This is a genomic window from Streptomyces sp. HUAS MS02, assembly GCF_055702265.1.
Map to the genome: position 1 here is coordinate 3,643,758 of NZ_CM146747.1, position 113,161 is coordinate 3,756,918.

The window sequence follows — 113,161 nt, forward strand, 5'->3', positions numbered from 1 at the left end:
CGCGTCGGGGGTGAGGGTGACGCTGTCGGAGTCGACGGCCACCGCCACGTCCTCGACGGTGGCGCCGTCGGGCGGTGTGATGTCCCCGCCGGGGGCCGCGGGGGCCTCGGCCTGCTCGCCGCTGCCCTCGCTGGAGTCCCACATCAACGGCTTCGGCGCCTCGAAGACCGCGCCGCCGGAACCGCTGTCGGTGGCGGTCAGACCGCCGCCGGCGCTCTCCGCCAGCTCCACCGAGGTGGTGTCGACGGGGAGTTCGAGGGTGGCGAGGTCGGGGTGGGCGGCGGCCTCGGCGCTCTTGACCACGAGGACGTGGGAGAAGCCCTCGGCGTTCGCGGTGACCTTGAGGTCGACGCCGGGCAGGACGTCGCGGTAGGTCGCGGTGGAACCGTCGATCCTGGGCTCGGGCAGTGTGCCGGGCCAGTCGAGGGACAGGGCACGGCCGTCCTTCTCGATCTCGGCGAAGGTGCGGTCGCCGCCGCCGGAGAAGGCCATCGCGGTGACGGCGGCCCTGGGCGCGTACGTCCCGTTGTCCCGCTTGACCAGCGTAGTGTCGATCTCGGTCCAGACGCCGTTCTTGCGGGTGCGGACCGGCTGCACGTACTCGGTGACGGTGAAGGTGCCGTCCGGGTTGGCGACCGTCGTGCTGCGCTCGTCGCGCAGGCTGGTGATCTCGACCTTCTTCCCGGTCTTCGCGGCCCGGTCCTGGGCGGCGTCTTCGGTGAGGGCCGGGCCGGAACCCCTGCCCGCCTTCTCGGCGGCCTTGCCCGCAGCGGCGGTCGCGGCCGTGGGCTCGGGGGCGGGGGCGCCCCCGAGTGCCGTCACCAGCAGGGCCGTCAGCGCGGTGGCGACGGTGAGCGACCGGACCGGACGTCTGCCCGCACGGGAGGCACCCACCCCCTCTCCCGCACTTCTGTTCGAACGGAACGTCATCGCGGTGAACTTCCTGTTCTCCATGCCGTCCGTCACCCGACCACGCCGAACGAGACGCCGCTGTCGGGCAGTCCGCCCGATCCCGGCTGGTACGTGGTGGCACCCGTGCTGGTGGTGCCGTCGAGGTCGGCCCACGTCAGGACGTGGAGGACCCCCTTGGTGGTGCCGGACGCCTTGCTGAAGGGCACCCCGACATAGAGGTTGTTCGCGCCGCCAGTCAGCGACATGCCCAGGTGGTCCCGCCGGGTGGCGGTACCCGGCAGGCCCGAGCCGCGGGTGACCAGCCGGTCGCCCGCGCCGATCGCCCCCAGTGGCCGGAAGACCTGGACGGCGCCCGCGTCGGTGGCGGCGCCGACGTCCTTGCCGGGGATGCCGACGGCCAGCCGCACGGTGGCGGCGGTGGTGACGACGCTCGTGTCGGTGTTGGAGATGGCCACGCGCTGGCCCAGGAAGTCGCCCGCCGCGGGGTCGCCCTCGACGTCCGCCACCGCGGCGTCGATGGCCGCCGTCTCGGTGTACGTGCCGGAGGGCTGGATCCGGAAGACCGCCGCACCGCCCGCCTCGGCGACCGTGCCGATGTCCTCGCCCGGCGTGCCGACGGCGAGCAGGACGTCGGAGTTGTACGTCTGGTCGCTCGGCCGGTAGCCGGTCATGGCGATCGAGGTGCCGAAGCCGTCGTCGGTCTCGGCCGTGCCGGTCACCCCGGCGGCGTCCTGGTCGAATCCGGCCAGGGCGGTGGGAACGCCGTTCGCGAGGGTGTGGTTGAAGACCGCGACACCTCCGGCGAAGGTCTTGTCCTCGATGGCCTCCCCCGGGATGCCGACGCCGAAGTAGCGGTTGGTGCCGGCCACGGAGTAGCCGAAGCGGTCGTGGGCCTCGACGGTCCCGGGTACCCCCGGGTCGTTCTGGTTGACGGTCGTCCTGGTGCTGCCCTGGACGTAGTGGATGCAGCCGGCGTCCGCGTGGTCGGTGCCGCCGGTGACGACGTTCTCGCCGGGCACACCGACGACCAGGTAGGGCGCACCGCTCGCGGTCTCGCCGCCCTTGACGGACTGTCCGAACCAGTCGTACGCCTCGGTGGTGGTGTCGGCGTCCAGCCCCGACTGGCTGTAGCCCTCGATCACGGAGCCTTCGCCGATACCGGTGGGCCTGCCGTGGACGATGTAGATCGCCCCGGCGTCGACGAGCTTCACCCCGTCCTTGGTGATGTCCTCGTAGGGCACCCCGACGACGAGGTCGGTGCAGCCGTCGCCGTCGGCGTCGTAGGTGGTGCGGGAGGTGCCGAAGCCGTCTCCGGGCTCGGGCGCGGCGTTCATGCCGGGAGTGGCCTGCGAGATCTCGAAGACCCCCTTGCCGCCGCCCAGGATCACCCGTACCAGGCCGGCGCCCTTGACACCGCTCACCGTGGCGTTCGGGTCCGCGACGACCGTGTCGACGACGCTGTCGCCGTTGAAGTCGGTAGATGTGCCGGCCGTGCAGGTGGCCGCCGCGGCCACCCCGGCGTCGCTGGAGGGCAAGAGCCCCGATGACATGACGACGGAAGCCAGCAGGGCCAACCCCGCTGTGCGTGTGCGTATTCGCACAACTCACCCCTATATCCCCGTTGAGTGACCACAGCAACACCCCTGGCCACGTAAGGGGAAGCTAAAGGTGCACGTCATCTACATGTCAACCCCCCTTCCTCCATGGGCCATCCACAGTGATGGAGATGTTTGCATATGTCATCCTCGACCCCCGTCAAGCCGTTCAGGCCGGAAATTTCCGGCCAACTCGCTTACCCCGATTGACGGTTGTTCGCACGGGCCGCCTATAGTCCGGTTGCTCACGCAAGCAGGCCGTGTGGGCGCCCCCATGCCGTGGACGTTTCGGTCGGATCCCGTGCCCAGGGGACGACGTCGCCTGCCGTCAGGTCACTCGAAGGGCAGGTAGCCGTGCGTCGGCTCTGGGGTTGTCTCATTCTTTGCGTTGCCATCGTTGCCGCCTTGCTCGTCCACGACACCCGCGCCAGCGAGGCGGCCGACCGCAACGAAAGCTCCCACGCCTACGGTTCGCACCCCCGGCAGACCCTCGACGCCTACTGGAACACCGCCGGTGAGGACCGGGGCGGGGAGCAGCCGGGCATCGTCATCCTGCACGGCGGCCACTGGTACGAGGACACCGGCTGGGCCGGCTGGTCGCGCAGGTTCGCGGACGCCGGGTACGCCGTCTTCGCCGTCGACCACAGGCTGAATTTCGACGCCCCCTGGCCGGCCCAGCGGACCGACGCGCTGTCCGCACTGGAGTGGATCCGCGACCACGCCGCCGACTTCGACCTCGCCCCCGACCGACTGGTCCTGCTGGGCTCCTCCTCGGGCGGCCAGATCGCCACGGCCGTCGCCACCTACCGCTCTGGCGCCTTCCGCGTCGACGGCGTGGTGGCGCTGTCCCCCGTGAACGACCCGTACCGCGCCTGGCGCGACGGCAACGCCGGTGACGCGACCGCCAGGCAGCGCAAACTGCGCGACAACGCCACGCTGCTGGCCCGCTGCCACCCCGACCCGTCGGACAACTCCGCCTCCGCGCACCCCGGTTGCCGGGACACCTGGGCGGACATGGTCGTCAGGAACCGCGCCTCCGGCGGCGACGACGCCCCCATGCTCCTGCTCCACTCCGAGGACGACTTCGTGCCCGTCCGGCACTCGCTCGAACTCCAGACCGCCGAGGAGAAGGAGCACAACATGCCCGCCAACGGGGTCACAGTGGAGACGGTGGCCGGTTCCTCGCACGGCGGAGCACTGTTGAAGGAGCGGGGGGTCGCCGACCGGGTCCTGGGTTGGATCGCTGAGAGGACGCACTGAGCACCATGAAGATCACCTTTCTGCTCCACAACGCCTACGCCATCGGCGGCACCGTCCGCTCGACGCTGAACCTCGCCGGAGCCCTGGCGGTCCGTCACGAGGTGGAGGTCGTCTCGGTCTTACGCACCGAGGACCGCCCGCTGCTCGGGGTGAGCGGCAAGGTCCGCCTGTTACCGCTCGTCGACGAGCGGCCCGACGCCGAGTCCTACGACGGCGGCCACGAGCTGATGTCCCGGCCCTCCGCCGTGGTCCCGCCCACCGAGGTGCTCGCCCACCGCTACACCGCGCTCACCGACGAACGTCTGCGCGCCTTCCTCGACACCACCGACGCCGATGTCGTCGTCGCGACCCGCCCGGCGCTCGTGGTGGCCCTGGCCGGGCACGGCGCCGTCGGCTCGCGCCGCCCGCCCGGCCCACCTGGCGCGTCCGGCGCTTCCGGTACGACCGGCGCGTCCCGCCGGGGCCCGCTGCTCATCGGGCAGGAGCACCTGTCGTACGACAACCACGTGCCCGGCGTACGCGAGGCGCAGAACGCGGCGATCAAGCGTCTGCACGCTTTCGTCACCGTCTCCGCGCGGGACGCCGCCGACCACCGTCGGCACCTGCCCGGCCTGCGCACCCGGATCACGAACATCGCCAACGCCGCGCCCCGGCCCAAGGCCGAACCCTCCGACCTGCGCGCGCCGTTGGTGGTCGCCGCCGGGCGCCTGTTCCCGGTCAAGCGGTACGACCTGCTCGTCGAGGCGTTCGCCAAGGTCGTCGCCGAACGCCCCGAGTGGCGGCTGCGGATCTACGGCAAGGGCCCGGAGCGCGCGAACCTGCGCGCCGTGATCGACAGACTCGGGCTGGGCGACCACGTCTTCCTCATGGGCGCCCAGGCCACGCTGGAGACCGAGTGGGCGAAGGCCTCCGTCGCCGCGGTCAGCTCCGAGTGGGAGTCCTTCGGCATGACCATCCTGGAGGCCATGCACGCCGGTGTCCCCGTGGTGGCCACCGACTGTCCGCACGGCCCCGGTGAGATCGTCACCGACGGCACCGACGGCCTCCTCGTCACCCCGGGCGACCCGAACGCCCTGGCCACGGGCCTGCTCCGGCTCATCGACGACCCGGACCTACGGCAGCGCGTCGGCACCGCCGGCCGCACCACCGTCCAGCGGTACGCGCCCCGCACGATCGCCGCGGAGTACGAACAGCTGATCGCCGACCTCCAGGAGGCCCGCACCCCGGCCCCGGTGAAACTGGGCCGCCGCTTACGCCGGGCACTGGGGTGGCCCGCTTCGACGCCGGCCGAGAAGCCCGGGGCGTCCGAGCCGACGACCGGGAAGGCGAAGGTCGGGGCGGCGACGAAACCCGGGGCGCCTAAACCCTTACGTCCGAAGGCCGGCTGCCGTGTCGACCGGCGCGGCGGTGTACGGATCGCCGTCGCCGCGTCCGGCGTGTCGGGGGCGGACCTGACGCTCGTACTGCGCCGACGCCACGCCGGCGACGAGGTGCGCGTCCCCCTGCGGCAGGACACGCCGGACGACCCCAGGAGCCCGTGGACCGCCACGCTGAGCCGCGACGAGCCGGCCCTCGCGGAGGGCCGCTGGGACCTGCACGTAGAGCGGGGTGGGGACGGGGCCCGCCGCCGGCTGCGGGCGGGACTGGTCGAGCAGCGGGGCCTGTTGACCGCCGAGCTCCCGGACCGGTCGCCGGTCGCCTGGTGGATCCCGTACGCCACGAAGGACGGCTACCTGGCGCTGCGTACCTTCCACCGCACCGCGCACGCCGAGGTCACCGCACTGCCCGTCGACGACGGGTCGCTCGCCGTGGAGGGCGTCCTGCACGGGGCCGTGCTCGGCGAGGGCGCGACGCTGGTGGGCGTCGCCCGGGGCGAGGACGTGGCGGACTTCGAGGCACCGGCGACACGCACGGAAGGGACACGCACGGAAGGGACACGCGCGACCGGACGCCCCGGGTTCCGCGCGCGGCTGACGTCCCTCCCGGACCCCGTCGGCCCGGACAAGGTGATCTGGGACCTGTTCCTGCGGCCCTCCCCCGACGCCGAACTCATCCGGCTCGGCCGGTTGTTCGACGACATCGTGGACCGCAAGGACACCGACAAGTACCCGGCGGTCACCATGACCACACCGAACGGATCCGTGCCACAGGCCCGCTTCTTCTTCACCGTCACCAACGACCTGGCCCTCGCGCTGTCATGAGGCCTACGGACGGGGGCGAAGCCGGGGCCGGGGCAGCCAGGCGACGTCTACATCTTGTCGATCTTCAGGTTCTCGATGACCGTACGGGCGATCTCGCGGCCCTGCTCGGTGAAGTGCCCCTTGCCCGGATAGTCGATCCACAGCCGGTACATGTCACCGTTGTCGGCCCGGTAGTACAGGACCCGCGCCTCCCGCAGGCGCGGGTTCTGGCTGTCGGTGGTCGTGTACCTGATGGTGTTCTCGGCGGCCTCATGGTCCTTGAACCGGGCCTCCTGCGGCCGCCCCTTGGGCGCGGGGTCGTCGGCGACGTCCAGCGAGTACTCGCCGTCCTTTACCAGCTCCCAGTCGGCATACGCCCTGTCCAGCGCGACGCCCGGGATCTCGTTCTCCTTGTCGTCCCGCTCGATGTCCCGGTCGACGTTGATCCGGATCAGCCCGCTCGGGTCGCTGTACTGCGCGAACGTTCCGTCGGTCTCGTCCGGCTCGAACCGGTCCTTCACGAAGTCGCCGGGCACGCCCACGCTCGCGGCGACCTTCGTACCGAGGTCGCGCTGCTTCCAGCCGTCCGGCAGCGGTCCCGCGAAGGGGTCGGCGATCACCACGTAGGCGGTCACCGCCGCCGCCACGCCCAGCACGCCGAGCCCGGCGACCGCCACCGCGACGACCGCCGCGCCGACCCCGGCGAGGGTCTTGGCGCCGATCCTGATGCCCTTGGTTTCCCCTGCCCGGGGCCCGGCGATCGTCTGGGCCACCGGGGTGTGCGCGGGCGCCGGCGGGTTCGCGGCCGTCTCCAGCAGCTCGCGGACCCGGGCGGCGCTCGGACGGCGCGCCGGGTCCTTCTGCAGCAGGCCGTTGATGGCCTCGGCGAGCGGACCGGTGGCCGAGGCGGGCGCCGCGGGCGTGGCGTTGAGCACGGACTGCAGGGTCGCGGGCGTGTTGCTGCGCCGGAAGGGCGACACGCCCTCCGTGGCGGCGTAGAGGACGACGCCGAGCGACCAGAGGTCCGACGCGGGCCCGGGGCGCTGGCCGAGCACGCGCTCGGGGGCGATGTACTCGGGCGAGCCGACGAAGCCGCCGGTGTCCGTCAGGTTGGTCTCGCCCTCGATCTGGGCGATACCGAAGTCGGTGAGGACGACCCGGTCGTGCCGGCCGAGGAGGACGTTGTCGGGCTTGACGTCCCGGTGCAGGATGCCCGCCGCGTGCGCGGCCTCCAGCGCGCCGAGCACGTCGAGGCCGATTCTCGCCGCGTCACGGGTACCGAGGGTGCCCTCCTGCAACGCGTCGCCCAGCGAGCGGCCCCGTACCAGCTCCATGACGATCCACGGCCGGTCGTCGACGACCGCCACGTCGTGCACGTTCACGACCGACGGATGATCGAGCCGGGCCGCCGCGCGGGCCTCGCGGCGCATCCGCTCGTAGGCGTTGGCCCGCTCACGCTCGGGAAGGTGGTCCGGTACGCGGGGCTCCTTGACGGCGACCTCCCGGTCCACCGTCTCGTCCTGCGCCCGCCACACCGTGCCCATACCGCCGTGCCCGAGCTTGGCGAGGAGCCGGTAGCGACCGGCGATCAGCCGCCCGGTGCCGGGATCCTGCGCGGCGGGCGCGGGTTGCGCCGCCTGCGAGGGCGGTACGGGCATAGCCGCCTGCACGTGCTGCGGCTGCGCCTGGGCCTGAGGCTCCTGATGTGACTGCGGTTGTGCCTGGGCCTGCGGTTGTGCCTGGGCCTGCGGCGCCGAGGGCGGCGCGGGCTGGTCCGTGGCCCGGGGCGGCTGCGCATAAGGGTTCCCGGGGTACGGCGCGCTCGGCTGCGGCGGTTGCAGTCCGAAACTCGTCGGCTCGTCGGCTCCGTAGCCGGGCCCAGGCCCTGTTCCGTAAGGGGCGCCCCCGTTGCTGCTCATACGTTCATCTGTATCGCGGCAAGCGCTTCGGCAGCCACCCCGGGCGCTTTCCGGTCACAGACCCGTGACGCGGAACACCACTTATCTCCGCTTTAGTTACGTACGAACGTGTCCACCGCCACGTCGAAGTACTCCTTCGCCTCGCTCACCCTCCCGACCGGCGCCGACACCCACACGTCGTACAGCCGCCCGTCCCGCTCCCAGCACAGGTCGTACGTGTGCCGGGGTCCCTCCGCCGAGCTGAAGCCGTCCCAGGTGAACTCCCAGAGCGCGGCCGGCCGTCCGTCGTGCGTGGTCTCGGTGACCCGGCCGTCGCGGTAACCGGGGTTCGTTGAGGGCCCCTTCGCGTGCGCGCGCCGCATCACCCCGGCGGGCCCGCCCTCCTCCGGGTCGTCGACCTTGACGCCGATCCGGACCACCCACCCCGGCGACATGTAGAAGACCCGCTCCCCCTGCGGTTCCCGGGTGAAGTCGTCCGGCACCGCGAGGCTGAAGCCCCGTTCGTCCCGGGCGAGCCGGTACCCCGAGGGCACGGTCGGCGCGGTGGCCGCCCGGGAGCCTGTCACGGTGGGCGTGGCGTCGCCCGACGTACCGGCTGTGCCGCCGGGCCCCCCGGACCCGCCCGAGGAGCTCGACGCGCCCGACGTGTGCGGAGTGCTCGGCGAGCCGGACTGACCCGACTCGCCCGCCGACCCCGGCTCCCCCTCGCCTCCCGACTCTCCCGACTCTCCCGAATCCCCGGCCGTGCTCGACACGCCCGGGGTCCGCGGCGCCGAACTGCCGGGCGTGCCGCCCCCACCGCCCCCCTCGCGCATCAGCAGTGCCGCCGCCGAGACACCGGCCCCGGCCATCGCCGCCACCAGCGCGGCCGCGACCAGCACGCTCCGCGTGGAGTGTGTCGGGCGCTCGTCCCCGGGCCGCTCTCCCGGCGCCGGCGCGCCGAGTCCGCCCGGGTCCGACGGCGGCTGTCCGCCACCGGCCGCCGTCGCATCCTGGGCGGCGGCCCCGGCGTGCCCCTCGCCTCCGGCGGCGGCCGTACGCCGCGCGTCGCGGCCCGGACGAGGCACGTCGCGCCGCGTCGGGGTGTAACCGTGCGACGTCCTCGGGTTCTTGGTCGTCCGCGGAGTCCGGCCCGTCTCCCGGAACGCCCGCAGCAGCCGCTCGGCCTCAGCCGCGTCGAGCCGCAGGTCCGGATCACGCTCCAGCAGCCCCCGTACGACGGGAAGCAGCGGCGCGGCCTGCACGGGCGGCCGGATCTCGTCGACGACGACCGCGTGCAGGATCCCGCCCAACGAGTCGCGCCGGAACGGCGATTCCCCGCTGAGCACGGCGCACAGCAGCGCGCCCAGCGACCACAGATCGGACTCCGGGCCGGTGCGGACCCCGGACATCCGCTCCGGGGCGGTGTACTCGGGCGAGCCGACGAAGGACCCGTTCTCGGTGAGCGTGGTCGCGCCTGCCACCTGGGCGATACCGAAGTCGGTGAGGACGACCCGGTCGGTGCCGGTCTCCATCAGGACGTTCGCGGGCTTGAGGTCGCGGTGCAGAACTCCGGCGTCGTGCGCCCGGCGCAGCGCGCCCAGCAGGGCGATCCCGATCCGCGCGGCCTCCCGCGCGTCGACGGGCCCCTGCTCCTCGATCCGCTCCGCGAGCGAGCCGCCGTCGATCAACTCCATGACGATGTACGGGCGTTCGTCCTGTTCGACGACGTCGTGCACGACGATGATGTGCGGGTGCCCGAGCCGGGCGACCGCCCGCGCCTCCCGCAGGGTGCGCTCGCGCCGCTCCCGGGACCGTTGCTCGGGGAGCGAGTCGTCCAGGGCGAGTTCCTTGACCGCCACCTGTCGGCCGAGGAGCTGGTCGGTGGCGCGCCACACGATCCCCATACCGCCGCGGCCGATCCTGGCCTCCAGCCGGTAACGCCCGGCTATGACACGGACGCTCTCCCCCTCGGTCCCCATGCGCCCCATCATGCCGCACCGGACCCGAACCCTCCGGTGCCGCGCGACGGGCTGGCCGACAAGCGCCGCACACACGTCTCACGAGCGCCTTGCGAGCGCCGCGCGGAGACCGCCACAGAAGCCACGCCGGCCCACACCGGCACTTCCGTGGGGCCTTCGTACGACCCGTCACCACCCGGGGGCGGGTGTCTCCGGGCCTGGGCGTCCGCGTGTCAGGCGTGGGCGCGCCCCGGCAGACCCGCTCGGCCGTGGCCGGCGGGTCGGGCTCACCGCTCCGTCGGCCGCCAGCTGCGCAGCACCGCGTAGAACTGCTCCTCGGCCGTCTTCCAGTCCCCCGCCGGCGCGGACATGTAGATCGTGTACTCGACGCCGTCCCGGGAGAGGTACATCTGCTCGATCGCCCGGCGCGGCCCGGGGAACTCCGTGTCCTTCGCCGACGCGGTCCACGTGAAGTCCCACAGCGCGCCCGGCCGGTCGCGGAAGATGTTCTCCTCCAGGCTCACCCGCTGGTACTCCGACCTCGTCCGCACCTGCTCCTCGAGGTCGAGCTGGTGGCGGTACGGGCTGTCGAAGTCCGGCGAGTCGTCCACGGCGACCCGGAGGAAGTGCTCACGGCCGTCGGGCGTGTAGTCGATCTGCGAGCCCTCGACCTGCCGCTTCCACCCCTTGGGCAGCGCGAGGCTGAAGCCCTCCGGGTCCTCGACCCGCTCCCAGCCCTCGGGCACCCCGTCCTCCGACCCGCCCGAACCGTCCGACCCGGCAGAGGCGCCGCTCCCGGCCCACCATCCGTCCGCGTACTGCAGCGCGACGGCCCCGCCGCCACCGGCCAGCACGGCCAGCGCCAGCACGAGCGCGACCGTACGACCCCGACGGCGCCGCTTGCCGCCGGACGCGACGGGCGCCCCGGCGAACCCCGGCTGAGAGGCCCCCGCGACCGGAGCGACCGGGGTCCCGGGCCCACCGAAGCCACCGGACCCGTCGCCCCAGCCGACCTGGGCCCCGGTGGTGTACTCCCGCGCGGGCGCACCGTGCGCCGCACCCGCACCATTCCCCACACCCGCACCCTGCACTCCGGCCGAGCCCGGCGCCCGCCCCGAGCCCTCATCCCCTGCGGCCGCACCCGCCGTCTGCTCCCGATGCTCCCGGCCCTCCCCATGCTCCCGAGTCGCCAGATACACCTGCGCGTCCCGGGGCCGCCGCCCCTCCGCCGCCTCGGCGAGCATCTGCTCGGCCTCGTCGGGGCCGGGCCGTACGGCCGGGTCCTTGCACAGCAGCGCGGCGATGACGGGACCCAACTCCCCGGCGGCCGCCGGTTCCTCGACCTCCTCGCTCACCACGGCCTGCATCGTGGTGAGCGGAGTGGTGCGCCGGAACGGCGACTTGCCCTCCACCGCCGTGTACAGGGTGGCGCCCAGGGACCACAGGTCGGAGGCGGGTCCGGGCTCGTGCCCGCGCACCCGCTCGGGGGCGATGTAGTCGACGGAACCGACGATCTCGCCGGTGCGGGTGATGGTGGTGTCGCCCTCGACCTGCGCGATACCGAAGTCGGTCAGCATGACCCGGCCGTCCTCGGCGAGCAGCACGTTCCCCGGCTTCACGTCGCGGTGCAGCACACCGGCGCGGTGGGCGGCCCGCAGCGCGCGCAGCACCCACACACCGATCCGCGCCGCCTCGCGCGCCTCCACCCGCCCCCGGTCCCGCACGGCGTCGGCCAGGGAGACGCCCTCGACCAACTCCATGACGATCCACGGCCGGCTGTCGTGCTCCAGCACGTCGTGCACGGTGACGACGGCCGAGTGGTTGATCCGCGCCGCCGCGCGCGCCTCGGCCCGGGTCCGCCGCAACAGGATGGCCTGCTCGCTCTCCGAGACGTAGAGCGCGGCCGTCAACTCCTTGACCGCGACGGTCCGGTGCAGCACCTCATCGTGCGCACGCCAGACCCGTCCCATGCCACCGCTGCCGATGGTGTCGACAAGCCGGTAGCGCCCCGCGAGGAGCTGGCCCTGCATCTGATTCACGTTGCCCCGCAATGTTCTTGACAGGGTCAGAGTAGGGAGCGGCCCACGGCCCGGGGAACCGGCCGGGCCGCACAGAGACCGCACTGTGACGGTTCTCGCTTCCGCGAACTGAGCACAACCTTCCGCCACTTGCCGAACAGCAACCTCGCCGCACAGACCGGTCGCCGTGTACGTGGCCGCTCAGCCGGTCGCCTTGTACGTGGCCGCCGCCTGCTCGTACAGCCGGGTCACCTCGTCCCGCTCCGCCTCCGGCCCACGCACCTGCACCACGTGGTACCGCCCGTCGAGCAGGATCGCGAGATTCCGTACGAAGACACCGCGCCCCTCGGCGTCCTGCCAGGTGAACTGCCCCTCGGCCGAGGTCACCCCGCCCACCTCGACCAGCCGCATACCGGTGGAGGTGGCCCAGGTCGAGTCACGGAAGGGCTGCAACTCGCGCTCGTCCTCCCGCTGGTACTTCAGCGGATCACTGCCGTACGTCGACGTGCTGTCCCGCCCGGGGACGACGATCAGCTCGAAGCCGCCCTGGGAGTAGACGATCTGGCCGCGCCCGTTCTTGCCGGCGCGGTCCCAGCCGGTGGCGACGGCGACCTGGAACCCCTCGGGGTCCTTGCGCAGCGTGAACCCCTGGGCGACCTCGGGGTCACCGGTCTGCGTCTGCGTGGACCCGGACGACTCCGAGGGTGAGGGGCTCGCGTCGCTCTGGCCCTCCTCACCTCCGTCGGGCGAACTCGAGTTCTGCCCGGGCCGGGAGTCACCGCTCGCCTCCGGCGCCGAACTCGGCTGCCCGACACTGTCCGTACGGCTGCCGGTGTCACTGCCCTGACTGCTCGGCGTGGCCTTCGGCATGAACACCATGGCGTACGTGATGGCGGCGGCCAGCGCGAGCAGTATCAGCAGGAGCAGGTTCCGGCCCAGCTTGCGGGGCTGGGGCCGCCTGTCCTGGCGGGTCCGCTTGTGGCGGGCGTGCGCGCTGGTCGCGGGCAGCCCGGCCCGTCGTCTGCGGACGAGTTCGCCGCGCCGCCGTACGATCGGCAGCCGGCTCGCGTCGACGGGCGGGGCGGGCACGACGTGCGTACCGGCCTCGGGTTCGGGCGCCGACCGCACCAGGGAGCGCAGCCAGCCGCGCAGTTCCTCGAAGTCCAGCCGCTCGGTGGGGTCCTGCCGCAGCAGCGACTCCACGACCGGCCGCAGCGGTCCGCACTCCTCGGCGAACGCGGGCGGCTCGGCGCACACCATCTGCACCAGCTCGGCGGTGTTCTCCTCCGGGTACGGCGCGTGTCCCTGAACGGCCCGGAACAGCAGCGCGCCGAGTGCCCACAGGTCCGTGGCCGGTCCGATCGGCGCGGCCAACTGCCAGTTCTCGTGCACCGGTCCGGCCTGCTCGGGCGCCCATCGCTCCGTGACCGGCCCCACCACGGCCATCCGCGCCTGCCGCGCGCGCTCGGCGGCGAGCGCGGTCGCGGGGCCTCGTCGAGGGGCGGCTCCCGCCCCGGCACCGCCCCAGGGGACGGCATCCGTCACACCCATGGGAACCGGCGCACCGGGCACGGCGTCGGAGTTCGCCCCACCGACCGTTGCCCCGCCGACCGACCCACCGCCGTACGGCGCGTCGCTGGGGGCCCCGCCTCCGTACGACGCCTCACCGGCCGCGCCTCGGCCGGAGCCACCGGACGTGCCGGACGTGCCATGGGTGCCATGGTTGCCGCGAACGCCGCTGTCGTGCGTCCCGCCCTCGCCCGCGCCGGACGTGGTCGTCCCGCCGCGCGGCAGGGCGCCGTGCCAGGCGCTCGTGGCGCCGCCGTTGGCAAGGACACCGTAGGGGTCGGCGATCTGGTGGAGCGGCACCGGGCGCGTCGCCGCGCCCGACGTCGCGCCGGAAGTCGGGCCGCTGTCCGGTCCTGCCCCGGGCGCCCGGTCCTGCGGCGCCGGCCGCTGGGCGGGCAACCCCGTGCCCGGCCCGCCGCGTTGGTCGTCCTGCACACGGGCCGCGGCCCGCGCACCAGCCCGGTACGCCGCGATGGCACCCGCCCGCGCCGCACGCGCGTCCCCACCGGCCTCCAGCGCGCGCTGCCCTCCGGAGGGATCCGCCCCCGGGGCCGCGCTCCCGGCCGCTCGTGCCTCTATCGCGGCCCGCCGAGCGGCCTCGGGATCCTCGACCGCGCCCCCGGGAACACCGCCCCGGGCACCGCCGAACGTACCGCCGCCGCTCCCGGGCAGCGCGCCGCCGCGGGCCCCGGGAACACCGCCGGGCGGCACCGTCCCACGCCCAACGTCCGCCACACCTCCGGGCGGCACCGGGCCACGCCGTGCGTCCCGCACCCCGCCGGGCGGCACCGGGACCTGCCGCGACCCCTGCCCCCCGCCGGGCTTGGCAGGCGCTTCCGCGCCACCGCCGGGTGCCGGGGGCGGCCTGTCCTCGTACTCCCGCGCGGGCACCGGGTCATACCCGCACAGCGCCTCTTCCGCCGCCCCGGCGGCCAGCCCGGTCAGCATCACCCGGCCGTCGTCGCAGACCAGCACCGTGCGGGCGGTGATGTTCCGGTGGACCCAGCCGTGCGCGTGCAGCGCCCGCAGCGCGGTGAGCACGTCGGCGGCGACCTCGGCCGCGCGGTACGGTGTCAGCGGCTGCTCGGCGAGGAGCGCCTCCAGCGTGCGGGCGGACACCAGTTCGCTCACTATCCACAACGAGCCACCCTCGGCGAACACGTCGAAGACCTGGTCGAGCCGGGGATGGTCGGGGATCTGCGCGGCGGCCTGCGCGGCCTCGACGGCCCGCCGTACGGCGGGGTCGGCGGACCCGCGCGTGGCCCGTCCGGCACCCCGGCGCCCCCCGCCGTCCCGCGCGACGTACCCGTCGGGCAGACCGTCCGAGTCGAGCACTTCGGCCTCGACCACCTCGGGCAGCGGCACCTGCCGGACCAGGACTTCCTGTCCGCTGTAGGTGTCGAAGGCGCGTATCTCGGCGGCGAGTTCGTACTCGTCGGAGGGCGGCAGCGGCAGGCGATAGCGGTCGGCGAGTACCCGACCCGCGTATGCGTCCACAATGCCCTCCCCCGACCGCCCGGTTGGTCAATTCCGCTCGCCCAGCGACCCGTTCCGTGCTGGATGCGTACGATCCGCAGCCCTTCACGATACGTGCCGGAGGCAACTCACATTGACTCGATGCGATATCTCGTTCGTCTCGAATGCGCTCGAACGCATCCGATCTTCCCCGGAAGACCCGTCCCCGAACTCACCCGGCGGGCACAACTCCCGAAGCTGAGCTCATACGGAGCCGACTCGCCCCGCCCCGCGCACCCGCACGCCCCCGTACGGCGCCCCGAACCGAGGCACGGGCCCGCACAGAGCCCTCGCCCTCAACACACCGGCGCACAACACCCACCGGCACGCGCCCCCACATACCGAGCGCGAAGCCCTACGCCTTCGGCTCGAACGTCTTCGTGAACGTCCGCCAGGTGTCCTTGCGCAGCTCACCGCTCCACTTCGCGGCCTTCGCGGTGTACATCAGCGCGTATCCCTGCTGTGAGTCGACGACGAACCCCCGGTCGATCGACCGGTTCTTCGTGCCGCTCTCCATGTAGGTGAACTCCCAGTCGGCCGCCTTCCAGCCCCGGTAGTCCACCGCCTCTATTCGGATCCGCTTGTACTGCGAACGCGTCATGTAGCGCTCCTGGTTCTTCCAGTCCGCGACCGGGTCGCTCTTCGGCGTGGACGTCCACCCGACGAGCAGGCGCTGGCCGTCGGGGCCGGAGAACCGGGCACCCGCGTTGTCCGTGGACTGGTACTTCCACCCGTCGGGCAGCCCGATCGAGAACCCCTGAGCGCTCTTGTACGTCTCGGTCGCGATGTCGCCCGAGCCGGAGCCGGAGCCGTCACCGCTCCCGGCGCCGTTCGACCCGCCGGAAGGGCTCGGCGAGCTGCCGCCTGCCCCACTCGACCCGCCGGCCTCCTCCGTCTTCTCCCCGTCGGGGCTGGGGTCGGACCCCTTCTCCTTGCCGGTGTCCTCGTCCGTGCCCTTGTCCGCGTCCTTGCCGTCGGCGTCGCTCCCCGACGCCGACCCGCTGGACGCGGCCGCCTTGGTGTCGGACCCCTTGCTGCCGGTCGAACTGCCGTCGTCCCCACCGAGGGTGAGCACCAGGACGGTCCCGAGGACGGCGAGGGCCACGGCCACCGCGATGACCGCCAGCGTCCGCCGCGACACCACGTCCGTGATCGGCGCCCTGGGCACCGGCCGCGGCGGCAGATCCGGCGGCGTCATCTCGGGCCACCCCGAAGTCCGCCCCGTCGAAACGGAGTTCCCCGGGCCCGCGCCCTGACCGGCTCCGCCGGCCCGCGGGCCGGGCACCGCGGACGCCGGCTTGCCCGCCGCCTGCGCCGCGCCCCCGCCCTTCGTCGCGCTGTCGGCCCCGGACGACACCCCGACGGATGCGGACCGCGTCGTCACGGCCGCCGAGGCCGAGGACTTCGCACCGCCCCCACCGGAAACCGCGCCGGAAGCCCCTCCCGAGGTCCCACCGGAGGTACCCCGCGCGGCATCGACACCGGTGCCGGCTCCGCCGGCCGCTGCCCCACCGGCGGCCCCGGCCCCTGCCGCGGCCGACCCCTTCCGCATGGACCACCGGGGCGCCCGAACCCGCTCGCCCGCACCGCTCTTGGCCCCGGCCCCACCGGAACCGCCCTTCTTCGAGCGCTCCTCCGGCACCGGCGGCAACGGCACGACCCGGGTGGCGTCCACCGGATCGACGTCCTTCGGGTCGGGCGCGTGGATCACGCTGTTGAGCATGGCCCGCGCGCCGGCGTCGTCGAGACGTCGCTCGGGGTCCTTGGTGAGCAGGCCGAAGATGACGTCCTTCAGGGCCCCGGCGCGCTTCGGCTGCGGCACCGGCTCGGTCATCACCGCGGTCAGTGTCGCTATGGCCGAACCCTTGTCGTAGGGCGGCACCCCCTCGACCGCCGCGTAGAGCAGACCGCCGAGCGACCACAGGTCGGCGGCGGGCCCGGGCTTGTGCCCGCGCGCCCGCTCCGGCGAGATGTAGGAGGGAGCGCCCACGAGCATGCCGGTCGAGGTGATGGAGGGGTCGCCCTCGACCTGGGCGATACCGAAGTCGGTGAGGACGACCCGGCCGTCGTGCTTGTCGATGAGCACGTTGGACGGCTTCACGTCCCGGTGCAGGATGCCCTCGCGGTGCGCGGCGCGCAGCACGTCGAGGATGGCGAGCCCCACCTCGGCGGCCCGCCTCGGTTCGAGGACGCCGTCCTCGCGGATGACCTCGGCGAGCGACTTGCCCTCGACGAGCTCCATGACGATCCACGGCCGGTCGTCCTCGTGGACGACGTCGAACACCGTCACCGCGGCGTTGTTCCGGATCCGCGCGATCGCCTTGGCCTCGCGCAGCGTGCGTGTGATGAGCCGCCGTTTCTCGTCCTCGTCGATGCTCGACGGGAACCTCAACTCCTTGACGGCGACCGTACGGCCCAACGTCTCGTCCATGGCACGCCACACCGTGCCCATGCCGCCGCGACCGAGCACCCCTCCCAGCCGGTACCGCCCGGCGAGGAGACGTGCGTCCTTGTCCTGACGGGATTCCCCAGCCCGCTCCGCCTCCGACATGCGTCCCCTCATACAACCCGCCCTGACAGAGCCTCCATTGTCACCCACCCGCCAACCGCCCCACGCCCAGGGCCCCCCTCAACCGGCCACCCCACCTCCAAGCCCCTCACCAGACCCACCCACACTTCACCACCAGGGCCCCGTTTCTGAGCCCGCCCCAGAAACGGACCAGCCCGTGGACGACTACAGCGGCACGATGTCCGGCGCCCCCAACCGGGCCGCGTCCGCCGTCAGGTCGTCCGGCTGCCGCTGCGACTCCCGCTCCGCCTCCACCCTCTTCTCGTAGTGCTGAACCTCCCGCTCGATCTGGTCCTTGTCCCAGCCGAGCACCGGCGCCATCAGCTCCGCGGCCTCCCGCGCACTGCGCGTCCCCCGGTCGAACGTCTCGATCGAGATCCGCGTCCGCCGCGTGAGCACGTCGTCGAGATGCCGGGCCCCCTCGTGCGAGGCCGCGTACACCACCTCGGCCCGCAGATAGTCGTCGGCCGCCCGCAGCGGCTCCCCCAGCGAGGGATCGGCGGCGATCAGTTCGAGCACCTCCTCGGTGGCCGACCCGTACCGGTTCAGCAGATGCTCCACCCGCACCACGTGCAGCCCGGTGCTCGCCGCGATCCGCGCCCGCGCGTTCCACAGCGCCCGGTACCCCTCGGCCCCCAGCAGCGGCACGTCCTCGGTGACGCATTCCGCGACCCGCTGGTCGAGTCCGTGCACGGCCGCGTCCACCGCGTCCTTGGCCATGACCCGGTACGTCGTGTACTTGCCCCCGGCCACGACCACCAGCCCCGGCACCGGATGCGCCACGATGTGCTCCCGCGAGAGCTTGCTGGTGGCGTCCGACTCCCCCGCGAGCAACGGCCGCAGCCCGGCGTACACCCCCTGCACGTCGTCCCGCGTCAGCGGCACCGCCAGGACCGAGTTCACATGCTCCAGCAGATAGTCGATGTCCGCGCTGGAGGCCGCCGGATGCGCCTTGTCGAGGTCCCAGTCGGTGTCCGTGGTGCCCACGATCCAGTGCCGCCCCCAGGGGATGACGAACAGCACGGACTTCTCGGTCCGCAGGATCAGCCCGGTCGTGGAGTGGATCCGGTCCTTCGGTACGACCAGATGGATGCCCTTGGAGGCCCGTACGTGGAACTGTCCACGCTCGCCCACCATCGCCTGGGTGTCGTCGGTCCACACCCCGGTCGCGTTCACCACCTGCCGGGCGCGGATCTCGTACTCCCCGCCGCCCTCGACGTCCTGCACCCTGGCCCCGACGACCCGCTCGCCCTCCCGCAGGAACCCGGTCACCCGCGCGCGGTTGGCGACCTTCGCCCCGTACGACGCGGCCGTGCGCACCATGGTGGCGACGTACCGGGCGTCGTCCATCTGGGCGTCGTAGTACTGCAACGCACCGACCAGCGCGTCCTTCTTCAAGCAGGGGGCGATCCGCAGGGCGTGGCGACGGCTCAGATGACGATGGATCGGCAGCCCGCGCCCGTGCCGGCGCGCCATGGACATCCCGTCGTACAGCGCGACGCCCGAGCCCGCGTACCACCGCTCCCAGCCCTTGTTCTGCAAGGGATAGAGGAAGGGCACCGGCTTCACGAGGTGGGGGGCCAGCCGCTCCAGCAGCAACCCCCGCTCCTTGAGGGCCTCCCGGACGAGGGCGAAGTCGAGCATCTCCAGATAGCGCAGACCGCCGTGGATCAGTTTGCTGGACCGGCTGGAGGTGCCCGACGCCCAGTCACGTGCCTCGACCAGGCCCGTGGACAGACCGCGGGTCACGGCGTCCAGGGCCGTGCCCGCACCGACCACGCCCCCGCCCACGACCAGTACGTCCAGCTCGTGCTCGGCCATACCCGCCAGTGACTCGGCGCGCTGCGCCGGTCCCAGTGCCGCTGTCCTCACCGCTGCCTCCCGCTGTCCGTCGCGTCGGCCTCATCCGTCCGTACCCGTCGGGCGAGACCCAGCTCTTTCGTCCCTCTCGCATCCCCTGCCCAAAATTCTGACCGCGTTGCCCGACTTCGGCCACCACCGGCCCCCAGCCTGTGGATAACTCCGCAGGACGCGCACAGAAAAACAACTCCCCAATCCCGCATATCGGTCATATTTCCGCCTAATGTGACATTGCGCTCGCTCATCCAGACCACCGGGCTTGCGCGTCTGTCCCGCTTCGGTTACTGGGAAGGACGGCCCCGCCATGCCCGCAGATCTCGCCGTGATCGGACTCGGCCAGTTGGGGCTTCCGCTCGCCCAGGCCGCCGTCGCCGCCGGCATCGCCACGCTCGGTTACCGCACCGGGCCCGACTCCGGCTCCCTCACCCCCGGCGAACTGCGCCGCATGCTGGCCCGCGGCTTCAAGCCCACCACCAGCCCCGCCGAACTCGGCCGCGTCCGTACGGCCGTCATCTGCGCCCCGACCCCACTCGGCGCCGACGGCTCGCTCGACCTCACCCAGGTCGAGGAGGCCGCCCGCACGCTGGCCGCCCGGCTGCGCCCGCACACCACCGTCATCCTGGAGTCCCCGGTCCCGCCGGGCACCACCGGGGACCTCCTGCGCCCCCTCCTCGAAGAGGGCTCAGGCCTCCGCGCGGGCCGCGACTTCCACCTCGCCTACTCCCCGGCCCGCGTCGACCCGGGCAACCGCGCCTACGGTCCCGCCAACACCCCCAAGGTGATCGGCGGCCTCACCCCCGCCTGCACCGAATCGGCCGCAGCGTTCTACGGCCGCCTCACCGACAAGGTGGTACGCGCGCGCGGCCTGCGCGAGGCGGAGACGGTCCACCTCCTGGAGACCAACTACCGCCACGTCAACATCGCCCTGGTCAACGAGATGGCCGCCCTCTGCCACGACCTGAACGTCGACCTCTGGGACGTCATCCGCTGCGCCGAGACCAAACCCTTCGGCTTCCAGGCGTTCCGCCCCGGACCCGGCGTCGGCGGCCACGCCCTCCCCCAGGACCTCGCGGGCCACGCCCCCCGCTCCCTCCGCATGGTCGAACTGGCCCAGCGCGTCAACCACCGCATGCCCCAGTACGTCGTCCAGCGCGCCGCCACCCTCCTCAACGAGCACGGCAAGTCGGCCCGGGGCGCCCGCGTCCTCCTCCTCGGCGTCACCTACAAGCCCGACGTCCCCGACCAACAGGGCACCCCCGCCGACGAGATCGCCCGCCGCCTCATCGAACTCGGCGCCCACGTCAGCTACCACGACCCGCACATCCCCACCTGGAGCGTCCTCGACCGCCCCATCCCCCGCGCCGACTCCCTCTACGAGGCCACCGCCGACGCCGACCTGACGATCCTCCTCCAGCAACACCGCACCTACGACCTCCAGGGCCTGTCGGTGAAGGCGCAACTACTGCTGGACACGCGGGGGGCCACGCCAACGGGGGCGGCGCACAGGTTGTGAGAGGGGGCGCACGGATGGCCGAGCCCCCGGTGTTGGTGGCGTCGGGCTGCCTCAGCTCAGTACCGTACGAAACGGACCCGCCGCTGCTGGCCCGGCGGCGCGGCGGGATTTTTACGGCGCAGGGCCGCCCCACGGCGAATCCGGTACCGTACAAAAAGGCGGAGCCCACCGCAGCGGGTAACTGCGGCAGGCTCCTAGATGGATTACGGAGTGTCCACCCCTAGTCTCTATAGGGGTGGCCGCTCACCATCCAAAAATCCGCAAGATCCACCTCCTCCGGCACTGAACCGCCCGAAGACGGATTCGGTCCCATCGGTTGGGCTTGCGGTGACGTCCCATAGACGCCCCCTTCCACGACACCACCCATTGACCCGGTAGGCGGTCCGTCGGAAATCGGGCCGGGCCCCGAGGGCGGGGTCCGGACCAGGTCCCTGGAAGGGGGCGCTCCTAGAAACCAGGGCGCCACCACCAGACGTTATCGCCTGGCTACGCCCATTCGGCCCACATTCGTCCCCAACGCCCCCACGCGCCCCCACCCCACAACTCACGCCCCTACCACCCCACTTGGGCACACAAAAGGGCCCGGTCACCCCAAGGCAACCGAGCCCCGAACCCCGCTCAAGCCGAGCGCAGCGTCATGTCACCGCATGTGCGGCGAATCCGCCACCGTCACCTCGACCCGCTGGAACTCCTTCAGCTCGCTGTACCCGGTCGTGGCCATCGCCCGCCGCAGCGCACCGAAGAGGTTCATGGAGCCGTCGGGCGTGTGGGACGGCCCCGTGAGGACCTCCTCGATCGTCCCCACAGTCCCCAGGTCGACCTTCATGCCGCGCGGCAGCTCCTCGTTCACCGCCTCCATGCCCCAGTGGTTGCCCTTGCCGGGCGCGTCCGTCGCGCGGGCCAGCGGCGAGCCCATCATCACCGCGTCCGCGCCGCAGGCGATCGCCTTGGGGATGTCGCCGGACCAGCCGACACCGCCGTCCGCGATGACGTGCACGTACCGGCCGCCGGACTCGTCCATGTAGTCCCGGCGGGCCGCGGCGACGTCGGCCACCGCCGTCGCCATCGGGACCCGGATGCCGAGGACGTTGCGCGTGGTGTGCGCCGCGCCGCCGCCGAAGCCGACGAGGACACCGGCCGCGCCGGTGCGCATCAGGTGCAGGGCGGCCGTGTAGGTGGCGCAGCCACCGACGATCACGGGGACGTCCAGCTCGTAGATGAACTGCTTCAGGTTCAGCGGCTCGTGCGAACCGGAGACGTGCTCCGCCGACACGGTCGTGCCGCGGATGACGAAGATGTCGACGCCCGCGTCCACGACGGCCTTGGAGAACTGGGCGGTGCGCTGCGGGGAGAGCGCGGCGGCGGTGACGACGCCGGAGTCGCGCACCTCCTTGATGCGCTGCCCGATCAGCTCCTCCTTGATGGGAGCGGCGTAGATCTCCTGGAGGCGACGGGTCGCGGCCTCGACGGGCAGGTCGGTGACCTCGTCGAGCAGCGGCTGCGGGTCCTCGTACCGGGTCCAGAGCCCTTCGAGGTTGAGGACGCCGAGGCCGCCCAGCTCGCCGATGCGGATCGCGGTGGCCGGGGAGACGACCGAGTCCATGGGGGCGGCCAGGAACGGCAGCTCGAAGCGGTAGGCGTCGATCTGCCAGGCGATCGAGACCTCCTTCGGGTCCCGCGTACGGCGGCTGGGGACGACGGCGATGTCGTCGAAGGCGTACGCCCGGCGGCCGCGCTTGCCGCGCCCGATCTCGATCTCAGTCACGTCTGTGGCCTTTCCCTGATGCGTTCAGCGTCTACCAGTATCGCCGACGGGCACGCCGAGGGCGGTTCCGGAGTGCCCGGAACCGCCCTGGAGCGTCGTGCCGATTCTGCTTGCGTTCTACTTGCGGCTGTAGTTCGGCGCCTCGACGGTCATCTGGATGTCGTGCGGGTGGCTCTCCTTGAGCCCCGCGGAGGTGATCCGGACGAACCGGCCGTTGGCCTGGAGGTCCGGGACAGTACGGCCGCCGACGTAGAACATCGACTGGCGCAGGCCGCCGACCAGCTGGTGGACGACCGAGGAGAGCGGGCCGCGGTAGGGCACCTGGCCCTCGATGCCCTCGGGGACGAGCTGCTCGTCGGAGGCGACGCCCTCCTGGAAGTAACGGTCCTTGGAGAACGACTTGCGGTCGCCGCGCGACTGCATGGCGCCCAGCGAACCCATGCCCCGGTAGGACTTGAACTGCTTGCCGTTGATGAAGAGCAGCTCGCCCGGCGACTCGGCGCAGCCCGCGAGCAGCGAGCCGAGCATCACGGTGTCGGCGCCCGCGACCAGGGCCTTGGCGATGTCGCCGGAGTACTGCAGGCCACCGTCGCCGATGACCGGGATGCCGGCCTCCTTGGCGGCGAGGGAGGCCTCGTAGATGGCGGTGACCTGCGGGACGCCGATACCGGCGACGACACGGGTCGTGCAGATGGAGCCGGGGCCGACGCCGACCTTGATGCCGTCCACGCCGGAGTCGATCAGGGCCTGGGCGCCGTCGCGCGTGGCGATGTTGCCGCCGATGACGTCGACGCCGGAGGAGTTCGACTTGATCTTGGCGACCATGTCGCCGACCAGGCGGGAGTGGCCGTGGGCGGTGTCGACGACGATGAAGTCGACGCCGTTCTCGATGAGGGCCTGGGCGCGCTCGAAGGCGTCGCCGGCGACACCGACGGCCGCGCCGACGAGGAGGCGGCCCTCGCCGTCCTTCGCCGCGTGCGGGTACTTCTCGGCCTTGACGAAGTCCTTGACCGTGATGAGGCCCTTGAGAATGCCCGCGTCGTCGACCAGCGGCAGCTTCTCGATCTTGTGCTTGCGCAGCAGCTCCATGGCCTCGACGCCGGTGATGCCGACCTTGCCGGTGACCAGCGGCATCGGCGTCATGACCTCGCGGACCCGCTGCGAACGGTCGGTCTCGAAGGCCATGTCGCGGTTGGTGACGATGCCGAGCAGCTTCTTGTTGCCGTCGGTCACCGGGACGCCGCTGATGCGGAACTTGGCGCAGAGCGCGTCGGCCTCGGCGAGCGTGGCGTCCGGGTGCACGGTGATCGGGTCGGCGACCATGCCGGACTCGGAGCGCTTCACCAGGTCGACCTGGTTGGCCTGGTCCTCGATGGACAGGTTGCGGTGCAGCACGCCGACGCCGCCCTGACGGGCCATGGCGATCGCCATGCGGGACTCGGTGACCTTGTCCATCGCGGCCGAGAGCAGCGGGATGTTCACCCGCACGTTCTTGGAGACGTACGAGGCGGTGTCGATCTCGTCGGGTGCCATGTCGGACGCGCCGGGCAGCAGCAGCACGTCGTCGTAGGTCAGCCCGAGCGTCGCGAATTTATCGGGCACTCCGTCGACGTTGGCAGTCATGACACCTTCCCCAAATGGCCTTGATCGGTGCGGATGTCCATGCTAACGGGAAGCGCGGGGCACACATTCCACGGTACGAAGTACCGCCGGGCTTCGTATGTTCGTACGGAAAAGGCGCCCCGCCTGTTCACGCGGGGCGCCCTCGGGGCCCGTGCGGGCGCGGTTACTGCTCCGCCAGCGCCCGGAGTCTGCTCAGCGCCCGGTGCTGGGCCACCCGGACCGCGCCCGGTGACATTCCCAGCATCTGTCCGGTCTCCTCGGCGGTGAGCCCCACCGCGATCCTCAGCAGCAGCAGCTCCCGCTGGTTCTCGGGGAGGTTGGCCAGGAGCTTCTTGGCCCACTCGGCGTCGCTGCTGAGCAGGGCGCGCTCCTCGGGGCCGAGGGAGTCGTCGGGGCGCTCCGGCATCTCGTCCGAGGGGACGGCCGTCGATCCGGGGTGGCGCATCGCGGCCCGCTGGAGGTCGGCGACCTTGTGGCCGGCGATGGCGAAGACGAACGCCTCGAACGGCCTTCCGGTGTCCTTGTAGCGCGGCAGCGCGAGGAGGACGGCGACACAGACCTCCTGCGCCAGGTCCTCCACGAAGTGCCGCGCGTCGCCCGGCAGCCGGGACAGACGGGTGCGGCAGTAGCGCAGCGCCAAGGGGTGGACATGGGCGAGCAGATCGTGCGTGGCCTGCTCGTCCCCGTCGACCGCGCGATGCACGAGCGCACCGATCACTGTCGTCTCGTCGTCGCGCATCGGTCCATGGTGCCTTGCGGCCGTCCGGTCCGTGGCACCACGTCCGTGGTTGTGCACCGAAGCGTTATGAGCAGGCGCGCCGGAACTCATCTCCTGCGCCCTCCCCTCCCGCTCGTTCGACTGCTCCCCTAGGGACTCCACATCTCAAGGATGCGGCATCCGCGGCGAAACGAGCAGCGGGCACCCGGCGGATCGTCTCGTCACCCCCGCCGGCCGTACGGCAGGCGGGGCTCCTCCCTCGTGGGGGGCCACCCCCGGCACGGTCCACTCAGCGGACCAGACCCCAGCGGAAGCCGAGCGCCACCGCGTGCGCGCGGTCCGAGGCGCCGAGCTTCTTGAACAGGCGCCGGGCGTGGGTCTTGACCGTGTCCTCGGAGAGGAACAGCTCGCGACCGATCTCGGCGTTGGAGCGGCCGTGGCTCATGCCCTCCAGGACCTGGATCTCCCGCGCGGTGAGCGTCGGCGCGGCACCCATCTCGGCGGAGCGCAGCCGACGCGGGGCGAGCCGCCAGGTCGGGTCGGCCAGGGCCTGGGTGACCGTGGCGCGCAGCTCCGCGCGGGAGGCGTCCTTGTGCAGATAGCCCCGTGCGCCGGCGGCGACCGCGAGGGCCACGCCGTCCAGGTCCTCGGCGACGGTGAGCATGATGATGCGCGCCCCTGGGTCGGCGGACAGCAGCCGCCGTACGGTCTCGACGCCGCCCAGGCCGGGCATGCGTACGTCCATCAGAATCAGGTCCGAGCGGTCGGCCCCCCAGCGGCGGAGGACTTCCTCGCCGTTGGCCGCCGTGGTCACGCGCTCGACGCCGGGCACGGTCGCCACCGCGCGGCGCAGCGCCTCTCGGGCAAGCGGGGAGTCGTCGCAGACGAGGACGGATGTCATGGCCGCCCTCCGCAGCTGATGCGCGTCACCTTGAGCCTCCAGGCTGGTACGAAATCGTCACCTGTGCGGTCGACACTCACGAGCGGACACGAACGCCTGCCCGAGCGCTTGTTCCTTCAACCGCCTCCGCCCGTCTCAACGACGGTCACTCGAAAGAGTTACGGGATGGCTGGTCACCTTCGGCACTCTACGTGAGGGGGCGGACACGGTGCAGACATGCGCGACGGACCCTCAACGTTTCATCACAACCTATGCCCCATTCAGACGTTTTTGTTCCCATTTATTGGTGTCTGAGGCTAGATTCGCAATGAGTCATATTTTCATCTCCTTAGATAGTCGATGTACGGTCATGGGCAACATCTCCTCCCAGAACGGCAACAAGGGGACACGCAATGGCAGATTTCTCCCGCCTTCCCGGACCGAACGCTGATCTGTGGGACTGGCAGCTCCTCGCGGCCTGCCGTGGGGTCGACAGCTCGCTCTTCTTCCACCCCGAAGGAGAGCGCGGTGCGGCACGGAGCGCTCGTGAGAACTCGGCCAAAGAGGTCTGCATGCGATGCCCGGTACGCGCGCAGTGCGCGGCCCACGCCCTGGCGGTGCGCGAGCCGTACGGCGTGTGGGGCGGGCTGACCGAGGACGAGCGCGAGGAGCTCATGGGCAGGGCCCGGCACCGGCTGGTGACGGCGTCCGCGTCCGGGAGCGACACCGGTTCGGATACCTGAAAGAACGTTTCTTCAGCGCATCGCGCTAGCGCGCGGCCGCTCCGGCCAGCCGGTCCAGCGTCGCCGCGACCGTGGGCACGAGGGCCAGGTCGGGCAGGGTGAGCGCCACGATCTCCCGGTGCACCACCGGCTCGACCGACACCGTGCGCACCCCCTTGGGGCGTACGGACTCCACGGCCAGCTCCGGCAGCACGGCCACGCCCAGCCCCGCGCCCACCAGCCCGACCACCGCCGGGTAGTCGTCGGTCGCGAAGTCGATACGGGGCGTGAAGCCCGCGCTCTCGCAGACCCGCACCAGTTGCCCCCGGCAGCGCGGGCACCCGGCGATCCAGGATTCCCCGGCGAGCTCCCCGATGCCGAGGGAACGCGCCCGGGCCAGCCGGTGCCCCTGCGGGACGAGCCCCACGAGCCGGTCGGTGAGCAGGGGGCGCACGACCAGGTCGTCCCACTCCCCCTCCTCCGCTCCCAGGGCGCCCTCGTAGCGGAACGCGAGCGCGATGTCGCAGTCGCCGTCGCGGAGCATCTCGACCGACCGCGGTGGCTCGGCCTCCTCCAGGGAGACCCGGGTGCCGGGGTGGTCGGCGCGCAGGGCCGCCAGGGCGGTGGGCACCAGGGTGGAGCTGCCGCTGGGGAAGGAGACCAGGCGGACCCGTCCGGCGCGCAGCCCAGCGATGGCGGCGACCTCCTCCTCCGCCGCGGTGAGCCCGGCGAGGATGCCGGCCGCGTGCCGGACCAGCGCCTCGCCCGCCTGGGTCAGCCGCATCTCCCGGCCGGTGCGGACCAGCAGCGGGGTGCCGACGGAGGCTTCGAGCGCCTTCATCTGCTGGCTGACGGCGGGCTGGGTGCAGCCGAGTTCCCGGCCGGCGGCGGAGAAGGAGCCGGTGGCGGCGACGGCGCGCAGGACGCGGAGATGACGGGCCTCGATCACGCGGTCGAGCATAAGCGGGGCTTGGACCGCGTGCCGGATATCGCGTCGACGCTTTGACCGTGCGCGCCTACGGTGCCGGTATGAAGCTTCTTTCACTGAATGTGGGCCGGGCCCGGGCCGTCGACGTCGTGGAGGAGTCGAAGAAGGTCTCGGGCATCGACAAGCGGCCGGTGGACGGGCCGGTGCGGGTGGCGGCGCCCGGACCCAAGGGGGTCGGCGCCAGCGGCGTGGCCGGGGACGCGGTGTGCAACACCGAGCACCACGGTGGCGACGACCAGGCGGTCTACGCCTTCGCTCGGGAGGACCTGGACGGCTGGGAGCGCGAGCTGGGCCGCACCCTGCCGAGCGGGGTGTTCGGCGAGAACCTCACCACCGAGGGCCTCGACGTCTCCGGCGCCCTCATCGGCGAACGCTGGCGGATCGGCTCCGAGGTGGTCCTGGAGGTCACCTCGGGCCGCGTCCCCTGTCTCAACTTCCAGCGCCACCTGGGAGAACGGGGCTGGGTCAAGCGTTTCACGCGCCAGGGCGCGCCCGGCGCGTATCTGCGGGTGATCCGGCCGGGCGAGATCAGCGCGGGCGACCCGATCGAGATCGTCCACCGGCCCGGCCACGACGTCACCGTGGCGCTCGTCTTCCGCGCCATGATGGATCAACGCTCCCTGCTGCCGAGGCTGTTGGCGGCGGGCGATGCCTTGCATCCGGAGGTGCTGGAGATCGCGCGGAAGTACGTGGCGGCGCAGGGGTGACGGGCCGGTGCGGGGCGGCGTGCCGGTGAAGGTGCCACCGCGGTGCGGGGGTTCACCGAGGTGTCGGCGAAGTCGCTGGTGAACGTGCGGTGGAGCAATCGGACCCGCGCGGTCCCGGTCACTACGCTTGGGCCATGACAACGGCTCTGATTACGGGATCGACCGCGGGGATCGGTGCCGCCTTCGCGCGGCGGCTGGCGGCGGACGGGCACAACCTGGTGCTGGTGGCACGGGACACCAAGCGGCTTCGGGAGCAGGCGACCGAGCTGCACGACCGGCACGGCATCGAGGCGGAGGTGCTGACGGCGGACCTCGCGGAGGACGAGGGCATCGAGACGGTGGCGCGGCGGCTGGCGGACCGCAAGAACCCGGTCGACCTGCTGATCAACAACGCCGGCTTCGGCAACAAGGGTCGTTTCCTCGACGTCTCCATGGCCGACGAGCTGCGGATGCTCAAGGTCCACTGCGAGGCGGTCCTGCGGCTGACCGCGGCCGCCACCGAGGCCATGCGCGAGCGCGGCCGGGGCGGTGTGGTGAACGTGGCGTCGGTGGCGGCCTTCGTGCCGCGCGGCACGTACGGGGCGTCGAAGGCGTGGGTCGTGCAGTTCACGCAGGGTGCCGCGCGTGATCTGGCCGGGACCGGGGTGCGGCTGATGGCCCTCTGCCCCGGCTTCGTCCGTACCGAGTTCCACGAGCGGGCCGGCATGGGCACCGACAACATCCCCTCCTGGATGTGGCTCGACGCCGACAAGCTCGTCACCGCCGCGCTCGCCGATCTCTCCCGCGGCAGGTCCGTCTCCGTCCCGGACCCCCGCTACAAGGCGCTGATGGGGGTGGTGAAGGTGGTGCCGCGCGGGCTGCTGGGCGGGATCAGCTCGAAGACGGGACGGAAGTACGGGCCTCAGTAGCCGTCCCCCGGACGGCCCAGCGGGTGCGGGCGGCGGCCCGGCGCGACAATGGAGCTGTTCATCCGGACCCAGGGGGGTCGGAGGCGGTGTGTCATGACATTCGTGCAGCTCATCGACTGCAGGACCAGCAGGTTCGACGAGATGAACCGGCTGATGGACACCTGGGTGGAGCAGACCAAGGGAAAGCGGACCGCGACGCACAGTGTGATCGGGAAGGACCGCTCGGACGGCTCGCACTTCGTGGAGATCGTCGAGTTCCCCTCGTACGAGGAGGCGATGCGGAACTCCGGGCTGCCGGAGACGGAGCGGATCTTCCAGGAGATGGTGGCGCTGTGCGACGAGATGCCCACGTTCACCGATCTGGACGTGGTGCGCGACGAGCAGTTGTACGCGGCGAACGCGCGCAGGTTCTTCGAGACGATCGGGACCGAGGGCGAACTGCCGCCGCTCGACGATCTGTTGGTCGAGGACTATCACGACCACGATCCGGCCAACGCGCAGGACGCCATCGGCATGGACGCGGTCAGGCGCGAGGTCGGCATGTGGCGGGCCGCCTTCGACTTCTCGTTCGCCATCGGGGACCAGATCGCGCAGGGTGACCGGGTCTGCACACGCTGGACGTGGAACGGCACGCACCGGGGCGATTTCCTCGGCATCCCGGCCACGGGGCGGGAGGTCACCATGACCGGCACGACGATCCACCGCTTCTCCTCGGACGGGAAGATCGTCGAGGGCTGGTGGCAGTACGACCGGCTCGGGCTGATGGGACAGTTGGGCGCGCTCGACGCGCTGGAGCGGTAGGCGGCGGAGCGGTAGGCGGCGCCGGAGCGGTGGGCGAGAGCAGGGACGCGGGAAGGCCCGGCACCCCGAGGGGTGCCGGGCCTTCGCCTACGGCTTACCGACGTCGTACGTCAGTGGGCGTGGCCGTGACCGCCGTGGCCCGCGTCGGCCGGCTCCTCTTCCTTCTTCTCGACGACCAGGGTCTCGGTCGTCAGGAGGAGGGAGGCGATGGAGGCGGCGTTCTCCAGGGCGGAGCGGGTGACCTTGACCGGGTCGATGACGCCGGCCTTGACCAGGTCGCCGTACTCGCCGGTGGCGGCGTTGAAGCCCTGGCCCTTGTCGAGCTCGGCGACCTTGGAGGTGATGACGTAGCCCTCCAGGCCGGCGTTCTCGGCGATCCAGCGCAGCGGCTCGACGGCGGCCTTGCGGACGACCGCGACACCCGTGGCCTCGTCGCCGGTCTTGCCGAGGTTGCCCTCAAGGACCTTCACGGCGTGGACGAGCGCGGAGCCACCACCGGAGACGATGCCCTCCTCGACCGCGGCGCGGGTCGCGGAGATGGCGTCCTCCAGACGGTGCTTCTTCTCCTTCAGCTCCACCTCGGTGGCGGCGCCGACCTTGATGACGCACACGCCGCCGGCCAGCTTCGCGAGGCGCTCCTGGAGCTTCTCGCGGTCCCAGTCGGAGTCCGTGTTCTCGATCTCGGCCTTGATCTGGGCGACGCGGCCCTGGACCGCACCGGAGTCACCGGCGCCGTCGACGATGGTGGTGTCGTCCTTGGTGACGGTGACGCGGCGGGCGGAGCCGAGCACGTCGAGACCGACCTGGTCGAGCTTGAGGCCGACCTCCTCGGAGATGACCTCGGCGCCGGTCAGCGTCGCCATGTCCTGCAGCATCGCCTTGCGGCGGTCGCCGAAGCCGGGGGCCTTGACGGCGACCGCGTTGAAGGTGCCGCGGATCTTGTTGACGACCAGGGTCGACAGGGCCTCGCCCTCGACGTCCTCGGCGATGATCAGCAGCGGCTTGGAGGCGTTGGCCTGGATGACCTTCTCCAGCAGCGGCAGCAGGTCGGCGATGGCGCCGATCTTGCCCTGGTGGATGAGGATGTACGGGTCGTCGAGGACGGCCTCCATACGCTCCTGGTCGGTGACGAAGTACGGCGAGAGGTAGCCCTTGTCGAAGGCCATGCCCTCGGTGAAGTCCAGCTCCAGACCGAAGGTGTTGGACTCCTCGACGGTGATGACACCGTCCTTGCCGACCTTGTCCATCGCCTCGGCGATGAGCTCGCCGACCTGCTGGTCCTGGGCGGACAGACCGGCGACGGCGGCGATGTCGGACTTCTCGTCGATCGGACGGGCGGTCGCGAGGAGCTCCTCGGACACGGCCTTGACCGCGGCGTCGATGCCCTTCTTCAGGGCGGCCGGGGAGGCACCGGCGGCGACGTTGCGCAGGCCCTCGCGGACGAGCGCCTGGGCCAGCACGGTGGCGGTGGTCGTACCGTCACCCGCCACGTCGTTGGTCTTGGTCGCCACCTCCTTCACCAGCTGGACGCCGAGGTTCTCGTACGGGTCCTCGACCTCGACCTCGCGGGCGATGGTCACACCGTCGTTGGTGATGGTGGGGGCGCCGAACTTCTTGTCGATGACGACGTTGCGGCCCTTGGGGCCGATCGTCACCTTGACCGTGTCGGCAAGCTTGTTGACGCCGCGCTCGAGGGCGCGACGGGCGTCCTCGTCGAACTTCAGGATCTTCGCCATGGGAGCGGTTCAGCCCTCTCGGAAAACGTGGGTGAAACGAACTGCGCCCCCGACGCCCGGCTTGTTAGTGGTCGCGGGGGCCAAGGGCGCAGCTCAAAAGCAAGGTGCTTCGGTGAGGAAGCGGGTGAATTACTTCTCGACGATCGCGAGCACGTCGCGAGCCGAGAGGACGAGGTACTCCTCGCCGTTGTACTTCACCTCGGTGCCGCCGTACTTGCTGTACAGCACGATGTCGCCGACGGAGACGTCGAGCGGCAGCCGCTGGCCGTCCTCGAAGCGGCCCGGACCGACGGCGAGGACGACGCCCTCCTGGGGCTTCTCCTTCGCGGTGTCCGGGATGACCAGGCCAGAGGCGGTGGTCTGCTCGGCGTCGAGCGGCTGGACCACAATGCGGTCCTCGAGCGGCTTGATGGCAACCTTGGAGCTGGTGGTCGTCACGATCCGACCTCCCCCTTCGGAGATCTCACGGGGTTAACTGTCTGAGGTGGCGACCAGGTGGATCCGTCGTCGCGGGTGCCGGACCTGCCCGTCGCGTTGTTGGCACTCTCCAGGGGGGAGTGCCAGACCTGAGACTATGACCGCGATTAGCACTCGGTCAAGCGGACTGCTAATCGAGCGGGTTGCGGCGGTCGGTCGTCGCGGTGTCAGAGGTAGTCCTCCAGGCGGCCGACCGTCAGTCCCTGCTCCTGGATGCGGCGCAGCAGCCGGGTCGTCATCTCCGTGAGGGTGGTGCCTTTGAGCTGGTCAGGGCCCCGGAAGCCGGCGAGGACGATGTCGCCCGGGCGGAGGCGGTCGCCGACGGCGTAGCGGAGGTCGTGGATCTGCATGGACGCGCGCCACAGGACCACCGCGGAGAGGCCGCAGTCGGCGGCGGCGCGGAGCGTGGTGGTGTCGTAGACGCCGTAGGGCGGGCGGAAGAGGGTCGGCCGGACGCCGAAGCGTTGTTTGAGCTTGTTCTGCTGGCCGCAGATCTCGGCGCGCTGCCCGGCGTACGGCAGGCCGCGCAGGGCGGTGTGGTCGAGCGTGTGGTTCTGCACGGTGGCGCCGACGGCCCGCAGCCGTGCGAAGTGGCCGTATCCCGGCCCCACGACGCTGTCCGTCAGGAACATGCTCACCGGCAGCCGCAGCTCGCGCACCATCTCCACGAACCGGGGGTCCTTCTCGGCCCCGTCGTCGTACGTCAGGAAGACGACCTTGTCCCGGGTCGGCACCCGGTCGACGACCGGCGGCAGCCCCGGCCCCGCCGCGCGGGGGACCGGGGACCGGTGGGGTTTCTCGGGCGCGGGGGCGAGGGGGGCGGGGAGGCCCCAGCGGCGGTAGGGGGGTGCCGACGGGTGGGGGTGGGGGTGGGGGCGTGCGGGGGTGTGCGCGCCGGAGTGAGGAGGTGCGGGGCGGGGCTGCATCGGCCCGCCCGCACCCGGGCGCGGGGAGGTGGGTCCGGAGTGCGCCGGGTCGGCAGCGCATCCGGTGAGGAGCAGAGCGGTCAGGGCCGTGAGAGCGGCGAGGGCGGCGACGGGGGTCGCGGTCAGGGGGCGGGGTGCTGACGTCCGGGCCGCGGTGGCGCCCCACCCGCCGCCCACGCTCCCCGCACGGCCTGCACCCCGCGCACGGCCTGCACTCCCCGCGCGGCCCACGCCCCACCACCCACGGGCGGCGCTCCTCGCACGGCCTACATACCGCCCACGGCCTACGCTCCCCGCACGCCCCGCACGCCCCGCACGCCCCGCACGCCGCCCACTGGCCGCGCTCCCCTCACGGCCCGCGCCCCGCCCACGACGTGCACCCCACCCACGGCCTACGCCCAGCGCACCCGGACCGCGCCCCCTGCCCCGAACCGGCCCCCACCTGCCCCGGGCCGGTTCCCTCCCGCCCCGGTAGGCCCTCACAGGTAGTCCTCCAGCCTTGCCACCGCGTAGCCCTCGGCGGTGACCAGGTTCAGGAAGCGGCGGATCATGTCGGGCATGGTGCCCTTCCAGTCGGACGTGCCCCGGAAGTGGCTGAGGACGATGTCGCCGGGGCGGAGTTCGCGGTCCGACTCGCGGTAGTCCCAGCGGTCGACGAAGACCTCCTCGTTCCAGAGCGGGACGGCCTTCACCCCGCAGGTCGCGGCGGCGCGCAGGGTGTCCCGGTCGTAGCTGCCGTACGGCGGCCGGAAGAGGGTGGGCCGGGTGCCGTACCGCTTCTCCATGACGTCCTGCATGCCGCAGATCTCGCGCTTCTGGGCGCCGTAGGAGAGCGAGGGCAGGTGGCGGTGGCGGAGGGTGTGGTTGTGGAGGGCGACGCCACGGTCCCGCATCCGCGCGAAGTAGCCGTAGTCCTCCTTGATCAGGTAGTCGCTGAGGAAGGCGGTGTACGGGATCCGCAGGTCGGTCATCATCCGCAGGAACGCGGGGTCCTTCTCGGCGCCGTCGTCGATGGTGAGGAAGACGACCTTGTGGCGGGTGGGGACAGTGGTGAAGACCGGGGGGAGGCCGTCCTCCACGTGCCCGTCGACCTCGAAGCCCTCGCGGGTCCTGAGCTCCGGCTTCCGCACCGGCGGCGCGGGCGCGTTCAGCGGCACCTTCGCCAGCCCCCAACGCTTCGCGGCGGCGACCCGCGCGGCGTGCGCCCGGCGCACCTTCCCGGCGTACGCGTCGAGGGCCCGTGCCGCGGGCGCGTCGAGGCGCCGCTGTCCGCCCTGCCGCGCCCCGTGCTGCTGGCCGTGGGCGGGTTCGGCGGTCCCGGCGGCTGCCCCGGCCTCGGCGGCACCTCGCAGCCCGGCAGAGTCCCGCTCCGAGCCCTTCTCGGCACCTCCCCCGCCGCATCCGGACACCACGGCCGCGACGGCGAGCAGCGCGATGCCGCCCCGGACACCGCCACACCCCCTCCGGAGACCCGCCCACTTCGCACTCTTTACATCATTTTGTCGTACGAATCGCATGGCGCCGCATCCTCGCAGGGCGGCCCGCCTCCACCGCCCCGACACCGCCACGGTCCCCCGACCATCCACCGACTGGCCCACACCGCCTCCCCATCGCCCCCGCGCCTCCCCTCGCCATGGCCCGGACCGCCGTCTCCATAGCCCGGACCGCCCTCCCCCTGGTCCCGGCTCCGTCCCGCTGACCGACAATGACCCGGTGAACGACCTCGACCCCGCCACCTTCCTCACCCCCCTCCTCACCCCCGAGGGCCGCGCCCTCCTCGACGAGGTGCGCGACACCGAGCCGGCCCGGGAGCTCGCCGTGGCGACCCGGCTGCGCCGCGACCACCCGGCGGAACTGGTCTCGGCGGCGCTGGCCCAGGCCCGGCTGCGGCAGCGGGCGGCGGCGAAGTTCGGCGCGGCGGACGCGGGGCGGATGTTCTTCACGCCGAACGGGGTCGAGCAGTCGACCAGGACGAGCGTGGCGACGTACCGGGCCGAGCGTCTCCGGGCGCTGGGCGTGCGGTCGGTCGCCGATCTGTGCTGCGGGATCGGCGGGGACGCGATCGCGTTCGCGCGCGCCGGGATCCGCGTGCTGGCCGTCGACCACGACCCGCTGACCGTGGCGGTGGCCCGCGCCAACGCCGACGCGCTCGGGCTGGCCGAGCTGATCGAGGTGCGTGAGGCGGATGTGACGGAGGTGGACACGGACGGGTACGACGCCGTGTTCGTCGACCCGGCCCGGCGTTCCTCCAAGCGCGGCCGGATCTTCGACCCGGAGGCCTACTCCCCGCCCCTGTCCTGGGCCGTGTCGGCCGCGCTGAAGGCGCCGCTCGGCGCGCTGAAGATCGCGCCGGGCATCCCGCACGAGTCGATCCCGCCGGAGGCCGAGGCCGAGTGGATCTCCGACGGCGGGGACGTGAAGGAGGCCGTGCTCTGGTTCCGGGCGGACGGGACGCCGGGGGCGCGGCGGGCGATGCTGCTGCCCGCCGGGGCGGGTGTCCACGCCACCCCCGCGACGATGCTGCCCGACCCTCCGGTCCGTCCGGTGGGACGGTACCTGTACGAGCCCGACGGCGCCGTCATCCGCGCCCACCTGGTCGCCGAGGTCGCCGAGGAGCTGGAGGGCGGGCTGATCGACCCCACGATCGCCTACGTCACGGCCGACGAGCACCGTGTCACCCCGTACGCGGCGGCGTACGAGATCACCGACCAACTGCCCTTCAACGTGAAGAAGCTGAAGGCCCTGCTGCGCGAGCGGGAGGTCGGCATCCTCACGGTGAAGAAGCGGGGGTCGGCCGTCGAGCCGGAGGAACTGCGCAGGAAGGTCAAGCCGCAGGGCCGCAACTCGGCCACGGTCTTCCTGACCCGGGTCGCCGGAGCCCCCACCATGCTGATCGGCCACCCGGCGTAGGGGGCGGGTGCCGCCGGGGTGCCGCCGACGGGTTCGGCCGGGGGTGCCGCGCGGTGCCGTCGCCGCCCGTGGGGCTGCCGGCCGCGCGGCTGTCCCGGCATCGCCGCGGCCCGTCGCGATCGCGGCCCGTCGTGCCTGACCCCCGTCGATACGCGACGGCCCTTGGTGCCCCGCACACAGAGCAGCCGCGCGCATCGATGCGGCCCCAGTCCTCAGGGCGCGACCCAACCGCTTCTCGCCCCACTCCTCCTCCCGCCCCTCAGCCCCCTGTCAGCCGGCCCCCGTCACCGGCCCCTCGGTCGTCCTCCTCCGCGCGTGCCAGCAGCAGTTCGCGCTCGCGTTCGTTGCGGGTCAGGACCGCCGCCCGTAGGAACTCCGCCCGGGCCTCCTCCGTGCGGCCCAGGCGGCGCAGCAGGTCTCCCCGGACGCTCGGCAGCAAGTGGTAGTCGCGCAGGGCCGGTTCGGCGGTGAGGGCGTCCACGATCTCCAGGGCGGCGCCGGGGCCCTCGGCCATCGAGACGGCGACCGCGCGGTTCAGCTCGACCACGGGCGACGGGGCGCGGGCGGCCAGCAGGGCGTACAGGGTGGCGATCCTCGGCCAGTCCGTCTCCTCGTAGGTGTGCGCCTGCGCGTGGCACGCGGCGATGGCCGCCTGGAGGGCGTACGGGCCCGGGGCGCCGTGCGCGGCCGCGGTGGCGCGGCCGAGCGCGGTGAAGCCCCTGGCGATGAGGAGGCGGTTCCAGCGGCGGCGGTCCTGGTCCCGCAGCAGGACCGGCTCCCCGGCGGGCCCCGTGCGGGTCGCCGCCCGCGACTCCTGAAGCTCCAGCAGGGCCACCAGGCCGTGCACTTCGGGCTCCTTGGGCATCAACTGGGCCAGTACACGCGCCAGACGGAGGGCGTCCTCGCAGAGCGCAGGGCGCAGCAGGTCGTCGCCGGCGGTGGCCGCGTACCCCTCGTTGAAGATCAGGTAGATGACTTCGAGCACCGAGTCGAGACGGGCCTCGCGGTCGGGGCCGTACGGCACCTCGAAGGCGACGTTCTTCGTGGCCAGCGTGCGCTTGGCGCGCACGACGCGCTGGGCGATGGTCGGCTCGGGGGTCAGGAAGGCGCGGGCGATCTCGGTGGTGGTCAGGCCGCCGAGGAGGCGCAGGGTGAGGGCGATGCGGGCCTCGGCGGACAGCACCGGGTGGCAGGCCGTGAAGACCAGGCGGAGCAGGTCGTCGTCGATGTCGTCCGGGTCGGACGGCTGGTCGAGGTAGGGCCCCGCCGACTCCAGGTCCCGCCCCACCTCGGCGAGCTTGCGCGCGTACCGCTCCCGGCGGCGCACGAGGTCGATCGCCCGGTGCTTGGCCGTGGCCGTCAGCCAGGCCCCCGGATTGTCCGGCACTCCGTCCCTCGGCCACTGTTCCAGCGCCGCGACCAGCGCGTCCTGCGCCAGCTCCTCCGCGATGCCGACGTCCCGCACGATCCGTGCGACACCGGCGATGACTCTGGGCGACTCGATCCGGAAGACGGTCTCGATGGCCGTGTCCGGGTCCTTCTCCGAGGCCGGGTCCTTCTCCGAGGCCGGGTCCCTCTCCGAGGCCGGCCCCCTCTCCGGCTCCGGGTCCGGGTCGGGCGTGCTGTCCGTGGTGGGCTGTGGGGTCACAGCCCACCATCAGACACGACATCCCCGACGTCCGAGAAGCGGCCGCCCCGCCGGCGGCTCGACCGGACGGAACCCGCCGGACGGAACCCGCCGGACGCTCGACCGGCGGACCCGACCGGGCGGACCCGACCGGGCGGGCTCAGCCGGCCTACCCCACCGACGGACCCGACCAGACGCACTCGACCGGGCGGACCCGGTCGGGCGGACCCGGCCCGGCGGACCCGGTCGGGCGGGCTCAGCCCTCCGCGATCTCCCGCACCTCGCACGTCACCGTCCAGTGCTCCTCGTGCACCTTCAGGAACCGCTGGGTCCACTCGATCGCCTCGGCCATGTCCTTGCACTGCATCAGCGCGTAGCCGCCGACGACCTCCTTGGACTCGGTGAACGGCCCGTCCGTCACGGAGAGCTTCCCGCCCTCCCAGCGCACCCTCTTGCCCTGTGCGGTCGGCGTCAGCCCGGCGGTGTCGAGCATGACCCCGGCCTTGGTGATCTCCTCCAGCAGCTCCCCCATCCGCTGCATCAGCTCGGGGCTGGGGCCCTCGGCGGGGGCGGTCTTCTCGTCGATCTGAACCAGCGACAGATAGCGCGGCATGGTGACTCCTACGACATCGGCGGGCGGGGCCTCTCCCCGACTCTCACCCCTACGTCGAACGAACGCACCCCGGATCGACACGGCCGGCGAACCAAAGCAAAAACTTTCTCGCCGCCGCCTCGGCAACCCATTGCACAACTGCCCGCAGCCACCGCCACGGCGGGTAGCCCCGTAAGGGGCGCGGGGAACTGCGCGGGCAAGCACGTACCGGCCGCAGCCGCCGGACAAACTCAGCCCTTGAGCTGTGGGCGGCCTTCGAAGCTGCCTTCGACGCGGCCGCGGACGTCGCGCCTACTTCAGCGACTCCCACAGCCGCCCCGCCTCCGGCTCGTCCGCCACCACCCGGTTGCGGTCGTACGGGGCCGTGACCACCGGCATCATCACGGTCCTCGTGCCGGCGGAGGACAGCCCCCGCACGCTCTCGCCCAGCCTCGTCAGTTCGGTGAGGGAGTTCAGGCCGGTGTCCGTCGTCAGGCTTCCGGTGATCGCGTCGGCGGCCCGGTAGAGCTGGGCCGGGTTGGTCAGGAGGTCGGTCGAGGAGATCTGGTCCAGGAGGGCCTTGACCAGTTTCTGCTGGAGGCCGATGCGGCCGAGATCGCTGCCGTCGCCGATGCCGTGCCGGGTGCGGGCGAGGGCGAGGGCCTGCTCGCCGTCCAGATGGTGGGTGCCGGCCCGCAGGCTCAGATGACTGTCCTCGTCGTCGATGTCCTCCTCCGTCGTGACCGTGACACCGCCGAGGGCGTCGACGAGCTTCGCGAAGCCGGCGAAGTCGATCTCGACGTAGTGGTCCATGCGGACGTCCGTCATCGACTCGACGGTCTTCACCGCGCAGACCGGGCCGCCGACCGCGTACGCGCTGTTGAACATCACGTTGTACGCCACCGCCGTCGAACCGCCCGACTCCAGCGGGCAGGACGGGCGGGTGACGAGGGTGTCGCGGGGGATGCTGACGACCGTCGCGCCGGTGCGGCCCTCGTCGATGTGGACGACCATCGCCGTGTCCGAGCGGGCCCCCGCCCCCTGCCCGCCGCCGCCGAGCTTCGCGTTCTCCTTGCCGCTGCGGGAGTCGGAGCCGAGGACGAGGATGTTCAGGGCACCGCTCGGCAGGGCCTCGACGGTGGCCGACGCGGACGGCTCCGGGGAGGAACGGACCTTCGCGGGGCGGTTGTCGCCGAGGGCGGCGTCGATGTCGACGCTCTGGATGTTGTCGTTCAGCCGCCAGAAGGCCCAGCCCGTCCCGCCCGCGCCGACCAGGAGGACCCCGGCGAGCAGACCCCCGGCGATCTTCAGCCGGCGCCGCCGTCCCCCCGGGTCCCCGCTGCCGCCCCCGAACGCGCTTTCTTCACCATTCACGCACAGGAACTTACGTCCGAATTGTTACGGGCAGAACCTCATGCCGCCGTTCCTTCGGAAATTCTCAGACTTCTCAGCCCTCTGCAGTCACGCTCAGCCCAGCGTCACCGTCGGTACGGGATCGCTCCCGCTCCAGGTGCCGTTGAAGCCGAAGGTCACCGAACCGCCGCTCGGGACGCTCCCGTTCCAGGAGGCGTTGGAGCAACTGACCGCCGCGCCGGTGTTCCACTGGTTCGCGACGCCGTACGAGGCCGCGCAGCCGCTCGTGGTCGGCGGGGGCGTGGCGCCCGTCCCGCCGAGGCCGGTCGCGCTGCCGTAGTACGCCGGTTTCGGCAGGCAGTTCTCGTCGTACGGAGTCGCAACGGGGCACGGCGACGCAGGCCTTCACCACGGCGTCGTACTCGGTGCGCTGCTGCGCCAACTTGGCTGCGGTGGGCGGGAGTTGCATACGAATGTCGAGCTCGGTGAGGGCGACGTCCAGGCCGAGGTCGGCGAAGCGCTTGTTCCAGTCGTAGGTGCCCCGGGTGGGTTCGACCGAGCCCCACTTCATGGCGTTCATGGCGTTGCCGGGGTGAGTCAGTTGAACTCGCGGCCCGTGATCTCGCCGTAGGTGCCGGCGGGATTCGAGCCGGTCACGGCGGTGCCGATCACCTTGCTCCTGGCGGCGGCGAGGTCGCGCAGGGGCGCGAGATCTCATGCGGGCGCCTCCGAAAGTTTCGGCTAGGTAACCGATTGGCTTCGGAGGAGTGTGAGGCGGTTCGGCTCGGCCGTCAATACATCACCTTCCGGACACGCGTCTGCCGCGACGGGTCCCAGGCCGACTGACGCGCCGTCGTGGCTTGTCGCGCCCACGCGGTGAGCCGCACATGGATACAGCCCCGCGCCCCTGAAAGGCGGCTTCGCCGCCCTTTCACGACTGGAGCGGCGGCACCCCCGTACTGCTCCGCACCACCAGGCTCGTCGCCAGTTCCACTCTCGTCGCCGCCGACGGGCCCCCGTCCTGGCGGCCCAGGTCCAGCACCAGGCGGGCCGCCGCCTCGGCCATCTCCATCAGCGGCTGGCGCACGGTCGTCAGCGGCGGCCCCACCCAGCGGGCCACCGGCAGGTCGTCGAAGCCGACGACGCTGAGGTCCTCCGGGATGCGCAGGCCCAGTTCGCGGGCGGCCTCGTAGAGGCCGAGGGCCTGGAGGTCGTTGCCGGCGAAGACGGCGGTCGGGCGGTCGGGGCGGCGCAGCAGGTCCAGCCCCAGCCGGTAGCCCGTCTCGTGGTGGAAGTCCCCGGCCTTGATCAGGTCGGCGGCGACCGGCAGCCCGGCGGTCTCCAGGGCGGCCCGGTAGCCGTCGACCCGGGCGCGGCTGCAGATCATCCGCGAGGGTCCGCTGATGGCGCCGATCCGCCGGTGGCCGAGTTCCACCAGGTGCCGGGTGGCGGCCAGGCCGCCCTGCCAGTTGGTGGCGCCGATCGAGGGCACGTCGTCGCCGGGGTCGCCCGCCGGGTCCATCACCACGAACGGGATGGAGCGGCTGGTCAGCAGGGCGCGCTGGGACTCGTCCAGCCCCGACAGGACGAGCACGACGCCGTGCGGGCGGCGCGCGGCGACCTGGTCGGCCCAGGTGCGGCCGGGGGTGAGCCGTCCCGCGCTCTCGGAGAGGACGACGCTCAGGCCCTCCTCCCGCGCGACGTTCTCCACGCCCCGGATGACCTCCATCGCCCAGGCGCTCTCCAGCTCGTGGAAGACCAGGTCGATGAGGGGGGACCGGGTCGCCTCGGCGCGTCGGCGGCGGTAGCCGTACTCGCGCAGCAGGTCCTCGACACGGGTGCGGGTCGCGGGCGCGACGTCCGCGCGGCCGTTGAGCACCTTCGAAACAGTCGGAGCCGAGACGCCGGCCTGGCGGGCGATCTCGGCGAGCGTCGCGGTCTGCGTGGATTGCGACGAACGCGCTCTTGTCTGAATTTCCTCGGGCTTCGCGGGCTTCATGTGCGGGATCGTATCTCTGCGCGACCCCTTGACGAACCCTTTCGACGGCCTTACGTTCCCGGAACATTCGAAGTGCCATCCGAAACATTCGCACATCCGAACATTCGCGAAGGGTGCTGTCATGGAGTCGAGCAGAGGCCGGTCCACCGGGGTGACCGCAGGTGGGTCCACCGGAAGCGGCGTGGGCGGGTCCACCGAAAGCGGCGCGGGCGGTCGGCCGTTCAGCAGGCGCTGGTTCCTCGGCGCGGGGTCCGCCTCGCTGCTCACCGCCGGGCTCGGCGCCGGTCTCACCGGCTGTGGCTCCGGCGGCGGCGCGGGCGGCGGGGACGGCAAGACGCTCACCGCGTTCGTGTACGGCGACGACGCGGTGAAGGTCCAGCAGGCGAGCGTCGACCGGTTCAACAAGTCGGCCGCGGCGAAGAAGGCCGGCGGCACCATCAAGCTCCAGAAGGTCCCCGGCTCCGACTACTCCCCCAAGCTCCGCACGGCGATGGGCTCGCCCAGCGCCCCGGACATCTTCTTCAACTGGGGCGGCGGCTCGATCAAGCCGTACGAGGACGCGGGCAAGCTCGTCGACCTCACCGACATCATCGACGACGACCCGGTGCTCAAGAACGGCTTCCTGCCCTCGGTCCTCTCCGCCGGTGACCTCAAGGGCCGCCACTACGGCATCCCGATGCGCGGCATGCAGCCGGTGATCCTCTTCTACAACAAGTCCGTCTTCGCCGAGCACAAGCTCCAGCCGCCCACCACCTGGGACCAGTTGCTCGACAACAACGCGAAGCTCAAGAAGGCCGGCATCACCCCCTTCGCCCTCGGCGGCTCCGACCTCTGGCCCAACCTGATGTGGCTGGAGTACCTGGTCGACCGGCTCGGCGGTCCGGAGGTCTTCAAGCGCATCCAGGACGGCGACTTCGAGGGCTGGGGCGACCCCGCGATGCTCAAGGCCGCCGAACTGGTCAGGGAACTCGTCGACGACGGCGCCTTCGGCTCCAAGTTCACCTCGGTGTCGTACGTCAACGGCGGCGCCCCCGCGGTCTTCGCGCGCGGCAAGGCCGCCATGCACCTGATGGGCTCCTGGGAGTACTCGACCCAGCTCGGCAAGTTCCCGGACTTCGCCAAGAGCAACCTGGGCTGGGCCCCCTTCCCGACGGTCGAGGGCGGCACCGGCGATGTCCGCAACGTCGTCGGCAACCCCACCAACTACTGGTCCATCAACGCCCGTACGAAGAACAAGGATCTGGCCGTGGGCTTCCTGAAGGACTGCGCCTCGGAGGCGTACGCGAAGGCCCTCGTCGACAACGGCGACGTACCGACCACCTCGAACGCGGTCGCGCTCCTCGACTCCGCGCCGAACCCCGAGTACGCGAAGTTCCAGTACGACATGGTGCAGAAGGCCCCCGCCTTCACACTCTCCTGGGACCAGGCGCTCGGCGACGGGATCGGCACCAAGATGCACACGGAGATAGGCAAGCTGTTCGCGGGCAAGTCCTCGCCGAGCGAGTTCGTGACGGCGTGCAAGGGGCTGAAGTGACCGTCACGGTCGAGAAGGCCCCGGCGGCTGCGCGGAAAGGACCGGAGCACCGCGCGAGCCGCGCCGGCCGTCCGCACGCCGCCTGGGCCCTTCCCGGTGTCCTGTTCTTCACGTTCTTCGCGGTCGTCCCGATGGCCCTCGCCCTCTACCTCTCCTTCACCAGCTGGGACGGCCTGGGCGACCCACGACCGGTCGGCCTCGACAACTGGAAGAAGCTCCTCGACGACCCGCGGATGACCCAGTCCCTGTGGCTGACCGTCGTCCTGACGGTCGCCAGCTGGGTCTTCCAGACGGTCATCGCCCTGCTGCTCGGCGTCTGGGCGGCGGGCCGGCAGCGCAACCGCGCGATCCTCTCCGCGGTCTTCTTCGTGCCGTTCCTGCTCTCCTCGACCGCCATCGCGATCCTGTTCTACGCCCTGCTCGACCCGAACTTCGGCATCATCCAGGCGGACACCCTGGGCTCGCAGAGCGGCGCGTTCCTGGCGATCGTCTTCGTCGGCGGCTGGCAGTTCATCCCCTTCCACACCCTGATCTACCAGGGCGGGGCCCGTCAGATCCCGGAGGTCCTCTACCAGGCCGCCGCCATCGACGGCGCCGGCCGCTACCGCCAGTTCTTCTCGATCACGCTGCCGCAGCTGCGGCACACGATCACCACGTCCACGGTCCTGATGGTCGTCGGCTCCCTGACGTACTTCGAGACGGTCCTGATCCTCACCAAGGGCGGCCCCGGTACGGACACCGCGATCCTGCCGTACCTGATGTACGAGGCCGGCTTCAAGACGTACGACTTCGGCTACGCGAGCGCCATCGCGTCGTTCCTGGTCATCGCCGCGACGGGCCTCTCGCTGGTCCTGGTCCGGCTGACGGGCTTCGGCGCCATGCGCAGCACCCGCGAAGGGATGTGACGGAGTGTCACACGACACGTTGGCGCGCCCCACGAGCACCCGGCAGCCGGACGGGAGCCCGTCCGCGGAGTCACCCCGGCGCCGCCGGCACTGGACCCGGCGGCCCAACCCGGTCGCGGGCCTCGGCGCGTTCGTCTGGCTCGTCGTCGTCCTGATCCCGATCTACGCGATGCTGTCGGCGTCGCTCACGGGCGCCGACAAGGCCCTGACGGGCAACCCCCTCAAGCCCCCGACCGACCCCACCCTCGACAACTACAACACCGTTCTCACCAGCGGCTTCGGTCATCTGCTGAGCAACACGGCGATCGTCGCGGTATCGGTCGTGGGCATCGTCCTGGCGCTGTCCATCCCGCTCGCGTACGTGGCCGTCCGCACCCGCGACCGCTGGTCGAACGCCGCGTTCCGCCTGTTCCTCCTGGGCGTGGCGATCCCGGCCCAGGCCGTGGTCGTCCCGTTGTATTTGCTGATCGCCAAACTCGACCTCTACGACACCCTCCTGGCCGTCATCCTGCCGACGGCCGCCTTCGCGATGCCGGTCTCCGTCCTGGTCCTCGTCGGCACCCTGCGGGACGTCTCGGAGGACCTGTACGAGGCGATGGCCCTGGACGGCGCGTCCCCACTCCGGGTGCTCTTCCAGCTGACGATCCCGCTCGCCAAGGGCGGGATCAGCACGGTCGTCATCTTCTCCGCGCTGCAGGCCTGGAACGGCTTCCTCTTCCCGTTGATCTTCACGCAGTCCGACGGCCCACGCGTCCTGACCCTCGGACTGTTCAACTACGTCAGCCAGTTCGGCGTGAACATCCCCGCCCTGCTCGCCTCGGTCGTCCTCTCCGGCATCCCGATCTTCGCCGTGTACCTGGTGGCGCGGCGGGCGCTGGTGGGCGGGCTGATGGGCGTGGGCGGCAAATGAGCCTTCTCCGCATCCCTGGAACTCACCGACCCCTGACAGGAGTCGCATGACCACCCCTTGGCGTGACCGCGCCCTGCCCGCCGTCGAGCGGGTCGAGGACCTGCTGTCCCGGATGACCCTCGAAGAGAAGACCGCGCAGCTGTACGGCGTGTGGGTGAAGAACGACGCGAACGGTGAGGACATCGCCCCCGACGAGGCGGGCATGACGGAAGCGTTCGACTTCGACGAGCTGATCACCCGGGGCCTCGGCCAGCTCACCCGTGTCTTCGGCACGGCCCCCCTCGACCCGGCCGAGGGCGCCAAGGTGCTGGCCCGCTTCCAGCGCCGCATCATGGCCGCGAACCGCTTCGGCATCCCGGCCGTCGCCCACGAGGAGTGCCTGGCCGGTTTCACCAGCTGGCGCGCGACGGCGTACCCGGTCCCCCTCGCCTGGGGTGCGACCTTCGACCCCTCGCTCGTCGAGGAGATGGCCCGGAACATCGGCCACGACATGGCGTCGGTCGGTGTCCACCAGGGCCTGTCCCCCGTCCTGGACGTCGTCCGCGACCCGCGCTGGGGGCGGGTCGAGGAGACCGTGGGCGAGGACCCGTACCTGGTGGGCACCATCGGCTCGGCGTACGTACGGGGCCTGGAGTCGGCCGGGATCGTGGCCACGCTGAAGCATTTCGCCGGGTACGCCGCCTCGGTGGGCGCCCGCAACCACGCGCCCGTGCGCGCGGGCGTCCGCGAGTTCGGCGACGTGGTGCTGCCGCCCTTCGAGATGGCGCTGCGGGAGGGCGGCGCCCGCTCGGTCATGGCCGCGTACACGGAGACCGACGGCATCCCGGTGTCGGCCGACCGGCGCCTGCTCACCGAACTGCTGCGCGACGACTGGGGCTTCACCGGCACGGTCGTCTCCGACTACTTCGGCATCGGCTTCCTGGAGACCAACCACCGTGTGGCGGGCAGCCGCGCCGAGGCCGCCCATGCCGCGCTGGCCGCCGGCGTCGACGTGGAGCTGCCGAGCCTGCGCTGCTACGGCGAGCCCCTGATCGAGGCCGTGAAGGCGGGCGAGATCCCCGAGTCCCTGGTGGACGTGGCCGCCCGCCGCGTCCTGCTCCAGAAGTGCGAACTGGGCCTCCTGGACGAGGACTGGAGCCCCGAGCCGACCGCCCCCGCAGCCGACCTGGACCCCCCGCGCAACCGCGCCCTGGCCCGCCGCCTGGCCGAGGAGTCGGTGGTCCTGCTGGACAACCCCGAGGCCGTGCTGCCGCTCGCCCCCGACCTGCGGATCGCGGTCGTCGGCCCCCGCGCCGACGACCCGCTGGCCATGCTGGGCTGCTACTCCTTCCCGTCCCACGTCCTGCCCGCCCACCCCGGCACCGCGCTCGGCATCGAGATCCCGACCGTCCTGGAGTCCCTGCGCACGGAACTCCCCGACGCGAAGATCACGTACGCCGCCGGCAGCACGGTCGACGGCGCCGACACCGGCGGGTTCCCCGAGGCGGTCGCCCGCGCCTCCGAGGCCGACGTCTGCGTGGCGGTCCTCGGCGACCGCGCCGCGCTCTTCGGCCGGGGCACCTCCGGCGAGGGCTGCGACGCGGAGGACCTCCGGCTGCCGGGCGTCCAGGCGAAGCTGCTGGACGCGCTGGTCGCCACGGGCACGCCGGTGGTCCTGCTCCTGCTGACCGGCCGCCCCTACGCGCTGGGCCGCTGGAACGGCCGGCTGGCGGCCACCGTCCAGGCGTTCTTCCCCGGGGAGGAGGGCGGCCCGTCGGTGGCGGGAGTGCTGTCGGGCCGCATCTCCCCCTCCGGCCGCCTCCCGGTCAGCGTCCCCGACCGCCCCGGCGGCCAGCCGTGGACGTACCTCCAGCCGCCCATGGGCCTGCTCGGCGGCGCGAGCAGCATCGACCCGACCCCGCTGTACCCCTTCGGACACGGCCGCTCGTACACGACGTTCGCGTGGACGGACTTCGCGGACGAGGGTGCCGGGGATGAGGGACACGACGTGTCGGTGACGGTCCGCAACACGGGTGAGCGGGCGGGTGCGGAGGTCGTGCAGCTGTACCTGCACGACCCGGTGGCCTCGGTGACGCGCCCCGACATCCGCCTGATCGCCTATCAGCGGCTGGAGTTGGGGCCGGGGGATGCGTCGCGGGTCACGTTCCGCTTCCACCCCGACGTCTCGTGCTTCACGGACCGCTCAGGACGGCTCGTGGTGGAACCGGGCGCCCTGGAACTGCGCCTGGGCGCGTCGAGCGCGGACATCCGCCACCGGGTTCAGCTGACGCTGGAGGGCCAGGTACGGGAGGTCGGCCCGGACCGCCGGCTGCATTGCGAGACGGAGGTCCGGGCCGTGGAGAGCTGAGGTAGGCGGTTTCAGTCCGCCTGGGCCGCGGCGTGCGCGACGAACGCGGTCCAGGCGGCGGGGCCGAGACCGAGGTGGGGGCGGGTGGTGTCTTTGGAGTCGCGGACGTGGATGGTGGTGGGGGTGGGGGCGACCTCTATGCAGCTGTCCCCCTGGTCCGTGCTGTAGCTGGACTTGCACCAGCCAAGGGCGACTTCCACGCAGTCGTCGCCTTGCGGGCTGCTGTACGTCGACTTGCGCCATTCCAGAGCGACTTCGACGCAGCTGTCGCCCTGCGGGCTGCTGTAGCTGCTCTTGAACCACGTGAGGTCATTGCTCATAGCGCTCCTCGGATGTCCCTGAGCAGGTCCTTGGAGTCACCTGGCGGAAGGGCCTGCGAACGCAGTGTGGCATACCGCTGGCCAAGGGTAACGACCTCTTTTACGTCCGCGATCAGCTGGCCGTGCTGCTGCCCTTCGGCGTAGGCGTACCGTCTGCCGTCCTCGGTTTCCAACAGTCGGAGAGGCCCCGCGAGGCAGGCGTGCGCTTCGTAGCCCATCGGCATGATCTGGACCTGCACGTTACGCGCGTCCGCGCAGGCGAGGACGTGGTCGAGCGCGTCGCTCATAACCGCCGAACCGCCGAGGCGGCTCCGCAGCACGGCCTCGTCGATGATGAAGCTGAACGACGTGCCGGTGCGCTCGCTCAGAAGCTGTTGCCTCTGCATCCGCGCGCGCACCTGCTCCTCCATCTCCTCCTCGCCGACCAGCGGAATGTTGTTGGAGAACGCGGCCCGGACGTACGCCTCCGACTGCAACAGCCCCGGCAGAATGCGGCACTCGTAGGTGTCCAGGCTCACGGCCTCGCGCTCAAGCCTTGCCCACATCCTGAACCACGCCGCCAACCCCGGCTGTCGAGCCATATGCCGAAACGCGCCCCGCACCGCCCCCGTGTTGCCCGTGGCCTCCTCCGCCAGCTCGACGAACCGCTGGTCCGCGAGCCGTCGCCCCAACTCGATCGAAGCCACCGAGTGTTTGGACAGATGAACGCGCGCCCCGAACTCCTCCCGGCTCAACCCCGCATGCTCCCGCAGCGCCTGGACGACCGCCCCGAACGCCCGCATGCTGTCCGACGACTCGGGCTCACCACCCGGCCCCTGCGCAGCCCACTCCACACCGTGCACCATCAACCCAGAGTGACGACCCGCTCACGGTACCGTCCATCGAACGGCCGCGTACTCCCCCCTCAGTACACGCGGACCCATGACTCCACGCGCCCGACGGCACCCGGGTCCGTCCTGGGCGTCCCGCTGGCCTGCCTACCCGTCCTCTTCCACGCCTTCGACCGCCTCGGCGAACGCCGGCACCGACGCGGGCTCACGCCCCCAGCGACTCGAACCGCCACCGGTGCACGGCCCGAGTGACCAACTCCCCACCCGGCTCCGGCAGTTCGGGCAACTCGGCGTCGTACTCCGCGTCCCACCACGTGATGACCAGCACCCGGTCCTGCGGAGCCCGGAACGTCTCGCGCCGCAGCGGCCGTACGGGAAGCTCCTGGACCCGCTCCCGCGCCCAGGCGAGGAGTTCCTCCCCCCGCCCGGCCACGGCCCGCGCCTCCCACATCAGCGCGACGGTCACGAGTACAGGTTCTCCTTGCTGACCTCGTGAACGTGGTCGTGGTCATGCCCGTGGCCGTGCGCGTGCCCGGCCGCGGTCCCCGGCACATGCGGGTCCGTCACCGGCAGCGACGAGTCCGCCGACAGGTCCCAGTCCGAAGCGGCGCGCCCCCGCGCGACCATCTCCGCGCCCAGCGCGGCCACCATCGCCCCATTGTCCGTGCACAACTTGGGCCGGGGCACCCGCAGTCGGATGCCGGCGGCCTCGCAGCGCTCCTGGGCGAGGGCGCGGAGCCGGGAGTTGGCGGCGACACCGCCGCCGATCATCAGGTGGTCGACGCCCTCGTCCCGGCAGGCCCTTACGGCCTTCCTGGTGAGCACGTCCACCACGGCCTCCTGGAAGGACGCGGCGACGTCCCGCACCGGAACGTCCTCACCGGCCGCCCGCTTGGCCTCGATCCAGCGGGCCACGGCGGTCTTCAACCCGGAGAAGGAGAAGTCGTAGGCGGGATCGCGGGGCCCGGTCAGCCCGCGTGGGAAGGCGATGGCCGCGGGGTCCCCCTCCTTCGCGTACCGGTCGATGACCGGCCCGCCCGGGAACCCGAGGTTCAGCACGCGCGCGATCTTGTCGAAGGCCTCGCCCGCCGCGTCGTCGATGGTCGCGCCCATCGGCCGGACGTCCGAGGTGATGTCCGTCGACAGCAGCAGCGAGGAGTGGCCGCCGGACACCAGCAGCGCCATCGTCGGCTCGGGCAGCGCCCCGTGCTCCAGCTGGTCGACGCAGATGTGGGAGGCCAGGTGGTTCACCCCGTAGAGCGGCTTGCCCAGCGCGTACGCGTACGCCTTCGCGGCCGAGACGCCCACCAGGAGCGCGCCCGCGAGGCCCGGCCCCGCGGTGACGGCGATCCCGTCCAGGTCCTTCGCGCTCACCCCCGCTTCCTTCAGCGCGCGGTCGATGGTCGGGACCATCGCCTCCAGGTGCGCCCGGGAGGCGACCTCGGGCACCACGCCACCGAACCGGGCGTGCTCGTCGACGCTCGACGCGATCGCGTCGGCCAGCAGGGTCGTCCCGCGCACGATGCCGACGCCGGTCTCGTCGCAGGAGGTCTCGATCCCCAGGACCAGCGGTTCGTCAGCCATTGACCTTGCCATCCCTAGCCATTGATCTCGGTTCCTTGTACGGATGTGGAAGGGTCGTTGAGGCGCATGACCAGCGCGTCCACGTTCCCCGGCTGGTAGTAGCCGCGGCGGAAGCCGATCGCCTCGAAGCCGAAGCGTTCGTAGAGCTTCTGGGCGCGGACGTTGTCGACCCGGCATTCGAGCATCACCTGGGCGCACTCGAAGGCGGTGGCGGCCCGCAGCAGCTCGGTGAGGATCAGCGCGCCGAGGCCGGTGCCCCAGTGTTCCCGGGCGACGGCGATGGTCTGGACGTCGGCGGTGTCCCCGGCGGAGGCGAGCCCCCCGTAGCCGACGATCCGCTCGTCGCCGTTCTCGTCCGGGGTCACCGCCACCACGTACCGCCGGGTGGCGTGGGGGCCCCGCGCGTGGGCGAGGTCCGACCAGAACATGCCCCGCGACCAGGCGTCCTCCGGGAAGAGGTCCTTCTCCAGCTCCAGGACGGGCTCGATGTCCCACCAGCGCATCTCGCGCAGCACCGGGGTCGTCACTTGGGGGTGACCACCTTGTAGTTCTTGGGGACCTGCGCGTCGGGCCGGCGCAGGTACAGCGGCCGGGGCGCCGGCAGTTCCTCGCCGGCCGCGAGCCGTTCGGCGGCGAGCGCGGCGAGGGCGGCGGCGCTGACGTGCTCGGGCGCGCGGGCGTCGGTGAAGGTGTCGGGGTACAGCAGCGCGCCCGCCCCCACGGCGGGGAGGCCGGCCACCGTGTCCGCGATCTCGGCGGGCCGGTCGACGGCCGGCTCGGTCGCTCTCGTCCGCGCGTCCTCGTACCGCGCCCAGTACACCTCCTTGCGCCGGGCGTCGGTGGCGACCACGAAGGGCCCCTCGACGGTCCCCTCGGCACCGGCCGCGTACGCGAGCCCGTCGAGGGTGCACAGGCCGTGGACGGGGACCCCGAGGGCGAGGCCGAAGGTGTCGGCGGTCATGAGGCCGACGCGCAGCCCGGTGTACGGGCCGGGACCGATGCCCACGACGATGCCGGTGACGGCGTCGAGGCGGGTGCCCGCCTCGGCGAGGACCCGGTCGACGGCGGGCAGCAGGAGTTCTCCGTGGCGTCGCGCGTCCACCTGGCTCGACGCGGCGACGACGTCCGTCCCGTCGTGCAGCGCGACGGTGACGGCGGGGGTGGCGGTATCCAGAGCGAGCAAGAGCACGCAAACAGCCTACGGCGCTTCGGCCCGGGCCACGGCCGACCCGGTGCACGCTCCCCCTGCTGCTACCGTCACAGCACAGACGTACTTCAAGGGCGTACGTGGGTACGAGAGGTGGGCGCAGAAGGTGGCCAGTAGCAGCTCGGGATTCGTGGCCGGGCTCACCGCGGCGGCCATCGCCGCAGTCGGTTTCCTCACCTACCAGGCGTCGGCGAACGCGCCGGACGACCTGGGGAAACCGTCCGCATCGGAGTCTCCGAAGGCCAAGCAGTCCAAGGCTCCCGGCAAGCAGGAGAAGGACACCGACGAGGCCCTCCCGGAGAACTCGGGCAGCGGCGAGCGGGTCGTCTACTCCCTCGACGAGGACCGTGTCTGGCTCGTCGGCGCCAACGAGAAGGTCACTCGCACGTTCGAGGTCACCCCGAGCACGGTCGACCCCACCCCCGCCACGTACACGGTCTCGTCCCGCTCGGCCGCCATCACCGGCTCGGACGGCACTCCGATCGAACACGTCGTCCGTTTCGCCTCGGTCGACGGCATCTCGGTGGGCTTCAGCGCGGCGGTCGACGGCTCCACCCCCCGCCCCGACCCCACCACCAAGACGGGCGGCATCCGAGAGTCCCGCAAGGACGGCAAGGCCATGTGGCTCTTCGCAGGCATCGGCACGAAGGTGGTCGTGGTGGAGTAGGGGGCCCTTTCAGCCGCCGCTCCACTCAGGGGCGCGGGGAACTGCGCGACGAGCCCCCACCCACCCGCAGCCGCGCGACGATCGCTCCACCCCACCCGGGGCGCAGACGTCTACGCAGCCTTGGGGCACCCTCGACCCCCAGGCCCCCGCCCCTCCTGCTTGACCGGCGGAGCCGCCCGCGGAGCCGCCGGCGGTGTGGACACCGCCTTCGCCGCCGCACAGGCAGCCAAGAGGTCCCGCATCGACACCCCGCCCGCCCCGGAGGGAACCCGCTCTGTTGTCGGCATGGACGCCTCCTGGTGCCACGGCAACCAAGTTAGGTACACCTAACCAAGGACTGGTTACCATGTGACCACGCCGAGGACGACCAACGCAACATCTTGCCGACAGCTTGTCGGAACAGACGACAGCCCGACAGACGGCAGGGCCGACCGCCGGGCCGACAGCCCGTGACGCCACGTCCACCAGCAGTTACGCGGACAGCACTCCGAGCTCCACGGCCGCCCACCGTTCACCCAGTCCGGTGACCGTCACATGCCGCACCTCGTCCGTCGTGTCCCCGACCGCCCGGTGGATGACGACATTCAGCCGGTCGTCGGTCAGCTCCTCGACCTTGCCCTCGCCCCACTCGACGACGATCACCGAATCCGGCAGCGAGACATCGAGGTCGAGGTCCTCCATCTCGTCCAGCCCACCGCCCAGGCGGTACGCGTCGACATGGACGAGCGGCGGCCCCTCCCCGAGCGACGGGTGGACCCGGGCGATGACGAAGGTCGGCGAGGTGACGGCCCCGCGCACCCCGAGCCCCTCACCGAGCCCCCGGGTGAGCGTCGTCTTCCCGGCGCCCAACTCCCCGTTGAGCATCACGAGATCACCCGAACGCAGGAGCTTGGCCAGGCGACGGCCCAGCTCCAGCATCTGGTCGGGCGACTGGACGGTGATCTGAAGAGGCACCCCGGAAGACCCGGAAGACCCGAAGGAACTGGAGGAACTGGAGGAACCGAGGGAACTGGAGGACCCGGACTCACCCGGGACGTGCGGTGCTGCTGGCGCTTCCATAACCACTTACGGTAGCTCCCGCCGGCACGGCACCCGCGCGGGTGAGCAGGTCGGCCAGCCGGTCGGTCACCACCTCGGGGTGCTCCAGCATCACCAGATGACCCGCGTCCGGCACGAGCACCAGCTCCGCGTCCGGCAGCAGATCGGCGATGGCCTCGCTGTGCTCGCTCGGTGTGACCAGGTCCTTGACCCCGGCCAGCACGAGCACCGGCAGCTCGGTGAAGGTCGCGAGCGCCTCGGTCTTGTCGTGCTCGGTGAACGCCGGATAGAACTCGGCGACGACGTCGATGGGGGTGCCCTCGATCATCCGTTCGGCGAACCGCGCGACCGCCGGGTCGACGTCCCGCGACGCGAACGAGTACCGCTTGATGATCCCGGCGAACAGATCGGCGGTCGCCCGCCGCCCCCGCTCCACCAGCGCGGCCTGCTGCCCGAGCGCCCTCAGCACCCCCGGCAGCACCCGCCGCACCGCGTTGACGCCGGCGACGGGCAGCCCGAAGTTGACCTCGCCGAGCCGCCCCGAGGACGTACCGACCAGCGCGACGGCGACGACCCGCTCGCGGATCAGCTCCGGGTAGTGCGCGGCCAGCGCCATGACGGTCATGCCGCCCATGGAGTGCCCGACGAGCACGATGGGCCCCTCGGGCACCGCCGCGTCGATGACGGCCTTGAGGTCGCGCCCGAGCTGGTCGATGGTGACCGGCCGCCCTTCCTCCACCTGGGCGGCCCCGCGCCCGGAACGGCCGTGGCTGCGCTGGTCCCAGTGCACGGTCCGCACGACACCGCGCAGCGCGGCCCGCTGGAAGTGCCAGGAGTCCTGGTTGAGGCAGTAGCCGTGGCTGAAGACGACGGTGACGGGGGCCGGGGCCTTGCGGCCGAACAGGCGGCGCCTGCGCGGCGAGAGACCCGCCTCGGCCTCGACGTCGTCGACCTCGTAGTACAGCTCGGTGCCGTCGTCGGCGACCGCCTTGGCGGGGACGCCGCGCAGCGCCCCGTACGGGCCGGTGGAGTCGAGCGCCAGACGGGCCTTCCGGCGCATGCCGCGCCCGACGGTGAGCCGCTCTATGGCGACACCGGCCGCCGCGCCCGCCGCGACGACGCCTATCGCCGCCCCCGCGACCCCGGCTCTGCGCCAGATCCCGTCGCCGGCAGCGGCCGTGGCGGCGGCCGCGCTCGCGACGGCCTCCACGGCCTCGGCGCTGCTCTCGCTCACATCCCGCTCCTCTTCGCCGACCTGTTCGGTACCACTCTCGCTCCGCACGCCTGTACGGAGTTACCCGTCTCGTTCGTCTTTCACATACTCATGTACGTGCTCAGGGCACTTACTCGTGCCTCTGCTCGTGCCCTTGCTCGTGCTCAGCTGCCCTGCCCGGGATGTCCATCCTCACGGGCCCCGGTCCTCCGCGCCCGCTCACTCACCCGTGTTGACGTAGACGCGCGGGACGCGGGTTCCGATGCGCGTGACGATCTCGTACGCGATGGTCCCGGCCGCTTTCGCCCAGTCCTCGGCGGTCGGTTCGCCGCCGTCCCCGGAGCCGAACAGCACGACCTCGTCGCCGACGGCGGGTTCGTCCCCACCGAGGTCGACGACGAACTGGTCCATGGCCACCCGACCCGCGACCGTGCGCCACTTGCCGCCGACCAGGACGGGCCCGCTGCCGGAGGCGTGCCGGGGGATGCCGTCCGCGTAGCCGACGGGGACCAGACCGAGGGTCGTGGCGCCCGGAGTGACGTAGTGGTGCCCGTAGCTGACGCCGTGCCCGGCGGCGACGTGCTTGACCAGCGCGAGCGAGGCGCTGAGCCGCATCACCGGCCGCAGCCCGAGGTCGGCCGAGCTGCCCAGCTCCGGGCTGGGCGAGATGCCGTAGACCGCGATACCCGTCCGTACGAGGTCGAAGTGCGCGTCCGGCCGGGTGAGCGTGGCGGGCGAGTTGGCGATGTGCCGCACCTCGGGGCGGACGCCCCGGCCCTCCGCGTACGCGACCATCTCGCGGAAGCGGGTGAGCTGGGCGTCGATGGAGGGGTGCCCCGGCTCGTCGGCGCACGCGAGGTGCGACCAGAGCCCGGTGATCTTCACCAGGCCCTCGGCCTCCGCGCGCAGCGCCTCGGCGACCAACTCCGGCCAGTCCTCGGGCTGGCAGCCGTTGCGTCCGAGCCCGGTGTCGGCCTTGAGCTGCACCCGGGCGCGCAGGCCCGCCTGCCGGGCCGCGTCGGTGACCTCCCGCAGCGCCCACAACCCGCTGACCGCGACATCGAGATCCGCCTCGACCGCCTCGCGCCAGGGACCGCCCGGCGCCCACAGCCAGCACATCAGCCGCCCCGAAAGCCCGGCCGCGCGCAGCGCCAACGCCTCCTCGGGCGTGGCCGTCCCCAGCCAGGTGGCCCCCGCCTCGACCGCCGCCCGCGCACAGCGCACCGCGCCGTGGCCGTAGGCGTCGGACTTGACCACGGCCATCAGCGCGGCGCCCGGGGCCGACGCGCGCAACGTCCGCACATTGGCCCGCAGGGCATCCAGATCGATCTCCGCCCGGGCCCGAAGGGGCGCGTGCGGCACAGGTGCTGTCTCACTCATGTCAGCCCCAGTGTCGCATTGGGCACCGACGCGCCCCGCAGGGGCGCGAGGCTGTATCGATATGCGGCTCCGCCGCGTGGGCGCGACAGGCCACGAAGCACGTACAGCCCGCGATCGACGCAGCCCTCACCCCGAGCCCACCCCGAACCCGCCCCGAACCCGCCTCATTCACCCGCCACCCCCTTGTCACGTACAGTCACCCACGACACACGACAGGTCGCAAACGGCACAACACGGCACAACACAGGGGTTGCTATGTGCGGAATCGTGGGATACGTCGGCTCGCAGTCCGCCCTCGACGTGGTCCTCGCCGGACTGAAGCGGCTGGAGTACCGCGGGTACGACTCCGCCGGCGTGGCGGTGCTCGCCGACGGGGGCCTCGCCGCCGCGAAGAAGGCCGGGAAACTGGTCAACCTGGAGAAGGAGCTGGTCGGCCGCCCGCTGCCGGCGGGATCGACCGGCATCGGCCACACCCGCTGGGCCACCCACGGCGGCCCCACGGACGCCAACGCCCACCCGCACCTCGACAACGCGGGCCGGGTCGCCGTCGTCCACAACGGCATCATCGAGAACTTCGCCGCGCTGCGCGCCGAACTGGCCGAGCGGGGCCACACCCTCACCTCCGAGACGGACACCGAGGTCGTCGCCCACCTCCTCGCCGAGGAGTTCTCCTCCTGCGACGACCTCGCGGAGGCGATGCGACTGGTGTGCCGCCGTCTGGAGGGCGCGTTCACCCTGGTCGCGGTGCACGCGGACGCGCCGGACGTGGTCGTGGGCGCCCGCCGCAACTCGCCCCTGGTGGTCGGCGTCGGCGAGGGCGAGGCCTTCCTCGCGTCGGACGTGGCCGCGTTCATCGCCCACACCCGCTCCGCGATCGAGCTGGGCCAGGACCAGGTGGTCGAACTGCGCCGTGACGGTGTGACGGTGACCACCTTCGACGGCCGCCCCGCCGACGTCCGCTCGTACCACGTCGACTGGGACGCGTCGGCGGCGGAGAAGGGCGGCTACGACTACTTCATGCTCAAGGAGATCGCCGAGCAGCCCAAGGCGGTCGCCGACACGCTCCTCGGCCGGATCGACGCGGCGGGCTCGCTCTCCCTGGACGAGGTCCGCATCCCCGACCGGGAACTGCGCGAGCTGGACAAGGTGGTCATCGTCGCGTGCGGTACGGCGTTCCACGCGGGCCTCATCGCCAAGTACGCCATCGAGCACTGGACCCGGATCCCGTGCGAGGTGGAGCTGGCGAGCGAGTTCCGCTACCGGGACCCGATCCTCGGCCCGCGCACCCTGGTCATCGCCATCTCCCAGTCCGGCGAGACCATGGACACGCTGATGGCGCTGCGGCACGCCCGCGAACAGGACGCCCGGGTCCTCGCCATCTGCAACACCAACGGCTCGACGATCCCCCGCGAGTCCGACGCGGTCCTCTACACCCACGCGGGCCCCGAGGTGGCGGTCGCCTCGACGAAGGCGTTCCTCACCCAGCTGGTGGCGTGCTACCTGGTGGCGCTGTATCTCGGTCAGGTACGGGGCACCAAGTGGGGCGACGAGATCCGCGCCGTGATCCGCGACCTCTCCCGGATCTCGTGCGAGGTGGAGCGGGTGCTCGAAACGATGGAGCCGGTACGGGAGTTGGCCCGCACCCTGGCCGACAAGAACACGGTGCTGTTCCTGGGCCGCCACGTGGGGTATCCGGTCGCCCTGGAAGGCGCCCTGAAACTCAAGGAGTTGGCCTATATGCACGCGGAGGGCTTCGCGGCGGGCGAACTGAAGCACGGTCCGATCGCCCTGATCGAGGAGGACCTCCCGGTGGTCGTCGTGGTCCCCTCCCCGGCGGGCCGCTCCCTCCTCCACGACAAGATCGTCTCCAACATCCAGGAGATCCGCGCACGGGGCGCCCGCACGATCGTCATCGCGGAGGAGGGCGACGAGGCGGTCGTCCCCTACGCCGACCACCTGATCCGCGTCCCGGCGACCCCGACCCTCCTCCAGCCCCTGGTCGCCACGGTCCCCCTCCAGGTCTTCGCCTGCGAACTGGCCACGGCCCGCGGCAACGAGGTGGACCAGCCGCGCAACCTGGCGAAGTCAGTGACGGTGGAGTGATACGGCCTCCGCCGGGAGCACTGGGGCCGGGGCGGCATCCGGCTGAGACCGGGGCGGCGGCCGGCTGCGACTAGGGTGCGGATCATGCCCATCATCGGAGTCGGCATCGACGTCGCCGAGATCGACCGTTTCCGTGCCTCGCTGGAGCGCACGCCCAGCATGGCCGACCGCCTCTTCCTCCCCAGCGAACTGCTCCTCCCCAGCGGCGAGCGCCGGGGCATCGCCTCCCTGGCGGCCCGGTTCGCCGCGAAGGAGGCCCTCGCCAAGGCCCTCGGCGCGCCGAGCGGCCTGCGCTGGACCGACGCGGAGGTGTACGTCGAGCCGTCCGGCCAGCCCCGCCTCCGCGTCACCGGCACGGTCGCGTCCCGCGCCTCCGAACTGGGCGTCCAGTCCTGGCACATCTCCCTGAGCCACGACGCGGGCGTGGCGTCGGCGGTGGTGATCGCAGAGGGGTGAGGAGGTGAGGGGGTGAAGGTGTCCCCCTCCTCCCTTCCCCCCTCCTGCGGGCAATCGTGCCGCGGGGCGGCACGGGTGGGCGCAGGCGGCGCCTCGTAACCGCCGAGCGGCGGGACCCACCCCCGCCCAGCTACAGCAGAGGGCGCCCGTAAACCCAACGGCCCCCCAGCCACCCCCAACCGCCCCAAGAACAAGGCACACTCGTCGCATGCGCTCAGCCCACCGCGTAGAAACCGTCCGCACAGCCGAACGCACCCTCATGGCCCGCCTCCCCGACGGCGCCCTGATGCAACGCGCCGCCGCCGGCCTCGCCACCGCCTGCGCCGACCTCCTCGGCCGGGTCTACGGCACCCGCGTCGTCGTCCTCACCGGCAGCGGCGACAACGGCGGCGACGCCCTGTACGCCGCCGCCCGCCTGGCAAGGCGCGGCGCGGGCGTCACCGCCGTACTCCTCACCCCCGACCGCACCCACCCCGCCGCCCTGAGGGCCCTGCGTCGAGCGGGCGGCACCGTACTCCCACCCCACGAGGCGACCCACGCCATCCACCGGGCCGACCTGGTCCTGGACGGCATCGTCGGCATCGGCGGCAAGGGAGGCCTCCGCCCCGACGCCGCGCCGCTCGCCGAACTCGCCGCATCGGCACGGGCGCTGGTCGTGGCCGTCGACCTCCCGTCCGGCATCGAGCCCGACACCGGCGAGGTGCACGGCGCAGCCGTCCGCGCCGACCTCACCGTGACCTTCGGCACCCACAAGCCGGGCCTCCTCATCGACCCGGCCCGCGAGTACGCCGGCTCGGTCCGTCTGATCGACATCGGCCTGGCGGAGACGCTCCCGCCCACCCCGGCCCTGGAGTCCCTCCAGCACGCCGACGTGGCCGCTCTCCTCCCCCGCCCCACCGGCGAGAGCGACAAGTACCGCAGGGGAGTCGTGGGCATCGCGGCGGGCTCGTCCCGCTACCCGGGCGCGGCGGTCCTCGCGGTCGCCGGCGCCCTGCGCGGCGGCGCGGGCGCCGTCCGCTACGTGGGCGCCGCCACCGAAGCGGTCCTCGCCCGCTACCCGGAGACCCTCGTCTCGAACACGGGCCCGAAGAAGGCGGGCCGGGTCCAGGCGTGGGTCGCGGGCCCCGGCGCGGGCGACGACCCGGCCCCGGTCGCCGAGGCCCTCGCCTCGGAGGTCCCGGTCCTGCTGGACGCGGACGGCCTCCGCCTGGCCGACCGCGACACGGTCCGCACCCGCCAGGCCCCGACCCTGATGACCCCGCACGCGGGGGAGGCGGCCGCGCTCCTGGGCATCACCCGGGAGGAGGTCGAGTCCGCCCGACTCACCGCCGTACGCGACCTGGCCCGCGCCTACGACGCCACGGTGCTCCTCAAGGGCTCCACCACCCTCGTCGCCACCCCGGACCCCACCGCCCCGGTCCGCGCGAACCCCACCGGTACCCCGTGGCTGGCGACGGCGGGCAGCGGCGACGTCCTCTCGGGCCTGGCCGGCTCCCTCCTGGCAGCCGGCCTCTCCCCCCTGGACGCGGCGAGCACGGCGGCCTACCTCCACGGCCTGGCGGGCCGCTACGCCGCGAACGGCGCCCCGACGGGCGCCCACGACGTGGCGGAGTCGATCCCGGCGGCCTGGCGGGACGTCACGAGAACAGTGCCGCACCGCCCTTGACGAGCAACGCGATGATCAGGACTGCGGTCGACGCGAAGAAGACCAGTTCCACCACGGGCGGCACCGGTGTCACAGTGACGTCTCCGGCCTCCGGCTCCGCCTGTCGCGGTCGCATCCGCTCCAGTTCGTCGATGACCCGGCGGTGACGACCGAAGGACGGCCAGCGGCTGAACGCCTGAACCTCGACCGTGCGGTCTCCTTCCAGCGTGAGGCTGAGGCCGGTCCTGTCGTCCCAGTTCACAGCGCGCAGCGCCGTCCAGGGGATTTCGTAGCGGCGGGCGCTGTTGCGTACGACGAGCGTGTCCTGGTCGTAGCGCACGAGCGGAACGATCTGCGCGCGTCCTGCGAACACGGCGATGCAGAGGAGCATGACAAGAAACGCGAGCTTCCAGATGGCCGCGTCCCTCAAGGTCGGGAACGCGGCGAGAACAGTTCCCGTCACGGCGATGATGACCAGGGCACCCAGAGCCTGCCGCTCCCACCAGGGCTTCATACGTCTCATCGCGTTTCCTTCTGTCAACCACCGAAGAGGCCTCTGACACCGTTCCAGGCACTGCGAGCCCCGTCGGCGACCGACCGCCCCGCCTGCACACCCCAGGTCCGGAGCGTACCGATCCCCTGCATGGCCTCGCCCGACTTCAGCATGGGCACAAGGCCGCCCGCGATTCCGACGACGCCGACCGCCAACAGGCCGAGGACGGGACCGATGGGCGTCGCGGCGGTGAACACCGCGGCGATACCCAGCCCAGTACTGATCATGCCGAGCGTGTCCGCCGTGTCATCGCTCAGGAAGGCGTGATCGTCTGGCTCCTCCTCCGCGACCTGGATGTCCTTCGCCGTACCCAGGCACTTGAACTCCCTCCCCTACCGGGAGCCCGAGGGCATGGCCATCCAGGTCCCCGACCCCGCCGACCTTCAGGCGGCCCGCCTGTGCAGCGGCTTCGGGTCGGTCACCTCCGCCACCGACAGCCGCAAGAAGGCCGGCATCTACTACAAGGATCTGTTGGTCTGATCACTCCCCCTCCTCGATCCGGTCGATCGCCTCCCGCACCATCCCCAGATACTCGACCTCCTCGCACCGCGGCTTGCTGCCCATCCGGTACATGTCGATCGCGTCATCGAGGTACTCGCCCAGATCCTCGTCCGGCAGGTCCGCCGAGAGCTCGCTGCACACCCGTCCGGCGAGCTCCGCGTCACCGCGCGTAGACCCCCGTCGACCGGCGCCCCGTAATGTCAGACGCACTCCGAAAGTCATACCAATCCCCCCATTTCCCCCTGTTCGACCGGGAGGGGCTCCCTCCCGACCGCCCGGACGCTAGTCCTCCCCCCACCCGAGGTCCATACCTTCGTCACAGTTCACGCACAGCGAAGGGAGAACCCCTCAGCGCGACCCCGCCCGGCGTGACGGAACCCACCGGACCCCGCCCCGCCACGCCGTTCAAACTCCGTTAACAATGGACTGTGATCTCACCGGTCTCCTCGTTGCCGCGGAGCGCCCACCGGCCCAGGCCGGAGGCGACTCCCTACGTCGACCTCACCCGTGCCGAGTGGAGCGCGCTGCGCGAAAAGACGCCGCTCCCGCTGAACGCCGAAGAGGTCGAACAGCTGCGCGGTCTGGGCGATGTCATCGACCTCGACGAGGTACGGGACATCTATCTGCCGCTGTCCCGGCTCCTCAACCTCTACGTCGGCGCCACCCACGGCCTGCGCGGCGCCCTGAACACCTTCCTGGGCGAGCAGGGCTCCCAGTCCGGCACCCCGTTCGTCATAGGCGTCGCCGGCTCCGTGGCCGTCGGCAAGTCGACGGTCGCCCGCCTCCTCCAGGCCCTCCTGGCCCGCTGGCCCGAACACCCGCGCGTGGAACTGGTCACCACCGACGGCTTCCTGCTCCCCATGAAGGACCTCCAGGAGCGCGGCCTGGTCTCCCGCAAGGGCTTCCCCGAGTCGTACGACCGCCGGGCCCTGACCCGTTTCGTCGCCGACATCAAGGCCGGCAAGGACGAGGTGACGGCCCCCGTCTACTCGCACCTCATCTACGACATCGTCCCCGACCAGCGGCTCACGGTCCGCCGCCCCGACATCCTCATCGTCGAGGGGCTGAACGTCCTGCAGCCCGCCCTCCCCGGCAGCGACGGCCGCACCCGCGTCGGTCTCGCCGACTACTTCGACTTCAGCGTGTACGTCGACGCCGGCGCCGACGACATCGAGCGCTGGTACCTCAACCGCTTCAAGAAGCTCCGCCAGACCGCGTTCCAGAACCCCGACTCGTACTTCCGCAAGTACACCCAGGTCTCCGAGGACGACGCCCTCGACTACGCCCGCACCCTCTGGCGCACCATCAACAAGCCCAACCTGGTGGAGAACATCGCCCCCACCCGGGGCCGCGCCACCCTCATCATCCGCAAGGGCGCCGACCACAAGGTCCGCCGTCTCAGCCTGCGCAAGCTTTAGTCCCGTCACCGGCCCCCGACTACCCTGCGGGCATGCTGCATCTGCGCCTGATCACCCCGACCGACCGGACAGACGACGTGGTGCGCCTGATCGAGGACACGGTCGGGTGCACCCACCTCGTCGTCGTACCGGGTGCCGCCCGCAACCCGGCCGGAGACGTCGTCATGTGCGACGTGGCACGCGAGGCGGGTGACGAACTGATCGGCGCGCTAAGGGCGTTGGACCTCGACCGAACCGGCTCCATCGCCGTCGAGAACATCGACCTGTCGCTCTCCGAGCGCGCCGACAAGGCCGAGAAGGACGCGCCGGGAGAGTCCGCCGACGCGGTCCTCTGGGAGCACCTGACGGACGCGACCCACGAGGAGTCGACGCTCTCCTTCACCTACGTCGCCTTCATCACCCTCGCCACGATGATCGCGGCCTGCGGTGTGGTCCTCGACAACGCCGTCCTGATCGTCGGAGCGATGGCCGTCGGCCCCGAGTTCGGCCCGCTGGCCGGCATCAGCACGTCCATCGTCCAACGCCACCCGCGCCTCGCCCTGCGCTCCCTGATCGCGCTCCTCGTGGGCTTCGCGGCGGCCATGGCGGTGACGGTCGCCTTCAGCCTCTTCATGGACGCGCTCGGGTACTTCACCGAGGCCAAACTGGAGGCCGACCGCCCCAACACCGCCTTCGTCTACGCCCCCGACGCCTTCTCCTTCATCGTGGCGGTCCTGGCGGGCATCGCCGGCACCCTCTCCCTGACCTCGGCCAAGTCCGGAGCCCTGGTGGGCGTGGCCATCTCCGTCACCACGGTCCCGGCCGCCGCGAACGCGGCGGTGGCCCTGGCCTACGGCGACACGAAGCAGACGGTGGGCTCCACGGAGCAACTGCTCCTCAACCTCCTGGGCATCCTCCTGGCCGGCACCCTCACCCTGCTCCTCCAGAAGTGGCTGTGGTCCAAGCCCCGATAGGGGCGCGGGGCTGTGCTGATATGCGGCTACCGCCGCGTGGGCGCGACAAGCCACGACGAACCCGCGGCCCGCAACCCACAGAACCCCACGCCCCTACCCGGAAAGCACAACCCCGGACCTACCCGGAACGCACAACCCCCGGCCCTACCCGAGCGCCGACTTCACCACATCAGCCAGCCGCCCGGCCACAGCCCGAGCCTGCTCGATGTCGGCCGCCTCCACCATCACCCGCACCAGCGGCTCCGTCCCGGACGGCCGCAGCAACACCCGCCCCGTGGACCCCAGTTCGGCCTCGGCCTCCCCCACAGCCACCGCCAGCTCCGCGGACGTGGACACCCGCGACCGGTCCACGTCCGGCACATTGATCAGCACCTGCGGCAGCCGCTCCATCACCCCGGCCAGCTCCTGGAGCGTACGGCCGGTCTGCGCGACCCGCCCCGCCAGCAGCAGCCCCGTCAGCGTGCCGTCACCGGTCGTCGCGTGGTCGGAGATGATCACGTGCCCGGACTGCTCGCCCCCGAGCGCGTACCCGTGCTCCTTCATCTCCTCCAGCACGTACCGGTCGCCGACCGCGGCCTGCACCAGCCGCAGCCCCTCCCGCTCCAGCGCCAGCTTGAACCCGAGGTTGGACATCACGGTGGCGACCACGGTGTCGGACCGCAGCACGCCGCGCTCCCGCATGGCCAGCGCGAGGACGGCGAGGATCTGGTCCCCGTCGACCTCGTTGCCCTCGTGGTCCACGGCCAGGCACCGGTCCGCGTCCCCGTCGTGCGCGATCCCGAGGTGCGCCCCGTGCTCCAGGACGGCGGCCTTCAGCGGCCCGAGGTGCGTCGACCCGCACCCGTCGTTGATGTTGAGCCCGTCGGGCTCGGCCCCGATCGTGACGATCTCGGCGCCGGCGCGGGTGAAGGCCTCCGGCGAGACCCCGGCGGCGGCGCCGTGCGCCTCGTCGAGGACGATCTTCAGGCCGTCGAGCCGGTGGGGGAGGGCCGAGAGCAGGTGCTCGACGTACTGCCCGAAGCCGTCGTCGTAGGACCGGACGCGCCCGACGCCCGCCCCCGTGGGCCGCTCCCAGGGAGCCCCGGTGCGGTGCTCCTCGTAGACGCCCTCGATCTTGTCCTCCAGCTCGTCGGCGAGCTTGTGACCGCCGCGGGCGAAGAACTTGATCCCGTTGTCGGGCATCGCGTTGTGGCTGGCGGAGAGCATCACGCCGAGGTCGGCGCCCAGCTCGCCGGTGAGGAACGCCACCGCGGGGGTGGGCAGCACACCGACGCGCAGCACGTCGACGCCCGCGCTGGCGAGCCCGGCCACGACGGCCGCCTCCAGGAACTCCCCGGACGCTCGCGGATCCCGCCCGACCACCGCCACCGGCTTGTGGCCCTCGAACGTTCCCGCCTCGGCGAGTACGTGTGCCGCCGCGACGGAGAGTCCGAGCGCGAGCTCGGCCGTCAGATCCGCGTTGGCGACACCGCGCACGCCGTCCGTGCCGAAGAGTCGTCCCACTGTGGTGTCCTCCGAAATTGCTCAGAATGTGCGGCTCGTACTGATGGTCACGAGTGTCCCGGCATTCCCCTGACCAAGTACATCCCCTGAGACTGTCCTCCCCCTTTCGGGGTTGTACCGACAGTCTGTGTATAAGCCTGCGATGAAGAGACGCGTGCTGGTACGCCTGCCAAGCAAACCGCCCCGGCGGCACGGATACGTGCCACCGGGGCGATACGCGCAATGCGCGACGCACGCGGATCGCGCCCAGCGGCGCGAGCGCGGTTTAGCGCTTGCTGTACTGCGGAGCCTTGCGGGCCTTCTTCAGACCGGCCTTCTTGCGCTCGACCGCACGGTCGTCGCGGCGGAGGAATCCGGCCTTCTTGAGGGCGCCACGGTTGTTGTCGACGTCGGCCTCGTTCAGCGCGCGGGCGACACCGAGACGGAGCGCACCGGCCTGACCGGAGACACCGCCACCGGCGATGCGGGCGACGACGTCGTAGCGGCCCTCGAGCTCCAGCACCTTGAAGGGCTCGTTGACTTCCTGCTGGTGCACCTTGTTGGGGAAGTAGTCCTCAAGGGTGCGACCGTTGATCTTCCACTTGCCGGAGCCCGGGACGATCCGGACGCGGGCGATGGCGTTCTTGCGACGGCCCAGGCCGGCGGCCGGCTGCGGGTCGCCGAAGCGGGAGGCCATGGACTCGGAGGTGTACTCGCCCTCGACGGGGACGTCCGACTCCGTGGTGTAGCTGTCGATGTCAAGCTCTTCGAGCGGCTGCTCGGCAGTGGTCTCGGCCACGATTCTCCTCAGATCTTTTCTGTTTGGGGGTGTGGCCGGAACTACTGCGCGACCTGGGTGATCTCGAACGGCACCGGCTGCTGCGCAGCGTGGGGGTGCTGGTCGCCCGAGTAGACCTTCAGCTTCGAGAGCATCTGACGGCCCAGGGAGTTCTTGGGGATCATGCCCTTGATGGCCTTCTCGACGGCCTTCTCGGGGTTCTTCGCCAGCAGCTCGTCGTAACGGACGGAGCGCAGACCACCCGGGTAACCGGAGTGGCGGTACGCCAGCTTCTGGGTCTTCTTGTTGCCGGACAGGTGAACCTTGTCGGCGTTGATGATGATGACGAAGTCGCCCATGTCCATGTGAGGGGCATAGGTCGGCTTGTGCTTGCCGCGGAGGAGGTTCGCCGCAGTGGTAGCCAGACGGCCCAGGACGATGTCCTGTGCGTCGATGACGTGCCACTGGCGAGTCACATCGCCGGGCTTGGGGCTGTACGTACGCACTTCGCAGCCTTCTTCTTCAGTGGATGGGTGGTGACACATGGCATCACTGAAGCGATCGTGCAGCTGGGGACGACAGTGCCGGGAACGCTGCCCGTATGCCGCCCACTGGTAACTGCTCCAGGGAACCCGCGTAAGGGCTTCTCGCCTGAGAGCGACCAAGCCAGTACGCATAACAATCGGCAAGAGTACTCGCGCCGCCCCGGACGGGTCAAAACGGCCCCGGGACCGACCCCCACGGCACCCGTTGATCCACTTCGCCCACGGGTTCGATACGATCCGGCCCCACGTGCCGCGAGGCACGCGGTTCAGGCATGCAAGCTGCAAACCACGGGGTTCACATATGAAGTTTCGCAAGAACGTTGCCGCCGCGATCGTGGCGGCCGGTGTCGCCCTGACCCTGGGCAGCGCCGGCACGGCGTCCGCGTCGAGCCACTACTCGGTGCCCGGCGGCCAGGTGAAGTTCACGTCCGAGGGCGAGATCCTCAAGGTCTGGGACACCAAGGCGGGCAAGACCGGCATCCACGTCGTCGTGGACGACCTGTCCGCGAAGAACCCGACGATGGACACCTGCAGCGTCAAGGGCAAGGGCAAGTCCAAGACCTGCGACATGAAGTTCAAGAACGGCCACAAGCTCCAGATCGACGTCTACTCCTACACGAAGCTGAGCGACCACAGCACGCGCAAGCTCATCGCCAGCTGGAAGGACAAGGCGTAACGGGCGTAACCCGGTACCGGGAGTAACGCGGTACCAAGGCGTGACCCATAACTGAAGAAGGCCTCCCCTCGCCCGTCTAAACTGCGGCCCATGAGCTTTGGGCAGGGGGGGTCTCAGTGGAGCCCCGGGGGTTCCCACAATCCGTGGGACAATCAGTGGAGTTCCTCCAGTAACCAGACCCCGGACTGGGCGTCACTCGCCGAGCAGTCCGAAACACGCAACAGGCGCCGCAGACTCCTGCTGATCGTCGGCGGTGCCCTCGCCACGGTCGGCATAGGCGTCGCCGTGGCGATGGCCGTCGTCAACACCGACAACGGCGGCAGCACCACGGCGAACGGCCCGAACAACCCACCGGTCACGGAGGGCATACCCAGCGCCAGCGCCAAGACCGACCCGTCGTTCGCACCGACGTCGGCCCCGCCCCCGCTGAACCCGAAGGACTTCATCTCCAGCTCGGGCAAGGACAAGGCGCCGATCAGCCCGGACATCCTCTTCCCGGGCTCCCAGTTCACCAAGCGCGAGGGTGTCGTCTACCGCAAGGGCGCCACGGCCTCGACGAAGGACTGCGCCTCAGCCGTCCAGGGCACCCTCGACAAGCTCCTCACGGAGAACGACTGCACCCGCTTCATGCGCGTGACCTACTTCCGGGACAAGGTCGCGACCACCATCGGCGTCGCCCTGTTCGACACCGAGGCCAAGGCGACCAAGGTCAAGGACGACTGGGACAAGCAGAGCACCATCGTCTCCCTGTCCGGTGACGGCGTCCCCGCCTTCTGCCGTACGACGGTCTGCCGCACGACCGCCAACTCCTACGGCCGCTACGCCTACTTCACCCTCTCCGGCTTCACCGACGGCAAGGACGTCACGGAGAAGGACAAGGCCGTCTTCACCGCCGGCGACGACCTCAGCAGCTCCACGTACGGACAGATCCGGCGCCGCGGCGAGACCCAGGCGGCCGCCGCGGCCAACGGGCAGTAGCCCGTCAGAACCCCCGCCGCCCGGGGTCAGCAGCAGCCGGCCCCGGGTACCCCTGGCAGACTCCGCCGGTTCCGCGCCTCCCTGCTCCGCGCGGCCAGCAGCTCGTCCGCCGGGTACCCGACCTCCTCCAGGGTCAGCCCGTGCGGCCGTACGACATGCACGGCGGAGTCCCGTACGCCGGCGGCCAGCACCTTCCCGGGCCATTCGGGCCCCCGGTGGCCGTCCCCCACGAACAGCAGGGCCCCGATCAGCGAGCGCACCATGTTGTGGCAGAAGGCGTCGGCCCGCACGGTGGCGGTGATGATCCCGTCGTCGCCCCGCACCAGGCTCAGCTCCTGCAGCGTGCGGATGGTGGTCGCCCCCTCCCGCCGCTTGCAGTACGCGGCGAAGTCGTGCTCCCCCAGCAGCCGCCGTGCCGCCTCGTTCATGGCGTCGACGTCCAGCGGCCAGTCGTGCCACAGGACGTGACCGCGCAGCAACGGATCGACACCGCCGGGGTTGTCGGTGACCCGGTAGGCGTACCGCCGCCAGATCGCCGAGAACCGCGCGTTGAAGCCGCTGGGCGCCTCCCTGAGCGCCCAGACCCGCACGTCCCTCGACAGGCGCCCCGCGAGCCGCTTCAGCAGCTTCTCGTGGTGCTCACGCCAAACAGCCTCCGGCAGGTCCACGTGCGCCACCTGCCCCCGCGCGTGCACCCCGGCGTCCGTCCGACCGGCCACGGTCAGCTCGAAGGTCTCCCGGGACCGCGTCACGGTCCGCAGGGCGTCCTCGATCTCCCCCTGCACGGTCCGCCGCCCGCCGGCCTGCTTGGCCCACCCGGAGAACTCACTCCCGTCGTACGACAGATCGAGCCGCACACGGACATGACCGGGCTGTACTTCGTCACTCACCCCTGGATCCTCTCAGGTACAAAAAAGCGGGCCCGCTCCCGTAACAGGAACGGACCCACTCAGACGCGCCCCGTTTTTAGGGGCGCGGGGAACTGCGCGACCAGCCACAACGAACCCGCAGCCGAAAACGCAGCCCCCGCGGAGCGCTACGCGTCCTTCGACTCCTCGGCAGCCTCGTCGGCGGCGTCAGCCTTGGTGGTGTCCACCGTGGCCTCAGCGGCAGGCGTCTCGGCGTCCTTGGCGGCACGCTTGGTGGCGGCCTCGGCCTCGCCCGTGGCCTCCTGCGCGACGGTCAGCGCCTCGACCAGCTCGATGACAGCCATGGGCGCGTTGTCGCCACGGCGGTTACCGATCTTGGTGATCCGGGTGTAGCCACCCGGACGGTTCTCGTACCGCGGGCCGATCTCGGTGAAGAGCGTGTGCACGACGCTCTTGTCCGTGATGACCTGGAGCACCTGGCGGCGGTTGTGAAGGTCGCCCTTCTTCGCCTTGGTGACCAGACGCTCGGCGTACGGCCGCAGACGGCGGGCCTTCGCCTCGGTGGTGGTGATGCGGCCGTGCTCGAAGAGCGACTTCGCGAGGTTCGCGAGGAGCAGCTTCTCGTGCGCGGCGCTGCCGCCCAGACGGGCACCCTTGGTGGGCTTCGGCATGATGTTTCTCCTGTGTGTCTGCCCCGGCCGTACTAGGTACCGGGGTCAGTATCCGAGCGGGCGGATGCCCGTCGAAGATCCGGAGACCTTTTCGACTCCGGAGGGTCCGCGCCCCGTAAGGGGCGCGGGGAACTGCGCGACCAGCCACTACGGCCCCGCAGCCGGAATCCGGCTGCTTCGCGGAGCGACTAGTACTGCTCGGTCTCCACGAACCCGGCGTCCGCGTCGTCGTCCGCGCCGAAGGCGTCCGCGGCAGCGGTGGGGTCGAATCCGGGCGGGCTGTCCTTCAGGGCCAGGCCCATGCCGGCCAGCTTCGCCTTGACCTCGTCGATCGACTTCGCACCGAAGTTGCGGATGTCGAGCAGGTCGGCCTCGGAGCGCGCGACCAGCTCACCCACGGAGTGGATGCCCTCACGCTTGAGGCAGTTGTAGGACCGAACGGTGAGCTCCAGCTCCTCGATCGGCAGCGCCAGATCAGCGGCGAGAGCGGCGTCCGTCGGGGACGGACCCATGTCGATGCCCTCGGCGTCGATGTTCAGCTCACGGGCGAGACCGAACAGCTCGACCAGCGTCTTACCGGCGGAGGCCATGGCGTCACGGGGACGCATCGCCTGCTTGGTCTCGACGTCGACGATCAGCTTGTCGAAGTCGGTGCGCTGCTCGACACGCGTGGCCTCGACCTTGTACGTGACCTTGAGAACCGGCGAGTAGATGGAGTCGACCGGGATACGGCCGATCTCCTGGCCCACCTGCTTGTTCTGCACGGCGGAGACGTAACCGCGGCCGCGCTCGACCGTCAGCTCCATCTCCAGCTTGCCCTTGCCGTTGAGCGTGGCGAGGACCAGGTCGGGGTTGTGCACCTCGACACCGGCCGGGGGCGCGATGTCGGCGGCGGTGACCAGACCCGGGCCCTGCTTGCGCAGGTACATCACGACCGGCTCGTCGTGCTCCGAGGAGACGACCAGCTGCTTGATGTTGAGGATCAGGTCGGTGACGTCCTCCTTGACGCCCGGCACGGTGGTGAACTCGTGCAGGACACCGTCGATCCGGATGCTGGTGACAGCAGCGCCGGGGATCGACGACAGGAGCGTGCGACGGAGGCTGTTGCCGAGGGTGTAGCCGAAGCCCGGCTCCAGCGGCTCGATCACGAACCGGGAGCGGAACTCGTCGACGACCTCTTCGGTCAACGAGGGACGCTGAGCGATCAGCATGTGGTGAGTCCTTCAGTCATGGGCACCCACTATTTGATGCCCTTGAGTACTACAAGGGTACGGGCGGTACGCCCCGTAAGAGCCGTACCGCCCGAAAACCTCAGACCGACAAGCGGCCGTACCTCCGACCCGAAGGGTCAGACGCGGCGGCGCTTGGGCGGACGGCAGCCGTTGTGCGGGGTGGGCGTGACGTCCTGGATGGAGCCGACCTCGAGACCGGTCGCCTGCAGCGAACGGATGGCCGTCTCACGACCCGAGCCCGGGCCCTTGACGAACACGTCGACCTTGCGCATGCCGTGCTCCTGCGCGCGACGGGCGGCCGACTCGGCGGCCATCTGCGCGGCGAACGGCGTGGACTTCCGGGAGCCCTTGAAGCCGACGTGGCCGGCGGAGGCCCAGGAGATCACGTTGCCCGAGGGGTCCGTGATGGAGACGATCGTGTTGTTGAACGTGCTCTTGATGTGCGCGTGGCCGTGAGCGACGTTCTTCTTTTCCTTGCGGCGCACCTTCTTGGCAGCGCCCTGACGACCCTTGGGGGGCATCTACTAACTCCTACGGGGAGGTGGTCGGTCCTACAGCGAAGACCGCTGATGAAGCGTTGTCCGCTGAGGACTACTTCTTGCCCGGCTTCTTCTTACCGGCGATGGCGCGACGCGGGCCCTTGCGGGTGCGAGCGTTGGTGCTGGTGCGCTGACCGCGGACGGGCAGACCACGACGGTGACGGAGACCCTGGTAGCAGCCGATCTCGACCTTGCGGCGGATGTCGGCCTGGATCTCGCGACGGAGGTCACCCTCGGTCTTGATGTTGTTGTCCACGTACTCGCGGATCGCGACGAGCTGCTCCTCGGAGAGGTCGCGAACGCGGGTGTTCGGGTTGACGCCGGTCGCTGCCAGCGTCTCCTGGGAGAGGGTCCGGCCGATGCCGAACACATAGGTGAGGGCGACCTCCACGCGCTTGTCGCGCGGGATGTCAACACCGGAAACGCGTGCCATTCAATGGCTCCTGGTGATTGTCGGAGGTCTTCCGCAGAACCGGCTCCCGGCCGCCGTACCAGGTACGAACCGGGTCCCCGGCCTCCGAGCCGGGGGTGTCAGACGCCGTGCGGCGCCTGGGTCCTGCGTATGAACAAATTCAGCTCGCGTCGCGCGAATCCCTGCGATGAAGATGCAGAGGGAGTGGTCGTACGTGCGTCAGCCCTGGCGCTGCTTGTGGCGCGGGTTCTCGCAGATGACCATGACCCGACCGTGACGGCGGATCACCCTGCACTTGTCGCAGATCTTCTTGACGCTCGGCTTGACCTTCATGGGGTGAGGTTCTCCGGGTCAGTGCCACCACCCGCGTCCCGGAGGACCGGGGCACGGAGAGCGGGGGCAAGATCTACTTGTAGCGGTAGACGATCCGGCCACGCGTCAGGTCGTACGGAGACAGCTCCACCACGACCCGGTCGTCAGGGAGGATGCGGATGTAGTGCATACGCATCTTGCCGCTGATGTGTGCCAGGACCTGGTGGCCGTTCTGGAGCTCGACCTTGAACATGGCGTTCGGCAGAGACTCGACGACAGTGCCCTCGATCTCGATGGCACCTTGCTTCTTGGCCACGCTTTGCCCTTCGAATCGACTACCTTGATCGACTCCACGTAACCGAATGAGGACACACGGGAACACGAGAGCCGACGAGTCAGTCTACGCCAGGGCCTCCAGAAACACGAATCCGGGTAAGGATGCCCAAGGTCGAAGATCCTTATGCCGTCAAAGCGCCCGCGCCCCTGCGCAGCCGCTGCGCAGGGGCGCGGGGCTGTGTCAATCTGCGGCTCCGCCGCGTGGGCGCGAGAAGCCCCACCGGACCCGCGCCCGGCACGGCGACCTCAGCCCACCGGATCCGGAGCCGCGACGATCCCGTACTCGGCCAGCTTCGCCTTGCCCCCGTCGGGCGCGGTCAGCACCAACGGCCCGTCCACGGTCAACGCCACCGAGTGCTCCCAGTGCGACGACCACGTCCCGTCCGTCGTCACCACGGTCCAGTCGTCCGCCAGGACCTCCGTCTTCGGCGTACCCAGCGACACCATCGGCTCGATCGCGAGGCAGAAGCCGGGCACCAGCTTCGGCCCCTTCCCCCGCCGCCGCTCGACGTAGTTCAGCAGGTGCGGGTCCATGTGCATCTCGGTCCCGATGCCGTGGCCGCCGTAGTCCTCGACGATCCCGTACTTCCCGCCGCCCGGCTTCGGCTGCCGGCGGATGTACGTCTCGATGGCCCGTGAGACGTCGACGAGCCGGTTCCCCTGCTTCATCGCGGCGATCCCGGCCCACATGGACTCCTCGGTCACCCGCGACAGCTCGATCAGCTCCGGAGCGTGCCCGGACCCCACGAACGCGGTGTAGGCGGCGTCACCGTGCCAGCCGTCGATGATCGCGCCGCAGTCGATGGAGATGATGTCGCCGTCCTTCAGGACGACCTCGTCGCTCGGGATGCCATGGACCACGACCTCGTTCACCGAGGTGCAGATCGTCGCGGGGAAGCCGCCGTACCCGAGGAAGTTCGACTTGGCCCCGTGCTCCGCTAGAACCTTGCGGGCGACCTCGTCGAGATCCTTCGTGGAGGCACCCGGCACTGCGGCCTCCCGGGTGGCCGCGTGGATGGCGGCGACGACCAGCCCCGCCTCACGCATCTTGGCGATCTGCTCGGGACTCTTGATCTGCACCATGGGGGCCTGCGCTCTCCGTCTTCCTTGTCGTCCACGAGGCACGGGATCTCGTTCTCGCGTTTTTGCCTACACAACAGTACGGCCGCGGCGCCCCTCACGGGCACCGCGGCCGACGTACCGACCGACGACCTACTGGTCGTCGTCCTCGCGCTTGAGCGCCTCCATGGCGCGCTGGGTGACTTCCTCCACCGGGCCGAGCGCCGAGATCGTCACCACGAGGCCCTGGGCCTTGTAGTAGTCGATGATCGGCTCGGTCTGGGTGTGGTAGACCTCCAGGCGCTTGCGGACGGTCTCCTCGGAGTCGTCGTCACGCTGGTACAGCTCGCCGCCGCAGGCGTCGCAGACACCCTCCTGCTTCGGCTTCTTGTACGTGACGTGGAAGACGTGGGCGGAGTCGTTGCGGCAGATGCGACGGCCGGCGATCCGCTTGACGACCTCGTCCTCGGGGACCTCCAGGTCCAGCACCGCGTCCAGGTTCATGGACTCTTCCTGGAGCGTCACGTCCAGCGCCTCGGCCTGCGAGACGTTGCGCGGGAAGCCGTCGAGCAGGAAGCCGTGCTCGGCGTCCGGCTGCTCCATGCGGTCCTTGGCCATCGCGATGGTGACCTCGTCCGGCACCAGCTCGCCCTTGTCCATGTAGGACTTCGCGAGCTTGCCGAGCTCCGTCTGCTTGCTGATGTTGGCCCGGAACAGGTCGCCCGTGGAGATGTGCGGGATCGACAGGTTCTGTGCCAGGAACGCGGCCTGCGTTCCCTTACCCGCACCCGGCGGCCCGACGAGGACGATTCGCATCAGCGGAGGAACCCTTCGTAATTGCGCTGCTGGAGCTGGCTCTCGATCTGCTTCACCGTCTCCAGACCCACACCCACGATGATCAGGATGCTGGTTCCGCCGAACGGGAAGTTCTGGTTTGCCCCGAGGGGCGCCAACGCCATTGTCGGTACGAGAGCGATCAGACCCAGGTACAGCGAACCCGGCCAGGTGATCCGGTTGAGCACGTAGCTGAGGTACTCAGCGGTCGGTCGGCCAGCCCGGATTCCCGGGATGAAGCCACCATACTTCTTCATGTTGTCCGCGACTTCCTCGGGGTTGAACGAGATGGCCACGTAGAAGAAGGCGAAGAAGATGATGAGGAAGAAGTAGATCGTGATATGCGCCGGCGCCGCCGTGTCGGCGAGGTTGGCGGTCACCCAACTCGCCCAGCCGGCCGTGGAGTTGGAGAACTGCACGATGAGCGCCGGGATGTAGAGCAGCGACGAGGCGAAGATCACAGGGATGATGCCCGCCTGGTTGACCTTCAGCGGAATGTAGGTCGAGGTGCCACCGTAGGAACGGCGGCCGATCATGCGCTTGGCGTACTGGACCGGAATACGGCGCTGGGCCTGCTCGACGAAGACCACGAGCGCGACCATGACCAGGCCGACGGCCACGACGATGGCGAACTCGATCCAGCCGCCCGCCAGGTCGCCCTGCTCCTTGATCGCCCAGAGGGCGGACGGGAACGTGGCGGCGATCGAGATGAACATCAGGATCGACATGCCGTTGCCGATGCCGCGGTCGGTGATCAGCTCACCGAGCCACATGACGAGGGCCGTACCGGCGGTCATGGTGATGACCATGACCATGGTGGCGAAGATGGAATCGTCGGGGACGATCAAGCCGGCCTGCGCACAGCCGCTGAACAGCGAGCCGCTGCGGGCGGTGGCCACGAGGCCGGTGCCCTGGAGGATCGCCAGGGCCACCGTCAGGTAACGCGTGTACTGCGTGATCTTCGCCGTACCGGCCTGCCCCTCCTTCTTCAGGGCTTCCAGACGCGGGATCACCACGGTCAGCAGCTGCAGAATGATGCTCGCCGTGATGTACGGCATGATGCCGAGCGCGAAGACCGTGATCTGCAGCAGCGCGCCACCGCTGAACATGTTGACCAGCCCGAACAGACCCGAGTTCGTCTCGGCCTGGTCGATGCAGAACTGGACGGCTGTGTAGTCGACACCCGGGATCGGGACGTGTGTGCCGACTCGGTAGATCACGATGATGCCGAGCGTGAAGAGCAGCTTCTTGCGCAGGTCGGGCGTCTTGAACGCCCGGGCGAACGCGGTGAGCACGGTGCCTCCTGCGACCCCCGCGCTACTGCGTCAAGGGTGACGGTTTTGAGATTCTGATGAGGACGACTTACGTAACGTTTAACTGCCTCGGCGAGTGCCCGGATGGGAGCACCCTGTGAAAACGGGCAGCGCAGGTCACCTTACCGGCGAGACTGCTTCCCTTGGAACGACCAACCGGGGATACCCCATTTGTGGGGTATCCCCGGTCGGGATCGCTCAAGTCATCGAGACACCTGGTGTGTTCAGACGAGCTCGGTGACGGTACCGCCGGCGGCGGTGATCTTCTCCTTGGCGGAGCCGGAGACGGCGTCGACCGTCACCTGCAGCGCCACGGAGATCTCGCCCTGGCCGAGGACCTTGACGAGGCTGTTCTTGCGGACGGCACCCTTGGCGACCAGGTCGGCAACGGTGACCTCCCCACCCTCGGGGTAGAGGGCGGCGAGCTTGTCCAGGTTCACGACCTGGAACTCCGTCTTGAAGGGGTTCTTGAAGCCCTTCAGCTTCGGGAGACGCATGTGGAGGGGCATCTGGCCACCCTCGAAGCGCTCCGGAACCTGGTAGCGGGCCTTCGTACCCTTGGTACCACGACCGGCCGTCTTACCCTTCGACGCCTCACCACGACCGACACGGGTCTTCGCGGTCTTGGCGCCGGGGGCGGGACGGAGGTTGTGGATCTTGAGCGGGTTGTTCTCCGCCATGATCAGTCGACCTCCTCGACCGTCACGAGGTGGCGGACGGTGTGCACCATGCCGCGGAACTCGGGGCGGTCCTCCTTGACGACCTGCGTGTTGATGCCCTTGAGACCAAGGGAACGCAGGGTGTCACGGTGGTTCTGCTTGCTGCCGATGTAGGACTTGACCTGCGTAATCTTGAGCTGCGCCATGATTACGCACCCGCCCCGGCACGCGCACGGAGAAGAGCCGCGGGAGCGACGTCCTCGAGGGGCAGACCACGGCGGGCCGCGATCTCCTCGGGACGCTGCAGACCCTTCAGGGCCTCCACGGTCGCGTGCACGATGTTGATCGCGTTGTCGGAGCCGAGCGACTTCGACAGCACGTCGTGGATACCGGCGCACTCGAGCACGGCACGCACCGGACCACCGGCGATAACACCGGTACCGGGGGACGCGGGCTTGAGCAGGACGACGCCGGCAGCCTTCTCACCCTGGATGGGGTGCGGGATGGTGCCCTGGATACGGGGGACCTTGAAGAAGTGCTTCTTGGCCTCCTCAACACCCTTGGCGATGGCGGCCGGCACCTCCTTGGCCTTGCCGTAACCGACACCCACGGTGCCGTCACCATCGCCCACCACGACCAGCGCGGTGAAGCTGAAGCGACGACCACCCTTCACAACCTTGGCGACGCGGTTGATCGCGACAACGCGCTCAACGTACGCGGTCTTCTCGGCGGCAGCTGCGCCGCCGTCACGGCCCTTCCGGTCCCGCCGCTCGCCGCCACCGGCACCGCCACCGCGGCGCTGGGGTCCAGCCATTGGATTTACCTCTCTCTTTCCGCTAGCTACGCAGCGAGCTCAGAACTTGAGCCCGGCCTCGCGGGCGGCGTCGGCCAGGGCCGCGATGCGACCCGCGTACCGGTTACCACCTCGGTCGAACACAACGGCCTCGACACCGGCGGCCTTGGCACGCTCGGCGACCAGGGCGCCGACCTTGCCGGCCTGCGCCGACTTGTCCTCCGACGCACCACGGATCGACGAGTCCAGGGTGGACGCCGACGCAAGGGTGTGACCCTTGAGGTCGTCGATCACCTGGGCCACGATGTGGCGGTTCGAGCGGGTCACGACCAGGCGGGGACGCTCAGCCGTACCGTTGACCTTCTTACGGATCCGGATGTGGCGCCGCTTGATGGCAGCACGCTTGTAAGCGTCGCCCTTGAGGATCTTCTGCCCGTATGCCATGGCTTACTTACCCGCCTTTCCGACCTTGCGGCGGATGACTTCGCCCTCGTACTTGACGCCCTTGGCCTTGTACGGGTCGGGCTTGCGCAGCTTGCGGATGTTGGCCGCAACCTCGCCGACCTTCTGCTTGTCGATGCCCTCGACCTGGAAGCGGGTCGGGGTCTCCACCTTGAAGGTGATGCCCTCGGGCGCCTCGACGGTGATCGGGTGGCTGTAGCCGAGCGCGAACTCGAGGTTCGAACCCTTGGCCTGCACGCGGTAACCGACACCGCTGATCTCGAGCTTCTTCACGTAACCCTGGGTCACGCCGGTGATCATGTTCGCCACCAGCGTGCGGGACAGGCCGTGCAGGGCCTTGCTCTGACGCTCGTCGTTGGGGCGGGTGACGTTCAGAACGCCGTCCTCACCCTTGGCGATCTCGATCGGCGCGGCGACGGTGTGGGTCAGCGAGCCCTTGGGGCCCTTGACCGAGACCGTCTGGCCGTCGATGGTGACGTCCACGCCGGCGGGAACCGTGATGGGGAGCTTGCCAATACGCGACATAGCTGTTTCCTCCGATTCCTTTCCGCTACCAGACGTAGGCGAGGACTTCTCCGCCTACGCCCTTCTTGCCGGCCTGCTTGTCGGTGAGGAGCCCGTGGGACGTGGAGATGATCGCCACGCCGAGGCCGCCCAGCACCTTGGGCAGGTTGGTGGACTTCGCGTAAACCCGGAGACCGGGCTTGGAGATCCGCTTGATGCCCGCGATGGAGCGCTCACGGTTGGGGCCGAACTTCAGCTCCAGGACGAGGTTCTTGCCGACCTCGGCGTCCTCGACCTTCCAGCCCGTGATGAAGCCCTCCTGCTGGAGGATCTCCGCGATGTGAGACTTGATCTTCGATGCCGGCATCGTCACGGAGTCGTGGTATGCCGAGTTCGCGTTCCGCAGACGCGTAAGCATGTCTGCGATCGGATCAGTCATGGTCATGAATTGGCCTTCGGCCTCTCTCGCCGGGGTTTCCTGTATGCGCCATCCCTCTCCCCACTCGGTGGCGGGACGGGTGCGGTGCGGGGACCTACGGCGTAGTAAGTCGTACGGGCGGCAACAGGCGCCCAACCCTCCAAGCCTAAGCCATGGAAGGGAGGGCGCCTGACACGCCCAGTGCTTACCGAGAGCTTCGGGAATCCCTAAAAGAAGGGATTACCAGGAGCTCTTGGTCACGCCCGGCAGCTCGCCACGGTGAGCCATCTCACGGAGGCACACGCGGCACAGGCCGAACTTGCGGTACACGGAGTGCGGACGGCCACACCGCTGGCAGCGGGTGTACGCGCGCACGGCGAACTTGGGCTTACGAGCAGCCTTGGCAATCAGAGCCTTCTTCGCCATCTCGCTCACGCCTCCTTGAAGGGGAAGCCGAGGTGACGAAGGAGCGCGCGGCCCTCAGCGTCGTTGGTCGCCGTGGTCACCACGGTGATGTCCATGCCCCGGGTACGGTCGATCTTGTCCTGGTCGATCTCGTGGAACATGACCTGCTCGGTGAGACCGAAGGTGTAGTTGCCACGGCCGTCGAACTGCTTGGGGGACAGACCACGGAAGTCGCGGATGCGCGGGAGCGCGAGCGACAGGGTGCGGTCCAGGAACTCCCACATGCGGTCGCCACGGAGCGTGACGTGGGCACCGATCGGCTGGCCCTCACGCAGCTTGAACTGCGCGATGGACTTGCGGGCCTTGGTGACGGCCGGCTTCTGACCGGTGATCGTGGTGAGGTCGCGGATGGCGCCCTCGATCAGCTTGGAGTCGCGGGCGGCGTCGCCCACACCCATGTTGACCACGATCTTGACGAGGCCGGGGATCTGCATGACGTTCTCGTACTGGAACTCGTCACGCAGCTTGCCCGCGATCTCCTCGCGGTACTTCGTCTTGAGACGCGGAGTGGTGGTGGTAGCCATCAGATGTCCTCACCCGTCCGCTTGGCAACGCGAACCTTGTTGCCCTCGTCGTCGAAGCGGTAACCGACGCGGGTCACGACCTTCTTGCCGTCCTTCTCCACGACCAGCTGGACGTTGGAGACGTGGATCGGGGCCTCGGTGGTGATGATCCCGCCGGCCTGCGAACCCTTGGCGGTCGGGCCGGCCTTGGTGTGCTTCTTGACCCGGTTGACACCCTCGACCAGGACGCGGTCCTCGCGGGGGAAGGCCGCGATGACCTTGCCCTGCTTGCCCTTGTCCTTACCGGTGATGACCTGGACCAGGTCGCCCTTCTTGATCTTCATGCTTACAGCACCTCCGGCGCGAGCGAGATGATCTTCATGAACTTCTTCTCGCGCAGCTCACGGCCGACCGGGCCGAAGATACGGGTGCCGCGAGGGTCGCCGTCGTTCTTCAGAATGACGGCGGCGTTCTCGTCGAAGCGGATGTACGAGCCGTCCGGACGGCGGCGCTCCTTGACGGTGCGAACGATGACCGCCTTGACGACGTCACCCTTCTTCACGTTGCCACCGGGGATCGCGTCCTTGACGGTGGCGACGATGACGTCACCGATGCCCGCGTAGCGGCGACCGGAGCCACCGAGCACACGGATGCAAAGGATCTCCTTCGCACCAGTGTTGTCGGCGACACGCAGTCGCGACTCCTGCTGGATCACGTCTATCTCCTGATTGTCTGCCGGTTCCCGGCAGGGGCCTCATGTACGAGGCCCCTGCCGAGCCTGGCGGAACTGACCTGCGGATTTACCCCGCAGGAAATTACTTGGCCTTCTCGAGGATCTCGACGACGCGCCAGTGCTTCGTGGCGGACAGCGGCCGGGTCTCCATCAGGAGGACACGGTCGCCGACGCCGGCGGCGTTCTGCTCGTCGTGCGCCTTGAGCTTGCTCGTGCTGCGGATGACCTTGCCGTACAGGGCGTGCTTCTTGCGGTCCTCGACGGCGACGACGACGGTCTTGTCCATCTTGTCGCTGACGACGATGCCCTCACGGGTCTTGCGGAATCCGCGCGCCTCGGTGTTCGTCTCAGTCACGTTGTTCTCGCTCATCAGGCGTTCTCCACCGTTTCGATGCCCAGCTCACGCTCGCGCATCAGGGTGTAGATCCGCGCGATGTCCTTGCGGACCGCCTTCAGACGGCCATGGTTCTCGAGCTGTCCGGTCGCCGCCTGGAAGCGGAGGTTGAACAGTTCTTCCTTGGCTTCGCGGAGCTTGTTCAGCAGCTCCTCGTCACCCAGCTCGCGCAGCTCGGACGCCTTGGTACCGGCCGACATCACGCTTCACCTGCCTCGCGCTTGACGATCCGGCACTTCATCGGCAGCTTGTGGGCTGCGCGAGTCAGGGCCTCACGGGCGATCTTCTCGTTGGGGTAGGACAGCTCGAACATGACCCGGCCCGGGTGCACGTTCGCGATCCACCACTCGGGAGAACCCTTACCGGAACCCATGCGGGTCTCGGCAGGCTTCTTCGTGAGCGGGCGGTCCGGGTAGATGTTGATCCAGACCTTGCCGCCACGCTTGATGTGGCGGGTCATCGCGATACGGGCCGCCTCGATCTGGCGGTTGGTCACGTACGCCGGCGTGAGGGCCTGAATGCCGTACTCGCCGAACGCGACCGTCGTACCGCCCTTGGCCTGACCACGGCGCTTCGGGTGGTGCTGCTTGCGGTGCTTGACCCTACGGGGGATCAGCATGTCGGTCAGGCCTCCGTTCCGGTGCTCTCAGCCGGAGCAGCGGGAGCCTCGGCCTTGGGGGCCTCGGCGCCGGCAGCCTGCTGCGGCTTGCGACCGCGCCGCTCGCCACCGCGGCCACCACGGGCCGGGCGGTCGGCACCGCCGCGCGCCGGGCGGTTACCCGCACGGGCAGCGGCGTTCTCGGCGCGGACCTCGGCGATGTTCTTGACGTCGCCCTTGTAGATCCAGACCTTCACGCCGATGCGGCCGAAGGTCGTCTTGGCCTCGAAGAAGCCGTAGTCCACGTTCGCGCGGAGCGTGTGCAGGGGCACACGGCCCTCGCGGTAGAACTCCGAGCGGGACATCTCGGCGCCACCGAGGCGGCCACCGCACTGGATCTTGATGCCCTTGGCGCCGGCCTTCATCGCCGACTGCATGCTCTTACGCATGGCGCGGCGGAAGGAGACGCGGGAGGAGAGCTGCTCGGCGACGGCCTGCGCGACCAGCTGAGCGTCCGTCTCGGGGTTCTTGACCTCGAGGATGTTCAGCTGGACCTGCTTGCCCGTGAGCTTCTCGAGGTCACCGCGGATGCGGTCGGCCTCGGCGCCACGGCGGCCGATGACGATGCCCGGACGCGCGGTGTGGATGTCCACGCGGACACGGTCACGGGTGCGCTCGATCTCGACCTTGGAGATGCCGGCGCGCTCCATGCCGGACGTCATCATCCGACGGATGGCGACGTCTTCCTTGACGTAGTCCTTGTACAGCTTGTCGGCGTACCAACGCGACTTGAAGTCGGTCGTGACACCGAGCCGGAACCCATGCGGGTTTACCTTCTGGCCCATTACCGGGTTCCTTCCTTGCTGCTGACGACCACGGTGATGTGGCTGGTCCGCTTGCGGATCCGGTAGGCACGGCCCTGGGCACGCGGACGGAACCGCTTCAGGGTCGGGCCCTCGTCGACGTACGCCTCGCTGATGAACAGCGAGGAGGCGTCCGTGTGGTCGTAGTTGTGCGCGGCGTTGGCAATGGCGCTGTCCAGCACCTTGCCGACCGGCACGCTCGCGGCCTGCGGGGCGAAACGCAGGACCGCCTGAGCCTCCGTGGCGTCGAGGCCACGGATGAGGTCCACCACGCGGCGGGCCTTCATGGGCGTGACGCGGATGTACCGCGCCTGGGCCCTGGCTTCCATGGTTGTCCTTCCAGTGTCTGTCATGGTCATTCCACCCCGCTGTTAGCGGCGCTTCGACTTCCGGTCGTCCTTGACGTGACCCCGGAAGGTGCGCGTCGGCGAGAACTCGCCGAGCTTGTGGCCGACCATCGACTCGGTGACGAACACCGGAATGTGGGTCTTGCCGTTGTGCACCGCGATCGTGTGGCCGAGCATGGCCGGGATGATCATCGAGCGACGGGACCAGGTCTTGATGACGTTCTTGGTGCCGGCTTCGTTCTGGGCGTCCACCTTCTTGATCAGGTGGTCGTCGACGAAGGGCCCCTTCTTGAGACTGCGCGGCATCTAAACCCGCTCCTAGCGCTTCTTGTTCGTCTTGCGGCGGCGGACGATGTACTTGTTCGAAGCCTTCTTCGGCGAACGAGTACGACCTTCCTTCTGACCCCAGGGGCTGACCGGGTGGCGACCACCGGAGGTCTTGCCCTCACCACCACCGTGGGGGTGGTCAACCGGGTTCATCGCCACACCGCGAACGGTCGGGCGGACGCCCAGCCAGCGCTTGCGGCCGGCCTTGCCCCAGTTGATGTTGCTCTGCTCGGCGTTGCCGACCTCGCCGACGGTGGCGCGGCAGCGCACGTCGACCAGGCGGATCTCACCGGACGGCATGCGGAGGTGGGCGTAGGCGCCCTCCTTCGCGAGCAGCTGCACGGAGGCACCGGCGGAGCGGGCGAACTTGGCACCGCCACCGGGACGGAGCTCGATCGCGTGGATCGTGGTACCGACCGGGATGTTGCGGAGGGCCAGGTTGTTGCCCGGCTTGATGTCGGCCCCGGGACCGTTCTCCACGCGGTCACCCTGCTGCAGGTTGCGCGGGGCGAGGATGTAGCGCTTCTCGCCGTCGGCGTAGTGCAGCAGCGCGATGCGCGCGGTGCGGTTGGGGTCGTACTCGATGTGCGCGACCTTCGCCGGCACGCCGTCCTTGTCGTGACGACGGAAGTCGATGACACGGTAGGCGCGCTTGTGTCCGCCACCCTGGTGGCGAACGGTCACACGACCGGAATTGTTACGGCCGCCCTTGCTGTGCAGGGGGCGAACCAGCGACTTCTCCGGCGTGGACCGCGTGATCTCGACGAAGTCGGCGACGCTGGAGCCACGACGGCCCGGCGTAGTCGGCTTGTACTTGCGGATTCCCATTTCTCAGTCCTCGTCCGATATCGGACGATCCGACCCGCTTACGCGGTCGGACCGCCGAAGATGTCGATACGGTCGCCCTCAGCAAGGGTCACGATCGCGCGCTTGGAGCCGGCACGCTGGCCGAAACCGGTGCGGGTCCGCTTGCGCTTGCCCTGGCGGTTGAGCGTGTTCACGCCCGTGACCTTGACCGAGAAGACCGCCTGGACGGCCTGCTTGATCTGGGTCTTGTTGGCGTCGGGGGCGACGATGAACGTGTACTTGCCCTCGTCGAGGAGCGCGTAGCTCTTCTCCGACACGACCGGCTTCAGCAGCACGTCACGGGGGTCCGTGAACGCCTTGCTGGGCGCGGTGACGACGGTGTTCTTGCCCTCGGCGGCGTGGCGACGCGCCTTGGCGACGCGCGCGGCCTTGGCGGCCTTCGCAGCCTTGGAGGCAATGCTCGGGTGACGCGTAGCCATCAGGCCTCGCTCCCTTCGGTGTCGGTGGCCTTCGGGCCGGCGACGAAGGACTCGAGAGCGGCCTGGGTGAAGACCACGTCGTCCGAGACGATCACGTCGTACGTGTTCAGCTGGCCCGGCTCCAGGATGTGGACCTGGGGCAGGTTGCGGGCGGAGAGCCACGCGGCCTCGTCGGCACGCTCGACGACCAGGAGCAGGTTCTTGCGCTCCGAGATCTTGCCGAACAGCGACTTGGCGGCCTTCGTGGACGGGGTCTCGCCCTCGATCACGCCGGAGACGACGTGGATGCGGTTGTGGCGGGCCCGGTCGGTGAGGGCGTGGCGCAGGGCCGCGGCCTTCATCTTCTTCGGGGTCCGCTGCGAGTAGTCACGCGGCACGGGACCGTGCACGACGCCACCACCGGCGAACTGCGGCGCGCGGGTCGAGCCCTGACGGGCGCGGCCGGTGCCCTTCTGCCGGTAAGGCTTCTTGCCACCACCACGGACTTCGCCGCGGGTCTTGGTCTTGTGCGTGCCCTGACGGGCAGCCGCGTTCTGCGCGACGACGACCTGGTGGATCAGCGGGATGCTGACCTTCTCCACGCCGAAGATCTCCGCGGGGAGTTCGACGCTTCCGGTCTTCTCGCCGGCAGGCGAAAGGATGTCAACAGTGCTCATCGGTACCTCAGGCCCCCTTGGCCGCGGTGCGGACCAGGACGAGGCCGCCGTTCGGACCGGGAACCGCGCCCTTGATGAGCAGCAGACCCTTCTCCGCGTCAACGGCGTGGACGGTCAGGTTCTGGGTGGTGACCCGCTCGTTGCCCATGCGACCCGCCATGCGGAGGCCCTTGAACACACGGCCGGGGGTGGCGCAGCCACCGATGGAGCCGGGGGAGCGGTGCTTGCGCTGGGTGCCGTGTCCGGCGCCGAGGCCCTTGAAGTTGTGACGCTTCATGACACCGGCGAAGCCCTTGCCCTTGCTCTTGCCGGTCACGTCCACCTTGACGCCGGCCTCGAAGACCTCGGCGGAGATCTCCTGGCCCAGCGTGTACTCGGAGGCGTCCGCGGTGCGGATCTCGACGAGGTGGCGGCGGGGGGTGACGTCGGCCTTGGCGAAGTGGCCCTTGAGGGGCTTGTTCACCTTGCGCGGGTCGATCTCGCCGAAGGCGATCTGGACCGACTCGTAGCCGTCGACATCGTTCGTACGGACCTGGGTCACGACGTTGGGGCCGGCCTTGACGACGGTGACCGGAACAACACGGTTGTTCTCGTCCCACACCTGCGTCATGCCGAGCTTCTCGCCCAGGATTCCCTTGATCTGCTTAGCCATTCTCAGATCACCGACCCTCAGAGCTTGATCTCGATGTCGACACCGGCCGGGAGGTCGAGTCGCATCAGAGAGTCAACGGTCTTGGGCGTCGGGTCGAGGATGTCGATCAGGCGCTTGTGCGTGCGCATCTCGAAGTGCTCGCGCGAGTCCTTGTACTTGTGCGGCGACTTGATGACGCAGTACACGTTCTTCTCAGTGGGCAGCGGCACCGGGCCCGCGACCGACGCACCAGTGCGGGTCACCGTCTCGACGATCTTCTTCGCCGAGGAGTCGATGACCTCGTGGTCGTAGGCCTTGAGCCGGATGCGGATCTTCTGTCCCGCCATGGCTACTCAGTAGTCCTTTGTCTCGTTTAACGCTCTGGAACCCGGTGTTCCGTCACCCGCCCCTCCGACCCACGCGGTCGGGCGTGTCGCGCTCCCGCTGACACAGATGCCCCTTGTTCGAGCATCCCCAGTCCTGGGAAACGCGGCCCTTCCGGTACCGCGGGCCGGGGGCGGAGGTCCACCGGGTGCCTGGTCGGCGCCGCACCTTGCTTCCCGAAAGATTCCCGTACGTCCGCTCCAGCGCTGCCGTAAGGCAGTTGGGGCGACGAGTACTGTGGGACTCGCTTCCGGTCCTCCCGGCGGGAGGCGCGCAGCATCAACACTCGACCGAGCAACCCCGCTAGTCTGCCATACGGCGCAGCGCCTCCGCCAATCGAGCCGGAGAGATTACCCCGAGAGTGACACAGGTCAAACCCGGGTGCGGTGGCCGTCGCCCTGAGGGCGGTCGGGGGCCTCGCCCGGGTCGGGGGCCTGGCCTGGGTCGGTGTCGTCCCCGGAGTCGGGGAACACCAGCTTGGCCCCGCCCCTGATCGCCCCCAGGCACCCCAGCCCCAGAGCCAGCCGCAGGAACCGCATGCCCCCGTCCCAGTCGCGGGGAGCGCCGAAGACCAGCCAGAAGGCGAGGGAGACGGCGGCCAGAATCGTCGCCACGCCTGTCATGCGCATTACTAAATGACTCATGGGCGCCATGATCGCCCATGTCGTACCTCCGGCTCAGCCGGTTTCCGAGGTGCGCTCCCGAGGCGTCAGCCAGAACACCGTGCCCAGGGCCAGGACCAGGACGGCCGGGACCAGCAGGACCGCCGCCGGGTGCACCCCCTCGTGGAGGAGCCAGGCGCCCAGCAGGCCGCCGGTGAACATGGCGCCGACCGAGGCGAGGCGGCGGCCCTCGTTCGTGGCCCCCGAGCCGATCCGGGTGTCGGAGAGCAGGGGCAGCCCGCCGAGGAGCGCGGTCAGGGCGCGGGTGGACACCGTGGTGGGCAGGTCCGCGACCCGCACCCGCAGGGTGGTGACGTTGCGCACACCCATGGCCCCGGCGACCAGCGCGACCACGGCGAAGTGCGGACCTTCCGCCGCCGCGCCCGGCGCGGCGATGCCCGTGCGCCAGGCGACCACTCCGCCGAGCCCCAGCAACAGCGCCTCGCCGATCAGCGCGGGCGGGAACCAGCGCCGGTCTCGGGCGTCCACGATCGACTCGAACCGGGACCCGAGCACCGCGCCCACCGTGAAGCCGGCGAAGGAGACGCCCGCCGCCGCAGGGGACAGCCCGGCGGCACCCGTGAGCGCGAAGGAGAGGAAGAGGAGGTTGCCGGTCTGCACGGCGGTGAACACCGGGCCGAGGACCAGGAAGCTGACGGCCTCGATCACACCGGTCGTCACCGTGAGCACCACCATGATCGAGGTCAGCCCGACACCCGCTCTGGGCTTCATACCCGGACCCTAAGCCGCGCGTAATCCGCTCGCCCGCCCACGAGCCGCGCTCCTACGCTGATCAGGTAAGTCGGCTCACGGGGGCTGTCACGGGGGAACGTCCATCATGCGCACGCACTATCCGCGGACCAGGCATCTGCCCTGGTCCCCCGGCGCGACCGCCGACGACCTGCGGGTCACCGACCTGTCGGGCCTGCGCGGCCGCGAGGTCGTCGTGACCGAGAAGCTCGACGGCGAGAACACCACGCTCTACGCCGACGGCCTGCACGCCCGCTCGCTCGACTCCGCGCACCACCCCTCCCGTACCTGGGTCAAGGCGCTCCAGGCCCGTATCGGCCACGCGGTCCCGGCGGGCTGGCGGGTGTGCGGCGAGAACATGTTCGCCCGCCACTCCCTCGCGTACGACGACCTGGACAGCTTCTTCTACGGCTTCTCGGTGTGGGACGCGGACGGGCGCTGCCTGGGCTGGGACCGCACGGTGGACCTGCTGCGCGGGCTCGGCGTCCCCGTGCCGCGCGTGCTGTGGCGGGGCGTGTTCGACGAGAAGGCGCTGCGCGCGCTGCGGCTGGACCTCGGGCGGCAGGAGGGGTACGTCGTCCGCGTCGTGGACGGTTTCGCCGTGGACGAGTTCGGCGCGCGCGTCGCCAAGTGGGTACGGGCCGGGCACGTGCGGACGGACACCCACTGGATGCACGCGGCCGTCGTGGAAAACGGGTTGGGGGCGCGTGCGCCGCTGTGGGCCGTGCGCTCCGGCGCGCCCGTGGACGCCGACGCGCTGGCGGAGGCCGTCGGGCTGCCGGGCGAGGGGGACCGGGAGGCGGTGGCCCGCTTCGACCCGGAGGGGCGGACCGGGGACGAGCGGCTCGCCGGTGTGCTGGCCGCGCTGCTGCACGGGCACGCCCCGGGCGGCCGGCGGGCCCGGGTCGCCGCCCGACTGCCCGAAGCCGTGGGGATGCCACTCGCGCGCCGGGTCGCCGACCTGGTGGGGCTGCACCCCGCGCTGCACCGGCCGTATCCCGACGAGGACCGCCGGACGGGTCTGGCCCGGCTGTCCCTGGCCGCCGATCTCGGTCTGCTGCACGCGGTCGCCCGCGCCACGGCGGCGACGGACGAGGCACGCGAGCAGGTGGAGTGGTCGGCACTGCACGCCGAGGAGGTACGGGGCCTCGACGAGGCGGCCCTGGCGGAGGCGTTCGCGGAGCTGTCGGCCGACGCGGCGGTCCGGTGCCGGGCGGAGGCACGGGAGGCGTATGCGCGGGGGCGCGTGGGAGACGCGACGGAGGCCGTCGCGGCCACCTGGCGGTGGCGGTCCGGGGCCTTCCCGAGGCTGATCCAGCTGGTCGGCCCGGCAGGCAGCGGCAAGAGCACGTTCGCGCGGGGGCTCGCGGGCGTGGACACGTACGTATCACTGGACGACCTGCGCGCCGCGCGCGGCGCACGCGCCGACCAGCGGGCCAACGCCGATGTGCTGCGCGCCGGGCTCGACCGGCTGGACGCGGCGCTCGCCGCCGGCGGGACGACGGTGTGGGACGCCACCTCCCTCACCCACCAGCAGCGCTCACTGGTGCACGCGGTCGCCCACCGCCGCAACGCCCTGATCACCCACGCCGTGGTCCTGGTCGACGAGGACGAGCTGGTCCGCCGCAACGGCCGCCGCGAGCATCCCGTGCCGCCGGACGTGCTCACGGCCCAGCTGCGCCGTTTCACCCCGCCGTATCCGGGCGACGCCCACCGCACCTGGTACATCGGTGCGAGCGGGACCATAGAGGACGAGATCTGAGGGAGAGGTCCGAGGAACCGTGCGGACGAGCGAGGAGATCTACCACCGGGTGCGCTGGGACGCGCGCTTCGACCCGGCCCGCTTCGTGCTCGGCGTGCTCCAGCGGAACGCCGCCCCCAAGCGGGTCCCGCTGCCCGCGTTCGTGCCCGGCGGCGAGATCCCGTGGCACCGGGTGCTGTTCTTCGAGGCGGACGGCGAGCTGGTCTGGGACCGGGCCACGGGGACGGACCGCATCGACGCGACGGACGCGGGGCGCGTACGGGAGGCGCGTCTGCTCCGAGCGCCGTTCTTCACGGCGCGTACGCCGTACGCATGGGACGGAAAGGAGTGGGCCCCCGCGCGCTCACCGGGTGGCGCCGCCGCGGGAGCCGTACGCGTACTGACCTGGAACACCCTCTGGGACCGCTACGACGCCGATCTCATCGACAGCGCCCGCCGCAGGCCGCTGCTGCTGCGGGCGTTGCGTGCGGCCGACGTGGACGTGATCGCGTTGCAGGAGGTCGAGGCGGAGCTGCTGGGCATGCTGGTGCGCGAGCCCTGGGTACGGGACGGCTGGATCCTGGGGACGGATCCGCGCGGGCGGGACGTGGACGAGTGCGGTCTGCTCCTGCTGAGCCGGCTGCCGGTCCGCGAGGCCGCGTTCCACGCGTTGGGCCCGCACAAGGCGGTGACCGCCGTGGTCGTGGAAGCGGGCGCACGCCCCCTCGTCGTCGCGGCGACGCATCTGAGCAGTGACCACTCCACCGACGGGGCGGGGCGCCGCACCGCCGAACTGGCCCGGCTGGCCGAAGGGTTCGCGACCCTGGACGCCGATCTGCTGCTCCTCGGCGACTTCAACGACGGCGGCGACACCCCGCAGTCGACCCTGGGCATGCGGGACGCGTGGAGCGAGGCGCACGGCCGGGCGGACACGACTCCGACCTTCGACCCGACCGCCAACCCGCTGGCCGCGGTCTCGTCCCTGTCCGGACGGGCCTCCCGGCTGGACCGGGTACTGCTGCGCGGCACGGGTCTGGGGGTGCGCTCGGCCCGGCTGTACGGGGACTCGCCCACCCCGGAGGGGCTGTACGTCTCGGACCACTACGGCGTACGGGTGGAGGTGGCGCCCGAGGCCCCGGACACCGACGTCGCCCGCCGCCTCGACGCACGGCCGACGGCCCGTACGGCGCTGGCCTGGCTCCCTCCCGAGGAGCTGTGGCCGCCGATCCAGGACATCCGCCGCGACCACGACCCGCAGATCCACCGCTGGCCCCCGCATGTCAACGTCCTCTTCGGCTTCGCACCGGAGCACGCCTTCGAGGAGGCGGCCGCGCTGCTCGCGACGGCCGCGACCTCGCCGTTCGAAGCCCGGCTGGAGGGTGTGCACTGGTTCGGGCATCGCGATGACGCGACGGTGTGGCTGGACCCGGCGGCGGCCGGCGAGGGCCCGTGGGCCGACCTGCACAGCACCCTCGTACGCCACTTCCCGCACTGTCGCGGCCGCCGCGAGGGCTTCACCCCGCACCTCAGCCTGGGCCGCACCACCGACCCGAACACCCTGGCCAAGTCCTGCGAGGCCCGGCTGACCCCCATGCGGGCGCGGGTCGGCGAACTGGCCCTGCTGTCACGGCGCGGGGACGAGCCCATGCGGGTGCGCGGGACGGTGAGCCTGGGGACGGGAGAGGTGCGGTGGGCGCAGGAGCCGACGCCGTACGAGGTGGGCGGGGCCGGTGGCGACGACGAGGTGGCCGACCGGGCCGCCCGCCTCGTCGCGGAGGCGTTCCCGGACGGCGTCGTGCACGTGGTCGGCTCCCGGCGCATGGGCTGTGCGCTGCCGGGCGCGGACCTGGACCTGGTGGCGGCCCTGCCGGGAACGGTCGAACTGGCCGCTGTAGAGGCGAAGTTGACCGCGATGACGGGCGTGGCGGTCGGCGAGGTGCGCGAGGTGATCGGGGCACGCGTACCCGGCGTACGGCTGCGGCTCGACGGGCTGGATGTGGATCTGGCGGTCGTGGCCACCGGAGTGATGGATCCCGCGGAGGCGGTGGAGCGGCGGGCCGAGCAGGGTGAGGCGGCGGCGATCGCGCTCAGCGCGGTGAGCGACGCGGAGGCGGTGCTCGCGTCGGTGGGGGACCGCAGTGCGGCCTTCGCTGGGCTGGCCAGGCAGATCAAGGCGTGGGCGAGGGCGAGGGGCCTGGACTCGGCACCGTTCGGCGGGCTGCCGGGCCTGGCGTGGTCCGTACTGGTGGCCCGCACGGCGGCACGATCGGCCGATCTGCCACCGGCCGACCTCCTCCGGAAGTTCTTCGCGACGTGGGCGGCGTGGGACTGGCGCGAGCCGGTGGGAGAGCTGGACGGAGTCCCCGCCGGGCCCCTCACGGTCGCGACCCCGTCCGCCCCGGTCCGATCCTGTACTGACCAGGTCTCGGCAGGCATGCGAGACCTGGTTACACAAGAGCTGTTCCGGGCTTGGGAGTTGCTGGAAGAGGGGAGCCCCCTGTCCGTCCTCCTCACCCCTCCCCCACTCCACCGCCGCCACGCGGCCTGGGCGATCGTGACGGTGGGTTCGGGCGGAGGCGGGGGCGGGAGCCGGGACGAGGGCCGGGTCCGGGGCAGGATGCGGGCCCTGATCACGGACCTCGCCGAACTGGCCCCCGACTGCCACGCCTGGCCCCGCCCCTTCACCACGGCCCCCGCGCGCTATGCCATCGGCCTGGGCCAGACCCCGCCGACCGCCGCAGCGCTGACCGCCGTGGCGGAACGCCGACTACGCGGTCTGGCGGGAGTCACGCTGACGCGGGCGGAGGGCGGCGAGGTACCGACCCTGTACTGAGACTGAGACGGGGCTGAGAGGTCAGAGGACGTCGACGTAGTCCGACGCGCTGGTGGCGACACCGGTCGTCGAGTTGCCGTAGTAGACCCAGCGGTACGAGCCGTCGGCGGAGGCCTTGACCGTGGTCTTCAGCGCCCCCGTGCTGCTGGTGGTGGCCTTCTTGACCGTCTTGAAGGTGTCGGCGCCCTTGGCCTTGAACTGGAGGCTCACGGTACGGCCGCCGTAGCCGTCGTACTTCTTCGTGTTCCAGTTCGCCCGGGTCAGCTTGCCCGTGACGGTGATGGCCTTGCCCTTGGTGACGGGCTCCGGGGAGGCGTTGGCCGTGGCCTTGGCCGCGCGCTTGAGCTGGGCGGTCTTGGACCGCGTCTCCAGTTCCCCGGTCTTGAGACCGCCGTCGGCCTTCCACAGCTTCAGCGAGACGCCGACCTTCCACGTCGTGGCGTCGCTGTTGGAGTCGACGTGCTCCTGGCTCGGGTGCGGGTCGATGAAGAGGTTGCCCTCGCAGCGAGCGCGCTTGGAGTCGATCTCGTAGCAGGTGTAGCTGCCCGGCTGGATGAAGTTGTCCCCGGTGTCGGCCGCCGTCGCGATGCTGCCGCGGTAGAGGAAGGGATACGCGTCGTAGCGGGAGGGGTTGGACGTGCTGTACCCGGACGGCAGCGCGATGTTGAAGGAGATGGGCGGCTCGAGCTCCTTCGACGTGCCGACCACGATCGGCTTGCCGTGATTGATGACGATGTCCGACACGGTGATACCGGTGTCCGCCGCCTGAGCCGCCGGCGCGTTCAGCACCGAGAGCCCGAGCGCCCCCACGAGCGTGGCCACCGCGACGGTCCGTCTGCCTGACTTCATTCACACCTCTTCGAATGGATGTCCGTACGGGAGGCGGCAGAGTACCAAGCTTGATCTCGCGGCGATTCCCCACGTCAAGCCCGCCGCAACGCGTCAGCCCCCTCCGCAACTTCAGCGTGCGGCTGTCACCCACGCCTCGGGGAGCCCGTCTCGCCCGCCTTCTCGCCACCGAGCAACTGCGCGCATGGGAAATGCCCTTGCACCCGGCGGACCACATCGTCGCCGAGCTGGCGGCCAACGCGGCGACGCACGGACGCGTTCGGGGCCGCGACTTCGACCTGACGATGTACGTCATCGGTGTCACCCTGCGCATCGAGGTGACGGACACGTGCCGCGAACGGCTTCCCCGAGCCCAACGCCCCTCCCCCGCCGCCGAGTCCGGCCGGGGCCTCCTCCTCGTCGAGGCACTCGCCGACCGCTGGGGCACCGCCCAGGGGCGCCCGCCGCGCAAGACCGTCTGGGCCGAGATCACCCTGCGAACACCACCGGAACCGGAACCCGATGTCGTGTGCTTCGGTGCGGCGGACGGTCTTTCCCCAAGAACCCCGGGAGAGAAAGAACCCCACCAAACCCCACCCCTCCTCCCGCCCGGCAGGCCGCCTCACCCTCGCGGGTGAACATCGCCCACTCGGCTGGATTCGGGAGCGGTCACCTGCCCTACTCTCGGCGCAACACAACCGCAGACAGACAACGGCCCCCGCCGGGACGGCAATCCCAGTGCGAGGGCCTGACCACCAAGGAAGAGAACCGCTTCCCGATGGATACCCAGCACCCTAGCGCGCCCCCGCGCGCCCACGCCCGGCTTGCCGACAACAACCACCCGAACCGGCAGAGCCCCTCCGGCGGCGGCCTGATCCACGACCACACCCGCCACACCACCCGCTTCACGGTGATCGGCAACCACCTCGCCCAGCACCCGGAGCTGTCGCTCCTCGCCATCGGGCTGGCGACGCACATCCAGTCGCTGCCGAAGGGCGCCCGCGTCGACATCAAGAGCCTCGCGGCCCGCTTCAAAGAGGGCGCGACCCGGATCGCCGCCGCGCTGAACGAGTTGCAGGACCACGGCTACCTGCGCCGGGAGCGCGTACGCACCCCCGGCGGCCGGATCGTCACCCGTACGACCTCCTGCAACCAGCCCGGCCACAACAGGGCCGACAACGAGCCCGGGGCACGCCCGGCGCACGCGCCCCGGAAGGACCGCCAGGACCCGAGGCAAAAGACCCCCCGCAAGCCCCTCCCCACCGTCCCCCAGCCCGCCTACCGCTCCCCCACCCTCCTCCAGACCGCCACCGATCTCCTCGCCGACCTGCGCCGCACGGACCCCCGCCTGCTCCTCTCGGCGTGCGACACGGCCCACCTCGCCCCGGGCGTGGCCGCCTGGCTGGAGCGCGACCTCACCCCCACCGCCGTACGCCACGCCCTGACCGGCGACCTCCCGAACGAGCCCCTCCACCGCCCGGCCGCGTTCCTGGCCCACCGGCTCATCGCGCAGCTGCCGCCCCTGCCGCCGTTCCGGGAGCCCGCGTCACCACCTGCCGTCCACTACGACATGACGAACTGCGACGGCTGTGACCGTGGCTTCCGGGGCCCGAAGGGGAGCCGCTGCCGCGACTGCACGTCCGATCCCGTGCACCCGCATGGAGGCCGCCTAGCATGAACGTGACGATCCTTGCCCACGGGCCCACACGAGGAGCGAGCGCCATGACCATCGCCTCGGACAACGCGCAGCACGGCGCCCCCCACGTCTACCGGGCCATGCGGGACTTCGTTCAGTCGATGGACGACACCCTCCCCGGCAAATTCGAGATCACCAAGGAAGGGATCGTCCACGACATGGTGTCTCCGGGAGGACCTCACGAAGTGACGGCAGCGCATGTCAGCCGCCGTCTGGAGAAACTCATGCCGGAGGAGTTGCTGGCCCACAACGGCACGCCCGACGTGGAGGACGAGCCGGAAGGCATCATGCGCCACCCCGATGTGATGGTGATCGCCTGGGACGATCTCAATGTCCCGGGCTCCATCGACCCCAGGACACTCGTCGCCGCGATCGAGATCGTGTCCCGCACCAACCCCGACAACGACTGGGTCACCAAGATGCGCGACTACCCCCTGCTCGGCATCCCCGTCTACGCCGTCTTCGACCCCCGCACCGGCACAGGCGCCGTCCTCACCGACATCCACGCCACCCCGGACGGCCCGCGCTACGCCACCCGCAAGGACTTCGTGTACGGCGAGGACGTCACCATCGCCGACTGGACCATCTCCACGGAGAACCTGCCCCGCTACCCGGACAAGGGCTGAGGGGGACGCCGGGGGCCGAGATCACCGCCCCGCAGCCAACCCCTCCCGCAGCGCCCCGTACGCCGGCTTCCGCCCGTACTCCTCGTCCATCGGGGTCGCCGAACCCTCGCCCTCGAACACGCCCGGCACCCACGAGTACCGGTCCGTGAACCCCCACACCGTGAAGGACGTACAGCTCCGCGCCCCCAGGCACGCGTCCAGCAGGCGCCGGTAGTACGACGCCTGGGTCGCGAGCTTGTCGGCATCGGTCGGCAGGATCATCCGTACGTCCACCTCCGTGAACGCCGTCCGCATCCCCAGCGCCTCGAAGCGGGCCAGGTTCGCGGGAACATCGGCCGGGAAGCCGTACTGGATCGCGAGGTGCCCTTGCGCGCCGAAGCCCTGCACCGGTACGCCCTCCGCGCGCAACCGCTTCGCCAGTTCGTAGTACGCCGTGGACTTCGCGTTGACGCCCTCCACGTTGTAGTCGTTGAGGAAGAGCTTCGCCTTCGGATCGGCGGCGTGCGCCCAGCGGAACGCGTCCGCGATGTACGACGGGCCCAGCTCACGCAGCCAGATGGAGTTCCGCAGGCTGCCGTCCTCCTCGAAGACCTCGTTGACCACGTCCCACTGCTGGATCTTCCCCTTGTACCGCTTCACCTCGGTGGTGATGTGGTTCCTGAGGATGCCGCGCAGCTCCGTCGCGCCGATGGATCCGTCCGCCACCCCGGCCGTCAGCCAGCCCGGCAGCTGGCTGTGCCAGACCAGGGTGTGCCCGCGCACCACCTGCCCGTTCGCCCGCGCGAAACGGACCAGGTCGTCGGCGGCCTTCCAGTCGTACGCACCCCGCTGCGGCTCCACCGACTCCCACTTCATGACGTTCTCGGCGGTCACCGAGTTGAACTCACGGACCGTCGTCCGGCGGTACGTCCGGTCGTCCGCGAGGGCCGCCATGTCGACGGCCGTGCCTACGCGTACGCCGGCGCGGTCGGCGAGCGCCCGCAGCGACGGGCCGGCATGAGGTCCGTGCGCCGAGGCCGGCGGCACGGCCACCGCCGTGGACAGCAGCGCCCCGGCGACCATCCCGAGCGCGGGCATGCGAAACCGTTTCACGTACGTCATCTCCAGGTCCCTTCTCAGTTCTCAGATCTCGGATCTCGGATCTCGGATCGGGATCTCGCAGATCCGGCGGCTCTCCAGCGGCCCCAGATACGTCGGCGTCAACCCGCCCGTGTCGATCACCAGGCGCTGCACCACCACCGTCGGGTCGACCATCCAGAACGTCAGCCGGTGCACCCCGGGCCCGGAGATCGCGTGCCGGGTCACCGTCACGTTGACGTTGTCCGAGGTGTTGCGCGCCCACTGCTTGTTCATGAGCCCGTCGTCGGCCCCGGTGACGGCGTTGATGTCGACGACCTGGGGTTCCGCGCCGTCGAACGACACCCCGTATCGCAGGCCCCCCGTCGGAAGCGCCGGATTCCTCGGCGAGAGATACGCCCGGACCGTCACCTCCTCCACGGCCGACAGGAGACTCACCTCGTACTCCAGCCGCGGCCCGGCCCCGCCCGGCGTCTGCCGGGGCGCCGTCACGGGCCACGGCGTCATCCCCGCCCCCGTACGTCCGATCCGCTCGATCCGGCGCCAGCGCACGCGCCCGTCGGCCGACCCCACCGCCCGCGCGTGGTGCTCCGCGTCGATCGCGACATAGCCGCCCGCCTCGACGAATCCCCTGAGACCCCGCGCCTCCCTCGCCGACGGCTTCTCCGCGACGGCCCTCACCGTGACCGACGCCCCCGCCCCGCGCACCGTCAGCGCCCCCTCCACACGCCGCCCACCGTCCGGCACCCGCCCCCAGTCCACCCGCACCGCCACGCGTTCCTGCTCCTCGACCCGCCCCCGCAACCGCTCCACCACCAGCCACGGCACCGACGGCTCGATCCGGTACGAGAAGGGCGTACGCCCCCGGTTGAAGATCTCCACGTACTGCTGGGGCCTGGTCTGGTACGGGCTGAACACCGGAAGCACCGGCTCCGCACCAGAAGCTCCAGAAGCTCCAGAAGCTCCAGAAGCTCCAAAGGCATCAGAAGCCCCAGAAGCACCGGCCCCGGGCCACCACTGCCCGGAGTCCTCGGAACCGTCCACCGCCACCCCCAACTCGGCGGCCTCCGGGACCTCGATCCGCCGCACCTTGGGGAAGATCTCGTCCGGCAGCGCCACATGGTCCTTCTCCGGCTGCTGCCATCCGGCATTCGGGCCGTAGCGCTCCACGTCCCCGTACCCGATGTGCGGCTGGGTCTGGAAGCCCCGCCACTTCCCGCCCGCCACCTCGGCGTTGAAGCGATCGGCCAGCTCGAAGTCCCGCTCCAGACCCGCCTCCGCCTCGGCCGCCATACGATTCGTCGCCGCCCGCCCCTGCCCCGCGTACAGCAGGTTGCGGAACTCGGCCTCCCGCAGCCCGTACAGGTTCGCGGTGGCCGCCACCTCGTACCCGACCAGCTCGAACCACGCGTCCCGCATGCTCTCCGGAAGCCGCCCGCCGGCCCGCTCGGCCCGTCTCGTCAGAGCCCGCCACTCCTGCGTGACCCGCTCCAACTCGCGGTGACCGAAGTAGAAGGGCGTCTCCTGGTCGTCGTAGACCACCTCGGTGGTGCCCTCGGCGACCGTGATCCGCCGGTTCAGCAGCTCGGGCTTGCGGCGCCCCTGAAGCTGTCCGTACGTGCTCAGCACCTCGGCGACCTCGGCCGCGGCCTGCTCCCCGAAGTGCAGCCGCGCGAAACCCCGCTCCCACTCCCCCAGGTTCTCCAGATCCCAACGCCCGGGATTCCAGGCGTAGTCGAGGAAGAACTCGGTCGGCAGCTCGTTGCCCTTCAGGTCGCCGACGTTCGCCACCCACAGGCCGTGGTTGCCGTAGGCGTCCGCCTCGTGCAGCTGCTCCCAGAGGTTCGCCAGGTTGGCGGTGTCCACCCACTTGTAGTTGCGCCCGACCCCGACGTAGTCGAAGTGGTAGTACAACCCGTACCCCCCGGGCCGTACGGGCTCCCCGGAGTCCGGATGCTTGCGGATGTTCCCCCAGTTGTCGTCCGTGAGGACCACGGTCACGTCGCCGGGCGCCCGCAGCCCCCGGTCCCAGTAGCGCTGGACCTCCTTGTAGAGGGTCCACACCTGCGGGGTCTCCGAGGCGGGCCGCCCCGTCTCCTCCTCGATGATCCCGCGCTGTGCCGCGATGATCTCCTGCATCAGCTCGATGCCGTCACCGTCCGGCAGGCTCGTGTCTCCGTTCCCCCGCATGCCCAGCGTGACGACGCCCTCGAAGCCCTGGTCCACCATGCGCCGGATGCCGTCGCGCCAGTACGCCCGCACGGCCTCGGCGTTGCGCCGGTACGACCACTCCCCGGTGCCCCCGTAGGGGTCCCGCCCGGGGGTGACCACATTGCCCGCGCTGTCCCGCACGGCCGGTACCGCATGGCGGTTCCACTCCTCGATCCCCCGCATCATGGGCGCCTCGTGAGACGTGCCCATGACAATTCCGTACTCCGTCGCCCGCGCGTGATTCTCCGGATCGTCCTCGGCGAAGGCCCGCCCCCACACCGCCGGCCAGACATAGTTGCCCTTGAGCCGCAGCAGCGCCTCGAAGACCTTGGCCCAGAAGTCCGCGGTGAAGCCCCCGGGGTGCCCCGGCGCCTTCCCGGGCCCGAAGTACGCCGGCGCCCACGTCCCGAGCGCCGGGTTCTCGTCGTTGATGAAGACACCCCGGTACTTCACGGCCGGCGTCCCCTGACTGAAGCGGCCCGGCCGCACGTACACCGCCGCACGCCGGACCGGCGGCACGTCGTCCCACCAGTACCAGGGCGAGACCCCGAGCCCGTACGAGACGTCGTACGCACCGTAGATCGTGCCGCGCTGGTCGCTGCCCGCGATGACGAAGGCCCGCCGCACGCCGGGCATCGGCCGCTCGACGACCGTCTGCAACGAGGTCTCCCACTTCCCCCGCACCCCGTCGACGTCCAGCTTCCCGGCGTCGATCAGCCCGTCGATCAGGGGACTGCGCCCGATGGTCCCCACCAGGACCACCTCCCGCGCGACCTCGCTCCCCGGCCGGACCCCCGTCACCCGCTCGATGTCGTCCCGCAGGTCCCCCGCGACCCGTACGACCCCGGCGTGATCCTCGGAACTGACCACGACCGGGGCACCGACCAGCGGAAACGCCCCCGGCACGGGCGTGAAGGAGAGATACGCCCCCGAGTCCGTCAACCGCGGGGCCCCGCCACCCCCCTGGGCCCACGCACCCTCGCCCCCCATCGAGAGCACCGGCACAGCACCGATCCCCGCGCCGAGCACACCCCTACGGCTGACGTACCCAGACATGCCACACCCCTCGACAGGTCGTCCCGAAGCCGGGATTTGCTCAGTGCCATGACAAATGGTGGAGGGAGTGAAGCGAGGGGACAACGGGTCGAACGCGCCGAATAGTTTCGAACGAGCTGCCCGCACGGCCGACGCCGTACGGGCCCGCTCGGCCTACTTCGACTTCAGGGACTTCTCGAACACCTCGGGCCCCTCCCAGGGCACTTCCTTGCACGGCTTGATCCGACCCTTGACCGCGTACATGCTTCCGGCGGGGCTGATACCGCCCTTCACCGGCTCGGGCTCCTCAAAGGCGATGGTGTCACCGGGACGCAGCGTGTACTTCCAGACTTCGTCCGCGCGGACGACCACCCCAGGAGGTGGCGACTCACCGCGCGGCTGCGCGCAGACATAGCCGCTCCTGGGCTTGTCGACGCTGACGAAGATGCCCAACTCGCGCAGTCGTTCGGCGAGTTCTCCCTGGAACTCCCACTTCTCGATGTCCTCGACGCTGACCGTGACACTGCCGTCCGCATGCTGCTCGATCGCGTACGCCTGCGCTCCCCCGGTCGACGCGGGAAGCGCGACCACAGTCGCCCCCGCCGCCACGACGCACGCCGCGAGGGCGACGAGCGCCCGCCGCGCGGTGATCCGGCGGCGGATCACCGGCTGCGGCACCGGGTTCTCCGCCCGCAGCGCGATCTCCCGCTGGAGCTCCTCCAGCAGCCGGTCCTCGAAAGTCTTCGCGTTCTCCGCCGTCCTCGTCCCGTCCGTGCTCATGCCTCTCCCCCCGCGTACGTGAGTGCTGCCGCCTGCCCGCTGTCCCCGCCCGTCGCGGCCGACCGCAGCGCCCTGCGCGCCCGGTGCAGCCGTACGCGCGCCGTGACCTTGCGTATCCCCAGCGCCATGGCCGCCTCGGTGACGCTCAGCTCGTCGACGGCGACCAGCTCGATCACCGCCCGTTCCCCGTCGTTCAGCCCCTCCAGGGCGGCCAGCGCCCGGCGCCCGGCCTCCTCCGCGTCGAGCTTCTCCTCCAGCCGGCCGATGTCGTCGGCCTCCAGCAGCCGTCGCCCGGCGACCCTGCTGCCGAGTGCGCTCTGCCGCGCGCTGCGGCGCGCCTCCGCCGCCACCACGTTGCGCGCGATGCCGTACAGCCAGGCCGTCTCGCTGCCGAGGTCGGGCCGGTAGGCGCGGGCGGAGTCGATCACCGCGAGGAAGGTCTCGGCGGTGAGGTCGGCGACGGTGTGCGGATCGGTGACCCGCCGGGCCATGAAGCGCGTGACGGCGTCGACGTGGCGGCGGTAGAAGATCTCGAACGCGGCCGGGTCGTACATCTCTCCCGGCGGACCGCCCCTGCTTCTCGTGTGCGGTGCCAAGGTGTGCACCTCTCGTCATCGGTCATGCTGTCACCCGTACTTGGTCCGCCGGGCCAAAAGCGTTACGGGCAAGCGAAAGGGCCCGTACGACCGAAGTCGTACGGGCCCCTTCAGGAGCTCAGCTTGGTGCTGGAGCTACCAGGTCAGACCGACAAGATCACTTCGTGATCTTGATGACCTGGCCGGCGCCCACGGTCCGGCCACCCTCACGGATGGCGAACTTCAGGCCCTCTTCCATGGCGATGGGCTGGATGAGCTCCACCTTCATCTCGGTGTTGTCACCCGGCATCACCATCTCGGTGCCCTCGGGGAGGGTCACAACGCCCGTCACGTCCGTCGTACGGAAGTAGAACTGCGGACGGTAGTTGTTGAAGAACGGCGTGTGGCGGCCACCCTCGTCCTTGGACAGGATGTAGGCCTGGGCCTCGAACTCGGTGTGCGGGGTGACCGAACCGGGCTTGATGATGACCTGGCCGCGCTCGACGTCCTCGCGCTTGATGCCACGGAGGAGCAGACCGACGTTCTCACCGGCCTGGCCCTCGTCGAGCAGCTTGCGGAACATCTCGATGCCGGTGACCGTGGTGGTGGTCTTCTCGGTCTTGATACCGATGATGTCGACGGTCTCGTTGACCTTGAGGACACCACGCTCGATACGACCGGTGACGACGGTGCCACGACCGGTGATCGTGAAGACGTCCTCGATCGGCATCAGGAACGGCTTGTCGACGTCGCGCTCCGGCTCCGGGATCGCGGTGTCGACGGCGGCCATCAGGTCCAGGACCGACTGGCCCCACTCCTTGTCGCCCTCGAGCGCCTTGAGCGCGGAGACCTTGACGACCGGAACGTCGTCGCCCGGGAACTCGTACTCGGAGAGCAGCTCACGGACCTCGAGCTCGACGAGCTCCAGGATCTCCTCGTCGTCCACCATGTCGGCCTTGTTCAGGGCGACGACGATGTACGGAACGCCGACCTGGCGGGCCAGGAGCACGTGCTCCTTGGTCTGCGGCATCGGGCCGTCGGTGGCGGCGACAACGAGGATGGCGCCGTCCATCTGCGCCGCACCCGTGATCATGTTCTTGATGTAGTCCGCGTGACCGGGGCAGTCGACGTGGGCGTAGTGACGGGTCTCCGTCTGGTACTCGACGTGCGCGATGGAGATGGTGATACCGCGCTGGCGCTCCTCGGGAGCCTTGTCGATCTGGTCGAACGCCGAGGCCTCGTTCAGGTCCGGGAACGCGTCGTGCAGCACCTTGGTAATGGCGGCCGTGAGGGTCGTCTTACCGTGGTCGATGTGACCGATGGTGCCGATGTTGACGTGCGGCTTAGTCCGCTCGAACTTCGCCTTCGCCACTGGGGTCCTCCTGTGGAGTGGTTCTGAACGCCTTGCTTCATCGGCGCCAGGTGATCTTTGCTGGAAAGTCCGGGTCCCGGGGCAAACAACCGTGTTTGTGGCCGTTTGCCCCACGAGGCTCCGGAGTCAAGCCTAAAGCGTGTGCACGCGGTGCGTTGAACGCGGTGGTCCAACGCCGTGCGTTACTCGCCCTTGGCCTTCGCGATGATCTCCTCGGCGACGTTCCGCGGAACCTCGGCGTAGGAGTCGAACTGCATCGAGTAGCTTGCGCGACCCGAGGTCTTGCTGCGGAGGTCTCCGACGTAGCCGAACATCTCCGAGAGGGGCACGAGGCCCTTCACGACGCGGGCACCGGCCCGCTCCTCCATGGCCTGGATCTGACCACGGCGGGAGTTGATGTCGCCGATGACCTCACCCATGTAGTCCTCGGGCGTGGTGACCTCGACGGCCATCATCGGCTCAAGGAGCACGGGGGACGCCTTGCGCGCGGCCTCCTTGAAGGCCTGCGAACCGGCGATCTTGAACGCGAGCTCGGAGGAGTCGACCTCGTGGTAGCCACCGTCGATGAGCGTGACGCGGACGCCCGTCATCTCGTAGCCCGCGAGGATGCCGAACTGCATGGCCTCCTGCGCACCGGCGTCCACCGAAGGGATGTACTCCTTCGGGATGCGGCCACCGGTCACCTTGTTCACGAACTCGTACGAGGCGTCGCCGCCCTCGATCGGCTCGATCGCGATCTGCACCTTGGCGAACTGACCGGTACCACCGGTCTGCTTCTTGTGCGTGTAGTCGACGCGCTCGACGGCCTTGCGGATCGTCTCGCGGTAGGCGACCTGCGGCTTGCCGACGTTGGCCTCGACCTTGAACTCACGGCGCATACGGTCGACCAGCACCTCGAGGTGCAGCTCGCCCATACCACCGATGATGGTCTGGCCGGTCTCCTCGTCCGAGTGGACCTGGAAGGAGGGGTCCTCCTCCGCGAGACGCTGGATGGCGACACCCAGCTTCTCCTGGTCACCCTTGGACTTGGGCTCGATGGCGACCTGGATGACCGGCGCCGGGAAGTCCATGGACTCCAGGATCACCGGCTGCTTGTCGTCGCACAGCGTCTCACCGGTCGTGGTCTGCTTCAGACCCATGACGGCGATGATGTCGCCGGCGCCCACCGACTCGATCTCCTCACGCTTGTTCGCGTGCATGCGGTAGATCTTGCCGATGCGCTCCTTCTTGCCCTTGACGGAGTTCAGCACGGCGGTGCCGGACTCCAGGCGGCCCGAGTAGACCCGGACGAAGGTGAGCTTGCCGAGGTGCGGGTCGCTCATGATCTTGAACGCCAGCGCGGACAGCGGCTCGTCGTCGGACGGCTTGCGCTTGACGACCTCCTCCGGGTCGTTCACGGCGTGGCCCTCGATGGCCTCGACGTCGAGCGGCGTGGGGAGGTAGCGCACGACCGCGTCGAGCAGGGGCTGGACGCCCTTGTTCTTGAACGCGGTGCCACAGAACACCGGGGTGACCGTGGTGTCGTTGGACTTGCCGGACGCGATGGTGATGCGACGGATCGCGGCGTACAGCTGCTCCTCGGTGGGCTCCTCGCCCTCCAGGTACAGCTCCATGATCTCTTCGTCGTTCTCGGCGACGGCCTCGACGAGCTTGCCGCGGTACTCCTCGGCAGCCTCGGTGTGCGTGGCCGGGATGTCGACGACGTCGTACATCTCACCCTTGGCGGCCTCGGCGGACCAGACCAGGGCCTTCATCGTCACGAGGTCGACGACGCCCTTGAAGTCGGCCTCGGCGCCGATCGGGAGCTGCATGACGAGCGGCTGGGCGCCCAGACGGTCCGAGATCATGTCCACGCAGCGGTGGAACTCGGCGCCGGTACGGTCCAGCTTGTTGACGAAGCAGATGCGGGGCACGCCGTAACGGTCGGCCTGACGCCACACCGTCTCCGACTGCGGCTCCACGCCGGCAACGCCGTCGAACACCGTCACGGCACCGTCGAGGACGCGGAGCGAACGCTCCACCTCTACGGTGAAGTCGACGTGACCCGGGGTGTCGATGATGTTGATGGTGTGGTCGACGCCCTCGAGCGGCCAGTGACAGGTGGTGGCAGCAGAGGTGATCGTGATGCCACGCTCCTGCTCCTGCTCCATCCAGTCCATGGTGGCGGCGCCGTCGTGGACCTCACCGATCTTGTACGAAACGCCGGTGTAGAACAGGATCCGCTCGGTGGTGGTCGTCTTGCCCGCGTCGATGTGGGCCATGATCCCGATGTTGCGGACCCTGGCCAGGTCAAGCGAAGTGGTAGCCATAAGGCTTCAGTCTTCTCTCGGTCTCGATGGGGTCTGCGACTACCAGCGGTAGTGCGCGAAGGCCTTGTTGGACTCGGCCATCTTGTGCGTGTCCTCGCGCTTCTTCACAGCGGCACCCAGGCCGTTGGAGGCGTCGAGAAGCTCGTTGAGCAGACGCTCGGTCATGGTCTTCTCGCGACGGGCGCGGGAGTAACCGACCAGCCAGCGCAGCGCGAGCGTGTTGGCACGACCGGGCTTGACCTCGATCGGAACCTGGTACGTCGCACCACCGACACGGCGGGACTTGACCTCGAGGGTCGGCTTGATGTTCTCCAGAGCGCGCTTCAGCGTGATGATCGGGTCGTTGCCCGTCTTCTCACGCAGGCCCTCCATGGCGCCGTAGACGATGCGCTCGGCGGTGGAGCGCTTGCCGTTCAGCAGCACCTTGTTGATGAGCGAGGTGACCAGAGGAGAACCGTAGACCGGGTCGATGATGACCGGGCGCTTCGGGGCGGGGCCCTTACGAGGCATTCTTACTTCTCCTTCTTGGCGCCGTAGCGGCTGCGGGCCTGCTTGCGGTTCTTGACACCCTGGGTGTCCAGGGAACCGCGGATGATCTTGTAGCGAACACCCGGCAGGTCCTTCACACGGCCACCACGCACGAGCACGATGGAGTGCTCCTGCAGGTTGTGTCCCTCACCCGGAATGTAAGCGGTGACCTCGATCCCGCTGGTCAGACGCACACGCGCGACCTTACGCAGGGCCGAGTTCGGCTTCTTCGGGGTGGTCGTGAACACACGCGTGCAGACGCCGCGACGCTGGGGCGAACCCTCGAGTGCGGGCGTCTTGTTCTTCTCGACCTTGTCCTGCCGGCCCTTACGGACCAGCTGCTGGATCGTAGGCACTACTTCTCCGGTTTCTGTGTGCCGAATGGTGAAGCTAACCCGGAACATTCGCCGACCCACGCGGTCGGGTGTGTCGAAACTGCTCAACTCCCGCCGCGAGGCAGAAAGGGCGCAGAGTACGGCGGCCGCTTACGGCTCCCCCTGTGCGGTTGAAGGCACGCACGAGAGCCAGGGCACACCCCAGGCACAAGGTCTGAGCGTACCTACCTCATTCGCTATGGTCAAAACAAATGGGCGGGCGGTGGTTTAACGACGAACGTCTCCGCACCGACACGTCCGCGCCACCGGCCCGCCGGAGCTCAGGTTCCGCTGCTCGACGACACTCCCGCGATCATCAGGAGCAGCAGGAAGAAGGCCCAGCCCGCCACGGAGAGCCAGCCGAGGATCAGACCGGCCAGGGCGAAGCCCTCACCGCCCTCGCCGGTGCGCTTCATCTCGGCACGGGCGGTGTGGCCCAGGATGACCGCCGGGATGCCGGTGAGCCCCAGCGACATGGTCGTGAGCACACCGCAGACCATCGCGCCCACGGCCTTGCCGTTGGTGGGCGGCGGCAGCACGGGGGCCGGCATGAACGTTCTCGGGACCATGGGCTGCATGGGCGCCATGACGCTCGGCTGCGCCGCTGTGGGCCCCTGGGGCAGGTCGGCGACCAGGAGGGTCAGCTCCCCCACCGTACGCGCCTGGTAGGCCCTCTCGACGCGCCTCTCGTACTCGTCCTGCGGGAGGCGGCCCTCGCTGAAGCCGGCCTTCAACACATCGACGGCACGCTCACGGTCGGCATGTGCGGCGAGCATGGAGGGACCACTGCCCTGCGCCTGCTGCCACGGCATCGGCTGCCACGACGGATTCGACACGAGAAACTCCCCCGGACTGGTTGTCCCCCCATGATGCGACAACGCACGCCCCCCGGCACCGGTTCCCCCGCACCGTTTCTGTCCCGGTTCTGCCACATCGCACACCCGTACGCCCGCCCTGCACGCCCGTACGCCACCCTGGGCGCCCGTACGCCACCCCGACACACGCCAGTGACGAGACGCCGAAGGGCGGCCACCCGAAGGTGACCGCCCCTCAACTCAAGCGGCTGCGATCGCTCGCCTACTGGTTGTACGGACCGTAGTCGTAGTCCTCCAGCGGGACGGCCTGGCCGGAGCCCGTGCCGAACGGCGAGTAGTCGATGTCGTCGTAGCCGACGGCCGAGTACATCGCGGCCTTGGCCTCCTCGGTCGGCTCCACCCGGATGTTGCGGTAGCGGGACAGACCCGTACCGGCCGGGATGAGCTTACCGATGATGACGTTCTCCTTGAGGCCGATGAGGCTGTCGGACTTGGCGTTGATCGCCGCGTCCGTCAGGACTCGGGTCGTCTCCTGGAAGGAGGCGGCCGACAGCCAGGATTCCGTCGCCAGCGAGGCCTTGGTGATACCCATCAGCTGCGGACGACCGGAGGCCGGGTGACCGCCCTCCTGGACCACACGACGGTTCTCGGTCTCGAACTTCGAGCGCTCGACCAGCTCACCGGGCAGCAGCTCGGCGTCGCCGGACTCGATGATCGTCACACGGCGGAGCATCTGCCGGATGATGATCTCGATGTGCTTGTCGTGGATCGACACACCCTGCGAGTTGTAGACCTTCTGGACCTCGCCGACCAGGTGGACCTGGACGGCACGCTGACCCAGGATGCGCAGCACGTCGTGCGGGTTGGTGGCACCCACGGTGAGCTTCTGGCCCACCTCGACGTGCTCGCCCTCGCTCACCAGCAGACGGGCGCGCTTCGAGATCGGGAACGCCGTCTCGTCGCTGCCGTCGTCCGGCGTGATGACGATCTTCTTGGTCTTCTCCGTCTCCTCGATGCGGACGCGACCGGCCGCCTCGGAGATCGGCGCGACACCCTTGGGCGTACGGGCCTCGAAGAGCTCGACGACACGCGGCAGACCCTGCGTGATGTCGTCACCGGCCACACCACCGGTGTGGAAGGTACGCATCGTCAGCTGGGTACCGGGCTCACCGATGGACTGGGCGGCGATGATGCCGACCGCCTCACCGATGTCGACCAGCTTGCCGGTGGCCAGGGAGCGGCCGTAGCACATGGCACACGTGCCGACCTTGGACTCACAGGTCAGGATCGAGCGGGTCTTGACCTCCTCGACACCGTGGTGCACGAGCTGGTCGATGAGCACGTCGCCCAGGTCCACGTTGGCCGGCGCGATCACCTTGCCGTCGATGACGACGTCCTCGGCGAGCATGCGGGCGTAGACGCTGGTCTCGACGTCCTCGGCCTTGCGCAGGACCCCGGTCTCGTCCTTCGAGGCGATCCGCAGCTTCAGACCGCGCTCGGTGCCGCAGTCCTCCTCGCGGATGATGACGTCCTGCGAGACGTCCACCAGACGACGGGTCAGGTAACCCGAGTCGGCGGTACGCAGGGCGGTGTCCGCCAGACCCTTACGGGCACCGTGCGTGGAGATGAAGTACTCCAGCACGGACAGGCCCTCACGGAACGAGGCCTTGATGGGACGCGGGATGGTCTCGTTCTTCGCGTTCGACACCAGACCGCGCATACCCGCGATCTGCCGCATCTGCATCATGTTTCCTCGGGCACCCGAGTCGACCATCATGAAGATGGGGTTGGTCTTGGGGAAGTTCGCGTTCATCGCCTCGGCGACCTCGTTGGTCGCCTTGGTCCAGATCGCGATGAGCTCCTGCGTGCGCTCTTCCTTGGTGATCAGACCGCGCTCGTACTGCTTCTGGACCTTCTCGTCCTGCGCCTCGTACCCGCGGACGATCTCCTTCTTCGCCTCGGGAACGACGACGTCGGAGATGGCCACGGTGACACCGGAACGGGTCGCCCAGTAGAAGCCGGCCGCCTTCAGGTTGTCGAGCGTCGCCGCCACGATGACCTTGGGGTAGCGCTCGGCGAGGTCGTTGACGATCTCGGAGAGCTGCTTCTTGCCCACCGAGTAGTCGACGAACGGGTAGTCCTCGGGCAGCAGCTCGTTGAAGAGCGCCCGGCCGAGCGTGGTCTTCAGCCGGAAGCTGTCACCCTGCTGCCACTCCGGCTCACCCTCCTCGCGCGCCGGCGGGGTCCACCCGCGCGGCGGGATGGTGCCCACCGGGAAGCGGATGTCGATCGCGGACTGCAGCGCGAGCTCGTCGGCGTCGAACGCCATGATCGCCTCGGCCGTGGAGGCGAACGAACGCCCCTCGCCCTTGGTGTCACGGAGTTCGCCGTCGGTGGTGAGGAAGAACAGACCGAGGACCATGTCCTGGGTCGGCATCGTCACCGGACGGCCGTCGGCGGGCTTGAGGATGTTGTTCGAGGACAGCATCAGGATGCGGGCCTCGGCCTGCGCCTCCGCGGAGAGCGGCAGGTGGACGGCCATCTGGTCACCGTCGAAGTCCGCGTTGAACGCGGTGCAGACGAGCGGGTGGATCTGGATGGCCTTGCCCTCGACCAGCTGCGGCTCGAAGGCCTGGATGCCGAGGCGGTGCAGGGTGGGAGCACGGTTCAGCAGCACCGGGTGCTCGGCGATGACCTCTTCGAGGACGTCGTACACGACGGTGCGGCCGCGCTCCACCATGCGCTTGGCGCTCTTGATGTTCTGCGCGTGGTTGAGGTCCACGAGCCGCTTCATCACGAACGGCTTGAAGAGCTCCAGCGCCATCGCCTTCGGCAGACCGCACTGGTGCAGCTTCAGCTGCGGACCGACGACGATCACGGAACGCGCGGAGTAGTCCACACGCTTACCGAGCAGGTTCTGACGGAATCGACCCTGCTTGCCCTTCAGCATGTCGCTGAGGGACTTCAGCGGGCGGTTACCGGGACCGGTGACCGGGCGACCACGACGACCGTTGTCGAAGAGGGCGTCGACGGCCTCCTGGAGCATGCGCTTCTCGTTGTTGACGATGATCTCGGGCGCGCCGAGGTCGAGAAGCCGCTTCAGACGGTTGTTCCGGTTGATCACACGGCGGTACAGGTCGTTCAGGTCGGAGGTCGCGAAGCGGCCACCGTCCAGCTGCACCATCGGACGCAGGTCCGGCGGGATGACCGGCACGCAGTCGAGCACCATGCCCTTGGGGCTGTTGCTGGTCTGCAGGAACGCGGAGACGACCTTGAGGCGCTTGAGCGCACGGGTCTTCTTCTGGCCCTTGCCGGTACGGATGATCTCGCGGAGGCGCTCGGCCTCCTCGTCGAGGTCGAAGGACTCCAGGCGCTTCTGCAGCGCCGCGGCACCCATCGAACCGTCGAAGTACGTGCCGAAGCGGTCACGCAGCTCGCGGTAGAGGAGCTCGTCGCCCTCCAGGTCCTGGACCTTGAGGTTCTTGAACCGGGTCCACACCTCGTCGAGACGGTCGATCTCGCGCTGCGAACGGTCGCGCAGCTGCTTCATCTCACGCTCGGCGCCCTCGCGCACCTTGCGGCGCACGTCGGCCTTGGCGCCCTCGGCCTCCAGCTCGGCCAGGTCGGTCTCGAGCTTCTTGGCGCGGGCCTCCAGGTCGGCGTCCCGGCGGTTCTCGATCTGCTGCCGCTCGACGGAGACGTGCGCCTCCAGGGAGGGCAGGTCGCGCGTACGGCGCTCCTCGTCGACGTACGTGATCATGTACGCCGCGAAGTAGATGACCTTCTCCAGGTCCTTCGGGGCGAGGTCGAGCAGGTAGCCCAGCCGCGACGGAACGCCCTTGAAGTACCAGATGTGGGTGACGGGAGCGGCCAGCTCGATGTGGCCCATCCGCTCACGGCGCACCTTGGCGCGCGTGACCTCGACGCCACAGCGCTCACAGATGATGCCCTTGAAGCGGACACGCTTGTACTTGCCGCAGTAGCACTCCCAGTCCCGGGTCGGACCGAAGATCTTCTCGCAGAAGAGTCCGTCCTTTTCGGGCTTCAGGGTGCGGTAGTTGATCGTCTCGGGCTTCTTGACCTCGCCGTGGCTCCACTGACGGATGTCGTCAGCGGTGGCCAGACCGATCCGGAGCTCGTCGAAGAAGTTGACGTCGAGCACTATGCGTCAATCCCTCTCAGGGTTGTAAGTCTTTGGTCTGATACGGGGGTCCTGGGGCCGGCCGGGCTCTTCACGAGCCCGGCCGAACTCCCGTCAGACCTCTTCGACGCTGCTCGGCTCGCGCCGGGACAGGTCGATGCCGAGCTCCTCCGCAGCGCGGAAGACGTCCTCGTCGGTGTCGCGCATCTCGATGGACATGCCGTCCGAGGACAGCACCTCCACGTTGAGGCACAGGGACTGCATCTCCTTGATGAGCACCTTGAAGGACTCGGGGATGCCGGGCTCGGGGATGTTCTCGCCCTTGACGATGGCCTCGTAGACCTTCACGCGGCCGGTGACGTCGTCGGACTTGATGGTCAGCAGCTCCTGGAGGGCGTACGCGGCGCCGTAAGCCTCCAGCGCCCACACCTCCATCTCACCGAAGCGCTGGCCACCGAACTGGGCCTTACCACCCAGCGGCTGCTGGGTGATCATCGAGTACGGACCGGTCGAGCGGGCGTGCAGCTTGTCGTCGACCAGGTGGTGCAGCTTGAGGATGTACATGTACCCGATCGAGATCGGGTCCGGGAACGGCTCACCGGAGCGGCCGTCGAACAGCCTCGCCTTACCGGTCGGCTGCACCATGCGCTCGCCGTCGCGGTTCGGGATGGTGTGCTGGAGCAGACCCGCCAGCTCGTCCTCGCGGGCACCGTCGAAGACCGGGGTCGCGACGTTGGTGCCGGGGGCGACGGAGTCGGCGCCGATCGCCTGGAGGCGCTGCGCCCAGTCCTCGGCGAGACCGGAGACGTCCCAGCCGCGGCTGGCGAGCCAGCCGAGGTGGATCTCCAGGACCTGTCCCGGGTTCATTCGGGACGGGACACCCAGCGGGTTGAGGATGATGTCGACCGGGGTGCCGTCCTCCAGGAACGGCATGTCCTCGATCGGCAGGATCTTGGAGATGACACCCTTGTTGCCGTGCCGGCCGGCGAGCTTGTCACCATCGGTGATCTTGCGCTTCTGCGCCACGTACACGCGCACCAGCTGGTTGACACCGGGGGGAAGCTCGTCGCCCTCCTCGCGGTCGAAGACGCGGACGCCGATGACCTTGCCGGTCTCGCCGTGCGGCACCTTCAGCGAGGTGTCACGGACCTCACGGGCCTTCTCACCGAAGATCGCGCGGAGCAGGCGCTCCTCGGGGGTCAGCTCGGTCTCACCCTTGGGCGTGACCTTGCCGACGAGGATGTCACCGGCGATGACCTCGGCACCGATCCGGATGATGCCGCGCTCGTCGAGGTCGGCGAGGACCTCCTCGGAGACGTTCGGGATGTCCCGGGTGATCTCCTCGGGGCCGAGCTTGGTGTCACGGGCGTCGACCTCGTGCTCCTCGATGTGGATCGAGGAGAGGACGTCGTCCTGCACGAGGCGCTGCGACAGGATGATCGCGTCCTCGTAGTTGTGACCCTCCCACGGCATGAACGCGACGAGCAGGTTCTTGCCGAGCGCCATCTCGCCGTTCTGGGTGGCCGGACCGTCGGCGAGGACCTGGCCCTCGATGATCCGGTCGCCCTCGTTGACGATGACCTTCTGGTTGACCGAGGTGCCCTGGTTGGAGCGGGCGAACTTGGCCAGGCGGTACGTGATGTACGTGCCGTCGTCGTTGGCGGTGGTGATGTAGTCGGCGGAGACCTCCTGGACCACACCCGGCTTCTCGGCCTTGACCACGTCGCCGGCGTCGACGGCGGAGCGGTACTCCATGCCGGTGCCGACGAGCGGGGACTCGCTCTTGATGAGCGGCACGGCCTGACGCATCATGTTCGCGCCCATGAGGGCACGGTTGGCGTCGTCGTGCTCCAGGAAGGGGATCATGGCGGTCGCGACCGACACCATCTGGCGCGGCGAGACGTCCATGTAGTCCACGTCGTCACCGGCGACGTAGTCGACCTCGCCGCCACGGCGGCGGACCAGGACGCGGTTCTCGGTGAAGCGCAGTTCGTCGTTGAGCGTGGCGTTGGCCTGCGCGATGACGAAGCGGTCCTCCTCGTCGGCCGTCAGGTAGTCGACCTCGTCGGTGACCTGACCGTCGACGACCTTGCGGTACGGCGTCTCCACGAAACCGAACGCGTTGACGCGGCCGTAGGAGGCGAGCGAACCGATCAGACCGATGTTCGGGCCTTCGGGCGTCTCGATCGGGCACATGCGTCCGTAGTGGGACGGGTGCACGTCACGGACCTCGAAGCCGGCCCGCTCACGGGACAGACCACCCGGACCCAGCGCCGAGAGACGACGCTTGTGCGTCAGACCCGACAGCGGGTTGTTCTGGTCCATGAACTGCGACAGCTGGCTGGTGCCGAAGAACTCCTTGATGGAGGCGACGACCGGCCGGATGTTGATCAGGGTCTGGGGCGTGATCGCCTCGACGTCCTGGGTCGTCATGCGCTCGCGGACGACACGCTCCATACGCGCCAGACCCGTACGGACCTGATTCTGGATGAGCTCGCCGACGCTACGCAGACGACGGTTGCCGAAGTGGTCGATGTCGTCGGTCTCGACGACGATCGTCTGGCCGTTGTCGGCGGCCGTCTCGGTCTCGCCCGCGTGCAGCTTCACCAGGTACTTGATCGTCGAGATGACGTCCTCGACGGTCAGGACGCCCGCGTCGAGCGGAGCCTCCGCACCCAGCTTCTTGTTGACCTTGTAGCGGCCGACCTTCGCGAGGTCGTAGCGCTTGGGGTTGAAGTACAGGTTCTCAAGGAGCGTCTGCGCGGCCTCACGCGTGGGGGGCTCGCCCGGACGCAGCTTGCGGTAGATGTCGAGCAGCGCGTCGTCCTGGCCCTGGGTGTGGTCCTTCTCCAGGGTGGCGCGCATGGACTCGTACTCGCCGAACTCCTCCAGGATCTGCTCGGTGGTCCAGCCGAGGGCCTTGAGGAGGACGGTCACGGACTGCTTGCGCTTGCGGTCGATACGGACACCGACCATGTCGCGCTTGTCGATCTCCATCTCCAGCCAGGCACCCCGGGACGGGATGATCTTGGCGGAGAAGATGTCCTTGTCGGACGTCTTGTCGATCGAGGAGTCGAAGTAGACGCCCGGCGAACGGACCAGCTGCGACACGACGACACGCTCGGTGCCGTTGATGACGAAGGTGCCCTTGTTCGTCATGAGCGGGAAGTCGCCCATGAAGACCGTCTGGGACTTGATCTCACCGGTCTCGTTGTTGGTGAACTCGGCCGTGACGAAGAGCGGGGCGGCGTACGTGAAGTCGCGCTCCTTGCACTCGTCGATGCTGTTCTTCGGCGGCTCGAAGCGGTGGTCGCGGAAGGTCAGCGACATCGACCCGGAGAAGTCCTCGATCGGGGAGATCTCCTCGAAGATCTCCTCCAGACCGGACTTCGTGGGGACGTCCTGTCCGCTCTCGAGAGCCTCCTCGACCCGACTCTGCCAGGCGGTGTTCCCGAGCAGCCAGTCAAAGCTCTCGGTCTGCAGCGCGAGCAGGTTGGGAACCTCGAGGGGCTCCTTGATCTTTGCAAAGGAGATGCGCAGCGGGGCGGTGCTGGCGCCGTTGTTCGTATTCGCGGTCGAGGCGTTGCGCGAGGCGGCCAAGAG

The 113,161-nt window shown here is 70.3% G+C and carries 107 protein-coding genes and 1 pseudogene (1 of these 108 running past the window's edge); 26 read left to right on the plus strand and 82 right to left on the minus strand.

Going from position 1 to position 113,161, the window contains the following annotated elements:
• Positions 1-894, minus strand: the 5' end (the start) of a protein-coding gene (locus ACZ9QC_RS15435; RefSeq protein ID WP_472920665.1) for a LamG-like jellyroll fold domain-containing protein. The gene continues 2,742 nt to the left of window position 1, outside the view; the window shows 894 of its 3,636 coding nt (coding positions 1-894); its start codon is at positions 892-894; its stop codon lies off the left edge, out of view.
• Positions 895-962: 68 nt separating this feature from the next.
• Positions 963-2,447, minus strand: coding sequence for an FG-GAP repeat domain-containing protein (locus ACZ9QC_RS15440; protein ID WP_472920666.1), 1,485 nt, complete (start codon positions 2,445-2,447; stop codon positions 963-965).
• 465 nt (positions 2,448-2,912) lie between these two features.
• Here ACZ9QC_RS15440 and ACZ9QC_RS15445 point away from each other — a divergent pair, with 465 nt between their 5' ends.
• Together ACZ9QC_RS15445 and ACZ9QC_RS15450 are read left to right on the plus strand one after the other, a co-directional pair.
• The gene (locus tag ACZ9QC_RS15445) at positions 2,913-3,767 is read left to right on the plus strand and encodes an alpha/beta hydrolase (RefSeq protein WP_472920667.1); all 855 of its coding nucleotides are present in this window, start codon (positions 2,913-2,915) and stop codon (positions 3,765-3,767) included.
• A 5-nt stretch (positions 3,768-3,772) separates the two neighbouring features.
• Positions 3,773-5,968: a glycosyltransferase family 4 protein gene (locus tag ACZ9QC_RS15450; RefSeq protein WP_472920668.1), complete on the plus strand. Its 2,196-nt coding sequence runs from the start codon at positions 3,773-3,775 to the stop codon at positions 5,966-5,968.
• Positions 5,969-6,015: 47 nt separating this feature from the next.
• Here ACZ9QC_RS15450 and ACZ9QC_RS15455 read toward each other — a convergent pair whose 3' ends face one another.
• The 6 genes from ACZ9QC_RS15455 to ACZ9QC_RS15480 form a co-directional block, all read right to left on the minus strand.
• On the minus strand, positions 6,016-7,866 hold the full coding sequence (locus ACZ9QC_RS15455) for a serine/threonine-protein kinase (protein ID WP_472920669.1): 1,851 nt from the start codon (positions 7,864-7,866) through the stop codon (positions 6,016-6,018).
• 92 nt (positions 7,867-7,958) lie between these two features.
• A complete protein-coding gene (locus tag ACZ9QC_RS15460) occupies positions 7,959-9,827 on the minus strand; it encodes a serine/threonine-protein kinase (protein WP_472920670.1) in 1,869 nt (622 codons plus the stop codon).
• Between the two features lie 266 nt (positions 9,828-10,093).
• Positions 10,094-11,836, minus strand: coding sequence for a serine/threonine-protein kinase (locus ACZ9QC_RS15465; protein ID WP_472920671.1), 1,743 nt, complete (start codon positions 11,834-11,836; stop codon positions 10,094-10,096).
• A 189-nt stretch (positions 11,837-12,025) separates the two neighbouring features.
• Positions 12,026-14,890: a protein kinase gene (locus ACZ9QC_RS15470; RefSeq protein ID WP_472920672.1), complete on the minus strand. Its 2,865-nt coding sequence runs from the start codon at positions 14,888-14,890 to the stop codon at positions 12,026-12,028.
• A gap of 373 nt (positions 14,891-15,263) precedes the next feature.
• Positions 15,264-17,459 (minus strand): serine/threonine-protein kinase, encoded by a 2,196-nt coding sequence (locus ACZ9QC_RS15475; RefSeq protein ID WP_472920673.1) that lies wholly within the window; start codon positions 17,457-17,459, stop codon positions 15,264-15,266.
• A gap of 183 nt (positions 17,460-17,642) precedes the next feature.
• A complete protein-coding gene (locus ACZ9QC_RS15480) occupies positions 17,643-19,349 on the minus strand; it encodes a glycerol-3-phosphate dehydrogenase/oxidase (protein WP_472920674.1) in 1,707 nt (568 codons plus the stop codon).
• A 292-nt stretch (positions 19,350-19,641) separates the two neighbouring features.
• Here ACZ9QC_RS15480 and ACZ9QC_RS15485 point away from each other — a divergent pair, with 292 nt between their 5' ends.
• Positions 19,642-20,850 carry a nucleotide sugar dehydrogenase gene (locus ACZ9QC_RS15485; RefSeq protein ID WP_472920675.1) on the plus strand — a complete coding sequence of 403 codons (1,209 nt, stop codon included), beginning with the start codon at positions 19,642-19,644 and terminating at the stop codon, positions 20,848-20,850.
• Between the two features lie 640 nt (positions 20,851-21,490).
• On the opposite strand, the gene ACZ9QC_RS15490 is transcribed toward ACZ9QC_RS15485, so the two are convergent.
• The 4 genes from ACZ9QC_RS15490 to ACZ9QC_RS15505 form a co-directional block, all read right to left on the minus strand.
• Entirely contained in the window at positions 21,491-22,615 is a 1,125-nt protein-coding gene (locus ACZ9QC_RS15490; RefSeq protein WP_472920676.1) for a GuaB3 family IMP dehydrogenase-related protein, read from the minus strand.
• Between the two features lie 117 nt (positions 22,616-22,732).
• Entirely contained in the window at positions 22,733-24,238 is a 1,506-nt protein-coding gene (gene guaB / locus ACZ9QC_RS15495) for an IMP dehydrogenase (RefSeq protein WP_316726250.1), read from the minus strand.
• Positions 24,239-24,401: 163 nt separating this feature from the next.
• The gene (locus ACZ9QC_RS15500) at positions 24,402-24,977 is read right to left on the minus strand and encodes a sigma-70 family RNA polymerase sigma factor (RefSeq protein ID WP_005481141.1); all 576 of its coding nucleotides are present in this window, start codon (positions 24,975-24,977) and stop codon (positions 24,402-24,404) included.
• Between the two features lie 268 nt (positions 24,978-25,245).
• Positions 25,246-25,857, minus strand: a complete 612-nt coding sequence (locus ACZ9QC_RS15505; RefSeq protein ID WP_003948568.1) for a response regulator transcription factor — start codon at positions 25,855-25,857, stop codon at positions 25,246-25,248.
• 392 nt (positions 25,858-26,249) lie between these two features.
• Here ACZ9QC_RS15505 and ACZ9QC_RS15510 point away from each other — a divergent pair, with 392 nt between their 5' ends.
• Positions 26,250-26,579 (plus strand): WhiB family transcriptional regulator, encoded by a 330-nt coding sequence (locus tag ACZ9QC_RS15510; protein WP_472920677.1) that lies wholly within the window; start codon positions 26,250-26,252, stop codon positions 26,577-26,579.
• Between the two features lie 25 nt (positions 26,580-26,604).
• Here the strand turns inward: ACZ9QC_RS15510 and ACZ9QC_RS15515 are convergent, their stop codons facing one another.
• Complete coding sequence (locus ACZ9QC_RS15515) at positions 26,605-27,507, minus strand: LysR family transcriptional regulator (protein WP_472920678.1); 903 nt, start codon at positions 27,505-27,507, stop codon at positions 26,605-26,607.
• An 80-nt stretch (positions 27,508-27,587) separates the two neighbouring features.
• On the opposite strand from ACZ9QC_RS15515, the gene ACZ9QC_RS15520 reads away from it, so the two are divergent.
• From ACZ9QC_RS15520 to ACZ9QC_RS15530, 3 genes are all read left to right on the plus strand, one after another.
• A complete protein-coding gene (locus tag ACZ9QC_RS15520) occupies positions 27,588-28,253 on the plus strand; it encodes an MOSC domain-containing protein (protein WP_472920679.1) in 666 nt (221 codons plus the stop codon).
• A gap of 134 nt (positions 28,254-28,387) precedes the next feature.
• Positions 28,388-29,161 carry an SDR family NAD(P)-dependent oxidoreductase gene (locus tag ACZ9QC_RS15525; RefSeq protein WP_472920680.1) on the plus strand — a complete coding sequence of 258 codons (774 nt, stop codon included), beginning with the start codon at positions 28,388-28,390 and terminating at the stop codon, positions 29,159-29,161.
• A gap of 93 nt (positions 29,162-29,254) precedes the next feature.
• A complete protein-coding gene (locus ACZ9QC_RS15530) occupies positions 29,255-29,962 on the plus strand; it encodes an ester cyclase (RefSeq protein WP_472920681.1) in 708 nt (235 codons plus the stop codon).
• A 110-nt stretch (positions 29,963-30,072) separates the two neighbouring features.
• On the opposite strand, the gene groL is transcribed toward ACZ9QC_RS15530, so the two are convergent.
• From groL to ACZ9QC_RS15550, 4 genes are all read right to left on the minus strand, one after another.
• Positions 30,073-31,698 carry a chaperonin GroEL gene (groL, locus tag ACZ9QC_RS15535; RefSeq protein WP_472920682.1) on the minus strand — a complete coding sequence of 542 codons (1,626 nt, stop codon included), beginning with the start codon at positions 31,696-31,698 and terminating at the stop codon, positions 30,073-30,075.
• Between the two features lie 129 nt (positions 31,699-31,827).
• Positions 31,828-32,136 carry a co-chaperone GroES gene (groES, locus tag ACZ9QC_RS15540; protein ID WP_033527131.1) on the minus strand — a complete coding sequence of 103 codons (309 nt, stop codon included), beginning with the start codon at positions 32,134-32,136 and terminating at the stop codon, positions 31,828-31,830.
• A gap of 206 nt (positions 32,137-32,342) precedes the next feature.
• Positions 32,343-33,278: a polysaccharide deacetylase family protein gene (locus ACZ9QC_RS15545; RefSeq protein WP_472920683.1), complete on the minus strand. Its 936-nt coding sequence runs from the start codon at positions 33,276-33,278 to the stop codon at positions 32,343-32,345.
• 302 nt (positions 33,279-33,580) lie between these two features.
• Positions 33,581-34,618 (minus strand): polysaccharide deacetylase family protein, encoded by a 1,038-nt coding sequence (locus ACZ9QC_RS15550; protein WP_472920684.1) that lies wholly within the window; start codon positions 34,616-34,618, stop codon positions 33,581-33,583.
• A 196-nt stretch (positions 34,619-34,814) separates the two neighbouring features.
• On the opposite strand from ACZ9QC_RS15550, the gene ACZ9QC_RS15555 reads away from it, so the two are divergent.
• Positions 34,815-36,011: a class I SAM-dependent methyltransferase gene (locus ACZ9QC_RS15555; RefSeq protein WP_472920685.1), complete on the plus strand. Its 1,197-nt coding sequence runs from the start codon at positions 34,815-34,817 to the stop codon at positions 36,009-36,011.
• A 259-nt stretch (positions 36,012-36,270) separates the two neighbouring features.
• Here the strand turns inward: ACZ9QC_RS15555 and ACZ9QC_RS15560 are convergent, their stop codons facing one another.
• The 5 genes and pseudogenes from ACZ9QC_RS15560 to ACZ9QC_RS15580 form a co-directional block, all read right to left on the minus strand.
• Positions 36,271-37,659 (minus strand): RNA polymerase sigma factor, encoded by a 1,389-nt coding sequence (locus ACZ9QC_RS15560; protein ID WP_472920686.1) that lies wholly within the window; start codon positions 37,657-37,659, stop codon positions 36,271-36,273.
• A 235-nt stretch (positions 37,660-37,894) separates the two neighbouring features.
• Complete coding sequence (locus tag ACZ9QC_RS15565) at positions 37,895-38,251, minus strand: YciI family protein (RefSeq protein ID WP_184904576.1); 357 nt, start codon at positions 38,249-38,251, stop codon at positions 37,895-37,897.
• Between the two features lie 291 nt (positions 38,252-38,542).
• The gene (locus ACZ9QC_RS15570) at positions 38,543-39,610 is read right to left on the minus strand and encodes an LCP family protein (RefSeq protein ID WP_472921701.1); all 1,068 of its coding nucleotides are present in this window, start codon (positions 39,608-39,610) and stop codon (positions 38,543-38,545) included.
• Positions 39,611-39,697: 87 nt separating this feature from the next.
• Positions 39,698-40,288: pseudogene (locus ACZ9QC_RS15575) on the minus strand (endo-1,4-beta-xylanase); the annotation flags it as partial.
• Between the two features lie 226 nt (positions 40,289-40,514).
• Positions 40,515-41,582, minus strand: coding sequence for a LacI family DNA-binding transcriptional regulator (locus ACZ9QC_RS15580; protein ID WP_472920687.1), 1,068 nt, complete (start codon positions 41,580-41,582; stop codon positions 40,515-40,517).
• A gap of 121 nt (positions 41,583-41,703) precedes the next feature.
• Between ACZ9QC_RS15580 and ACZ9QC_RS15585 the strand changes: the two genes are divergently transcribed.
• Genes ACZ9QC_RS15585 through ACZ9QC_RS15600 form a run of 4 tightly spaced genes read left to right on the plus strand, consistent with a single transcriptional unit; the run spans position 41,704 to position 47,278 of the window.
• Positions 41,704-43,116 carry an ABC transporter substrate-binding protein gene (locus tag ACZ9QC_RS15585; RefSeq protein ID WP_472920688.1) on the plus strand — a complete coding sequence of 471 codons (1,413 nt, stop codon included), beginning with the start codon at positions 41,704-41,706 and terminating at the stop codon, positions 43,114-43,116.
• Complete coding sequence (locus tag ACZ9QC_RS15590; protein WP_472920689.1) at positions 43,113-44,021, plus strand: carbohydrate ABC transporter permease; 909 nt, start codon at positions 43,113-43,115, stop codon at positions 44,019-44,021. Before ACZ9QC_RS15585 ends, ACZ9QC_RS15590 begins: the two co-directional genes overlap by 4 nt.
• Before the next feature lie 19 nt (positions 44,022-44,040).
• Positions 44,041-44,931 (plus strand): carbohydrate ABC transporter permease, encoded by an 891-nt coding sequence (locus tag ACZ9QC_RS15595; RefSeq protein ID WP_472921702.1) that lies wholly within the window; start codon positions 44,041-44,043, stop codon positions 44,929-44,931.
• A 46-nt stretch (positions 44,932-44,977) separates the two neighbouring features.
• A complete protein-coding gene (locus ACZ9QC_RS15600; RefSeq protein ID WP_472920690.1) occupies positions 44,978-47,278 on the plus strand; it encodes a beta-xylosidase/alpha-l-arabinosidase in 2,301 nt (766 codons plus the stop codon).
• Positions 47,279-47,289: 11 nt separating this feature from the next.
• Here the strand turns inward: ACZ9QC_RS15600 and ACZ9QC_RS15605 are convergent, their stop codons facing one another.
• The 6 genes from ACZ9QC_RS15605 to tsaB all read right to left on the minus strand — a co-directional run bounded on the left by ACZ9QC_RS15605 (position 47,290) and on the right by tsaB (position 51,201).
• A complete protein-coding gene (locus tag ACZ9QC_RS15605; protein ID WP_472920691.1) occupies positions 47,290-47,598 on the minus strand; it encodes a DUF397 domain-containing protein in 309 nt (102 codons plus the stop codon).
• Positions 47,595-48,443 carry a helix-turn-helix domain-containing protein gene (locus tag ACZ9QC_RS15610; RefSeq protein ID WP_472920692.1) on the minus strand — a complete coding sequence of 283 codons (849 nt, stop codon included), beginning with the start codon at positions 48,441-48,443 and terminating at the stop codon, positions 47,595-47,597. The genes ACZ9QC_RS15605 and ACZ9QC_RS15610 overlap by 4 nt, the downstream gene beginning before the upstream one ends.
• Positions 48,444-48,633: 190 nt before the next feature.
• On the minus strand, positions 48,634-48,894 hold the full coding sequence (locus ACZ9QC_RS15615) for a hypothetical protein (RefSeq protein WP_472920693.1): 261 nt from the start codon (positions 48,892-48,894) through the stop codon (positions 48,634-48,636).
• Entirely contained in the window at positions 48,891-50,024 is a 1,134-nt protein-coding gene (gene tsaD / locus ACZ9QC_RS15620) for a tRNA (adenosine(37)-N6)-threonylcarbamoyltransferase complex transferase subunit TsaD (protein WP_472920694.1), read from the minus strand. The genes ACZ9QC_RS15615 and tsaD overlap by 4 nt, the downstream gene beginning before the upstream one ends.
• A 2-nt stretch (positions 50,025-50,026) precedes the next feature.
• Entirely contained in the window at positions 50,027-50,539 is a 513-nt protein-coding gene (gene rimI, locus ACZ9QC_RS15625) for a ribosomal protein S18-alanine N-acetyltransferase (protein ID WP_472920695.1), read from the minus strand.
• The gene (tsaB, locus tag ACZ9QC_RS15630) at positions 50,536-51,201 is read right to left on the minus strand and encodes a tRNA (adenosine(37)-N6)-threonylcarbamoyltransferase complex dimerization subunit type 1 TsaB (RefSeq protein ID WP_472920696.1); all 666 of its coding nucleotides are present in this window, start codon (positions 51,199-51,201) and stop codon (positions 50,536-50,538) included. Before tsaB ends, rimI begins: the two co-directional genes overlap by 4 nt.
• Before the next feature lie 124 nt (positions 51,202-51,325).
• On the opposite strand from tsaB, the gene ACZ9QC_RS15635 reads away from it, so the two are divergent.
• A complete protein-coding gene (locus ACZ9QC_RS15635) occupies positions 51,326-51,886 on the plus strand; it encodes a hypothetical protein (protein WP_472920697.1) in 561 nt (186 codons plus the stop codon).
• A gap of 471 nt (positions 51,887-52,357) precedes the next feature.
• Here the strand turns inward: ACZ9QC_RS15635 and tsaE are convergent, their stop codons facing one another.
• The 3 genes from tsaE to alr form a co-directional block, all read right to left on the minus strand.
• On the minus strand, positions 52,358-52,945 hold the full coding sequence (gene tsaE, locus ACZ9QC_RS15640) for a tRNA (adenosine(37)-N6)-threonylcarbamoyltransferase complex ATPase subunit type 1 TsaE (protein ID WP_472920698.1): 588 nt from the start codon (positions 52,943-52,945) through the stop codon (positions 52,358-52,360).
• Entirely contained in the window at positions 52,911-54,158 is a 1,248-nt protein-coding gene (locus ACZ9QC_RS15645; protein ID WP_472920699.1) for an alpha/beta fold hydrolase, read from the minus strand. The genes tsaE and ACZ9QC_RS15645 overlap by 35 nt, the downstream gene beginning before the upstream one ends.
• A gap of 198 nt (positions 54,159-54,356) precedes the next feature.
• A complete protein-coding gene (gene alr / locus ACZ9QC_RS15650; RefSeq protein ID WP_472920700.1) occupies positions 54,357-55,517 on the minus strand; it encodes an alanine racemase in 1,161 nt (386 codons plus the stop codon).
• A 255-nt stretch (positions 55,518-55,772) separates the two neighbouring features.
• Here alr and glmS point away from each other — a divergent pair, with 255 nt between their 5' ends.
• The 3 genes from glmS (at position 55,773) to ACZ9QC_RS15665 (ending at position 59,742) form a co-directional block, all read left to right on the plus strand.
• Positions 55,773-57,620, plus strand: coding sequence for a glutamine--fructose-6-phosphate transaminase (isomerizing) (gene glmS / locus ACZ9QC_RS15655; RefSeq protein WP_472920701.1), 1,848 nt, complete (start codon positions 55,773-55,775; stop codon positions 57,618-57,620).
• 84 nt (positions 57,621-57,704) lie between these two features.
• Positions 57,705-58,076: a holo-ACP synthase gene (locus ACZ9QC_RS15660; RefSeq protein WP_033528399.1), complete on the plus strand. Its 372-nt coding sequence runs from the start codon at positions 57,705-57,707 to the stop codon at positions 58,074-58,076.
• Positions 58,077-58,284: 208 nt separating this feature from the next.
• On the plus strand, positions 58,285-59,742 hold the full coding sequence (locus tag ACZ9QC_RS15665) for an NAD(P)H-hydrate dehydratase (RefSeq protein ID WP_472920702.1): 1,458 nt from the start codon (positions 58,285-58,287) through the stop codon (positions 59,740-59,742).
• Here the strand turns inward: ACZ9QC_RS15665 and ACZ9QC_RS15670 are convergent.
• The gene (locus tag ACZ9QC_RS15670; protein WP_472920703.1) at positions 59,714-60,244 is read right to left on the minus strand and encodes a hypothetical protein; all 531 of its coding nucleotides are present in this window, start codon (positions 60,242-60,244) and stop codon (positions 59,714-59,716) included. The two genes, ACZ9QC_RS15665 and ACZ9QC_RS15670, sit on opposite strands and share 29 nt — an antisense overlap.
• A gap of 14 nt (positions 60,245-60,258) precedes the next feature.
• Positions 60,259-60,501, minus strand: a complete 243-nt coding sequence (locus tag ACZ9QC_RS15675; protein ID WP_472920704.1) for a hypothetical protein — start codon at positions 60,499-60,501, stop codon at positions 60,259-60,261.
• A 124-nt stretch (positions 60,502-60,625) separates the two neighbouring features.
• Here ACZ9QC_RS15675 and ACZ9QC_RS15680 point away from each other — a divergent pair, with 124 nt between their 5' ends.
• Entirely contained in the window at positions 60,626-60,754 is a 129-nt protein-coding gene (locus tag ACZ9QC_RS15680) for a hypothetical protein (protein WP_472920705.1), read from the plus strand.
• Here the strand turns inward: ACZ9QC_RS15680 and ACZ9QC_RS15685 are convergent, their stop codons facing one another.
• Positions 60,755-60,985 carry a hypothetical protein gene (locus tag ACZ9QC_RS15685; RefSeq protein WP_472920706.1) on the minus strand — a complete coding sequence of 77 codons (231 nt, stop codon included), beginning with the start codon at positions 60,983-60,985 and terminating at the stop codon, positions 60,755-60,757.
• 218 nt (positions 60,986-61,203) lie between these two features.
• On the opposite strand from ACZ9QC_RS15685, the gene coaA reads away from it, so the two are divergent.
• Positions 61,204-62,193, plus strand: coding sequence for a type I pantothenate kinase (coaA, locus tag ACZ9QC_RS15690; RefSeq protein ID WP_472920707.1), 990 nt, complete (start codon positions 61,204-61,206; stop codon positions 62,191-62,193).
• A gap of 32 nt (positions 62,194-62,225) precedes the next feature.
• Positions 62,226-63,146 (plus strand): DUF389 domain-containing protein, encoded by a 921-nt coding sequence (locus tag ACZ9QC_RS15695; RefSeq protein ID WP_472920708.1) that lies wholly within the window; start codon positions 62,226-62,228, stop codon positions 63,144-63,146.
• Positions 63,147-63,290: 144 nt separating this feature from the next.
• Here ACZ9QC_RS15695 and glmM read toward each other — a convergent pair whose 3' ends face one another.
• From glmM to rplM, 3 genes are all read right to left on the minus strand, one after another.
• Positions 63,291-64,649 carry a phosphoglucosamine mutase gene (gene glmM / locus ACZ9QC_RS15700; protein WP_472920709.1) on the minus strand — a complete coding sequence of 453 codons (1,359 nt, stop codon included), beginning with the start codon at positions 64,647-64,649 and terminating at the stop codon, positions 63,291-63,293.
• 265 nt (positions 64,650-64,914) lie between these two features.
• Positions 64,915-65,427, minus strand: a complete 513-nt coding sequence (rpsI, locus tag ACZ9QC_RS15705) for a 30S ribosomal protein S9 (protein WP_472920710.1) — start codon at positions 65,425-65,427, stop codon at positions 64,915-64,917.
• 41 nt (positions 65,428-65,468) lie between these two features.
• The gene (gene rplM, locus ACZ9QC_RS15710) at positions 65,469-65,912 is read right to left on the minus strand and encodes a 50S ribosomal protein L13 (RefSeq protein ID WP_033528354.1); all 444 of its coding nucleotides are present in this window, start codon (positions 65,910-65,912) and stop codon (positions 65,469-65,471) included.
• A 340-nt stretch (positions 65,913-66,252) separates the two neighbouring features.
• Here rplM and ACZ9QC_RS15715 point away from each other — a divergent pair, with 340 nt between their 5' ends.
• Together ACZ9QC_RS15715 and ACZ9QC_RS15720 are read left to right on the plus strand one after the other, a co-directional pair.
• Complete coding sequence (locus tag ACZ9QC_RS15715; RefSeq protein WP_472920711.1) at positions 66,253-66,627, plus strand: hypothetical protein; 375 nt, start codon at positions 66,253-66,255, stop codon at positions 66,625-66,627.
• A 90-nt stretch (positions 66,628-66,717) separates the two neighbouring features.
• Positions 66,718-67,605, plus strand: coding sequence for a hypothetical protein (locus tag ACZ9QC_RS15720; protein ID WP_472920712.1), 888 nt, complete (start codon positions 66,718-66,720; stop codon positions 67,603-67,605).
• Between the two features lie 26 nt (positions 67,606-67,631).
• Here ACZ9QC_RS15720 and truA read toward each other — a convergent pair whose 3' ends face one another.
• From truA to ACZ9QC_RS15885, 33 genes are all read right to left on the minus strand, one after another.
• A complete protein-coding gene (gene truA, locus ACZ9QC_RS15725) occupies positions 67,632-68,495 on the minus strand; it encodes a tRNA pseudouridine(38-40) synthase TruA (RefSeq protein ID WP_472920713.1) in 864 nt (287 codons plus the stop codon).
• Between the two features lie 146 nt (positions 68,496-68,641).
• The gene (rplQ, locus tag ACZ9QC_RS15730; protein ID WP_467334556.1) at positions 68,642-69,145 is read right to left on the minus strand and encodes a 50S ribosomal protein L17; all 504 of its coding nucleotides are present in this window, start codon (positions 69,143-69,145) and stop codon (positions 68,642-68,644) included.
• A 188-nt stretch (positions 69,146-69,333) separates the two neighbouring features.
• Positions 69,334-70,356 carry a DNA-directed RNA polymerase subunit alpha gene (locus ACZ9QC_RS15735; RefSeq protein WP_003966937.1) on the minus strand — a complete coding sequence of 341 codons (1,023 nt, stop codon included), beginning with the start codon at positions 70,354-70,356 and terminating at the stop codon, positions 69,334-69,336.
• A 137-nt stretch (positions 70,357-70,493) separates the two neighbouring features.
• On the minus strand, positions 70,494-70,898 hold the full coding sequence (gene rpsK, locus ACZ9QC_RS15740; RefSeq protein ID WP_003956432.1) for a 30S ribosomal protein S11: 405 nt from the start codon (positions 70,896-70,898) through the stop codon (positions 70,494-70,496).
• A gap of 70 nt (positions 70,899-70,968) precedes the next feature.
• Positions 70,969-71,349 (minus strand): 30S ribosomal protein S13, encoded by a 381-nt coding sequence (gene rpsM / locus ACZ9QC_RS15745; RefSeq protein WP_128433137.1) that lies wholly within the window; start codon positions 71,347-71,349, stop codon positions 70,969-70,971.
• A 198-nt stretch (positions 71,350-71,547) separates the two neighbouring features.
• Positions 71,548-71,661: a 50S ribosomal protein L36 gene (rpmJ, locus tag ACZ9QC_RS15750; RefSeq protein ID WP_003998809.1), complete on the minus strand. Its 114-nt coding sequence runs from the start codon at positions 71,659-71,661 to the stop codon at positions 71,548-71,550.
• A 73-nt stretch (positions 71,662-71,734) separates the two neighbouring features.
• Positions 71,735-71,956, minus strand: a complete 222-nt coding sequence (gene infA / locus ACZ9QC_RS15755; RefSeq protein WP_003948620.1) for a translation initiation factor IF-1 — start codon at positions 71,954-71,956, stop codon at positions 71,735-71,737.
• Between the two features lie 266 nt (positions 71,957-72,222).
• Entirely contained in the window at positions 72,223-73,059 is an 837-nt protein-coding gene (map, locus tag ACZ9QC_RS15760; protein ID WP_472920714.1) for a type I methionyl aminopeptidase, read from the minus strand.
• Between the two features lie 129 nt (positions 73,060-73,188).
• Positions 73,189-73,851, minus strand: a complete 663-nt coding sequence (locus tag ACZ9QC_RS15765; protein ID WP_215448532.1) for an adenylate kinase — start codon at positions 73,849-73,851, stop codon at positions 73,189-73,191.
• Positions 73,851-75,164, minus strand: a complete 1,314-nt coding sequence (gene secY, locus ACZ9QC_RS15770) for a preprotein translocase subunit SecY (RefSeq protein ID WP_472920715.1) — start codon at positions 75,162-75,164, stop codon at positions 73,851-73,853. The genes ACZ9QC_RS15765 and secY overlap by 1 nt, the downstream gene beginning before the upstream one ends.
• A 242-nt stretch (positions 75,165-75,406) precedes the next feature.
• Positions 75,407-75,862, minus strand: a complete 456-nt coding sequence (rplO, locus tag ACZ9QC_RS15775; protein ID WP_059079051.1) for a 50S ribosomal protein L15 — start codon at positions 75,860-75,862, stop codon at positions 75,407-75,409.
• Between the two features lie 2 nt (positions 75,863-75,864).
• Positions 75,865-76,047: a 50S ribosomal protein L30 gene (gene rpmD, locus ACZ9QC_RS15780; RefSeq protein ID WP_003974250.1), complete on the minus strand. Its 183-nt coding sequence runs from the start codon at positions 76,045-76,047 to the stop codon at positions 75,865-75,867.
• Between the two features lie 2 nt (positions 76,048-76,049).
• Positions 76,050-76,655, minus strand: coding sequence for a 30S ribosomal protein S5 (gene rpsE / locus ACZ9QC_RS15785; protein WP_009190144.1), 606 nt, complete (start codon positions 76,653-76,655; stop codon positions 76,050-76,052).
• Positions 76,656-76,694: 39 nt separating this feature from the next.
• Entirely contained in the window at positions 76,695-77,078 is a 384-nt protein-coding gene (gene rplR / locus ACZ9QC_RS15790) for a 50S ribosomal protein L18 (protein WP_215448530.1), read from the minus strand.
• A 3-nt stretch (positions 77,079-77,081) separates the two neighbouring features.
• Positions 77,082-77,621, minus strand: coding sequence for a 50S ribosomal protein L6 (gene rplF, locus ACZ9QC_RS15795; RefSeq protein ID WP_184904635.1), 540 nt, complete (start codon positions 77,619-77,621; stop codon positions 77,082-77,084).
• Positions 77,622-77,646: 25 nt separating this feature from the next.
• Entirely contained in the window at positions 77,647-78,045 is a 399-nt protein-coding gene (gene rpsH, locus ACZ9QC_RS15800; RefSeq protein WP_007384075.1) for a 30S ribosomal protein S8, read from the minus strand.
• A gap of 213 nt (positions 78,046-78,258) precedes the next feature.
• Positions 78,259-78,444 (minus strand): type Z 30S ribosomal protein S14, encoded by a 186-nt coding sequence (locus ACZ9QC_RS15805; RefSeq protein ID WP_004571834.1) that lies wholly within the window; start codon positions 78,442-78,444, stop codon positions 78,259-78,261.
• Between the two features lie 5 nt (positions 78,445-78,449).
• Entirely contained in the window at positions 78,450-79,007 is a 558-nt protein-coding gene (gene rplE / locus ACZ9QC_RS15810) for a 50S ribosomal protein L5 (protein WP_055710750.1), read from the minus strand.
• Positions 79,007-79,330 (minus strand): 50S ribosomal protein L24, encoded by a 324-nt coding sequence (gene rplX, locus ACZ9QC_RS15815; protein WP_471615250.1) that lies wholly within the window; start codon positions 79,328-79,330, stop codon positions 79,007-79,009. Before rplX ends, rplE begins: the two co-directional genes overlap by 1 nt.
• Positions 79,331-79,332: 2 nt before the next feature.
• On the minus strand, positions 79,333-79,701 hold the full coding sequence (gene rplN / locus ACZ9QC_RS15820; RefSeq protein ID WP_003998823.1) for a 50S ribosomal protein L14: 369 nt from the start codon (positions 79,699-79,701) through the stop codon (positions 79,333-79,335).
• A 100-nt stretch (positions 79,702-79,801) separates the two neighbouring features.
• Entirely contained in the window at positions 79,802-80,089 is a 288-nt protein-coding gene (gene rpsQ, locus ACZ9QC_RS15825) for a 30S ribosomal protein S17 (RefSeq protein ID WP_006130775.1), read from the minus strand.
• The gene (rpmC, locus tag ACZ9QC_RS15830) at positions 80,089-80,313 is read right to left on the minus strand and encodes a 50S ribosomal protein L29 (protein ID WP_030671810.1); all 225 of its coding nucleotides are present in this window, start codon (positions 80,311-80,313) and stop codon (positions 80,089-80,091) included. Before rpmC ends, rpsQ begins: the two co-directional genes overlap by 1 nt.
• A complete protein-coding gene (gene rplP, locus ACZ9QC_RS15835; RefSeq protein WP_004927269.1) occupies positions 80,313-80,732 on the minus strand; it encodes a 50S ribosomal protein L16 in 420 nt (139 codons plus the stop codon). The genes rpmC and rplP overlap by 1 nt, the downstream gene beginning before the upstream one ends.
• 5 nt (positions 80,733-80,737) lie before the next feature.
• Positions 80,738-81,556 (minus strand): 30S ribosomal protein S3, encoded by an 819-nt coding sequence (rpsC, locus tag ACZ9QC_RS15840; RefSeq protein WP_055706471.1) that lies wholly within the window; start codon positions 81,554-81,556, stop codon positions 80,738-80,740.
• Positions 81,556-81,903 carry a 50S ribosomal protein L22 gene (rplV, locus tag ACZ9QC_RS15845; protein WP_184904641.1) on the minus strand — a complete coding sequence of 116 codons (348 nt, stop codon included), beginning with the start codon at positions 81,901-81,903 and terminating at the stop codon, positions 81,556-81,558. Before rplV ends, rpsC begins: the two co-directional genes overlap by 1 nt.
• A 42-nt stretch (positions 81,904-81,945) precedes the next feature.
• Positions 81,946-82,227, minus strand: a complete 282-nt coding sequence (gene rpsS / locus ACZ9QC_RS15850) for a 30S ribosomal protein S19 (protein ID WP_033528345.1) — start codon at positions 82,225-82,227, stop codon at positions 81,946-81,948.
• 12 nt (positions 82,228-82,239) lie between these two features.
• Positions 82,240-83,076 (minus strand): 50S ribosomal protein L2, encoded by an 837-nt coding sequence (gene rplB, locus ACZ9QC_RS15855; RefSeq protein WP_230219581.1) that lies wholly within the window; start codon positions 83,074-83,076, stop codon positions 82,240-82,242.
• Between the two features lie 38 nt (positions 83,077-83,114).
• The gene (gene rplW, locus ACZ9QC_RS15860; RefSeq protein WP_472920716.1) at positions 83,115-83,534 is read right to left on the minus strand and encodes a 50S ribosomal protein L23; all 420 of its coding nucleotides are present in this window, start codon (positions 83,532-83,534) and stop codon (positions 83,115-83,117) included.
• Positions 83,534-84,190 carry a 50S ribosomal protein L4 gene (gene rplD, locus ACZ9QC_RS15865; protein WP_467292106.1) on the minus strand — a complete coding sequence of 219 codons (657 nt, stop codon included), beginning with the start codon at positions 84,188-84,190 and terminating at the stop codon, positions 83,534-83,536. The genes rplW and rplD overlap by 1 nt, the downstream gene beginning before the upstream one ends.
• 7 nt (positions 84,191-84,197) lie before the next feature.
• Positions 84,198-84,842 carry a 50S ribosomal protein L3 gene (gene rplC, locus ACZ9QC_RS15870; RefSeq protein ID WP_005481233.1) on the minus strand — a complete coding sequence of 215 codons (645 nt, stop codon included), beginning with the start codon at positions 84,840-84,842 and terminating at the stop codon, positions 84,198-84,200.
• A 17-nt stretch (positions 84,843-84,859) separates the two neighbouring features.
• Positions 84,860-85,168 (minus strand): 30S ribosomal protein S10, encoded by a 309-nt coding sequence (gene rpsJ, locus ACZ9QC_RS15875; RefSeq protein ID WP_003948644.1) that lies wholly within the window; start codon positions 85,166-85,168, stop codon positions 84,860-84,862.
• A 408-nt stretch (positions 85,169-85,576) separates the two neighbouring features.
• Positions 85,577-85,849, minus strand: coding sequence for a hypothetical protein (locus ACZ9QC_RS15880; RefSeq protein WP_472920717.1), 273 nt, complete (start codon positions 85,847-85,849; stop codon positions 85,577-85,579).
• Between the two features lie 33 nt (positions 85,850-85,882).
• Positions 85,883-86,599: a YoaK family protein gene (locus tag ACZ9QC_RS15885; RefSeq protein WP_472920718.1), complete on the minus strand. Its 717-nt coding sequence runs from the start codon at positions 86,597-86,599 to the stop codon at positions 85,883-85,885.
• 106 nt (positions 86,600-86,705) lie between these two features.
• On the opposite strand from ACZ9QC_RS15885, the gene ACZ9QC_RS15890 reads away from it, so the two are divergent.
• Positions 86,706-88,379 (plus strand): RNA ligase family protein, encoded by a 1,674-nt coding sequence (locus ACZ9QC_RS15890; RefSeq protein WP_472920719.1) that lies wholly within the window; start codon positions 86,706-86,708, stop codon positions 88,377-88,379.
• 19 nt (positions 88,380-88,398) lie between these two features.
• Positions 88,399-91,191, plus strand: coding sequence for a poly(A) polymerase (locus tag ACZ9QC_RS15895; protein ID WP_472920720.1), 2,793 nt, complete (start codon positions 88,399-88,401; stop codon positions 91,189-91,191).
• A 21-nt stretch (positions 91,192-91,212) separates the two neighbouring features.
• Here ACZ9QC_RS15895 and ACZ9QC_RS15900 read toward each other — a convergent pair whose 3' ends face one another.
• The gene (locus tag ACZ9QC_RS15900) at positions 91,213-92,040 is read right to left on the minus strand and encodes a hypothetical protein (protein WP_472920721.1); all 828 of its coding nucleotides are present in this window, start codon (positions 92,038-92,040) and stop codon (positions 91,213-91,215) included.
• A gap of 14 nt (positions 92,041-92,054) precedes the next feature.
• Between ACZ9QC_RS15900 and ACZ9QC_RS15905 the strand changes: the two genes are divergently transcribed.
• From ACZ9QC_RS15905 to ACZ9QC_RS15915, 3 genes are all read left to right on the plus strand, one after another.
• On the plus strand, positions 92,055-92,657 hold the full coding sequence (locus ACZ9QC_RS15905) for an ATP-binding protein (protein WP_472920722.1): 603 nt from the start codon (positions 92,055-92,057) through the stop codon (positions 92,655-92,657).
• Between the two features lie 140 nt (positions 92,658-92,797).
• The gene (locus tag ACZ9QC_RS15910) at positions 92,798-93,697 is read left to right on the plus strand and encodes a helix-turn-helix domain-containing protein (protein WP_472920723.1); all 900 of its coding nucleotides are present in this window, start codon (positions 92,798-92,800) and stop codon (positions 93,695-93,697) included.
• A gap of 44 nt (positions 93,698-93,741) precedes the next feature.
• Entirely contained in the window at positions 93,742-94,341 is a 600-nt protein-coding gene (locus ACZ9QC_RS15915) for a Uma2 family endonuclease (protein ID WP_472920724.1), read from the plus strand.
• 21 nt (positions 94,342-94,362) lie between these two features.
• Here the strand turns inward: ACZ9QC_RS15915 and ACZ9QC_RS15920 are convergent, their stop codons facing one another.
• The 11 genes from ACZ9QC_RS15920 to rpoB form a co-directional block, all read right to left on the minus strand.
• The gene (locus ACZ9QC_RS15920) at positions 94,363-95,442 is read right to left on the minus strand and encodes an endo-1,4-beta-xylanase (protein ID WP_472920725.1); all 1,080 of its coding nucleotides are present in this window, start codon (positions 95,440-95,442) and stop codon (positions 94,363-94,365) included.
• 21 nt (positions 95,443-95,463) lie between these two features.
• Positions 95,464-98,685, minus strand: coding sequence for a glycosyl hydrolase 115 family protein (locus ACZ9QC_RS15925; protein WP_472920726.1), 3,222 nt, complete (start codon positions 98,683-98,685; stop codon positions 95,464-95,466).
• Positions 98,686-98,838: 153 nt separating this feature from the next.
• On the minus strand, positions 98,839-99,444 hold the full coding sequence (locus tag ACZ9QC_RS15930) for a hypothetical protein (RefSeq protein WP_472920727.1): 606 nt from the start codon (positions 99,442-99,444) through the stop codon (positions 98,839-98,841).
• Complete coding sequence (locus ACZ9QC_RS15935) at positions 99,441-99,998, minus strand: RNA polymerase sigma factor (RefSeq protein ID WP_472921703.1); 558 nt, start codon at positions 99,996-99,998, stop codon at positions 99,441-99,443. The genes ACZ9QC_RS15930 and ACZ9QC_RS15935 overlap by 4 nt, the downstream gene beginning before the upstream one ends.
• 199 nt (positions 99,999-100,197) lie before the next feature.
• The gene (gene tuf, locus ACZ9QC_RS15940; RefSeq protein WP_045559444.1) at positions 100,198-101,391 is read right to left on the minus strand and encodes an elongation factor Tu; all 1,194 of its coding nucleotides are present in this window, start codon (positions 101,389-101,391) and stop codon (positions 100,198-100,200) included.
• A gap of 182 nt (positions 101,392-101,573) precedes the next feature.
• Positions 101,574-103,700: an elongation factor G gene (fusA, locus tag ACZ9QC_RS15945; protein WP_215448519.1), complete on the minus strand. Its 2,127-nt coding sequence runs from the start codon at positions 103,698-103,700 to the stop codon at positions 101,574-101,576.
• 39 nt (positions 103,701-103,739) lie between these two features.
• Positions 103,740-104,210: a 30S ribosomal protein S7 gene (gene rpsG, locus ACZ9QC_RS15950; RefSeq protein ID WP_003992340.1), complete on the minus strand. Its 471-nt coding sequence runs from the start codon at positions 104,208-104,210 to the stop codon at positions 103,740-103,742.
• Between the two features lie 2 nt (positions 104,211-104,212).
• Positions 104,213-104,584 (minus strand): 30S ribosomal protein S12, encoded by a 372-nt coding sequence (rpsL, locus tag ACZ9QC_RS15955; RefSeq protein WP_003948652.1) that lies wholly within the window; start codon positions 104,582-104,584, stop codon positions 104,213-104,215.
• Positions 104,585-104,883: 299 nt separating this feature from the next.
• The gene (locus ACZ9QC_RS15960) at positions 104,884-105,378 is read right to left on the minus strand and encodes a DUF1707 and DUF4190 domain-containing protein (protein WP_472921704.1); all 495 of its coding nucleotides are present in this window, start codon (positions 105,376-105,378) and stop codon (positions 104,884-104,886) included.
• A 301-nt stretch (positions 105,379-105,679) separates the two neighbouring features.
• Positions 105,680-109,579, minus strand: coding sequence for a DNA-directed RNA polymerase subunit beta' (locus ACZ9QC_RS15965; RefSeq protein WP_215448518.1), 3,900 nt, complete (start codon positions 109,577-109,579; stop codon positions 105,680-105,682).
• 93 nt (positions 109,580-109,672) lie between these two features.
• Complete coding sequence (rpoB, locus tag ACZ9QC_RS15970; RefSeq protein WP_472920728.1) at positions 109,673-113,158, minus strand: DNA-directed RNA polymerase subunit beta; 3,486 nt, start codon at positions 113,156-113,158, stop codon at positions 109,673-109,675.
• Between the last annotated feature and the right edge of the window lie 3 nt (positions 113,159-113,161).

Excerpts from the sequence above, each read along its gene's own strand:
- ACZ9QC_RS15450 (WP_472920668.1), top strand. The coding sequence starts at position 3,773 with ATGAAGATCACCTTTCTGCTCCACAACGCCTACGCCATCGGCGGCACC.
- ACZ9QC_RS15455 (WP_472920669.1), bottom strand. The coding sequence starts at position 7,866 with ATGAGCAGCAACGGGGGCGCCCCTTACGGAACAGGGCCTGGGCCCGGC.
- ACZ9QC_RS15460 (WP_472920670.1), bottom strand. The coding sequence starts at position 9,827 with ATGGGGACCGAGGGGGAGAGCGTCCGTGTCATAGCCGGGCGTTACCGG.
- ACZ9QC_RS15465 (WP_472920671.1), bottom strand. The coding sequence starts at position 11,836 with ATGCAGGGCCAGCTCCTCGCGGGGCGCTACCGGCTTGTCGACACCATC.
- ACZ9QC_RS15475 (WP_472920673.1), bottom strand. The coding sequence starts at position 17,459 with ATGTCGGAGGCGGAGCGGGCTGGGGAATCCCGTCAGGACAAGGACGCA.
- ACZ9QC_RS15485 (WP_472920675.1), top strand. The coding sequence starts at position 19,642 with ATGCCCGCAGATCTCGCCGTGATCGGACTCGGCCAGTTGGGGCTTCCG.
- guaB (WP_316726250.1), bottom strand. The coding sequence starts at position 24,238 with ATGACTGCCAACGTCGACGGAGTGCCCGATAAATTCGCGACGCTCGGG.
- ACZ9QC_RS15500 (WP_005481141.1), bottom strand. The coding sequence starts at position 24,977 with ATGCGCGACGACGAGACGACAGTGATCGGTGCGCTCGTGCATCGCGCG.
- ACZ9QC_RS15505 (WP_003948568.1), bottom strand. The coding sequence starts at position 25,857 with ATGACATCCGTCCTCGTCTGCGACGACTCCCCGCTTGCCCGAGAGGCG.
- ACZ9QC_RS15510 (WP_472920677.1), top strand. The coding sequence starts at position 26,250 with ATGGCAGATTTCTCCCGCCTTCCCGGACCGAACGCTGATCTGTGGGAC.
- ACZ9QC_RS15520 (WP_472920679.1), top strand. The coding sequence starts at position 27,588 with ATGAAGCTTCTTTCACTGAATGTGGGCCGGGCCCGGGCCGTCGACGTC.
- ACZ9QC_RS15525 (WP_472920680.1), top strand. The coding sequence starts at position 28,388 with ATGACAACGGCTCTGATTACGGGATCGACCGCGGGGATCGGTGCCGCC.
- ACZ9QC_RS15530 (WP_472920681.1), top strand. The coding sequence starts at position 29,255 with ATGACATTCGTGCAGCTCATCGACTGCAGGACCAGCAGGTTCGACGAG.
- groL (WP_472920682.1), bottom strand. The coding sequence starts at position 31,698 with ATGGCGAAGATCCTGAAGTTCGACGAGGACGCCCGTCGCGCCCTCGAG.
- ACZ9QC_RS15550 (WP_472920684.1), bottom strand. The coding sequence starts at position 34,618 with ATGCGATTCGTACGACAAAATGATGTAAAGAGTGCGAAGTGGGCGGGT.
- ACZ9QC_RS15565 (WP_184904576.1), bottom strand. The coding sequence starts at position 38,251 with ATGCCGCGCTATCTGTCGCTGGTTCAGATCGACGAGAAGACCGCCCCC.
- ACZ9QC_RS15580 (WP_472920687.1), bottom strand. The coding sequence starts at position 41,582 with ATGAAGCCCGCGAAGCCCGAGGAAATTCAGACAAGAGCGCGTTCGTCG.
- ACZ9QC_RS15585 (WP_472920688.1), top strand. The coding sequence starts at position 41,704 with ATGGAGTCGAGCAGAGGCCGGTCCACCGGGGTGACCGCAGGTGGGTCC.
- ACZ9QC_RS15600 (WP_472920690.1), top strand. The coding sequence starts at position 44,978 with ATGACCACCCCTTGGCGTGACCGCGCCCTGCCCGCCGTCGAGCGGGTC.
- ACZ9QC_RS15605 (WP_472920691.1), bottom strand. The coding sequence starts at position 47,598 with ATGAGCAATGACCTCACGTGGTTCAAGAGCAGCTACAGCAGCCCGCAG.
- ACZ9QC_RS15610 (WP_472920692.1), bottom strand. The coding sequence starts at position 48,443 with ATGGTGCACGGTGTGGAGTGGGCTGCGCAGGGGCCGGGTGGTGAGCCC.
- tsaD (WP_472920694.1), bottom strand. The coding sequence starts at position 50,024 with ATGGCAAGGTCAATGGCTGACGAACCGCTGGTCCTGGGGATCGAGACC.
- tsaE (WP_472920698.1), bottom strand. The coding sequence starts at position 52,945 with ATGGAAGCGCCAGCAGCACCGCACGTCCCGGGTGAGTCCGGGTCCTCC.
- alr (WP_472920700.1), bottom strand. The coding sequence starts at position 55,517 with ATGAGTGAGACAGCACCTGTGCCGCACGCGCCCCTTCGGGCCCGGGCG.
- glmS (WP_472920701.1), top strand. The coding sequence starts at position 55,773 with ATGTGCGGAATCGTGGGATACGTCGGCTCGCAGTCCGCCCTCGACGTG.
- ACZ9QC_RS15660 (WP_033528399.1), top strand. The coding sequence starts at position 57,705 with ATGCCCATCATCGGAGTCGGCATCGACGTCGCCGAGATCGACCGTTTC.
- ACZ9QC_RS15665 (WP_472920702.1), top strand. The coding sequence starts at position 58,285 with ATGCGCTCAGCCCACCGCGTAGAAACCGTCCGCACAGCCGAACGCACC.
- ACZ9QC_RS15670 (WP_472920703.1), bottom strand. The coding sequence starts at position 60,244 with ATGAGACGTATGAAGCCCTGGTGGGAGCGGCAGGCTCTGGGTGCCCTG.
- ACZ9QC_RS15675 (WP_472920704.1), bottom strand. The coding sequence starts at position 60,501 with ATGATCAGTACTGGGCTGGGTATCGCCGCGGTGTTCACCGCCGCGACG.
- ACZ9QC_RS15680 (WP_472920705.1), top strand. The coding sequence starts at position 60,626 with ATGGCCATCCAGGTCCCCGACCCCGCCGACCTTCAGGCGGCCCGCCTG.
- ACZ9QC_RS15695 (WP_472920708.1), top strand. The coding sequence starts at position 62,226 with ATGCTGCATCTGCGCCTGATCACCCCGACCGACCGGACAGACGACGTG.
- ACZ9QC_RS15715 (WP_472920711.1), top strand. The coding sequence starts at position 66,253 with ATGAAGTTTCGCAAGAACGTTGCCGCCGCGATCGTGGCGGCCGGTGTC.
- ACZ9QC_RS15720 (WP_472920712.1), top strand. The coding sequence starts at position 66,718 with ATGAGCTTTGGGCAGGGGGGGTCTCAGTGGAGCCCCGGGGGTTCCCAC.
- rplQ (WP_467334556.1), bottom strand. The coding sequence starts at position 69,145 with ATGCCGAAGCCCACCAAGGGTGCCCGTCTGGGCGGCAGCGCCGCGCAC.
- ACZ9QC_RS15735 (WP_003966937.1), bottom strand. The coding sequence starts at position 70,356 with ATGCTGATCGCTCAGCGTCCCTCGTTGACCGAAGAGGTCGTCGACGAG.
- rpsK (WP_003956432.1), bottom strand. The coding sequence starts at position 70,898 with ATGCCCCCCAAGGGTCGTCAGGGCGCTGCCAAGAAGGTGCGCCGCAAG.
- rpsM (WP_128433137.1), bottom strand. The coding sequence starts at position 71,349 with ATGGCACGCGTTTCCGGTGTTGACATCCCGCGCGACAAGCGCGTGGAG.
- rpmJ (WP_003998809.1), bottom strand. The coding sequence starts at position 71,661 with ATGAAGGTCAAGCCGAGCGTCAAGAAGATCTGCGACAAGTGCAGGGTG.
- map (WP_472920714.1), bottom strand. The coding sequence starts at position 73,059 with ATGGTGCAGATCAAGAGTCCCGAGCAGATCGCCAAGATGCGTGAGGCG.
- ACZ9QC_RS15765 (WP_215448532.1), bottom strand. The coding sequence starts at position 73,851 with ATGCGAATCGTCCTCGTCGGGCCGCCGGGTGCGGGTAAGGGAACGCAG.
- rplO (WP_059079051.1), bottom strand. The coding sequence starts at position 75,862 with ATGGCGGAGAACAACCCGCTCAAGATCCACAACCTCCGTCCCGCCCCC.
- rpmD (WP_003974250.1), bottom strand. The coding sequence starts at position 76,047 with ATGGCGCAGCTCAAGATTACGCAGGTCAAGTCCTACATCGGCAGCAAG.
- rpsE (WP_009190144.1), bottom strand. The coding sequence starts at position 76,655 with ATGGCTGGACCCCAGCGCCGCGGTGGCGGTGCCGGTGGCGGCGAGCGG.
- rplR (WP_215448530.1), bottom strand. The coding sequence starts at position 77,078 with ATGGCATACGGGCAGAAGATCCTCAAGGGCGACGCTTACAAGCGTGCT.
- rplF (WP_184904635.1), bottom strand. The coding sequence starts at position 77,621 with ATGTCGCGTATTGGCAAGCTCCCCATCACGGTTCCCGCCGGCGTGGAC.
- rpsH (WP_007384075.1), bottom strand. The coding sequence starts at position 78,045 with ATGACCATGACTGATCCGATCGCAGACATGCTTACGCGTCTGCGGAAC.
- ACZ9QC_RS15805 (WP_004571834.1), bottom strand. The coding sequence starts at position 78,444 with ATGGCGAAGAAGGCTCTGATTGCCAAGGCTGCTCGTAAGCCCAAGTTC.
- rplE (WP_055710750.1), bottom strand. The coding sequence starts at position 79,007 with ATGGCTACCACCACCACTCCGCGTCTCAAGACGAAGTACCGCGAGGAG.
- rplX (WP_471615250.1), bottom strand. The coding sequence starts at position 79,330 with ATGAAGATCAAGAAGGGCGACCTGGTCCAGGTCATCACCGGTAAGGAC.
- rpsQ (WP_006130775.1), bottom strand. The coding sequence starts at position 80,089 with ATGAGCGAGAACAACGTGACTGAGACGAACACCGAGGCGCGCGGATTC.
- rpmC (WP_030671810.1), bottom strand. The coding sequence starts at position 80,313 with ATGTCGGCCGGTACCAAGGCGTCCGAGCTGCGCGAGCTGGGTGACGAG.
- rplP (WP_004927269.1), bottom strand. The coding sequence starts at position 80,732 with ATGCTGATCCCCCGTAGGGTCAAGCACCGCAAGCAGCACCACCCGAAG.
- rpsC (WP_055706471.1), bottom strand. The coding sequence starts at position 81,556 with ATGGGCCAGAAGGTAAACCCGCATGGGTTCCGGCTCGGTGTCACGACC.
- rplV (WP_184904641.1), bottom strand. The coding sequence starts at position 81,903 with ATGGAAGCCAGGGCCCAGGCGCGGTACATCCGCGTCACGCCCATGAAG.
- rpsS (WP_033528345.1), bottom strand. The coding sequence starts at position 82,227 with ATGCCGCGCAGTCTCAAGAAGGGGCCCTTCGTCGACGACCACCTGATC.
- rplB (WP_230219581.1), bottom strand. The coding sequence starts at position 83,076 with ATGGGAATCCGCAAGTACAAGCCGACTACGCCGGGCCGTCGTGGCTCC.
- rplW (WP_472920716.1), bottom strand. The coding sequence starts at position 83,534 with ATGGCTACGCGTCACCCGAGCATTGCCTCCAAGGCTGCGAAGGCCGCC.
- rplD (WP_467292106.1), bottom strand. The coding sequence starts at position 84,190 with ATGAGCACTGTTGACATCCTTTCGCCTGCCGGCGAGAAGACCGGAAGC.
- rplC (WP_005481233.1), bottom strand. The coding sequence starts at position 84,842 with ATGGCTAAGCAGATCAAGGGAATCCTGGGCGAGAAGCTCGGCATGACG.
- rpsJ (WP_003948644.1), bottom strand. The coding sequence starts at position 85,168 with ATGGCGGGACAGAAGATCCGCATCCGGCTCAAGGCCTACGACCACGAG.
- ACZ9QC_RS15880 (WP_472920717.1), bottom strand. The coding sequence starts at position 85,849 with ATGAGTCATTTAGTAATGCGCATGACAGGCGTGGCGACGATTCTGGCC.
- ACZ9QC_RS15885 (WP_472920718.1), bottom strand. The coding sequence starts at position 86,599 with ATGAAGCCCAGAGCGGGTGTCGGGCTGACCTCGATCATGGTGGTGCTC.
- ACZ9QC_RS15890 (WP_472920719.1), top strand. The coding sequence starts at position 86,706 with ATGCGCACGCACTATCCGCGGACCAGGCATCTGCCCTGGTCCCCCGGC.
- ACZ9QC_RS15900 (WP_472920721.1), bottom strand. The coding sequence starts at position 92,040 with ATGAAGTCAGGCAGACGGACCGTCGCGGTGGCCACGCTCGTGGGGGCG.
- ACZ9QC_RS15905 (WP_472920722.1), top strand. The coding sequence starts at position 92,055 with ATGGATGTCCGTACGGGAGGCGGCAGAGTACCAAGCTTGATCTCGCGG.
- ACZ9QC_RS15910 (WP_472920723.1), top strand. The coding sequence starts at position 92,798 with ATGGATACCCAGCACCCTAGCGCGCCCCCGCGCGCCCACGCCCGGCTT.
- ACZ9QC_RS15915 (WP_472920724.1), top strand. The coding sequence starts at position 93,742 with ATGACCATCGCCTCGGACAACGCGCAGCACGGCGCCCCCCACGTCTAC.
- ACZ9QC_RS15920 (WP_472920725.1), bottom strand. The coding sequence starts at position 95,442 with ATGACGTACGTGAAACGGTTTCGCATGCCCGCGCTCGGGATGGTCGCC.
- ACZ9QC_RS15925 (WP_472920726.1), bottom strand. The coding sequence starts at position 98,685 with ATGTCTGGGTACGTCAGCCGTAGGGGTGTGCTCGGCGCGGGGATCGGT.
- ACZ9QC_RS15930 (WP_472920727.1), bottom strand. The coding sequence starts at position 99,444 with ATGAGCACGGACGGGACGAGGACGGCGGAGAACGCGAAGACTTTCGAG.
- ACZ9QC_RS15935 (WP_472921703.1), bottom strand. The coding sequence starts at position 99,998 with ATGTACGACCCGGCCGCGTTCGAGATCTTCTACCGCCGCCACGTCGAC.
- fusA (WP_215448519.1), bottom strand. The coding sequence starts at position 103,700 with ATGGCTACCACTTCGCTTGACCTGGCCAGGGTCCGCAACATCGGGATC.
- rpsG (WP_003992340.1), bottom strand. The coding sequence starts at position 104,210 with ATGCCTCGTAAGGGCCCCGCCCCGAAGCGCCCGGTCATCATCGACCCG.
- ACZ9QC_RS15960 (WP_472921704.1), bottom strand. The coding sequence starts at position 105,378 with ATGCTCGCCGCACATGCCGACCGTGAGCGTGCCGTCGATGTGTTGAAG.